The sequence below is a fragment of the Streptomyces sp. NPDC002004 genome (genome assembly GCF_053593975.1).
This window is the reverse complement of the sequence record NZ_JBSFDP010000007.1, coordinates 1-115,343: the sequence shown is the minus strand read 5'-3', so window position 1 is coordinate 115,343 and position 115,343 is coordinate 1. Positions and strand designations below refer to the sequence as shown.

At 71.6% G+C, this 115,343-nt stretch carries 95 protein-coding genes, 1 tRNA gene and 3 pseudogenes (1 of these 99 running past the window's edge); 62 read left to right on the top strand and 37 right to left on the bottom strand.

Annotated features, from left to right (window positions below; all coding sequences use genetic code 11):
• Together ACWCP6_RS14140 and ACWCP6_RS14135 are read right to left on the bottom strand one after the other, a co-directional pair.
• Positions 1–341: the 5' portion of an alpha/beta hydrolase gene (locus ACWCP6_RS14140; protein WP_450932672.1), read on the bottom strand. It extends 1,252 nt beyond the left edge of the window; only the first 341 of its 1,593 coding nucleotides appear in the window; the start codon lies at positions 339–341; its stop codon lies off the left edge, out of view.
• A gap of 256 nt (positions 342–597) precedes the next feature.
• A complete protein-coding gene (locus ACWCP6_RS14135) occupies positions 598–1,638 on the bottom strand; it encodes an Rv2578c family radical SAM protein (protein WP_450932671.1) in 1,041 nt (346 codons plus the stop codon).
• Between the two features lie 233 nt (positions 1,639–1,871).
• Between ACWCP6_RS14135 and ACWCP6_RS14130 the strand changes: the two genes are divergently transcribed.
• The 4 genes from ACWCP6_RS14130 (at position 1,872) to ACWCP6_RS14115 (ending at position 8,498) form a co-directional block, all read left to right on the top strand.
• The gene (locus ACWCP6_RS14130; protein ID WP_450932670.1) at positions 1,872–2,315 is read left to right on the top strand and encodes an SRPBCC family protein; all 444 of its coding nucleotides are present in this window, start codon (positions 1,872–1,874) and stop codon (positions 2,313–2,315) included.
• A 212-nt stretch (positions 2,316–2,527) separates the two neighbouring features.
• A complete protein-coding gene (locus ACWCP6_RS14125; RefSeq protein WP_450932669.1) occupies positions 2,528–4,936 on the top strand; it encodes an MFS transporter in 2,409 nt (802 codons plus the stop codon).
• 224 nt (positions 4,937–5,160) lie between these two features.
• A complete protein-coding gene (locus ACWCP6_RS14120; protein WP_450932668.1) occupies positions 5,161–7,674 on the top strand; it encodes a SpoIIE family protein phosphatase in 2,514 nt (837 codons plus the stop codon).
• A 98-nt stretch (positions 7,675–7,772) separates the two neighbouring features.
• On the top strand, positions 7,773–8,498 hold the full coding sequence (locus ACWCP6_RS14115) for a class I SAM-dependent methyltransferase (protein ID WP_450932667.1): 726 nt from the start codon (positions 7,773–7,775) through the stop codon (positions 8,496–8,498).
• A 97-nt stretch (positions 8,499–8,595) separates the two neighbouring features.
• On the opposite strand, the gene ACWCP6_RS14110 is transcribed toward ACWCP6_RS14115, so the two are convergent.
• Positions 8,596–9,039: a hypothetical protein gene (locus tag ACWCP6_RS14110; RefSeq protein WP_450932666.1), complete on the bottom strand. Its 444-nt coding sequence runs from the start codon at positions 9,037–9,039 to the stop codon at positions 8,596–8,598.
• Positions 9,040–9,263: 224 nt separating this feature from the next.
• On the opposite strand from ACWCP6_RS14110, the gene ACWCP6_RS14105 reads away from it, so the two are divergent.
• From ACWCP6_RS14105 to ACWCP6_RS14080, 6 genes are all read left to right on the top strand, one after another.
• Positions 9,264–10,097 (top strand): M55 family metallopeptidase, encoded by an 834-nt coding sequence (locus ACWCP6_RS14105; protein ID WP_450932820.1) that lies wholly within the window; start codon positions 9,264–9,266, stop codon positions 10,095–10,097.
• On the top strand, positions 10,090–11,415 hold the full coding sequence (locus ACWCP6_RS14100) for a M20/M25/M40 family metallo-hydrolase (RefSeq protein WP_450932665.1): 1,326 nt from the start codon (positions 10,090–10,092) through the stop codon (positions 11,413–11,415). Before ACWCP6_RS14105 ends, ACWCP6_RS14100 begins: the two co-directional genes overlap by 8 nt.
• A gap of 5 nt (positions 11,416–11,420) precedes the next feature.
• Complete coding sequence (locus ACWCP6_RS14095) at positions 11,421–13,415, top strand: prolyl oligopeptidase family serine peptidase (RefSeq protein ID WP_450932664.1); 1,995 nt, start codon at positions 11,421–11,423, stop codon at positions 13,413–13,415.
• Positions 13,412–14,332 carry a S66 peptidase family protein gene (locus tag ACWCP6_RS14090; protein ID WP_450932663.1) on the top strand — a complete coding sequence of 307 codons (921 nt, stop codon included), beginning with the start codon at positions 13,412–13,414 and terminating at the stop codon, positions 14,330–14,332. Before ACWCP6_RS14095 ends, ACWCP6_RS14090 begins: the two co-directional genes overlap by 4 nt.
• Positions 14,333–14,550: 218 nt before the next feature.
• Positions 14,551–15,093: a GNAT family N-acetyltransferase gene (locus tag ACWCP6_RS14085; protein WP_450932662.1), complete on the top strand. Its 543-nt coding sequence runs from the start codon at positions 14,551–14,553 to the stop codon at positions 15,091–15,093.
• A gap of 149 nt (positions 15,094–15,242) precedes the next feature.
• Positions 15,243–17,219 (top strand): DUF5107 domain-containing protein, encoded by a 1,977-nt coding sequence (locus ACWCP6_RS14080; protein WP_450932661.1) that lies wholly within the window; start codon positions 15,243–15,245, stop codon positions 17,217–17,219.
• Positions 17,220–17,234: 15 nt separating this feature from the next.
• Here ACWCP6_RS14080 and ACWCP6_RS14075 read toward each other — a convergent pair whose 3' ends face one another.
• From ACWCP6_RS14075 to ACWCP6_RS14065, 3 genes are all read right to left on the bottom strand, one after another.
• Positions 17,235–17,588, bottom strand: a complete 354-nt coding sequence (locus ACWCP6_RS14075) for a VOC family protein (RefSeq protein ID WP_450932660.1) — start codon at positions 17,586–17,588, stop codon at positions 17,235–17,237.
• Between the two features lie 37 nt (positions 17,589–17,625).
• Positions 17,626–18,441, bottom strand: coding sequence for a class I SAM-dependent methyltransferase (locus ACWCP6_RS14070; protein WP_450932659.1), 816 nt, complete (start codon positions 18,439–18,441; stop codon positions 17,626–17,628).
• A gap of 152 nt (positions 18,442–18,593) precedes the next feature.
• Positions 18,594–20,123 carry a phosphatase PAP2 family protein gene (locus ACWCP6_RS14065; protein WP_450932658.1) on the bottom strand — a complete coding sequence of 510 codons (1,530 nt, stop codon included), beginning with the start codon at positions 20,121–20,123 and terminating at the stop codon, positions 18,594–18,596.
• A gap of 93 nt (positions 20,124–20,216) precedes the next feature.
• Here ACWCP6_RS14065 and ACWCP6_RS14060 point away from each other — a divergent pair, with 93 nt between their 5' ends.
• From ACWCP6_RS14060 to ACWCP6_RS14040, 5 genes are all read left to right on the top strand, one after another.
• Positions 20,217–21,836: an ABC-F family ATP-binding cassette domain-containing protein gene (locus ACWCP6_RS14060; protein ID WP_450932657.1), complete on the top strand. Its 1,620-nt coding sequence runs from the start codon at positions 20,217–20,219 to the stop codon at positions 21,834–21,836.
• A gap of 116 nt (positions 21,837–21,952) precedes the next feature.
• Positions 21,953–22,195, top strand: coding sequence for a DUF6158 family protein (locus ACWCP6_RS14055; protein ID WP_450932656.1), 243 nt, complete (start codon positions 21,953–21,955; stop codon positions 22,193–22,195).
• Positions 22,196–22,264: 69 nt separating this feature from the next.
• Entirely contained in the window at positions 22,265–22,849 is a 585-nt protein-coding gene (locus ACWCP6_RS14050; protein ID WP_450932655.1) for a TIGR03086 family metal-binding protein, read from the top strand.
• 94 nt (positions 22,850–22,943) lie between these two features.
• Entirely contained in the window at positions 22,944–23,879 is a 936-nt protein-coding gene (locus tag ACWCP6_RS14045; RefSeq protein WP_450932654.1) for an AraC family transcriptional regulator, read from the top strand.
• A 478-nt stretch (positions 23,880–24,357) separates the two neighbouring features.
• Positions 24,358–25,632: a pyridoxal phosphate-dependent aminotransferase gene (locus ACWCP6_RS14040; protein ID WP_450932653.1), complete on the top strand. Its 1,275-nt coding sequence runs from the start codon at positions 24,358–24,360 to the stop codon at positions 25,630–25,632.
• 93 nt (positions 25,633–25,725) lie between these two features.
• On the opposite strand, the gene ACWCP6_RS14035 is transcribed toward ACWCP6_RS14040, so the two are convergent.
• The gene (locus ACWCP6_RS14035) at positions 25,726–26,337 is read right to left on the bottom strand and encodes a DedA family protein (RefSeq protein WP_450932652.1); all 612 of its coding nucleotides are present in this window, start codon (positions 26,335–26,337) and stop codon (positions 25,726–25,728) included.
• On the bottom strand, positions 26,334–27,110 hold the full coding sequence (locus ACWCP6_RS14030; protein WP_450932651.1) for an MBL fold metallo-hydrolase: 777 nt from the start codon (positions 27,108–27,110) through the stop codon (positions 26,334–26,336). The genes ACWCP6_RS14035 and ACWCP6_RS14030 overlap by 4 nt, the downstream gene beginning before the upstream one ends.
• Positions 27,111–27,272: 162 nt before the next feature.
• On the opposite strand from ACWCP6_RS14030, the gene ACWCP6_RS14025 reads away from it, so the two are divergent.
• The 6 genes from ACWCP6_RS14025 to ACWCP6_RS14000 all read left to right on the top strand — a co-directional run bounded on the left by ACWCP6_RS14025 (position 27,273) and on the right by ACWCP6_RS14000 (position 34,809).
• Positions 27,273–27,698: a hypothetical protein gene (locus ACWCP6_RS14025; protein WP_450932650.1), complete on the top strand. Its 426-nt coding sequence runs from the start codon at positions 27,273–27,275 to the stop codon at positions 27,696–27,698.
• A 318-nt stretch (positions 27,699–28,016) separates the two neighbouring features.
• Positions 28,017–30,146, top strand: a complete 2,130-nt coding sequence (locus tag ACWCP6_RS14020) for an alkaline phosphatase family protein (RefSeq protein ID WP_450932649.1) — start codon at positions 28,017–28,019, stop codon at positions 30,144–30,146.
• Between the two features lie 85 nt (positions 30,147–30,231).
• Positions 30,232–31,632 carry an amino acid permease gene (locus tag ACWCP6_RS14015; protein WP_450932648.1) on the top strand — a complete coding sequence of 467 codons (1,401 nt, stop codon included), beginning with the start codon at positions 30,232–30,234 and terminating at the stop codon, positions 31,630–31,632.
• A 100-nt stretch (positions 31,633–31,732) separates the two neighbouring features.
• Positions 31,733–32,158: an OsmC family peroxiredoxin gene (locus tag ACWCP6_RS14010; RefSeq protein WP_450932647.1), complete on the top strand. Its 426-nt coding sequence runs from the start codon at positions 31,733–31,735 to the stop codon at positions 32,156–32,158.
• Positions 32,159–32,323: 165 nt separating this feature from the next.
• A complete protein-coding gene (gene dnaK, locus ACWCP6_RS14005; RefSeq protein WP_450932646.1) occupies positions 32,324–34,195 on the top strand; it encodes a molecular chaperone DnaK in 1,872 nt (623 codons plus the stop codon).
• Positions 34,196–34,470: 275 nt separating this feature from the next.
• Positions 34,471–34,809, top strand: a complete 339-nt coding sequence (locus tag ACWCP6_RS14000; RefSeq protein WP_450932645.1) for a DUF6233 domain-containing protein — start codon at positions 34,471–34,473, stop codon at positions 34,807–34,809.
• A 142-nt stretch (positions 34,810–34,951) separates the two neighbouring features.
• Here ACWCP6_RS14000 and ACWCP6_RS13995 read toward each other — a convergent pair whose 3' ends face one another.
• Positions 34,952–35,806, bottom strand: a complete 855-nt coding sequence (locus ACWCP6_RS13995) for a MerR family transcriptional regulator (RefSeq protein WP_450932644.1) — start codon at positions 35,804–35,806, stop codon at positions 34,952–34,954.
• 228 nt (positions 35,807–36,034) lie between these two features.
• Here ACWCP6_RS13995 and ACWCP6_RS13990 point away from each other — a divergent pair, with 228 nt between their 5' ends.
• From ACWCP6_RS13990 to ACWCP6_RS13970, 5 genes and pseudogenes are all read left to right on the top strand, one after another.
• Positions 36,035–36,367, top strand: coding sequence for a hypothetical protein (locus tag ACWCP6_RS13990; protein ID WP_450932643.1), 333 nt, complete (start codon positions 36,035–36,037; stop codon positions 36,365–36,367).
• 1,369 nt (positions 36,368–37,736) lie between these two features.
• A pseudogene (gene snpA / locus ACWCP6_RS13985) lies at positions 37,737–38,414 on the top strand (snapalysin); the annotation flags it as partial.
• A gap of 458 nt (positions 38,415–38,872) precedes the next feature.
• Complete coding sequence (locus ACWCP6_RS13980; protein ID WP_450932642.1) at positions 38,873–39,268, top strand: AAA family ATPase; 396 nt, start codon at positions 38,873–38,875, stop codon at positions 39,266–39,268.
• A 432-nt stretch (positions 39,269–39,700) separates the two neighbouring features.
• Positions 39,701–39,943 (top strand): helix-turn-helix domain-containing protein, encoded by a 243-nt coding sequence (locus tag ACWCP6_RS13975; RefSeq protein WP_450932641.1) that lies wholly within the window; start codon positions 39,701–39,703, stop codon positions 39,941–39,943.
• 328 nt (positions 39,944–40,271) lie between these two features.
• Complete coding sequence (locus ACWCP6_RS13970; RefSeq protein WP_450932640.1) at positions 40,272–40,688, top strand: hypothetical protein; 417 nt, start codon at positions 40,272–40,274, stop codon at positions 40,686–40,688.
• A gap of 1 nt (position 40,689) precedes the next feature.
• Here ACWCP6_RS13970 and ACWCP6_RS13965 read toward each other — a convergent pair whose 3' ends face one another.
• Positions 40,690–41,532 (bottom strand): helix-turn-helix domain-containing protein, encoded by an 843-nt coding sequence (locus tag ACWCP6_RS13965; RefSeq protein WP_450932639.1) that lies wholly within the window; start codon positions 41,530–41,532, stop codon positions 40,690–40,692.
• 112 nt (positions 41,533–41,644) lie between these two features.
• Here ACWCP6_RS13965 and ACWCP6_RS13960 point away from each other — a divergent pair, with 112 nt between their 5' ends.
• Together ACWCP6_RS13960 and ACWCP6_RS13955 are read left to right on the top strand one after the other, a co-directional pair.
• On the top strand, positions 41,645–41,950 hold the full coding sequence (locus tag ACWCP6_RS13960) for a 4a-hydroxytetrahydrobiopterin dehydratase (protein WP_450932638.1): 306 nt from the start codon (positions 41,645–41,647) through the stop codon (positions 41,948–41,950).
• Between the two features lie 120 nt (positions 41,951–42,070).
• A pseudogene (locus tag ACWCP6_RS13955) lies at positions 42,071–42,886 on the top strand (class I SAM-dependent methyltransferase).
• On the opposite strand, the pseudogene ACWCP6_RS13950 reads toward ACWCP6_RS13955, so the two are convergent.
• Positions 42,829–43,027 (bottom strand): annotated as a pseudogene (locus ACWCP6_RS13950) (phytanoyl-CoA dioxygenase); the annotation flags it as partial. The pseudogenes ACWCP6_RS13955 and ACWCP6_RS13950 overlap by 58 nt on opposite strands.
• A 108-nt stretch (positions 43,028–43,135) precedes the next feature.
• Between ACWCP6_RS13950 and ACWCP6_RS13945 the strand changes: the two are divergent.
• Both ACWCP6_RS13945 and uppS read left to right on the top strand, forming a co-directional pair.
• On the top strand, positions 43,136–44,029 hold the full coding sequence (locus ACWCP6_RS13945) for a class I SAM-dependent methyltransferase (protein WP_450932637.1): 894 nt from the start codon (positions 43,136–43,138) through the stop codon (positions 44,027–44,029).
• Between the two features lie 150 nt (positions 44,030–44,179).
• On the top strand, positions 44,180–44,974 hold the full coding sequence (uppS, locus tag ACWCP6_RS13940) for a polyprenyl diphosphate synthase (RefSeq protein ID WP_450932636.1): 795 nt from the start codon (positions 44,180–44,182) through the stop codon (positions 44,972–44,974).
• Positions 44,975–45,106: 132 nt separating this feature from the next.
• Here uppS and ACWCP6_RS13935 read toward each other — a convergent pair whose 3' ends face one another.
• The 4 genes from ACWCP6_RS13935 to ACWCP6_RS13920 form a co-directional block, all read right to left on the bottom strand.
• A complete protein-coding gene (locus ACWCP6_RS13935; protein ID WP_450932635.1) occupies positions 45,107–45,832 on the bottom strand; it encodes a glycoside hydrolase family 75 protein in 726 nt (241 codons plus the stop codon).
• A gap of 210 nt (positions 45,833–46,042) precedes the next feature.
• On the bottom strand, positions 46,043–46,834 hold the full coding sequence (locus ACWCP6_RS13930; protein WP_450932819.1) for an aldo/keto reductase: 792 nt from the start codon (positions 46,832–46,834) through the stop codon (positions 46,043–46,045).
• Between the two features lie 188 nt (positions 46,835–47,022).
• Positions 47,023–48,849: an AMP-dependent synthetase/ligase gene (locus ACWCP6_RS13925; protein WP_450932634.1), complete on the bottom strand. Its 1,827-nt coding sequence runs from the start codon at positions 48,847–48,849 to the stop codon at positions 47,023–47,025.
• Between the two features lie 358 nt (positions 48,850–49,207).
• Positions 49,208–50,692, bottom strand: a complete 1,485-nt coding sequence (locus ACWCP6_RS13920; protein ID WP_450932633.1) for an MFS transporter — start codon at positions 50,690–50,692, stop codon at positions 49,208–49,210.
• A gap of 123 nt (positions 50,693–50,815) precedes the next feature.
• Here ACWCP6_RS13920 and ACWCP6_RS13915 point away from each other — a divergent pair, with 123 nt between their 5' ends.
• The gene (locus ACWCP6_RS13915) at positions 50,816–51,793 is read left to right on the top strand and encodes an Lrp/AsnC family transcriptional regulator (protein WP_450932632.1); all 978 of its coding nucleotides are present in this window, start codon (positions 50,816–50,818) and stop codon (positions 51,791–51,793) included.
• A gap of 31 nt (positions 51,794–51,824) precedes the next feature.
• Here ACWCP6_RS13915 and ACWCP6_RS13910 read toward each other — a convergent pair whose 3' ends face one another.
• Entirely contained in the window at positions 51,825–52,712 is an 888-nt protein-coding gene (locus ACWCP6_RS13910) for a LysR substrate-binding domain-containing protein (protein WP_450932631.1), read from the bottom strand.
• A gap of 115 nt (positions 52,713–52,827) precedes the next feature.
• On the opposite strand from ACWCP6_RS13910, the gene ACWCP6_RS13905 reads away from it, so the two are divergent.
• Complete coding sequence (locus ACWCP6_RS13905; RefSeq protein WP_450932630.1) at positions 52,828–53,895, top strand: bile acid:sodium symporter family protein; 1,068 nt, start codon at positions 52,828–52,830, stop codon at positions 53,893–53,895.
• Here ACWCP6_RS13905 and ACWCP6_RS13900 read toward each other — a convergent pair.
• The 3 genes from ACWCP6_RS13900 to ACWCP6_RS13890 form a co-directional block, all read right to left on the bottom strand.
• Entirely contained in the window at positions 53,831–55,072 is a 1,242-nt protein-coding gene (locus ACWCP6_RS13900) for a hypothetical protein (RefSeq protein ID WP_450932629.1), read from the bottom strand. The genes ACWCP6_RS13905 and ACWCP6_RS13900 overlap by 65 nt on opposite strands.
• Positions 55,073–55,161: 89 nt before the next feature.
• On the bottom strand, positions 55,162–57,093 hold the full coding sequence (locus tag ACWCP6_RS13895) for a LamG-like jellyroll fold domain-containing protein (RefSeq protein WP_450932628.1): 1,932 nt from the start codon (positions 57,091–57,093) through the stop codon (positions 55,162–55,164).
• Positions 57,094–57,493: 400 nt separating this feature from the next.
• Positions 57,494–58,411: a quinone oxidoreductase family protein gene (locus tag ACWCP6_RS13890; protein ID WP_450932627.1), complete on the bottom strand. Its 918-nt coding sequence runs from the start codon at positions 58,409–58,411 to the stop codon at positions 57,494–57,496.
• 126 nt (positions 58,412–58,537) lie between these two features.
• On the opposite strand from ACWCP6_RS13890, the gene ACWCP6_RS13885 reads away from it, so the two are divergent.
• On the top strand, positions 58,538–59,041 hold the full coding sequence (locus ACWCP6_RS13885; RefSeq protein ID WP_450932626.1) for a MarR family winged helix-turn-helix transcriptional regulator: 504 nt from the start codon (positions 58,538–58,540) through the stop codon (positions 59,039–59,041).
• Between the two features lie 212 nt (positions 59,042–59,253).
• Here the strand turns inward: ACWCP6_RS13885 and fdhD are convergent, their stop codons facing one another.
• Positions 59,254–60,117, bottom strand: coding sequence for a formate dehydrogenase accessory sulfurtransferase FdhD (gene fdhD / locus ACWCP6_RS13880; RefSeq protein ID WP_450932625.1), 864 nt, complete (start codon positions 60,115–60,117; stop codon positions 59,254–59,256).
• A 213-nt stretch (positions 60,118–60,330) separates the two neighbouring features.
• On the bottom strand, positions 60,331–61,674 hold the full coding sequence (locus ACWCP6_RS13875; protein ID WP_450932624.1) for a low temperature requirement protein A: 1,344 nt from the start codon (positions 61,672–61,674) through the stop codon (positions 60,331–60,333).
• 363 nt (positions 61,675–62,037) lie between these two features.
• Here ACWCP6_RS13875 and ACWCP6_RS13870 point away from each other — a divergent pair, with 363 nt between their 5' ends.
• The 6 genes from ACWCP6_RS13870 to ACWCP6_RS13845 all read left to right on the top strand — a co-directional run bounded on the left by ACWCP6_RS13870 (position 62,038) and on the right by ACWCP6_RS13845 (position 67,856).
• Positions 62,038–63,609, top strand: coding sequence for an aldehyde dehydrogenase family protein (locus ACWCP6_RS13870; protein ID WP_450932623.1), 1,572 nt, complete (start codon positions 62,038–62,040; stop codon positions 63,607–63,609).
• Between the two features lie 292 nt (positions 63,610–63,901).
• A tRNA-Leu gene (locus tag ACWCP6_RS13865) sits at positions 63,902–63,986 on the top strand.
• Positions 63,987–64,544: 558 nt separating this feature from the next.
• The gene (locus ACWCP6_RS13860; RefSeq protein ID WP_450932622.1) at positions 64,545–65,063 is read left to right on the top strand and encodes a toxin-antitoxin system HicB family antitoxin; all 519 of its coding nucleotides are present in this window, start codon (positions 64,545–64,547) and stop codon (positions 65,061–65,063) included.
• A gap of 81 nt (positions 65,064–65,144) precedes the next feature.
• Positions 65,145–65,990: a DUF4097 family beta strand repeat-containing protein gene (locus tag ACWCP6_RS13855; protein ID WP_450932621.1), complete on the top strand. Its 846-nt coding sequence runs from the start codon at positions 65,145–65,147 to the stop codon at positions 65,988–65,990.
• Positions 65,991–66,072: 82 nt separating this feature from the next.
• A complete protein-coding gene (locus ACWCP6_RS13850; protein ID WP_450932818.1) occupies positions 66,073–67,077 on the top strand; it encodes an ATP-binding cassette domain-containing protein in 1,005 nt (334 codons plus the stop codon).
• Positions 67,074–67,856 carry an ABC transporter permease gene (locus tag ACWCP6_RS13845; protein WP_450932620.1) on the top strand — a complete coding sequence of 261 codons (783 nt, stop codon included), beginning with the start codon at positions 67,074–67,076 and terminating at the stop codon, positions 67,854–67,856. The genes ACWCP6_RS13850 and ACWCP6_RS13845 overlap by 4 nt, the downstream gene beginning before the upstream one ends.
• Before the next feature lie 248 nt (positions 67,857–68,104).
• Here ACWCP6_RS13845 and ACWCP6_RS13840 read toward each other — a convergent pair whose 3' ends face one another.
• Complete coding sequence (locus ACWCP6_RS13840) at positions 68,105–70,561, bottom strand: helix-turn-helix domain-containing protein (RefSeq protein ID WP_450932619.1); 2,457 nt, start codon at positions 70,559–70,561, stop codon at positions 68,105–68,107.
• Between the two features lie 202 nt (positions 70,562–70,763).
• Here ACWCP6_RS13840 and ACWCP6_RS13835 point away from each other — a divergent pair, with 202 nt between their 5' ends.
• Both ACWCP6_RS13835 and ACWCP6_RS13830 read left to right on the top strand, forming a co-directional pair.
• On the top strand, positions 70,764–71,219 hold the full coding sequence (locus tag ACWCP6_RS13835) for a carboxymuconolactone decarboxylase family protein (protein ID WP_450932817.1): 456 nt from the start codon (positions 70,764–70,766) through the stop codon (positions 71,217–71,219).
• 221 nt (positions 71,220–71,440) lie between these two features.
• A complete protein-coding gene (locus ACWCP6_RS13830; protein WP_450932618.1) occupies positions 71,441–71,920 on the top strand; it encodes an iron chaperone in 480 nt (159 codons plus the stop codon).
• A gap of 29 nt (positions 71,921–71,949) precedes the next feature.
• On the opposite strand, the gene ACWCP6_RS13825 is transcribed toward ACWCP6_RS13830, so the two are convergent.
• The 10 genes from ACWCP6_RS13825 to ACWCP6_RS13780 form a co-directional block, all read right to left on the bottom strand.
• Positions 71,950–73,218, bottom strand: a complete 1,269-nt coding sequence (locus ACWCP6_RS13825; RefSeq protein WP_450932617.1) for a serine hydrolase domain-containing protein — start codon at positions 73,216–73,218, stop codon at positions 71,950–71,952.
• A gap of 197 nt (positions 73,219–73,415) precedes the next feature.
• The gene (locus ACWCP6_RS13820; RefSeq protein ID WP_450932616.1) at positions 73,416–76,931 is read right to left on the bottom strand and encodes a hypothetical protein; all 3,516 of its coding nucleotides are present in this window, start codon (positions 76,929–76,931) and stop codon (positions 73,416–73,418) included.
• Between the two features lie 120 nt (positions 76,932–77,051).
• Complete coding sequence (locus ACWCP6_RS13815; protein ID WP_450932615.1) at positions 77,052–77,687, bottom strand: hypothetical protein; 636 nt, start codon at positions 77,685–77,687, stop codon at positions 77,052–77,054.
• Between the two features lie 273 nt (positions 77,688–77,960).
• The gene (locus ACWCP6_RS13810) at positions 77,961–78,170 is read right to left on the bottom strand and encodes a hypothetical protein (protein ID WP_450932614.1); all 210 of its coding nucleotides are present in this window, start codon (positions 78,168–78,170) and stop codon (positions 77,961–77,963) included.
• A gap of 176 nt (positions 78,171–78,346) precedes the next feature.
• On the bottom strand, positions 78,347–79,225 hold the full coding sequence (locus ACWCP6_RS13805) for an STM4011 family radical SAM protein (RefSeq protein WP_450932613.1): 879 nt from the start codon (positions 79,223–79,225) through the stop codon (positions 78,347–78,349).
• A gap of 10 nt (positions 79,226–79,235) precedes the next feature.
• Positions 79,236–80,594: an STM4012 family radical SAM protein gene (locus ACWCP6_RS13800; protein ID WP_450932612.1), complete on the bottom strand. Its 1,359-nt coding sequence runs from the start codon at positions 80,592–80,594 to the stop codon at positions 79,236–79,238.
• Positions 80,591–81,397, bottom strand: coding sequence for an STM4013/SEN3800 family hydrolase (locus ACWCP6_RS13795; RefSeq protein WP_450932816.1), 807 nt, complete (start codon positions 81,395–81,397; stop codon positions 80,591–80,593). The genes ACWCP6_RS13800 and ACWCP6_RS13795 overlap by 4 nt, the downstream gene beginning before the upstream one ends.
• A 1-nt stretch (position 81,398) precedes the next feature.
• A complete protein-coding gene (locus ACWCP6_RS13790; protein WP_450932611.1) occupies positions 81,399–82,556 on the bottom strand; it encodes an STM4014 family protein in 1,158 nt (385 codons plus the stop codon).
• Positions 82,537–83,502 carry an STM4015 family protein gene (locus tag ACWCP6_RS13785; RefSeq protein WP_450932610.1) on the bottom strand — a complete coding sequence of 322 codons (966 nt, stop codon included), beginning with the start codon at positions 83,500–83,502 and terminating at the stop codon, positions 82,537–82,539. Before ACWCP6_RS13785 ends, ACWCP6_RS13790 begins: the two co-directional genes overlap by 20 nt.
• Before the next feature lie 6 nt (positions 83,503–83,508).
• Positions 83,509–84,462, bottom strand: a complete 954-nt coding sequence (locus tag ACWCP6_RS13780) for an STM4015 family protein (RefSeq protein ID WP_450932609.1) — start codon at positions 84,460–84,462, stop codon at positions 83,509–83,511.
• A 172-nt stretch (positions 84,463–84,634) separates the two neighbouring features.
• Between ACWCP6_RS13780 and ACWCP6_RS13775 the strand changes: the two genes are divergently transcribed.
• The 13 genes from ACWCP6_RS13775 (at position 84,635) to ACWCP6_RS13715 (ending at position 99,434) form a co-directional block, all read left to right on the top strand.
• The gene (locus ACWCP6_RS13775) at positions 84,635–84,961 is read left to right on the top strand and encodes a hypothetical protein (RefSeq protein WP_450932608.1); all 327 of its coding nucleotides are present in this window, start codon (positions 84,635–84,637) and stop codon (positions 84,959–84,961) included.
• Positions 84,962–84,993: 32 nt separating this feature from the next.
• On the top strand, positions 84,994–86,025 hold the full coding sequence (locus ACWCP6_RS13770; RefSeq protein ID WP_450932815.1) for a DUF6745 domain-containing protein: 1,032 nt from the start codon (positions 84,994–84,996) through the stop codon (positions 86,023–86,025).
• Between the two features lie 657 nt (positions 86,026–86,682).
• Positions 86,683–87,015, top strand: a complete 333-nt coding sequence (locus tag ACWCP6_RS13765; protein WP_450932607.1) for a hypothetical protein — start codon at positions 86,683–86,685, stop codon at positions 87,013–87,015.
• A gap of 20 nt (positions 87,016–87,035) precedes the next feature.
• Complete coding sequence (locus tag ACWCP6_RS13760) at positions 87,036–87,347, top strand: pore-forming ESAT-6 family protein (RefSeq protein ID WP_450932606.1); 312 nt, start codon at positions 87,036–87,038, stop codon at positions 87,345–87,347.
• 62 nt (positions 87,348–87,409) lie between these two features.
• Positions 87,410–87,802, top strand: a complete 393-nt coding sequence (locus tag ACWCP6_RS13755; RefSeq protein ID WP_450932605.1) for a DUF6507 family protein — start codon at positions 87,410–87,412, stop codon at positions 87,800–87,802.
• Positions 87,799–90,030 (top strand): hypothetical protein, encoded by a 2,232-nt coding sequence (locus ACWCP6_RS13750; RefSeq protein WP_450932604.1) that lies wholly within the window; start codon positions 87,799–87,801, stop codon positions 90,028–90,030. The genes ACWCP6_RS13755 and ACWCP6_RS13750 overlap by 4 nt, the downstream gene beginning before the upstream one ends.
• Before the next feature lie 30 nt (positions 90,031–90,060).
• Positions 90,061–90,513 carry a hypothetical protein gene (locus ACWCP6_RS13745; protein ID WP_450932603.1) on the top strand — a complete coding sequence of 151 codons (453 nt, stop codon included), beginning with the start codon at positions 90,061–90,063 and terminating at the stop codon, positions 90,511–90,513.
• 294 nt (positions 90,514–90,807) lie between these two features.
• Positions 90,808–91,092, top strand: a complete 285-nt coding sequence (locus tag ACWCP6_RS13740; RefSeq protein WP_450932602.1) for an Imm49 family immunity protein — start codon at positions 90,808–90,810, stop codon at positions 91,090–91,092.
• A 94-nt stretch (positions 91,093–91,186) separates the two neighbouring features.
• Positions 91,187–91,495: a hypothetical protein gene (locus tag ACWCP6_RS13735; protein ID WP_450932601.1), complete on the top strand. Its 309-nt coding sequence runs from the start codon at positions 91,187–91,189 to the stop codon at positions 91,493–91,495.
• A gap of 73 nt (positions 91,496–91,568) precedes the next feature.
• Positions 91,569–92,891 carry a type VII secretion integral membrane protein EccD gene (eccD, locus tag ACWCP6_RS13730; protein ID WP_450932600.1) on the top strand — a complete coding sequence of 441 codons (1,323 nt, stop codon included), beginning with the start codon at positions 91,569–91,571 and terminating at the stop codon, positions 92,889–92,891.
• 23 nt (positions 92,892–92,914) lie between these two features.
• Complete coding sequence (locus ACWCP6_RS13725; RefSeq protein WP_450932599.1) at positions 92,915–94,042, top strand: hypothetical protein; 1,128 nt, start codon at positions 92,915–92,917, stop codon at positions 94,040–94,042.
• Positions 94,039–98,037, top strand: a complete 3,999-nt coding sequence (eccCa, locus tag ACWCP6_RS13720) for a type VII secretion protein EccCa (protein ID WP_450932598.1) — start codon at positions 94,039–94,041, stop codon at positions 98,035–98,037. The genes ACWCP6_RS13725 and eccCa overlap by 4 nt, the downstream gene beginning before the upstream one ends.
• Complete coding sequence (locus ACWCP6_RS13715) at positions 98,034–99,434, top strand: DUF6177 family protein (RefSeq protein ID WP_450932597.1); 1,401 nt, start codon at positions 98,034–98,036, stop codon at positions 99,432–99,434. The genes eccCa and ACWCP6_RS13715 overlap by 4 nt, the downstream gene beginning before the upstream one ends.
• Before the next feature lie 330 nt (positions 99,435–99,764).
• Here the strand turns inward: ACWCP6_RS13715 and ACWCP6_RS13710 are convergent, their stop codons facing one another.
• Positions 99,765–100,556: an IclR family transcriptional regulator domain-containing protein gene (locus ACWCP6_RS13710; protein ID WP_450932596.1), complete on the bottom strand. Its 792-nt coding sequence runs from the start codon at positions 100,554–100,556 to the stop codon at positions 99,765–99,767.
• Positions 100,557–100,652: 96 nt separating this feature from the next.
• On the bottom strand, positions 100,653–101,588 hold the full coding sequence (locus ACWCP6_RS13705) for a quinone oxidoreductase family protein (protein ID WP_450932595.1): 936 nt from the start codon (positions 101,586–101,588) through the stop codon (positions 100,653–100,655).
• Between the two features lie 1,255 nt (positions 101,589–102,843).
• Between ACWCP6_RS13705 and ACWCP6_RS13700 the strand changes: the two genes are divergently transcribed.
• Positions 102,844–104,142, top strand: coding sequence for a hypothetical protein (locus ACWCP6_RS13700; protein WP_450932594.1), 1,299 nt, complete (start codon positions 102,844–102,846; stop codon positions 104,140–104,142).
• A 96-nt stretch (positions 104,143–104,238) separates the two neighbouring features.
• Here the strand turns inward: ACWCP6_RS13700 and ACWCP6_RS13695 are convergent, their stop codons facing one another.
• A complete protein-coding gene (locus tag ACWCP6_RS13695; RefSeq protein WP_450932593.1) occupies positions 104,239–105,765 on the bottom strand; it encodes a protein kinase domain-containing protein in 1,527 nt (508 codons plus the stop codon).
• A 425-nt stretch (positions 105,766–106,190) separates the two neighbouring features.
• Here ACWCP6_RS13695 and ACWCP6_RS13690 point away from each other — a divergent pair, with 425 nt between their 5' ends.
• Both ACWCP6_RS13690 and ACWCP6_RS13685 read left to right on the top strand, forming a co-directional pair.
• On the top strand, positions 106,191–106,787 hold the full coding sequence (locus ACWCP6_RS13690; protein ID WP_450932592.1) for a hypothetical protein: 597 nt from the start codon (positions 106,191–106,193) through the stop codon (positions 106,785–106,787).
• 253 nt (positions 106,788–107,040) lie between these two features.
• A complete protein-coding gene (locus ACWCP6_RS13685; protein ID WP_450932591.1) occupies positions 107,041–108,096 on the top strand; it encodes a magnesium and cobalt transport protein CorA in 1,056 nt (351 codons plus the stop codon).
• A gap of 70 nt (positions 108,097–108,166) precedes the next feature.
• On the opposite strand, the gene ACWCP6_RS13680 is transcribed toward ACWCP6_RS13685, so the two are convergent.
• Together ACWCP6_RS13680 and ACWCP6_RS13675 are read right to left on the bottom strand one after the other, a co-directional pair.
• Positions 108,167–109,072, bottom strand: coding sequence for a slipin family protein (locus ACWCP6_RS13680; RefSeq protein WP_450932590.1), 906 nt, complete (start codon positions 109,070–109,072; stop codon positions 108,167–108,169).
• A 93-nt stretch (positions 109,073–109,165) separates the two neighbouring features.
• Complete coding sequence (locus ACWCP6_RS13675; protein ID WP_450932589.1) at positions 109,166–110,005, bottom strand: GNAT family N-acetyltransferase; 840 nt, start codon at positions 110,003–110,005, stop codon at positions 109,166–109,168.
• Between the two features lie 518 nt (positions 110,006–110,523).
• Here ACWCP6_RS13675 and ACWCP6_RS13670 point away from each other — a divergent pair.
• Genes ACWCP6_RS13670 through ACWCP6_RS13650 form a run of 5 tightly spaced genes read left to right on the top strand, consistent with a single transcriptional unit; the run spans position 110,524 to position 115,239 of the window.
• Positions 110,524–110,664 carry a hypothetical protein gene (locus ACWCP6_RS13670; RefSeq protein ID WP_450932588.1) on the top strand — a complete coding sequence of 47 codons (141 nt, stop codon included), beginning with the start codon at positions 110,524–110,526 and terminating at the stop codon, positions 110,662–110,664.
• Positions 110,661–110,750 carry a K(+)-transporting ATPase subunit F gene (gene kdpF / locus ACWCP6_RS13665; protein WP_361291816.1) on the top strand — a complete coding sequence of 30 codons (90 nt, stop codon included), beginning with the start codon at positions 110,661–110,663 and terminating at the stop codon, positions 110,748–110,750. The genes ACWCP6_RS13670 and kdpF overlap by 4 nt, the downstream gene beginning before the upstream one ends.
• Before the next feature lie 8 nt (positions 110,751–110,758).
• On the top strand, positions 110,759–112,423 hold the full coding sequence (gene kdpA, locus ACWCP6_RS13660; RefSeq protein ID WP_450932587.1) for a potassium-transporting ATPase subunit KdpA: 1,665 nt from the start codon (positions 110,759–110,761) through the stop codon (positions 112,421–112,423).
• On the top strand, positions 112,420–114,561 hold the full coding sequence (gene kdpB / locus ACWCP6_RS13655; RefSeq protein WP_450932586.1) for a potassium-transporting ATPase subunit KdpB: 2,142 nt from the start codon (positions 112,420–112,422) through the stop codon (positions 114,559–114,561). Before kdpA ends, kdpB begins: the two co-directional genes overlap by 4 nt.
• A 6-nt stretch (positions 114,562–114,567) precedes the next feature.
• A complete protein-coding gene (locus ACWCP6_RS13650) occupies positions 114,568–115,239 on the top strand; it encodes a potassium-transporting ATPase subunit C (RefSeq protein WP_450932585.1) in 672 nt (223 codons plus the stop codon).
• The last annotated feature ends 104 nt before the right edge of the window (positions 115,240–115,343 follow it).

Below are 115,343 nucleotides of genomic sequence, written 5' to 3'. Positions count from 1 at the left end.
TATCCGGCCAGCGCCAGACCGCTCCCTCCGGGGCCGCCGGGGTTGACCAGGAGCGGGCCCTGCGACGTCTTCGCCGTGTGCCGGATGCGGGAGAGGGCGATGGTGATCCGCTTCCCGCCGGGACGGGCGTGGTCCAACGGCACCTTGAGGGAGGCGCACTGCAGCGCCGGGTAGTCCCGGGTGCCGCATCTCTTCCAGGAGAGCTGCGCCGCGCGGGGGGCGCTCGGCGCGCTCGCGGGTGCTGAGCCTGCGGAGTCGGCACCGGCGGAGGGCGGCACGGCCGCCAGCATCCCGGCCACCGCTGTGGCGACGCCGCACAGGGCGACTGCGCGATTCTTCACGATGGGGCCTCCCGAGGTGGGGGGTTCGAAGGAGCGTGTCGCGGCTCCCGCCCCGCATGATCCCGGGAAGGCCGTCACGAAATCGGTGATACGGCGAGGGATGACCCGTTCGGGTCCGTCATATTGATCCGGTCGCCGACCGCGAAGGCCGCTCCGGTCGCCGACCGCGAAGGCTGCTCCGGTCGCCGACCGCGAAGGCCGGTCCGGGCGCGGACGCGGAGTCCCTCCGGCTGTCGGCGTACGGGTCGCCGGGCCCTCACAGAAGGGTCAGCTGCGTCGGTTCCGCCCCGTGCGCCGGCTCCGGGGCTCGCTCCGGGACGCGGCGGGCCGCCCGCGCGCGGCTCGGGCCGATGCCGAACTCCTCGGCCAGCTCGTGCACCTGACGGGTGATCCGGCGCTGGTACCACTTCGGTGCGTAGGCACCCTCCGCGTACAACCGCTCGTACCGCCGCACGAGCTGCGGATGCCGGCCGCCCAGCCACGCCATGAACCACTCGCGCGCCCCTGGCCGCAGGTGCAGCACAAGCGGCGTCACCGACGTCGCGCCGGATGCGGCGATCGCGCGGACCGTGGCGCGCAACTGGTCGGGGTGGTCGCCCAAGTAGGGGATGACCGGGGCCATCAGCACTCCGCAGTCGATCCCGTGTTCGGCCAGGGTGCGCACCACGTCCAGACGCCGCTCCGGAGCGGGCGTGCCCGGCTCGACCGTGCGCCACAGCTCGTGGTCGGTGAAACCGACCGAGATGGCGATGCCCACGTCGGTGACCGCGGCGGCCTGCCGGAGCAGGTCGAGGTCCCGCAGGATCAGCGTTCCCTTGGTGAGGATGGAGAACGGGTTCGCGTAGTCGCGCAGCGCGGCGATGATGCCGGGCATCAGCCGGTAGCGGCCCTCGGCACGCTGGTAGCAGTCGACGTTCGTGCCCATCGCGATGTGCTCGCCGTGCCACTGCGGCGAGGCGAGGCGGCGGCGCAGCAGCTCCGGTGCGTTGACCTTGACCACGATCTGGGTGTCGAAGCCGACGCCGGTGTCGAGGTCCAGATAGCTGTGCGTCTTGCGCGCGAAGCAGTACACACAGGCGTGCGTGCAGCCCCGGTACGGGTTGACTGTCCATTCGAAGGGCATCCGGGAGGCCCCGGGGACGCGGTTCACGATCGATCTGGCGCGGACCTCGTGGAAGGTGACCCCGCGGAACTCGGGGGTGTCGAAGGTGCGGGTGACCACGGTGTCCGCGCCGAACAGCGCGGCGTCCGCGGCCGTGGGCACGGACGGATTCTCGGCGAGGTTGTCCCAGCGCATGACGCCTCCTCGGTAGCACTCACCAGAGAATAGAACACATGTTCCCATGATCGTGCGAGTGAATGCGGGACCCGGCGTGCGGTTCGAACGCGGGACCCGGCGTGCGGCCCGGATGCGGCCCCCGCGTGCGGCCGGGCTCCGGATGCCCCCCTGATTTGGGCCCGCGGGCACGGGGGTGGTTGGCTTGCCACAGCTCTGAGAACGTCTCGGAACCAAGCCCTGGAGGAACAGCGATGGCGCAGGTCGAGGCCACCACGGAACGGATCATCGCGGCGCGGCCGGACGATGTGTTCGATGCGCTGGCCGACTACAGCGGCACGCGCGAGAAGCTGCTGCCCGAACACTTCAGCGAGTACGAGGTGCGCGAGGGCGGCGACGGCGAGGGCACCCTCGTCCACTGGAAGCTCCAGGCCACCAGCAAGCGTGTGCGCGACTGTCTGCTCGAGGTGAGCGAGCCCACCGACGGAGAGCTCGTCGAGAAGGACCGCAACTCCTCCATGGTCACCACCTGGCGCGTCACGCCCTCCGGCGAGGGCCGCTCGCGCGTCGTCGTGACCACCACCTGGCAGGGCGCCGGCGGCATCGGCGGCTTCTTCGAGAGGACCTTCGCGCCCAAGGGCCTCGGCCGGATCTATGACGCCGTGCTCGCTAGGCTCGCCACCGAAGTCGAGAAGTAGCCGCCGTCGCCCCGGGCCCGGAGGCGGACCTCTCGCCGCCGGGCGGCTCACCGGTTCGAGTGGTTCTGCCGCCCGGGCCGCTTGTACGCCGTAGGGCTCCTACCGGCGGATACGCCCGTCCGGTGCGGTCGCCGGAGGGCCCGTCGCGCTTGCTCCCAGTTGTCGCGTAATGCGAGAAATGGGCCGCGCAAGCGCGACGAGGGGAGCGGTACGTGGGCGGGACGACGCTGGTGAAGAGCGCCGGGAAGGGCGTGACGGGCACCCCGTCGGCCCCCGCGGAGCCGCGGCCCCCGGCTCCCGCCGCGACCCTCGCACCGGCACTCGGCCCGCGCCGGGTGCGCATGGTCTTCGTCGGGCTGATGCTGGCGCTGCTGCTCGCCGCCCTCGACCAGATGATCGTCGCCACCGCGCTCCCGAAGATCGTCGGTGAGCTGCACGGCCTGGACCGGATGTCCTGGGCGATCACCGCGTATCTGCTCACCTCCACGGTGGGTCTGCCCGTCTACGGCAAGCTCGGTGACCTCGTCGGCCGCAAGGGCGTCTTCCAGTTCGCCATCGCCGTCTTCGTGATCGGCTCCGCACTGGCCGGCTGGTCCCGCACCATGGACCAGCTCATCGCCTTCCGCGCGCTCCAGGGCGTCGGGGCGGGCGGCCTCATGATCGGCGTGCAGGCGATCATCGCGGACATCGTTCCGCCCCGCGAACGCGGCCGCTACATGGGCCTCATCGGCGCCGCCTTCGGCCTCGCATCCGTCGCCGGGCCGCTGCTCGGCGGCTACTTCACCGACCACGCCGGCTGGCGCTGGTGCTTCTACATCAACGTCCCCTTCGGCCTGGTCACCCTGGCCGTGGTCACCGTCGTCCTCAAGCTCCCCAAGCCCGCGGCGGGGCGGCGCTTCGACCTGCTGGGCGCGCTGCTGCTCGCCGCCGCCTCCGTCTGCCTGGTGCTGCTGACCAGTTGGGGCGGCACCGAGTACGCCTGGCACTCGCGGGTGATCGTGGGGCTCGGCGCCGGGGCCGCCGCATCGGCACTGCTGTTCCTGATCGCCGAGCGGTTCGCCGCCGAACCGCTGATCCCCCTCAGGCTGTTCCGCGACCCCGTCTTCAACGTCACCGCTCTCGTCGGCATGGTGATCGGTGTCGCACTCTTCGGTGCGGCGAGCTATCTGCCGACCTTCCTCCAGATGGTCGACGGCGCCAGCGCGACCGGCTCGGGACTGCTGATGCTGCCCATGATGGGCGGCATCGTCGGGGCGTCCGTCGTCTCCGGACAGCTCATCAGCCGCACCGGCCGGTACCGGATCCACCCGATCCTCGGTGCCGCGCTCGCGATGACGGGCATGTGGCTGCTCTCCCGCCTCGGCACCGACACGCCCCGGCTCCGGTACAGCATCTGGATGGCCGTGCTCGGCGCCGGCATCGGCCTCGTCATGCCGGTGCTCGTCCTCGCGGTGCAGAACTCCGTACGCCCCGCCGACCTCGGCACGGCCACCAGCGCCCACAACTACTTCCGGCAGATCGGCGGCAGCGTCGGCGCCGCGATCTTCGGCACCCTGTTCGCCGACCGGCTCGTCACCGCGCTCTCCGGGCGGCTGCCCGCAGGCGCCGACCTCCCCGACCCCGAGTCCATCACCCCGCAGCTGGTCCACGCGCTGCCCGCCGTGCTGCGCGACGCCTACATCCGGGCCTACGCCGACGCGATGCCCCGGATCTTCCTGTACCTGGTGCCGGTGCTCGGACTCGGACTCCTCATCGCCTTCTTCCTCAAGGAGAAACCCTTGGTGTCCAGCGCTGCGACCCAGCACGCCTCCACCGCCGAACCGGCCACCGCGACGATCCCCGGGGCCCGCACGCCCTACGCCGCCGGGGTACCCGTCTGCGGCACCGTGCAGCACTCCGACGGCACCGCGGTCCCGCGCGCCGCGCTCACCCTCATCGACATCGCGGGCCGCCAGATCGGGCGGGGCGCGAGCGGCGACGACGGCCGGTACGCGCTGTCGACGCCCGGCGCGGGCTCGTACGTCCTCATCGCGGCGGCCGGGGGCCACCAGCCGCAGGCCGTCTCGGTGACCGTCGGGGAACGGCCCGTCGACCTCGACGTGGTGCTCGGCGGTGCGGGCCGGCTCGCCGGGAGCGTGGTCACCGCCGACGGCTCGCCCGTCCGCGACGCCACCGTCACCCTGACGAACGTCCACGGCGAGGTGGTCGCCACCACCCGCAGCGGACGAGAAGGGGGGTACGTCATCACGGAGCTGGTCGCCGGCGAGTACACCCTCGCCGCCAGCGCGCCCGCCTTCCGCCCCACCGCCCTGCCCGTCACCGTCCAGGCCGCCCGTGAGACCCGCCAGGACGTCGAACTCGCCGGCGGCGCCGTGCTGCGCGGCACGGTGCGCGCGGGCGGCGGCCGCGCCGTGGAGGACGCCCGCGTGACGCTCCTCGACGCGGCGGGCAACGTCGTCGACACCCTCACGACCGGCGCCGACGGAGCATTCCGTTTCGTGGATCTGTCGTCCGGCGAGTACACGGTGATCGCGGCCGGATACCCGCCCGTCGCGACCGTGCTCCAGGTGGCGGGCGGAGGACGCACGGAGCGGGATCTCCAGCTGGGGCACGAGGACTAGGCGGTGTCCCGCGGCCGGGTCACCGGGCCGGAGGTCTCCGGAGGGCGCGCACACGCCGGAGCGGCAGGCCCCCGGCCCTTCCGGGCGGCGCGGGGAGGGCGTTCCGTCACGCCGGAACACTCGTGAGTAACCATTTCGCGGGTTCCGCGGACGGCAACCCCGCCGCCCCGTACGGTGGTTGAGGCGCCCCCAGATGATCGCCGTACGGGGAAGGAGCCCTGGCCATGGAGCACGGCACCGCGATGGCCGCGCCGACTGCAGGCCGTATTCCGCTCGCCGTGGTCGTCGTGGACGGCTCCGGCCTCGTCTCGCACTGGAGCGCGGGTGCACGCCGCCTCTTCGGCCATGCCAAGGAGGACGCGGTGGGCCGCGCCGCGGTCGACCTGCTGCCCGTGTCGGGCGCCCTCCGCGACGGCGACGACGCCCCGCCCCCGGGCGTGCAGAGCGTCCACGGCAGGGACGACGGCCTCGGTCCCGGCCTGGAGTCGTCACTCCACGGGCACACCGGCTACCCGACGGCGGGACGGGCCCGGCTCTCGGAGCCGGGGCGTGACCGGCTCGACGTCCTGTGGTGGGCGTACCCGCTCGTCGGCCCGGGCCCCGAGCGGCTGCTCGTGCTCGCCGCCGACGCGGCCCGGCTGCGTCCCGGGCAGGGGACGTCCGCGGAGGGGGCCGCCCCGGCCCCGGAGCGCATCGCGCCGGCTTTCGCCCTGCACACCGACTTCCCCGGCGCCGACCAACTGGCTCGCAGGCTGCCCGAGATCCTGCCCAGCATGAGCGTGCGCGAGAGCGCCCGCATCGTGGCGCAGGTACTGGAACTCGGCTATCCCGTACTGGAGTTCAGCCAGCACGACCGGGTGCCCGTGACCCCGGACTGGGGAGTCCCGCGCCGCGCCGAGCGGCGGGCGCGCCGGGAACGCGCGGCCCTGGCCGCGGCGGCCGGGCAGCCGGTGCCCGAACTCACCCTGGACGACGAGGGCGAGGACCTGGAGTACGCGGCCGTGCGCGAGCGGCTCGAATTCCTCAACGAGGTGAGCGGACGCATCGGCACCTCGCTCGACCTCTCGCGGACCATCCTCGAGGTGAGCCGGGCCGTGGTGCCCCGGTTCACGGATGTCGCGGGGACCTATCTGCGGGAGCAGGTCGTCGCGGGCGAGGGTTTCCCCGAGGGCCCGCCCGACGCCACGACCCTGTGGCACCGCGTCGCCGTCGAACACACCGACGAACCGGGCCGGTGGGACGACGTCGTCCCCGTCGGCGAGTCGATGGCCTTCCCGGTGCACACCCCGTTCTTCCAGTGCATGACCACCGGCGACCCTGTCCTCGTGCCGAGGATCTCCGAGGAGATGGGCAACGCCATCGCCGCGCAGTTCGAGAAGCGCGACATCAGACCGCTCATCAACCACCGCTCCATGCTGGTCGTGCCGCTGAAGGCGCGCCATGTGGTCCTGGGCTTCATGATCCTGCTGCGCCACCGGGAGCGGCCCGTCTTCAACGACATGGACCGGGTCACGGGCGCCGAACTCGCCGCCCGCGCGGGCCTCGTCCTCGACAACGCGCGCATGTACACCTACCAGGAGAGCGTCGCAGAGACCCTCCAGGACAGCATGCTGCCGCACATCCGGCCCCGCATGCCCGGCTGTGACATCGCCACCCGCTATCTGCCGGGCACCCTTCTCGGCCGGGTCGGCGGCGACTGGTTCGACTCCGTCAAACTGCCCGGCTGCCGCACCGCACTCGTCGTCGGCGACGTCATGGGGCACGGCCTCAACTCCGCCGCGATGATGGGCCAGTTGCGCACCGCCGTACAGACCATGGCGGCCCTCGACCTGCCGCCCGCACAACTGCTGCGCAACCTCGACGACCTCGCGCAGCGTCTCGGCGAGCACTACCTCGCGACCTGCCTGTACGCCGTCTACGACCCGATCCGCGGAGAGCTGCGGATCGCCAACGCGGGCCATGTGCCACCCGTTCTGGTGCACACCGACAACGGCCGCAGCGAACTCCTGGAACTGCCCACCGGCGCCCCCATCGGGGTGGGCGGTGTGCCCTTCGAGACGGTACGGGTCCCGGTGGCGCCCGGCGACCGGCTCGTGATGTGCACGGACGGACTCGTCGAGATGCGCGGCGAGGACATCGGCGTCGGCCTCGCCACCCTGTGCGAGTCGGCGGCGCACCCGGCGGCCTCGATGGACGACGCCTGCGACACGATCATCCGCTCGCTCAACACGCGCGGTGGCCGCAAGGACGACGTGGCACTGCTGATGGCCCGTCTCAACGGCATCCCCGGGCAGGACGTGGCGCGCTGGCGGCTCGCCGCGGAGCCGGGCGGGGCCGGCCGCGCGCGGGCCGTGGTGCGTGAGCAACTGGGCGACTGGGGCCTCGCGGCCCTCTCGGAGAGCGTCGAGCTGATGGTGAGCGAGCTCGTCACCAATGCGGTCCGGCACACCCACAGCCGCCAGGTCGAACTCCGCCTGGTCCGTTCCGACGTCGTCGTGTGCGAGGTCGAGGACGACGACCCCGCACTCCCGACACTGCTGAACACAGGCCCCGGCGACGAGTTCGGGCGCGGCCTGCGCGTCGTCGGCGGCCTCGCCCGGGAGTGGGGCACGAGCCGCACGGCCCGGGGCAAGACGGTGTGGTTCGAACTGCCCCTTCCCGGCGGTAGACAGCCCTCCGGGAGCCCTCGCCCGCGGCCGGCGCACACCGAGGGTCCGCGCCGGTCGAACGCCCGGTGAAGGATTGCGTCCCGTCCTTGTGACCCGCCGTGCGGGGCGATAGACCGATCGTGCCGCCGGTCCCGGCGGAGCCGTCGTCGCACCGTGGGGAGCAGCACATGAGCGTGTCGATCCGCTACCGGCAGGCCTGGGAGAGCTTCTGGAAGGACGCCCCCGACGACGAGGGCGCCGTCCTCTGGGACGCCGAGCCCGCCCGCACGGCTGCCGTCCACCTCGGCCTCTTCGACAGCCACGTCGGCGCTCCGGACCTGCCCCTCGTGGACCTCGGCTGCGGCAACGGCACCCAGACCCGCTACCTCGCCGGACGATTCCCGCGCGTCATCGGCGCCGACCTGTCCGACGCCGCCCTGGACCACGCCCGGCGCGCCGACCCGGACGGGCGGGTCGACTTCCGGCAGCTCGACGCGGCCGACGCCGACGAACCGGGCCGGCTCCACGCGGAACTCGGCGACGCCAACGTCTATATGCGCGGCGTCCTGCACCAGAGCGAGCCCGCCGACCGGCAGCCCCTGGTCGACGGGATCGCCGTACTGATCGGCGAACGCGGCAGGGCCTTCGTCGTGGAGCTCGCCGAGGCCGCCCGGCCCGTCCTCCTGGGCCTCGTGCAGAGCCCGGCGGGCCCGCCGAGCAAGCTCGCGCCGGTCTTCCGGCACGGCATCGCCCCGGGCGAGGTCGCCGATGCGGCCGTGCCGGAGTACGTCCGGCAGGCGGGCCTCAGCGTCCTGGCCGGCGGGGAGCTGCCCCTGGCGACCACCGAGCACACGGCGGACGGCACGCCGATCGTGCTGCCGTCCAGGTGGCTGGTCCTCGGCCGTACGCCCTGACCGCCGACCGGAGTGGCCGCGCCCGGCGGGCGGCCCCGGGAGCCGTCCGCCGCCGCTGCCGCGGACGCCCCGGCTCGGGCACACCCGGGTGCGGGTCTCAGTCGGGGTCGGCGAGCGGGACCGTCACGTCCTGCTCGGTCTTGGCCGGCCTGTGGTCGGTGTACACCAGGCGGATCCGGGTGAACTGCTGCTTGCCGGGATCCTGCGGCCAGGTCTTGGGGCGGAAGAGGGTGACGTCGACGGGGTAGGGGTGGAACCGGCCCGCGGCGCAGTAGGGCTGACAGTCGTTCACCCAGTCGGTGCCCGTGGCCGTGGCCGTCTCCGGGCCCCAGGCACTCCACTTGAGGTCCTTGAGGAGGTTGTTGCCGTCACCACAGGCGAGGATGTAGTCCCCGGGGCGCACCTGCGGCTTCATGAAGCAGTCGACGAGGACCGGCTGGGTGGACGACGGCTGTGCCGGGGCGGCGGACGCCGGTGCCACCGTCGCGAGCGATGCGGCGGCACAGACCATGAGTGCTGTGGTGAGCGTGAGTCTCCGCATATCGGCTCCTAGCCCCTCGTCCCGAGCTCTGGATCGAGGCTACGACGGCACCCCGGTACGCACCACCTGTACCAGTAATGACCAGGCAAAACGCGAAATGTACCGGCTGCCGCGCACGGTCCGGGCCGGGGCCCGCGTCCCGCGTCCGGCCGCCGCGGCCCGTGCGACGCCTCGTGTGCGCCCCCTGTGTGCGAGCGCCGGGCTGCGATAGAACTGGTGGCATGGTGAAGATCCTGATCAGCGCCGACATGGAAGGTGCCACGGGAGTGACCTGGCCTGCGGACGTGCTGCCCGGCACGCCGCAGTGGGAGCGGTGCCGGGCGATGTTCACCTCCGACGTCGACGCGGCCGCGCAGGGCTTCTTCGACGGCGGCGCGGACGAGGTGCTCATCAATGAGGCGCACTGGTCGATGCGCAATCTGCTGCTGGAGCGGCTGGACGGGCGGGCGCAGATGCTCACCGGCCGCCACAAGTCGCTGTCGATGGTCGAGGGGGTGCAGCACGGCGACGTCGACGGCATCGCCTTCGTCGGCTACCACACCGGCGCGGGCACGGACGGCGTGCTCGCGCACACCTACCTCGCCAACTCGATCACCGGGGTCTGGCTGAACGGCGTCCGCGCGAGCGAGGGCCTGCTGAACGCGCACGTGGTCGCCGAGTACGGCGTCCCCGTCGTCCTCGTCACCGGTGACGACCTGACCTGCGAGGACGCGCTCGGATACGCACCGGGCGCGCTGAAGGTCGCCGTGAAGGACCATGTCTCGCGGTACGCGGCGGTGTGCCGAACCCCCGAGCGCACCGCGTCCGACATCCGGGCCGCCGCGAAGGAGGCCGCGGCGCTCGCGGTCCGGCACGAGCCGGTGCGGGGCGGGCCCTTCACCGTGGAGCTGGAGTTCGACGCGGCGCACCTCGCCATGGCGGCGACCGTGGTGCCGGGTGTGGCAGTCTCCGGTGAGCGCAGGGTCGCGTACACCAGCGGCACCATGTACGAGGGCATCCGCACCTTCAAGGCGGTCACCACGATCGTCTCGGCCGCGGTGGAGGAGCAGTATGGCTGACCAGGTGGACCAGCAGGCACTGGACGAGGTCGTGCGGTTCACGTCCGACCTCATCCGCATCGACACCACGAACCGCGGAGGCGGCGACTGCCGGGAGCGGCCCGCCGCCGAGTACGCGGCCGAACAGCTCTCCGGCGCGGGCCTGAAGCCGGAGCTCCTGGAGCGCACCCCGGGGCGTACGAACGTCGTCGCCCGGATCGAGGGCACCGACCCGTCGGCCGACGCGCTGCTCGTGCACGGGCATCTCGACGTGGTGCCCGCGCAGGCCGAGGACTGGCGCGTCCACCCGTTCTCGGGGGAGGTCCGCGACGGTGTCGTCTGGGGGCGCGGCGCCGTGGACATGAAGAACATGGACGCGATGATCCTCGCCGTCGTACGCCACTGGGCGCGCGCCGGGGTCCGGCCACGGCGCGATGTGGTGATCGCGTTCACCGCCGACGAGGAGGCCAGCGCGGTCGACGGCTCGGGCTTCCTCGCCGACCAGCACGCCGACCTCTTCGAGGGGTGCACCGAGGGCATCAGCGAGTCCGGCGCGTTCACCTTCCACGACGGACTCGGCACACAGATCTACCCGATCGCGGCGGGGGAGCGCGGCACCGCCTGGCTGAAGCTGACGGCGCGCGGCCGGGCAGGCCACGGCTCCAAGGTCAACCACGCCAACGCGGTGACCCGGCTCGCCGCCGCGGTCACCCGCATCGGCAGCCACACCTGGCCGGTGCGCCTCACCCCGACGGTCGCCGCCGCCCTCACCGAGATCGCCGCCGTGTACGGCATCAGGACGGACCCCTACGCACCGGGATTCGACGTGGACGCGCTGCTGGAGCGGCTCGGCCCGGCCGCGGCGCTGCTCCAGCCGACCGTCCGGTGCAGCACCAATCCGACCATGCTGGACGCCGGTTACAAGGTGAACGTCATCCCCGGGGACGCCACCGCCCGTGTCGACGGCCGGTATCTGCCCGGCACCGAGGGCGAGTTCCGCGCCACCCTCGACGCGCTCACCGGGCCGCACGTCGCCTGGGAGTTCGACCACCACGAGGTGGCGCTGGAAGCGCCGGTCGACTCGGTCACGTACGCCCGGATGCGCGCCGCCCTGGAGGAGTTCGCGCCCGACGCGCACGTCGTGCCGTTCTGCATGTCCGGTGGCACGGACGCCAAGCAGTTCTCGCGGCTCGGCATCACCGGCTACGGCTTCACCCCGCTGAAGCTGCCCGAGGGCTTCGACTACGGGGCGATGTTCCACGGCGTCGACGAGCGCGTGCCGGTCGAGGCGCTGCACTTCGGGGTCCGGGTCCTGGACCGCTTTCTGCGCACGGCATGAGGGGAATGGGGGAGATGGTGCGGACCGAGCCGTACGGGAGCTGGCAGTCGCCGATCGACGCGGCACTCGCCGCCGCCCACGACGGGCATCCGGAGTACGTGGGCTGTGTCGGCGACGAGGCGTGGTGGACCGAGCCCCGGCCCGCCGAGGGAGGCCGCAGAGAACTGGTGCGGCGGCGGCCCGACGGCACCGAGGAGTCGGTGCTGCCGCCGCCGTGGAACGTCCGCAGCCGCGTCATCGAGTACGGCGGGCAGCCCTGGGCGGGCGTCCCGCGCGGGGACGACGGGCCCCTGCTGGTGTTCGCCCACTTCGCGGACCAGCGGCTCTACGCGTACGAGCCGGACGTCCCCGGAGCCGTGCCGCGGCCTCTCACCCCCGTCTCGCCGGTGGGCGGCGGGCTGCGCTGGGCCGACCCGCACGTGCACGCGGAGCGCGGCGAGGTCTGGTGCGTCCTGGAGGAGTTCACCGGCCCCGCACCCACCGACGTACGCCGGGTCGTCGCCGCCGTCCCGCTGGACGGCTCCGCGGCGGACGACCGGAGCGCCGTGCGGGAACTCTCCGACGACCGGCACCGCTTCGTCACCGGACCCCGCCTGTCCCCGGACGGCACCCGGGCCGCGTGGCTCGCCTGGGACCATCCGCAGATGCCCTGGGACGGTACGGAGCTCGTCCTCGCGGACGTCGCCGACGACGGCACCTTCGCAGGGGCGGCCACCGCCGCGGGCGGCGCCGACGAGTCGATCGCCCAGGTCGAGTGGGCGCCCGACGGCCGACTGCTGTTCGCGAGCGACCGCACGGGCTGGTGGAACCTCTACCGGGCCCGGCCCGACGGCTCGGAGCAGACGGCCCTGTGCCCCCGCGACGAGGAGTTCGCAGGGCCGCTCTGGAAGGTGGGCCTGCGCTGGTTCGCACCGCTCGACGGCGGGCTCGTCGCCGTCGTGCACGGCCGGGGCGCCACGGCGCTCGGCATCCTCGACCCGGAGACGGGCGAAGTCGTCGACGCGGCCGGTCCCTGGACCGAATGGGCGCCGACCGTCGCCGTGCACGGCAGCCGGGTCGTCGGCGTGGCCGCCAGCCCCCGCAGCGCGGCCGAGGTCGTGGAACTGGACACCTGCACCGGTCGAGCCCGCGTCGTCGGTGCCCGGCACGACGACCCGGTCGAGCCCGCGTACTACCCCGAGCCGCACATCCGTACGTTCGCCGGACCGGCCGGGCGGGAGATCCACGCCCATATCTATCCGCCGCACCACCCCGACCGGGTGGCGCCCCACGACGAGCTTCCGCCCTACGTGGTGTGGGTGCACGGCGGTCCGACCGGACGGGCCGCGCTCGTCCTCGACCTGGAGATCGCCTACTTCACCTCGCGCGGCATCGGTGTCGTCCAGGTCAACTACGGGGGCTCCACCGGACACGGCCGCGCCTACCGCAACCGGCTGCGCGAGCAGTGGGGCGTCGTCGACGTCGAGGACTGCGCCGCCGTCGCCCTCGCGCTCGCCGACGAGGGCACCGCGGATCCGGGCCGGCTCGCGATCCGCGGCGGCAGCGCGGGCGGCTGGACGGCGGCCGCGTCGCTGGCCGCCACCGACGTGTACGCCTGCGGCACGGTCATCTACCCCGTCCTCGACCTCGTCGGCTGGAGCACCGGAGAGACCCACGACTTCGAGTCCCAGTACCTGGAGAGCCTGGTGGGTCCCTTCGCCGAGGTCCCCGGCCGGTACATCGAGCGGTCGCCCGCCGAGAACGCGGACGGCGTCACGGCGCCGTTCCTGCTGCTCCAGGGACTCGACGACGTCATCTGTCCGCCCGCCCAGTGCGAGCGCTTCCTCGCGCGTATGGACGGGCGCCGGGTGCCGCACGCGTACATCGCCTTCGAGGGGGAGGGCCACGGCTTCCGGCGCGCCGACACCATGGTCCGTGCCCTGGAGGCCGAACTGTCCCTCTACGCCCAGACCTTCGGCCTGACGATCCCCGGCATCCCCACCCTGGAGCTCTCCAAGTGAACCCCCTGACACGGCCCGCCCGTCTCGGCCCCGGCGACCGGGTCGCCGTGGTCGCGCCGAGCGGACCCGTCCCGGAGGAGCGCCTCCAGGCCGGGCTCGACCTGCTCCGCGGCTGGGACCTCGACCCGGTCGTGGCACCGCATGTCCTGGACCGCGAGCCCGCCTTCGACTACCTCGCGGGCACCGACGCCGACCGGGCCGCCGACCTCCAGCAGGCCTGGTGCGACCCCGCGGTCGCCGGGGTGTTCTGCGCCCGCGGCGGATACGGCGCCCAGCGCATGGCCGACCTGCTCGACTGGGACGCGCTGCGGGCCGCCGGACCCAAGGTGTTCGTCGGGTTCAGCGACATCACCGCGCTGCACGAGGCGTTCGCCGCCCGGCTGGGACTCGTCACCCTGCACGGGCCCATGGCCGCGGGCATCGACTTCGTCAAGAACGCGGCGGCGCAGGAGCATCTGCGGGCGACGCTCTTCGCCCCCGAGACGGTGCGCACGATCCGCGCGGGGCGGCCCCTCGTCCCGGGCCGGGCGGCCGGGGTCACCCTCGGCGGATGCCTGTCGCTGCTCGCCGCGGAGACCGGCACACCGTACGCACGGAGCTCCGCGCGGGGCGGGCTGGTGTTCCTGGAGGACGTGGGGGAGGAGACCTACCGGCTGGACCGCTGCCTCACCCAGCTGCTGCGGGCGGGATGGTTCGACTCCGTCGCCGGGGTCGTGCTCGGCTCCTGGGAGGGCTGTTCCCCCTACGAGGAACTGCGCCGGCTGTTCCTCGACCGGCTGGGCGGGCTCGGGGTCCCGGTCGTGGAGGAGTTCGGCTTCGGGCACTGCGAGGGGGCGCTCACGGTGCCGTTCGGGGTCCGGGCCGAACTCGACGCCGGGGCCGGGACACTGACGCTGGACGAGCCGGCGCTCGCCTGAGAGCCGCCCAGGACCCGGAGCCGGCGCCCCGGCCCGTGCGGAGGCGCCCCGCCGCGTTGGGCGGGCCCCGGGTGACGTCGCGCAATCCGGCACGCGCCGACGCCACCGCAGCGGCGGCCGGGTCCCCCACGGACATCCACGGCGGCGCCCGCGCGCACAGCCGGACACCCGGGGTTTCCGGCCGCCCGACGCCACCGGCCGGCGTATACGGTGACCGCATGTCCGAGACCGCCACCCCCTACCTCGCCACCGGCCCCCGCGTCGGCATCCGCCCCTTCACCCTCGGCGACGGCGAGGAGTTCACCGCGCGCGCCCGCGAGAGCAAGCGGCTGCACCACCCGTGGCTGTTCCCGCCGGACACCGCGGAGACGTACGCCGCGTACGCGCGCAGGCTCATCGACGACCCGACGCGGCGCGGGTTCCTCGTGTGCGCGCGGGAGACCGGCGCCATCGCGGGATTCATCAACATCAACAACATCGTCGAAGGCGCCTTCCAGTGCGGCGCGCTCGGCTACGGCGCCTTCGCGCACGCCGCCGGACGCGGCCTGATGGGCGAAGGCCTCGGGCTGGTCGTGCGGTACGCGTTCGGCGAACTCGGGCTGCACCGGCTGGAGATCAACGTCCAGCCGGACAACACGGCCTCCGTCGCGCTCGCGCGGCGCGGCGGGTTCCGCCACGAGGGCTTCTCGCCGGACTTCCTGTTCGTCGACGGCGCCTGGCGCGACCACGAACGGTGGGCGATCACCGCGGAGATGCTCTGACCTCCGGCCCCGCGGCGCAGGCCTTTGCGCAATCCTGACCCGGGCAGCCCCTGGCGGGTGTCCCGATCACGATGTTCCATGGTCATCGGGGAGCACCGGACCGCCGGCGCACCCCACAGCCAAGGGGAGCTGTGAAAGGGGAGGCTGCCTTGCCGTCGACGGCCACGACGATCCGACGTGACGTACTGACCCTGCCCGCCGCGGACCTGGGACCGCGCAACCCGCTGCCGCCGCTGCGGCCGATGGACGAGGTGCACGAACTCGACGACCGGGCACGCGACGGGCTGCCTCCCGCCATGGCCCGCCAGATCGGCTACGCGCCGCTGCGCAGCGTCCTGCCGGAGCGCATCCGCGACGGGTACGGACGCGAGCGCTCCGGGACCGCACTCGACACGATCGTCGTCGAGAACGACAAGCTGCGCGTGACGGTGCTGCCCGGGCTCGGCGGCCGCGTCCACTCCCTCTTCCACAAGGCGACCGGACGCGAACTGCTCTACCGCAACCCGGTGTTCCAGCCCGCCGACTTCGCGCTCAACGGCGCATGGTTCTCCGGCGGCATCGAGTGGAACATCGGCGCCACCGGGCACACCACGCTCTCCTGCGCACCCGTGCACGCGGCCCGGGTGACCGCGCCCGACGGCGGCGAGATGCTGCGGCTGTGGGAGTGGGAGCGGCTGCGCGACCTGCCCTTCCAGGTCGACCTGTGGCTGCCCGCGGGCTCGGACTTCCTGTACGTGGGCGTCCGCATCCGCAATCCGCACGAGAAGACCGCGCCCGTCTACTGGTGGTCCAACATCGCCGTGCCCGAGGAGCGCAGGGTGCTCGCACCGGCCGACGAGGCCTGGCACTTCGGGTACGAGCGCAGTCTGCGCCGGGTCCCGGTCCCCGAGTTCGACGGCGCCGACCGGACCTACCCGCAGCGCAGCGCCCACCCGGCCGACTACTTCTACGAGGTGCCCGACGGGCAGCGCCGCTGGATCGCCGCGGTCGACGCCGACGGCGACGGCCTCGTCCAGACGTCGACCGATCTGCTGCGCGGACGCAAGCTGTTCCTGTGGGGCTCCGGCACCGGCGGCCGCCGCTGGCAGCGCTGGCTGACCGAGCCGGGCACCGGAGGGTACGCCGAGATCCAGGCAGGTCTCGCACGCACGCAGCTGGAGCACGTACCTCTGGAGGGCGAGGGCGAGTTCGCCTGGCTGGAGGCGTACGGCCCGCTGTCGGCGAGCCCGCAGACCGTGCACGGCGCCGACTGGGGCGCCGCGCGCGGCGAGGCCGAAGGGCGCCTGGAGCAGGTACTGCCGCGTGCCTCCGTCGACGCCGCGTACGAGGCGTGGCGGCCGCACGCCGACACCGAACCCGGCGAGATCCTCGCCGTCGGCTCCGGGTGGGGCGCCCTGGAAGTCCTGCGTGCGGAGCACAAGCTGCCCGGGACTCCCTTCGACGAGGCCACGCTGGGCCCGGAGCAGGCACCGTGGCGGGAGCTGCTGCGCACCGGTGCCTTCCCGGTGCCGCGCCGGGTCGGGCCGCCCGGGACCACGCTCGTCGCTCCGCACTGGCGGGACATGCTGGAGACCGCACCGGCCGAACCGCTCGCCGAGTACCACCTCGGTGTCGCCCAGTGGCACGCGGGCGACCAGGCACAGGCTGTGCGCAGCTGGGAGCGGGCCCTGGAACTGGCGCCGTCCCTGTGGCCGCTGCTGCGCTGCCTCGCGGTCGCCGACCTCACGGCGGGGCACCGGGAGCGCGCCGCCGACCGGTACGAGGAGGCCTTCGACGACCTGTGCCGGGAACGGCGGGACGACGGGGAGACCTGGACGGCGGTCACCGCGGCACTGGGGCGGGAGGCGATCGAGGTGCTGCTCGCCGCGCGGCGCACCGCAGCGGCCCGCGCCGTCTGGGAGCGGTTGCACGCGCCGACCCGGGCGCGGGGCCGGTTCCGCCTCCTGGAGGCGGAACTGCTCGCCGCCGAGGGACGCGAGGACGAGGCCCGGGCCGTGTTCGACGAGGGCTTCGAGGTGGCGGACCTGAGGGAGGGCGCCGAGACGATCGGTGAGCTGTGGGGTCGCCTCACCGATGAGCCGCTGCCGGAGCGCTACGACTTCCGGATGCGGCCGCCCGCGCGGTAGCCGGGCGGCCCCGGGTCAGCCGACCGGCTTCCTGTCCGCGTACTCGAAGACCGTGCCGTCGGGATGCAGGGCGATCAGGTTGCGGCCCGCCGGGGTCGGGACCGGGCCCGCGAGGATCCTCGCCCCGGACGAGGTGAGGACGTCGTGTGCCTCGTCGACGTCCTCGACGGCGATGGTCGCCGAGACCTTCCGCAGGATCTCCAGCTCCTGCGCCGAGCCGCTCATCAGCAGGAAGCAGCCGACCGCGGCGACCGAGACGCCGCCGCGGTCGAACCGGAGCGCTCTGCTGCCGGCCAGCCGTTCGTAGAACGGCACCGTGGCCTCCAAGTCCTCGACGCAGATACGCAGCGTGGTCCCAAGGATCTCCATGGGGGCGAGCCTAGTTGGTGGCGCGCCGTCCGCGGGATCACCTGCGGCACAGGATCTCGCCGTGCAGCACGGCGAACCACGCGTCGTCCCGGGCGCCCCACGCACGCCAGGCATCCGCGATCCCCCGCAGCTCGCCGACGGTCGCGTGGCCGCCCTCCACGGCGCGCTCGGCGTAGGCGGAGGCGACCGTGCGGTCGGCCCACAGGCCGCTCCACCAGGCGCGCTCCTCGGGCGAGGCGAAGCACCACGTGCTCGCCGTGGAGGTGACGTCGGTGAAACCCGCCTCCAGCGCCCACGACCTCAGACGGCGCCCCGCGTCCGGTTCACCGCCGTTCGCGCGGGCCACCCGCCGGTAGAGCTCCAGCCAGGCGTCCATGCCGGGGGACTGCGGGAACCACGTCATCGCCGCGTAGTCCGAGTCGCGGACGGCTACGAAACCGCCCGGCTCGGTGACACGGCGCATCTCGCGCAGCGCCTGGACGGGGTCGCCCACGTGCTGCAGCACCTGGTGGGCGTGGACGACGTCGAAGGAGGCGTCCGGGTGGTCCAGTGCGTGGACGTCGGCCACCGCGAAGTCCACGTTCGTCAGGCCCCGTTCGGCGGCCGTGGCGCGGGCCTGCTCCAGGATGCCGGGAGCGCGGTCGACGCCCGTCACCCGTCCCTCGGGAACCAGGTGCGCGAGATCGGCGGTGATGGTGCCGGGGCCGCAGCCGATGTCCAGGATGCGCATATGCGGCTTCAGCACGTCCAGGAGGTACCCGGCCGAATTGGCTGCGGTGCGCCAGGTGTGCGAGCGCAGCACGGACTCGTGGTGCCCGTGCGTGTAGACGGCGGTCTCCCTCGACTCGGACATGGCCGTTCCCCTCTTCGTCGCCCCGAGGCCTGCGCCGCCACGCCGGTGCGTGACGGCGCCCACCACCGTACGCGCTCATGTCGAATGATGAGACCCGAATATCACCATGCGGACGAAGGGGGATGGGAGGCCGAGGGCGGCGCGGACGTCCCTCACAGGGTCTGGACCTGGTACACCGTCAGGCCCTCGTGCAGCTTGTCCACCTCCAGCACCGGTCCCGCCGTGCCCACTTCACCGTCGTAGGCGAGCGGCGTGCCCGCCGTGATGCCCGCCACGCGCAGCCGCGGCAGACGCACCGCCGTGTGGAACGGCGAGCGCGACAGCGGACCCGCCAGTGCCGCCCCCAGCAGCCGCACACCCGGCCAGCGCCCGGCCGTCACGGCCCGCAGATCCAGCAGCCCGTCGGCGAGATCGGCCCGCCGGCCCGCGGTGAGGCCCATGCGGCGGTAGGTGCAGTTGCCGGCGAACAGCAGCCACAGGGCACGCCGCCGGCCGTCCAGGTCGATCTCCAGCGGATGGTCGCGGCGCAGCACGTGCACCGCGGCGACGACATCGGCGAGCCGGCCGCCGATCCGGTCCGACCAGCGCTCCCGCTCCCGCACCAGCTCCGGATACACGCCCAGGCTCAGCGTGTTGAGGAACACCCCGGTCCTCCCGCCGGTCCGGAACCTGCCCACGTCGACGGCGACGGCATCGCCGCGCTGCAGCGCGGTCACCAGATCCCGCGGGTCCTCCGTCCCCAGGTCGTAGGCGAAGTGGTTCAGCGTGCCCCCGGGCAGCACCGCGAGCGGCAGCCCGTGCTCCAGCGCGACCGCGGCGGCCGTGTTCACGGTGCCGTCGCCGCCGGACACGCCCAGCACCTGCGCACGGGACGCCGCCTTGGTCAGTTCCTCCTCGACGGTGTCCCCCCGGCACTCCACGACCTCGGCGAGCGGCAGCGCGTCCCGCAGCACCCGCATCCGCTCCGGGGAGCCCGCGTCCGTATTGACGACCATCACCAGCCCCCGGCCGTCCGGCACCGCGGGCGCGTCCACCACGGGGCGCCCCGGGGACGGCATCTGGTCCCGGGTCGGCACCAGACCGCGCACCGCGAACGCCGCGCCGACACCGAGGGCCGCGCCCACCACGACATCGCTCGGGTAGTGGACACCGGTGTAGACGCGGGACGCGGCCACCGCGAGGGCGAGTGGCGCCACCGCCGCACCCCAGCCGCGTGACTCCAGCGCCACGCCGGTGGCGAACGCGGCGGCCGATGCGGCGTGCCCCGACGGGAACGACGTGGTGATGGGCTGCCGCTTCAGCTGACGGACCAGGGGAACCGTCGTCAGTATCGGCCGGGCCCGGCGCACCGACCGCTTGCCCAGGGTGTTGATGGTGGCGGACGCCAGCGCCAGGGAGGCGAGGCCGCGCACCGCCGCCCGCCTGGCCCTTGGCGTACGGGTCGCGGCGAGGGCGGCCGCCGTGCCGAACCACAGCACGCCGTGGTTCGCGGCGTGGCTGAGCCGGGGCAGGACCCGGTCGCCGCCCGGCCAGTGCCGGCGGGCGACCGACTCGAAGGCCCGCAGATCGAGTCCCGTCAGGCGGGTGAGCGCGGCGGGCACGGGCTCGGCTCCGCCGCGGGAGAGGCGCGAGAGGCCGGGCAGGCGCAGGAGGCGGGCGGAGCGATCAGCGTCGGCGTACATTCCCTCCCGTTACCCCCAACCTGCGCCGACCCTGCCTCCCGGGCGTGAAATTCAGTTGGACCGCCCAAGCCGCAGCCCCGACAATGTCCGACCATGGGACATCTGGAAGCCGCGCACCTGGAGTACTACCTGCCCGACGGGAGGGCGCTGCTCGGCGATGTCTCCTTCCGGGTGGGCGAAGGCGCCACGGTCGCGCTGGTCGGGCCGAACGGCGCCGGCAAGACCACGCTGCTCCGGCTGATCTCCGGCGAGCTGAAGCCCCACGCGGGGACCGTGACCGTGAGCGGCGGGCTCGGCGTGATGCCGCAGTTCGTCGGCTCCGTGCGGGACGCCACGACCGTGCGTGACCTGCTCGTGTCGGTCGCGCCGCCCCGGCTGCGCGAGGCCGCGAAGGCCGTCGACGCCGCCGAGCACGCCATCATGACCGTCGACGACGAGGCCGCGCAGCTCCAGTACGCGCAGGCCCTCTCCGACTGGGCCGAGGCGCGGGGGTACGAGGCGGAGACGCTGTGGGACATCTGCACCACGGCCGCGCTCGGCGTCCCGTACGAGAAGGCGCAGTGGCGCGAGGTGCGCACCCTCAGCGGCGGCGAGCAGAAGCGGCTCGTCCTGGAGGCCCTTCTCCGGGGCACCGACGAGGTGCTGCTGCTCGACGAGCCGGACAACTACCTCGACGTACCCGGCAAGCGCTGGCTGGAGGAGCGGCTGCGCGAGACGCGAAAGACCGTGCTGTTCGTCTCGCACGACCGCGAGCTGCTCGCCCGGGCCGCCGAGAAGATCGTCAGCGTCGAGCCGAGCCCGGCGGGTGCGGACGCCTGGGTGCACGGCGGCGGCTTCGCCACGTACCACGAAGCACGGCGCGAACGCTTCGCGCGCTTCGAGGAGTTGCGGCGCCGCTGGGACGAGAAGCACGCCCAGCTGAAGAAGCTCGTGCTGAACCTGCGCCAGGCCGCCGAGAACAGCCACGAGATGGCCTCCCGCTACCGCGCCGCCCAGACCAGGCTGCGCAAGTTCGAGGAGGCGGGGCCGCCGCCCGAGCCGCCCCGCGAGCAGGACATCCGGATGCGGCTGCACGGCGGCCGCACCGGCGTGCGCGCCGTCACCTGCCAGTCCCTCGAGCTGACCGGCCTCATGAAGCCCTTCGACCTGGAGGTCTTCTACGGCGAGCGGGTCGCCGTGCTCGGCTCCAACGGATCGGGCAAGTCGCACTTCCTGCGCCTGCTCGCCGGTGACGAGGTCGCGCACTCGGGCGCCTGGAAGCTCGGCGCGCGCGTGGTGCCCGGCCACTTCGCGCAGACCCACGCCCATCCCGAGCTGGCGGGGCGCACCCTCCTCGACATCCTGTGGCGGGAGCACGCCAAGGACCGCGGAGCAGCCATGTCGCGGCTGCGCCGCTACGAGCTGACCGGCCAGGCGGAGCAGCACTTCGACAAGCTGTCCGGCGGACAGCAAGCCCGTTTCCAGATCCTGCTCCTGGAGCTCGCGGGCGCCACGGCGCTGCTCCTGGACGAGCCCACCGACAACCTCGACCTGGAGTCCGCCGAGGCCCTCCAGGAGGGCCTGGAGGCCTTCGAGGGCACGGTGCTGGCGGTCACCCACGACCGCTGGTTCGCGCGCTCGTTCGACCGCTATCTGGTCTTCGGCAGCGACGGCCGGGTCCGCGAGACCGCGGAGCCGGTGTGGGACGAGCGCCGTGTGGAGCGCGCCCGCTAGGGGCCCCCGGACCCGCTCCGACCTGGGCTTTCGGGCTACGCAGGCCCGGGGCCCCGGACGTTCGTACAGTGGGGGGAGAAGGCGAAGTCCACAGCTCACTACGAGTGGGGTGCCATATGACCGGAGTCGACCCGGGGCGCCTGGACGACCAGCAGCTGATGAAGGAGCTGGAGACGATCCACCGCACCCGCCACGACACCCTGCTGCACGGTTCGAACGACGCGCTGCAGGCGCACAATCTCAGGATGGCGCAACTGGAGGGGGAATACCTGCGGCGCCATCCACGCCGTCCCGTCGCCCGCGCCCGGACCCGGTCCGGCGCGCGGGAGCGGGACCCCCAATGCGCCCACGGGGAGTGACGGGTCCGCCGTGGCGCGGCCGGTGAGCCCGGACCGAGGGCCGGGGCACCCCCGGGAAGGGTGACAGGCATGCCGCACACCCCGCACCACGCGCTGCTCGCCCGCTACACGGAGGCCGTGCGGCTGTTCACCGACCGGGTGCACACCGTCCGTCCCGACCAGTGGGACGCGTCCACACCGTGCGCCGAGTGGTCCGTGCGGGACCTCGTCAACCACGTCACCGTGGAACAGCTCTGGGTGCCGTCCCTGGTCACCGACGGCGCGACCGTCGCAGAGGTCGGCGACACCTTCGACGGCGACGTGCTCGGTGGCGACCCCGTCACCACGTGGGACGCAGCGGCCGAGGCGGCCCGTGTCGCCTTCCGCGCCCCCGGCGCCCTCGACGGCACCGTGCATCTGTCCTACGGGGACACCTCCACCGGCGACTACTGCAGCCAGATGATCGCCGACCTCGTGGTGCACGGCTGGGACCTCTCACGGGGCATCGGCGCGGACGAGCACCTGCCGGGCGTCCTGGTGAACTTCGCGGTTCGCGAAGTCACCCCGTACGCTGCCGACTTGGAGAAGAGCGGAGTCTTCGCCGCGTCGGTGGAACCGCCGCCGGACGCGGATGTGCAGACCAGGTTGCTGTGCCTGCTGGGGAGGAACCCCTAGCGGCGGGGGTGGGGGTCCTTTGTCCACGGGGGGTGGGGGCGCGTCGTCGTCCCCGGCGTCCGGGCCGTCCCTGACGTCCTTTCGCACGGACGACGTGGACCGGGCCAGGAAGCTGATCGGCGAGACGTACTACGCCAACGCCATGGACGTCATCGACGGGGCCCGCGGCTTCCGGGCCCGCTTCGACATCGGCCGGCTCGGCTCGCTCACGGTCGGCGAGATGGGGTGCGGGGCCGATGTACGGATGCGGTTCGGGGAACTCGGCGCGTACCACGTGACCGTCGCGCTGAGCGGCCATGTGACCTGGCGGCAGGGAACGGCACCCGGCACCACGACGTCCGTGACGCGCGCCGGGGTGCTTCAGCCGGTCGGGGACACCGTGATCGACCGGTGGAGCGGGGACTCGCGGGTACTCGCCGTGAAGATCGACCGTGCCGCGCTGGAGGAACGCCTGGGACAGCTGCTGGGCCGGTCGCCGCGCACGCCCGTCGAGTTCGCCTCCGGCTTCGACGTCGTCCAGGGGCCGGGGCGCGGGTGGGCCCGGCTGCTGCGGACCGTCATCGACGAGCTCCGTGACGCGCCCCCGGCCCTCGTGCACCAGCCACTGGTCTCCGCGCCGCTGGAGGAGGCCCTGCTCAACGGGCTGCTGGTCACCGTCGAGCATCCCTACCGGGCCGAACTGACCGCCCCCGCCCAGGCATTGCGGCCCGCCCCCGTGAAGCGGGCCATCGACGCGATGCGGGAGCGGCCCGAGCATCCGTTCACGACGGCCGAGCTCGCCGCGGAGGCCCGGGTCGGGGTGCGGTGGCTGCAGGAGGCGTTCCGGCGGTACGTCGGGGTGTCGCCGATGGCGTATCTGCGGGGGCTGCGGCTCGACCGCGCACGCTCGGATCTCCGGGCCGCGGGACCCGACGAGCGGGGCGTCGGTGACGTGGCCCATCGCTGGGGGTTCACCCACCTCGGACGGTTCGCGGCGCAGTACCGGGAGCGGCACGGGGAACTGCCGTCGGAGACGTTGCGCTCGCGCTGAGCGGGACGGTCGGGCGCCGGGGCGCCGGGGTGCGCTCGCCGTGCTGTGTCCGGCGCCCCGCGGATGCGCATGCGTCGTACGGCGGTCCGGGGGCCCGTCCCGTCGTGCTGCGTGGGCCGGAAGAACCGGTGGGCGGTCGGCGGAGTGGCTCGGGCGGACGCTCCGGGCCCGTGGAGTGCGCTATCCGGACACCGGGTGCGTCCAGAGGATCGCGTTCCCCGGATACGGGGCCTAGCGTTCTCGTGTTGCCGGTGGGCCGGCCGTTCCAGGGGTGCCGTTGCGCGCCCGGGGCGGCCGTGACGGATCCCGGCTGCGTTTCCGGCCCGGCGTCGTCCCGCCGGGCCGGCTTGCGACTGCGGGCCCGGTCCCTTCCGGATCACCTTCACCGGGCCCGCACTCCCACGAGCGCCCGGCGGTCGCGCCGGCCCGGGGTTCGGGGCACGCTGGAGGCGGAGCGAGCCGGCGTGTGGAGGTGCGTATGGGGCCGCAGGGGCATGGACCCGTCCGGTACGGACCGCCCCTGCCGGAACACGGCCTGCCGGTGCCGGCCATGCCGTCCGCCGCCGCGGCGGACGATGTGACGCCCGAGCCCGTCGGCGGCGGCCCCGCCCTGCTGGACGCGGCGCGCGGCTACTGGGCCCGCCGGGGTCTGGCGGCCGAGCGGGACCACGTCGCCGGCGCGCCCGGCGCCCCCGTCCTGCTGCTGGCCCTGACCGCGGCCGTCGGCGGCGACGTCCTGCTGCCCCGCCCCTGCTCCGCCTGGTGGACGCCGCAGCCACGGCTGCTCGGCCGGTCCGCGTACCACGTGGGCACACCGGCCGAGTGCGGCGGTGTCCCGGACGCGTACGCCCTGCTGGAGACCGTACGGCGGGTCCGTGCCGAGGGCGGCGACCCGCGGCTGCTCGTGCTGTCCGTCGCCGACGACCCCACCGCCACGGTGGCCCCTCCGGAGGTGCTGCACGAGACGGTGGAGGCCGCCGTCGCCGAGGGCCTGCACATCGTCAGCGACGAGACGTGGCGGGACACCCTGCACCGACCGCCGCCGGAGCAGCGGAGCGGGCGGGCCCGTGGCGTCGCACCCTCGCCGGTCGTGCTGAGCCCGGCCGAGATGTGGCCGGAACGGGTCACCGTGCTCACCGATCTCGCCGGTGCCTTCCTGCCGCGCGGCTGGCCCGTCGCCGTCGCCCGGTTCCCCGGCACCGACGAGGGCCGGGCCCTGCGGGCACAGGTGCTGGACGTGCTCACCGCGGCGGGCGGACGGATCGCGACTCCCGTCGCCGCCGCGGCCACGCACGCCCTGGGCGAGCCCGACGACGTCACGGCATGGCGCGACGCCGCCGTACGTCTGCACGCACGCGTCGCCGCGGCCGCACACCACGCGCTGCTCACCGCCGGAGCGCTGGCCCGGCCGCCCGCGTGCGGGCGGCACCTGTACGCCGACCTCGCACCGTTCCGCTCCGCCCTCGGCGCCCTCGGCGTCACCGACGCGCAGGAACTGGAGGACTTCCTCACCGACCGGCTCGGCATGCCGACCCCCGGCGGCCATCGTTTCGGCGACGACCTCGCCGCCCTGCGCGTACGCCTCTCGACGGGGCCCCTGCTGGGCGCCACGCAGGAGCAGCGCGCCGCCTCGCTGGCCGCCCCCGATCCCCTGGAACTGCCCCATGTGGCCGAGGCCTTGGACTGGTTCGGTTCCGCGCTGGACGATCTGCGGGCCGGCGTCCGGCGGTACTGGCCCGCGGGCCCTTCCTAGACCGGCCCCCGCAGGGCCCCCGTGTCCCGCCGGCGTCCGCCCGGTGCCCGACCGGGACAGCCGCGGCGTGGCCGTCGACGGCGCCGCCGAGGGTCAGTCCCTCCGCAGCCGGCGCCACACCGCGGGCGCCGCGCCGATCAGCACGGCGACGGCCACCGCCGCCACCACGCCCTCCCACGGTTCCGGGAACAGCGAGCCGCCCAGCAGCCCGATCAGCATGTACGTGGCGGACCACGCCAGGCATGCCGGTACGTCGCCGCGCGCGAAGCGCCGCAGGGATATGCGCGCCAGCAGGCACGCGAGCATGACGGGTATCCGCCCCGCGGGCACGAGACGCGACAGGACCAGGACCAGGACGCCGTGCTCGCCCAACTGCGTCCGGGCCCGCGCGAGACGGTCCTCGGGGGCGCGGTCGCGGAGCGCTTCCAGCCAGCGCGACCCGTTGCCGGACCCGATGCCGCGGCGCCCCAGCCAGTACAGCATCAGATCGCCCAGGAACGCCGCGAGCGCGGCCACGGCGAACACCAGGGCGAGCGCGTACGGCGCCTTCTGGTGGAAGGCCACCACCGCGGCCGTACTCACCAGCGCCCCCGTCGGGACGACGGGCACAAGCGCCCCGATCATCACCAGCAGGAACAACGACGGGTAGCCGACGGCCTGTTGAGTCGTCTCCGGTGTCACCGCCGCCACTCCCAGTATGTTCACCGGGCCGCCTCCGCGCGCACGCTCTGCCCGTGCTCCGGCCGGTGCACCGTCACGTCCGGCGCCCGCAGCGCCGCGAGCCGGGCGAACTCGTCGCCGGGCGCATGGAATTCATGGGGCCGTACCCCATCCATCCCGATCGGCCAGTACGTGCCGTAGTGCACCGGCACCGCGTTGCGCGGCGCCAGCCTGACCAGCGCCTCGACGGCGCGCGCCGCGTCCAGGTGCCCCTGCCCCAGGTACGGGCCCCAGCCGCCGACCGGCAGCAGCGCCACGTCGACCGGCCCCACCGCGTCGGCCATCGCGTCGAACAGGCCGGTGTCCCCGGCGAAGTAGGTGCGCGCCTCGCCGCTCACCACATAGCCGAGCGCCGGCGAGCGGTGCCGCCCGACCGGGAGCCGCCGCCCGTCGTGCCGCGCCGGGACGGCCCGTACGACGAGGCCGCCGACCGCGGTCTCGTCGCCCGGGCCGACCTCCGTCACGCGCAGCCGGTGTGCCAGCCGGCGCAGCCCGGGCACGCTGCGCGTGGCGCCGCGCGGGACCAGCAGGCGGGTGCCGGGCGCCAGTCGGGCCAGGGAGGGCAGATGCAGATGGTCGGCGTGCAGGTGCGAGACGAGGACGGCGTCCGCGCGGGCGGCCTCGGGCGGCGGCAGCGGACCGCGGCGCCGCCGCAGATGCGCGAGACGGCGTGCGAACAGCGGGTCGGTCAGCACCCGGGTACCCGCGTCCTCGACCGTGCAGGTGGCGTGCCCCCACCAGGTGATCTCCACCGGCACCGCGCTTCCTCCTTCGTGCGACTCCCCCTGAGCCTACGGTCGGGGGTAGGGTCGTCGGCGATCCCCGGGGACCGGCGCAGTACGCCTCGGGGTAACCCTTCCCCTGCTCGCCGCACAGCAGTCGAGAGCTTCCCGGGGAGGGCCGGACGTGAGGGGGACGCCATGGGAGAGGCCGCCGGCTCGTCCACCGCGCTCCGCGTCATGGCCATCGCGAGTCTGACACCACTCGAAGAGCTCGACGACGATCCCTTCCTGGTCGACTCGCGCAGCCAGCACGCCATGTGCGACCGCTGGGCGGCCGAACAGGGGTACGTGGTGACCCGGCACCTGCTGGTGCACGGGCTGCGGCCCGACCACTGCGTCCTATGGGCGGACGTCGACGCGGGCCTCGTCGACCTCTTCGTCGCGCCCAGCCGCCGGGTGCTCGAGCGGGCCCTGCGCTCCGCGGAGGAGTTCGTCGCCGAGTGCGCCCGGCGGGGCATCCGCGTCGAGACCGCGGGCCTCGCGGAGCCCGAGTACGACGCGGAGATGAAGGCCCACGTCCACCGGCGTCTGTCGATGCCCACGGCGGGCTACAACGGCTGCTAGACGAGTGCCCTGCGCGGAACCGTGTGCTGCGGCCCGGGGGCACCGCTGGGTTCCGCGGTGATGGCGTGCCGCCGCCGGGGCTGCCCCCGAGGGGCACGGGACTCGGCGTCCGCTCCGGGCCCGCCGCCGGTTCGGTGCAGCGGGTGCGCCGGGGCCGGGTGTTGAGACCTATCTCCTCACACCGCGCGGCCCGGCGGTGTGACCGGGGGACCGGTGGGCATCGTTGTGGGCGGCGGGGGCGTCGTCCGGGGGTGTGACACGCTGGATGTGCGGCTCGTCCGGGGTGGCGGCGGTCCGGGGACGTGAGGTGAGCGGGGCGTGGGCAAGGGGCGGTGGCGGCGGGGGGTACGGGCCTGCGGGCGCGTGGTCGTCGTATGGGCGGTGTCCACCGCCACCGTGCTGGTGCTCGCCGGGATCCTCCCGGACTTCGCGCTCCAGTCGGCCGACGGCGACAGCGCGACCCGGATCGGCATCACCGCGGCCCTCGGCGCCGGTGCCTTCGGGCTGCTGTCGGTCCTCGTGTGGCCCCTTCTCGTACGGGCGCTGCTGCTCGTACCCGCCCTGGTGCTGGGCCTGTTGGTCTTCTTCCTGAACGGGTCGCTGCTGCTCCTCGCCCTGCGGATCAACCCCTCTGGGCGGGGCGACCTCGCCCCGGAGACCGCCGTGGTCGTGGCCGCCGTGATGTCCGCCGTGGCCTCGGCGACCGGGGCCGCCCTCGCGGTCCGGGACGACGACGCGTACCGGCGCCGCCTCCACCGCCTCGCCGCCCGCCGCCGTGGGCGCGGCCGCGCGGCCGCCTGCCCGGTCACGCCCGCCACCGTCGTCGTCCAGCTCGACGGCGTTGGGCACGACGTGCTGCGGGACGCCGTCGGCAGGGGCCTCATGCCCACCGTGGCCGGCTGGCTCGCCGGGCCGGACCCGACCCACCGGCTCGTCCCCTGGCGCACCGACTGGTCCAGCCAGACCGGGGCCAGCCAGCTCGGCATCCTGCACGGAAGCAACCACGACGTCCCGGCCTTCCGCTGGTACGAGAAGGAGACGCGGGAGGTGATGGTGTGCAACCGGCCCACCAGCGCCGCCGAACTCCAGCGCCGCGCCGTCGCGCGCACCGGTGACGGAGGGCTGCTGACCGTCGACGGCGCCAGTCGCGGCAACCTCTTCAGCGGCGGCGCCGACCAGCTCGCCCTCGTCCTGTCCGTGGCCGCCCGGCGCGGCAGGGACAACCGCTCCCGGGCCGGCTACTTCGCGTACTTCTCCGACCCGGCCAACGCCGTGCGCACCGCCGTGTCCTTCGCCGCCGAGGTCGTCCGCGAGATCGCGCAGGCCGCTCGCGCCCGGGCGGCCCGGCACAGGCCCCGGGTGGGCCGCGGCGGGCTCTACCCGTTCGTCCGGGCCTTCGCGACCGTCGTCGAACGCGACGTCGTGGTCGCCGCGGTCATCAGTGACCTGCTCGCCGGGCGGAACGCCGTCTACGCGGACCTCGTCGCGTACGACGAGGTGGCGCACCACTCGGGCCCGCGCAGCCGCGACGCGGACAAGGTGCTGCAGCGGCTCGACCGGTCCCTGGCCCTGCTGGCGAAGGTCGCCGAGCACGCCCCGAGGCCGTACCGGATCGTGCTGCTCTCCGACCACGGCCAGAGCCCCGGCGAGACGTTCCTCGGGCGCTACGGACTCACCCTCGGCAGCCTGGTGCGGGCCGGATGCGGGCTGCCGGTCCCGCGCCGTGCGCGCAGGACCCGCAGCGGCGCCGAGGCGCGGGCCGCCGTCCGGGCCGCACTGCACCGGCCCGTCGAGGAGGGCGCCGGGCAGTACAGCCCCGGCCGCCGCTCCGAGCCCGTCGTGCTGGCCTCCGGCAACCTCGGGCTCGTCTCCTTCCCGGACGTGCCCCACCGGATGACCCGCGAGGAGATCGACCGGCGGCACCCGGCCCTGCTGCGGACCCTCGCCGACCATCCGGGCATCGGCTTCCTCCTCGTGCGGAGCGAGGAGCACGGCAGTGTCGTCATCGGGGCGCACGGGGCCGAGGTGCCCGTCGACGCGCTCGTCGACGACGTCGGCCCGCTCGCGGGGTTCGGGCCCGGCGCGGCCGATGCCGTGCGGCGCACCGACTCCTTCCCGCACGTCGCCGACATCATGGTCAACTCCTGGTACGACCCGGGGACCGGCGAGGTCCACGCCTTCGAGGAGCAGATCGGCTCGCACGGCGGTCTGGGCGGCGCGCAGAGCCGTCCCTTCCTGCTCGCGCCGCTCGCGCTCCCCTCACCCGTGCACGACGGGGAAGCGCTGGTCGGCGCGGAGCGGCTGCACCGGGTGCTCCGGTGCTGGCTCGGGGACGCCGACGGCCCGCAGGTACCGCTCCAGCCGTCCCCGGACGATTCCCTGTACGGACACCCCGCGAGCGCATCATTTGCTGCCACCGAGGGTTCCGTACCGGACAAAAGCGCGTGATTTGGAGGCCCGCCGCGCATGGCAGACCATGGTCGGCGGTCCGGCGATCCCGGTCCGCAGCACGACCGAGAGGCGCACCACCCCCATGCACGACACCGGAACCGGCACCGGAACGGCTCTGCGACCGGCTCCCTCCGCTTCCGAGGCACCGTCCCCGCGCGGCCCGGAGACCCGTCATTCCCGGCGCTTCGGCCTCCCCGTCGCCACCGCGCTCGTCATGGGCAACATCATCGGCGGCGGCATCTTCATGCTCCCCGCGTCCGTGGCCCCCTTCGGCACGGTCAGCCTCCTTGCCTTCGGCGTCCTCACGGTCGGCGCGATCGCGCTCGCGCTGGTCTTCGGGCGGCTCGCCGAGCGCCATCCCTTCACCGGCGGCCCGTATGTCTACGCGCGTGAGGCGTTCGGCGACTTCGCGGGCTTCCTGGCCGCCTGGTCCTACTGGATCACCACCTGGGTGTCGAACGCGGCGCTCGCCGTGGCCGCCGTCGGCTACCTGGACGTGCTGCTGCCGATCCACGGCTCCCGGTTCTGGACGATCGTCGCCGCGCTCACGGTGCAGTGGCTGCCGGCGCTCGCCAACCTCGCGGGGACGCGGTACGTCGGCGCGGTGCAGCTCGTCTCGACGGTGCTGAAGTTCGCGCCGCTGCTGCTCGTCGCCGTCGGCGGCGTCTTCTTCTTCCGCGCCGACAACCTCGGGCCGTTCCACGCGGGCGGCGGGTCCACGCTCGGCGCGGTCTCCGCGTCCGCCGCGATCCTGCTGTTCAGCTACCTCGGCGTCGAGTCGGCTTCCGTCAGCGCGGGCGAGGTGCGCGACCCGGAGCGCAACGTCGGCCGCGCCACCGTGCTCGGCACCACGCTCGCCGCCCTGCTGTACCTGCTGTGCACCGTCGCCGTCTTCGGGACAGTCGCCCACGACAAGCTGGTGCACTCCACCGCGCCCTTCTCGGACGCCGTCAATGCCATGTTCGGCGGGAGCTGGGGCGGCACCGCCGTCGCACTGGCCGCGCTCGTCTCGATGACCGGCGCCCTCAACGGCTGGACCCTGCTCAGCGCGCAGACCCCGTACGCGGCGGCCAAGGACGGACTGTTCCCGGCCGTGTTCGCCGACAAGCGGCGCGGGGTGCCGACCGTCGGCGTGCTCGTGTGCGTCGTGCTGGCTTCGCTGCTGACCGTCTACAACTACACGGCCGGTTCCGCCGGGGTGTTCGAGACGCTCGTCCTCGTCACCACCTTCACCGCGACCGTGCCGTATCTCCTCGCCACCGCGGCACAGGTGTACTTCCTGCTCAGCGGGCAGGGCCACCGGGTGCGGCGCTCCCGGCTGGTCCGGGACACGGTGCTGGCCCTCGCGGCGTTCGGGTTCTCGCTGTGGCTGGTCGGCGGGGCCGGATACGCGGCCGTCTACCAGGGCGTGCTCTTCCTGTTCGTCGGAGTCCTGGTGTACGCGGGGATCGCGGCCCGGAAGAAGCGCGCCGTCACGGCCTGAGTTACCGGGTGCGCGGGGCCGCCGTGTGGTCGGATGGAGGGCGACGGATTCTGTCCGCAGTCTCCTGTCCCGCAGTCTCTTGTCTTCGAAGGGATTCACCGTGGCAACCACGCGTTCCGCACACACCGTCTGGGACGGCAACCTGCTCGAGGGCAGGGGTGTCGTGTCCTTCGACACCTCCGACGTCCCCGACCAGCAGGTGTCCTGGCCGTCCCGTGCAGAGAAGGCGGACGGCAAGACCAGCCCCGAGGAGCTGATCGCGGCGGCGCACTCCAGCTGCTTCTCCATGGCGCTGTCGCACGGCCTCACCGGCAAGGGCACCCCGCCCACCCGCCTCGACACGGCCGCCGATGTGACCTTCCAGCCCGGCACGGGCATCACCGGTATCCACCTGTACGTCGAGGGCCAGGTGGAGGGCATCGACGAGGCGGCCTTCGTCGCGGCCGCCGAGGACGCCAAGAAGAACTGCCCGGTCAGCAAGGCGCTGACCGGCACCACCATCACCATGCAGGCCAAGCTGGTCTGAGCAGGGCCCGGGTCACCACCGGGCGAGGCCGTGGCTCCCGGTCGCACGGGGCCACGGCCTCGTCGCGTTCCGGCATCGTTTCACCCGAACAGGGGTTGACAAGAGGGCACTCAAGTTTTGTGCTAGAGGGTGACAGGATCCAGGTGAGTCGGAAGGGGAACGGTCATGGGACGTGCGGTCGGGATCGATCTCGGGACGACGAATTCGGTGGTCGCCGTCCTGGAGGGCGGCGAACCCACCGTGATCGCCAATGCCGAGGGTGCGCGCACCACGCCGTCCGTCGTCGCCTTCGCCAAGAACGGCGACGTCCTCGTCGGCGAGGTCGCCAAGCGGCAGGCCGTGACGAACGTGGAGCGCACGGCACGTTCCGTGAAACGCCACATGGGGGACGCGTCCTGGCGGTTCCCGGACACGGGTGACATCGACGGGAAGAAGTTCACCGCCCAGGAGATGTCCGCGCGGGTGCTGCAGAAGCTGAAGCGGGACGCCGAGTCCTATCTCGGCGAGGACGTCACGGACGCGGTGGTCACCGTGCCCGCCTACTTCGACGACTCCCAGCGGCAGGCCACCAAGGAGGCCGGCGAGATCGCCGGGCTGAATGTGCTGCGGATCATCAACGAGCCGACCGCCGCCTCGCTCGCGTACGGCCTCGACAAGGGCGGGGAGCAGACGATCCTCGTCTTCGACCTCGGCGGCGGCACGTTCGACGTCTCACTGCTGGAGATGGGCGAGGGCGTCATCGAGGTGAAGGCCACCAACGGCGACACGCACCTCGGCGGCGACGACTGGGACCAGCGGATCGTCGACCACCTGGTCAAGCAGTTCAAGAACGCGCACGGCGTGGACCTGGCCAAGGACAAGATGGCCCTGCAACGGCTGCGCGAGGCCGCGGAGAAGGCGAAGATCGAGCTCTCCAGTTCCTCCGAGACCACGATCAACCTGCCCTACATCACGGCGTCCGCCGAGGGCCCGCTGCACCTGGACGAGAAGATGACCCGCGCCCAGTTCGAGGAGCTCACGGCGGATCTCCTGGAGCGCTGCAAGACGCCGTTCCACCAGGCCGTCAAGGACGCGGGAGTGAAACTCTCCGTTATCGACCACGTCATCCTGGTCGGCGGCTCGACCCGCATGCCGGCGGTGACGGAACTGGTCAGGTCCCTCACCGGGAAGGACCCGCACAAGGGCGTCAACCCGGACGAGGTCGTCGCCGTCGGCGCCGCCCTCCAGGCGGGCGTGATCCGCGGCGATGTGAAGGACGTCCTCCTGCTGGACGTGACCCCGCTGTCCCTCGGCATCGAGACCAAGGGCGGCATCATGACCAAGCTCATCGAGCGCAACACGACCATCCCCACGAAGCGTTCGGAGATCTTCACGACCGCCGCGGACAACCAGCCGTCCGTCGGAATCCAGGTCTTCCAGGGCGAGCGCGAGATCGCCGCGTACAACAAGAAGCTCGGCGTCTTCGACCTCACCGGGCTGCCGCCCGCGCCGCGCGGGGTGCCGCAGATCGAGGTCACCTTCGACATCGACGCCAACGGGATCATGCATGTCTCCGCGAAGGACCTCGGCACCGGACGCGAACAGAAGATGACCGTCACCGGCGGGTCCGCGCTGCCCAAGGACGACATCGACCGCATGATGCGGGACGCCGAGCAGTACGCCGACGAGGACCGCCGCAAGCGTGAGGCCGCGGAGACCCGCAACCAGGCCGAGCAGCTCGTCTACCAGACGGAACACTTCCTCCGGGACAACGCGGACAAGATCCCCGCCGACACGAAGACCGAGGTCGAGGCCGCGGCCACCGAGCTCAAGGGCCTTCTGGACGGCAAGGGCGAGGACACGGGCGCCCTCCGCGAGGGCATCGAGAAACTGGCCGCCGTCAGCCAGAAGATGGGCCAGGCCATGTACGCCGACGCGCAGACCCACGCCGCCGACAGCGGCGGCTCCACCACCTCGGACGAGACGAGGGCCGACGAGGACGTGGTCGACGCCGAGATCATCGACGACGAGCGTGAGCAGCGGGGCGGGGCCGCGTAACCGGCGCCCCGGTCGACGGTGGGCGGCCCGACCGGATTCCCGGCCCGGGCCGTCCGTCCGTCGAGCCCGTCCGTCGAGAGGAGGGCATCGGTCCGCTGTGCCGCGCCGGAGAGGGCGGCAGGGCGCCCGCCCCTGACGCTGCGCTTGAGCGGGACGCAGGCCCCGGCCCCCTGGCGCTGCGCTTGAGCGGGACGCAGGCCCCGGCCCCCTGGCGCTGCGCTCCTGAGCGGGCGGGGGCTTCGTCGAGCCTGCTCGCAGGGACTAGACTCGAACAAGTGTCCGATAGCCTCTCGCCCCGTCTCGCTCTGTTGCGCTTCCTGGAACGCGTCCAGCTCGCGGACCTGGAGCGCACCCGGCGGTGGATCGCGGACGAGGAGCGCCGCGAGGCGGAGACGCGGCGAGGTTCCCGGGCCCGGCCGCCCGCGCCGGACTGGCTGCTGGAGTACGGCATCGGCGAGCACCGGCACCCCGTCACCGTGCACGTCGGCGGCTGCCACATGGCGGGCGACCGTATCCACGGGGTCCCGCGGGACCAGGCGGTGCGGGCGATCGCCGAGGGCGTCGAAGCCTGCGCGCACTGCCGCCCGGACACCGAGCTGGGGCTGCTGGACTGATGTGCCGGTGCCTTCGGCGGATGCGTGACGATGTCCCCGGAGCGTCCCCCCCCGACGTCGCCACGGCGCGGTCATGTGGGCACCGGTGCTCGGACGGCGGCCGTTGGACCGGTGGTCGGACGGTGGCCGTTTGGACCGTTGGTCAGGCGGCGGCCGTTGCCTCCTCGATCGGCCAGGCGATCTCCAGACGGTTCTCCGGGTGACCGGGCGTGCCGGTCCAGCGGCGGAACACCTCCTGGACCGGGCCGGCGAAGGCGAAACCGTGCTCGGTGATCCAGTTCGCCACCGCGTCGTACGCGCTGTGGATCTCGGGGAACGCGGCCGCCGTACCCGTCACCGTCGTGCCGGCGTACTCGGCCTCCGGGATGTCCAGCACGTACATGCCCTCGGGCACGTGCTCCGGCTGGGCACCCACGGCCGAGAACGGCAGACACGCCTCGACCAAGGTCTCGCTCTCCTCGTCGCACACCCCGTGGTAGCGGGCGAACGCGGGTTCCGTGAAGGTGAGCGGACCCTGACCGGCGACGGTGTACATGGCCTGGTAGCTGCTGCGCATGAACGCGTCCAGGCCGGGCTGGCTCAGCGTCGCACTGCAGACCAGCACTCGCTGGGGAGCGCCCTGGCGAATGGTGATGCGGTGGTTCATCCCTGCTCCTTCGGTCAGACGGGCCAAGAGGCTGCGGGCCACCGAGCGCTGGACTTCGAGTCGGCGCTCCGCGGCTGCGAGATGCGCACGCAGCGCCGGTGCCATGTCCGCACCGTCCTCGCCGCGTGCCAGCAGACGACGCACGTCCTCGATCGGGATGTCCAGCTGCCGCAGCGCCCGAATCAGCTGGGCCGTCCGGACCTGGTCGCGCCGGAAGTAGCGGTAGCCGCTGTCAGGGTCGACAAATGCCGGTGCCAGCACACCACTTGCGTCGTAGTGCCGCAGAGCGGTGACCGAGAGACCACTGGCCTGAGCGAACTGCCCGATCGGCAGCAGGTGCGTCCTGTTCACGGGGAAGACTGTGCCGTCTCCGGTTGCCCGAGAGTCAAGCAGCGCCCGCACCGGACCGGTCGTGGCGCCCGTCCCGGGTGTCCCCTGCTCACTGGCCCACCGCGGGGGTCACCCCCAACAGCGCTTCAGACAGGGAGAGTTGCAGGGGAATAAACCTGTTGACCGCCTAAACGATCACCTCTTAGCGTGACGCGGGACTTTTGCCGACCACGTATGAAGGATCACGGAATGAGACGTATCGCCAAGGTGACGGTGCAGGCAGCGGTGGCCTCTCTCGGGCTGACCACGTGTCTGGTCGTCGGCGCAGGCCCGGCCCAGGCGGCCGTAGACGACTGCAAGGCGTCGTTCAACGGCGAGGACAACCTGGCAATCGCCCACTGCTATTCGGGATTCGGAAGGTACCGGGTGAAGTCGAAGTGCGACTCGCCCACCTATCCCTACTCGATCACCATCTACGGCCCCTGGATGTCCCGTTACTCCGGCCAGACCAACCCGAGGGGCTCCTTGGTGGACGGCGACAGGTACAACTGCCACATCGCCAGCGCCTCGACGGACGTCTAGTCCGCATCCGGGCCGTCCCTCGGGCCGGCCTTGGACCGTGCGGGCCGACCGGAGTCCCCGGTCGGGTGATCTTCCGGCGGTACGCGCATGAAGGCAGGGCCTTCCGGTGGCTCGGGGTGCGATCCCGTTCCGAGCGGCTCCCGGAAGCCCTGCCGTCGTTGTCGTACGCGCCGAGCCCGTTCGCTTCAACGCGCCCGTCGTGCCCTGGGATTGCCTCGCGCACGTGTGAGGCAACGCGGCGAGCACCACCTGATCGCCCCCTCAACCCACCACCTTCCCCAGCTTCCATCCCGTCTGCCGTCGACCCACGCCCGCTCGGCTCTGCCTGGGTCGATGGCAGGCGGGATGGGAGCTCCCCCGCGCACGCCACACTCGGGCCGGCGCCCGCGAACGGCGGCCCCGTCCATCCCGGAGCCTGAGCGCCCCCCCCCCGGAGGCATGCTTCGACCGCGGGCCGCGCGATGCGGTGATCGACTCATGGCCCTCGGGCCCTATCCATGTGGGCGCGTCGGCGCAGCGCGCGCGGAGCGGGCCGAAGGCAGGAGCGTCGCGCGGAGCGGAGCCGGGTGCCTTGAACCACTAAAGAAAGTTGTAACTCACTGGGCTGAGGGAAGTGGTGTCTTGCCTCGGCTCGGCTGTGCGCGTCCGATCGGCGTGCGCAGGGAGGGCCGGGGCCGTGCTGGTGGAGTTGAGTGTGGTCGAGCAGCGGCATCACGCGGTCATGGAGGTCGCCGCGGGGGTTCCGGTCACTCAAGTCGCGGCCTGGTATTCGTACTCGCGCACCCCGGAGTGCGCCGACTGTCTCGACACCCCAAGCCGCCGCCCACCGTCTCGTGGTCGACCGGGACGCCGGTCGATGCCCACCGGTCGGCGGCTCAGCGGTGAGGGATGTCGCCCAGCTCCGAGGGTGACTCCCTGGGGGCGACCCGGGGCCGGTGGAGCGAAGAAGCGGAATCCCGCATTTTGTGACGTCGGTCACGGCGCTTCGCCAATCAACCGGCGTGCTTAGTAGATGCGACACGGCAGACATCTGTGGATTTGTCCGTCTTGGCCCGGATGTGGATCCTTCCGCGCGTACCGGGATTCCGCCCGGTCAGCCTGCACGCCCGTTGCCCCGTGGTGTAAGGCTTCTGACGCCGCGGCAGCTTTGCCTCCTGCCGCCGTGTAGCGGACCGGAGACCCGTGCACTGCCCTGGCGAGGTCCCCGGGATCTACGTGGCGGGGTAGTGGCGGGACCCTTTGCGCTCCCTGTTGAGCCGTTCTAAGAATGACGACCCAGAGGACGTCGCTGCAGTTCGGAACCGGTGTTCACGCAGAGTCGACCGCGCACTGTGGCGCTCGGCGTCACCGAGTGAGTAGGAGCCCCCACATGAAGTCGTCCCGAACGTCCGCGAGACTCCTCACCCTCGCTCTCAGCCTGGGTCTGGCCTCCAGCGCGCTGGGCGCGGCGGTGCCGGCGAGCGCCCAGACGGCCGCCACCCCGTCCGCTGCCGCCGGTACCTCCGTGGCGCGGTACGACGGGTCGGTTGAGGAGGCCGCGAACAACAAGGCGTTCTTCGAGGCTGTGCTCAAGTCGGTCGCCGAGAAGCGCGCCGCCCAGCCCAACGCGCAGGCGGTGACCCTCTACTACGACGCCTCCCGGGCACCGAGCTTCCGTTCGCAGATAGCGAGCGCGGCCTCGATCTGGAACAGCTCCGAGTCCAACGTCAAGCTCCAGGAGGCTTCGAGCGGTGCCGACTTCTCCTACTACGAGGGCAACGACCCGCGCGGGTCTCACGCCTCCACCAACGGTCACGGAAGTGGCTACGTCTTCCTCGACTACGCCCAGAACCAGCAGTACGACTCGATCCGCGTCGTCACCCACGAGACCGGGCACGTGCTGGGCCTGCCGGACGACTACAGCGGGGCGTGCAGTGAGCTGATGTCGGGCGGCAGCCCCGGCCCGTCCTGCACCAACCGCTACCCGAACGTCACCGAGCGCTCGCGTGTCGACCAGCTGTGGGCCAACGGACTCGCGCAGGCCCCGGGCACGGCGAACCAGCCCGCCGAAGACCCGAGCGCTGCACTGGCGGCACCGCCCGTAGCCCCGGGCACGGCGAACCAGCCCGCCGAAGACCCGAGCGCTGCACTGGCGGCACCGCCCGTAGCCCCGGGCACGGCGAACCAGCCCACTGAAGACCCGAGCGCTGCACCGCCGGTACGGACCGTGACGCCGGGCCACGGTCCGTGGCGTCCGATCCACTGCACGCCCTGGAGGTGATTGCGTTCCCAAGTGGGAAGCGGCTCACTGTTGAGGATGGCGGGTGCTGGGGTGCTCCGATCTCCTCGCCACTGACTCGCACCCGTCAGCCCTCACACCCCCGAGGACGGAATAGCGAGTGAAGGGCGCCTCGCGCAAAAGTATCAACATTCTCGCTCATCCACCTGCAGGCCAGGACCCAGCTCAGATCTCATGCATCATCCGACAGCGACGCGGCAGCCTCGTATGCACAGGCGGGGAGTTCGATGTCCTGTCGGTGTGCGGGCGGTATGAAGAAAACGGGGCGGAGCGTCCAGGTGATGCGTATGCCGGCGTCGTGGTTGTCACTCGGCTTGGGCCTCGCGGTCGCGGCCGGCGGGCACGCCTTCGACTCCTTGCCTGTCCAAGGCGGCCCCGTGCTCTACCTCGCACTGGAGGACACTCCTCGCCGTCTCCAGACCCGTATGGGCAAGATCCTGGGAGGGCAGGCGGCCCCGGCCGGGCTGACCCTGGTCAGATGCGCGGGGCCGCCCCACAGGGTGTCTCCGCATATGACGCGGACTACGTCGCCGTCGGCTACGCCAAGCGGATCGCGGATCACTACGGGATCGCCGTCGTCCTGGTCCACCACGTCCGCAAGGCCGGCGCGGACGACTTCCTGACCGAGGTGTCCGGCACCAACGGGATCGCAGGAGCCGCGGACGCCACGCTCGTACTCAAGCGCGCCCGCGGGCAAGCCGACGGCATCCTCCACGTCACCGGCCGCGACGTCGACGAAGCCGAGTACGCCCTGAAGTTCCAATCCGCCTCGGGCGCCTGGCAGATGCTCGACGGGCCCGTCTCCGACCACACCATCGGAGACACGCGTGCGGCAATCCTCAGGTACGTCCGGCAGAACCCCGGCGTCCGCCCCCGGGACATCGTCGCCGCGCTGCCGGACATCGACGCGGACACCGTTCGTCGCTACTGCTCCCGCATGGCCGACGCGGGTCAGCTCACGAAGAGTGCCGGAGGCCGCTACTACCCGGACACCCCCGGCCCGGATGTGTCCCACGTGTCCGACTGTCCGACGCGAACCATGAAGGGAGCGCGCGGTGACGACGCCCTCGCCCAAGTCACGAGACGACGGGAGCACCACCAACGCCGCGCCCCAGCGTGTGCTCTACCGGCCGGAAGAGGCCGCGACGGCGCTCGGCATCGGCCGCTCAACGGTCTACGAGGAGATTCGCCTGGGGCGCCTCAGGACCGTTCGCATCGGCCGCCGGCGGCTGGTGCCGCCCGAGTACCTCGCCGACTACGTGGACCTGCTGAAACGAGAGACCGCGTCCTGCAACTGACTCACCCACCTCAGCACGTCGTATAGGCCGCGTCTCGAATGCGGCCTCCACGCGCTCAGTTCCGGAAGGGGTAGCACGAATGACTGAGGCGTCCCCGGGGCCTCGCAAAGCAGGTCACGGAGAAGACTCCATCTACTGCACGACAGCCCGCTGACCTGGCATGGAGAGGCCGCTGGAGCCCTTTCTCCATTACCTCCCGCGTAATCGACCGGCCCCCGGCCCCCGGGCAGAGTGGTCGTACCGGCCCCGGACCGACGCACTTCGGCCCGGGGCCGGGTCAAGCCCGCGCGTTGCGGGACCGACCCATACCCACGGAGGCCGATCCGCCATGTCCGCCCTTCAGCTCGCCACCCTGGCCCGCACCTCCGAGCCGGCCACCATGCTGCGCCGGTTCCTCGCCCTGGACGCCGTCGTCACCACCGGCAACGGTCTCGCCTACCTGGTCGCCTCCGGCCCCCTCGGCCGGCTGCTCGGGGTGGACGGCGGACTGCTGCTGGGCATCGGCGCCTTCCTCGCCGTGTTCGGCGCGGGCGTGGGGGTCCTGGCCGCCCGCACCGGTCCGCCGGTGCTCCCCGTCCGCGCCGTCGTCGAGGCGAACGCCGCCTGGGCGCTGCTCAGTCTCGTCGCGCTGTTCGCCTGGCTGTCGCCGACCACCGCCGGAGCGGTGTGGATCCCCGCGCAGGCCGTCACCGTCGCCGGATTCGCGGCCCTGCAGTACGCCGCGCTGCGCGCCGCGCGGGTGTGACTCAGCCGGTCGGCGACCGCAGGTACTCGACGGTCGCCGAATCGGCCGGGAGGAAGGTCTCGATGGCCAGCTCGGCGACCGTGACGTCCATCGGCGTGTTGAACGTCGAGATCGACGAAATGAAGGACAGGGTGCGGCCGTGGTGCTCGATCACCATCGGCAGCGCGAAGTACGGCACCGGCTCGGCGGGCTCCGCGTCGTCCGGAGAGCTCGCGGCGACGGGGTACGCCGCCACCTCCTCGTACAGCGCGCGCAGTGCGTCGGACCGGTCGAGCGCGATCTGCCGCTCCATCTGGGCCAGCAGATGCCCCCGCCACTCGCGCAGGTTCCGGATGCGCGGGGCCAGTCCCTCAGGGTGCAGTGTGATGCGCATGGCGTTCAGGGGCGGTGCGAGCAGATGGTCCGCGACGCCCTCCAGGAGCATGGTGATGCCGCGGTTGGCGGCGACCACCGAGTACGTGGCGTCGACGATGAGCGCCGGGTAGGGCTCGTAGCCCTGGATGAGCCGCTCCAGACCCGCGCGGAGGGCGCCCATGGCCGGATCGTCGAGCGAGGTCTCCGGGAAGCGGGGTGCGTAACCCGCGGCCAGCAGCAGCGCGTTGCGCTCGCGCACGGGCACGTCGAGATGGTCCGCCAGACGCAGGATCAGCTCCTCGCTCGGCCGGGACCGGCCCGTCTCCACGAAGCTGATGTGACGGGCCGACGAGTCCGCACGCAGTGCCAGCTCCAGCTGACTGACGCGGCGTCGCATACGCCAGTCGCGCAGGAGCGGCCCCACTCCCTTGTTTCCCGTTGCTTCCTTGAGGGGCGAGGCGGATCCGGTTCTGTGCGCGGCGGTGGTCATACGCCAGACGCTAGCCGAATCCCGCCACCTCGCGGTCCGGTCGGGCGTTTGCCGGCCGTCCCTGTGGCACGCTGGGACAACACCGTTCACCGTCCCCCGAGGAGTCGCGGCCATGCCCGTCGAACCGCTGTCGCAGAAGGAGATCGAGGACCGGCTCGCAGAGCTGCCCGGCTGGTCCCTCGACGGTGACCGCATCGCCCGCTCGTACCGCCTGGGCTCCCACTTCGCCGCCGCCGCGCTGGTCGTGCACATCGCCCAGGTGCAGGAGGAACTCGGCCACCACTCCGACCTCACGCTCGGCTACAACACCGTCGCCCTCTCGGTGAACACCCACAGTGTGGGCGGCGCGGTCACCGAGCTCGACTTCGGCCTGGCACAGCGGGTCGAGGAGCTGGCGGCGGGGCACGGCGCGAGCTGAGCCGCCCCGACGACGGTCGCACCGGCGCACCGGTCGAGCCCACGCCGCCCCTCGGCGGGCCGACGCTCCCGCGCCGCCCCAGGCGCACCCCGGCCGGTCAACGCCCATGCGTCCAAGCCGATGCGCACCCGGGTCCCGCCCGGGGTCGCTACGCTCGACTACGGCGCCGAAGCCGCCGTCTACGACGCGACGCGCGGCGGCGAAGCCCGGGCCCGGGCCGCCGCCGACGCCCTGCTCGGGCTGGTGCCCGGCGACGCCCGCAGACTGCTCGACCTGGCCTGCGGCACGGGGCTCGTCACCCGGCGGATCGCCGCGCGCCCGGGCCTGCAGGTGATCGGGCTCGACCTCGCGCACGGCATGCTCGCCGTGGCCGCCGGCCGGCTCGGCGGCGCGGTCGTACGGGCCGACAGCAGACGACTGCCGTTCGCCGACGGTTCCCTCGACGCCGTCGGCGCCACCTGGCTGCTGCACCTCCTCGAGGACGCCGCCCCGGTCGTCGCCGAGGTCGCGCGCGTCCTGCGCCCCGGCGGCGTCTTTCGTCACCACCGTCGACAAGGACTCGGGGCACGACGTCGGCAGCGACATCGACGACCTGGTCGACCCTGTCGCGGAGCCCGCCCGTCCGACGCGAGCGCGGTCATCACCGCGCACGCCGCCGGGCACGGGCTTCGTCCCGCAGGCGAGGCGCGGTTCACGGGCCACGGGCAGGGACGGACCCCGCGCCGACTCGCCGGACACGTACGGGACGGCCGGGTGTACGCGGCCGGGGGCGCCGCCCTCGCCGACGCCCTGGAACGGCTGCCCGGCCAGGACGTGCCGCACCCGGATCCCCTGTTCACGTTCCGGGCGTACCGGAAGGCGGGCGGCACCCCGACGGCTCAGGACGGCGGCTCGACGCCGAGCCCCCGACGGATCGCGCGTTCGACGGGCGAGTAGTCGCCGTCCGCCCGTTCCGGTTCGTACGGCACCGCCGGATACTGCGGGGGCTGCGCCATGAAGCGCGGACGCGTGCCGTGGTGGCTGTGCGGCGTGCACCAGGAACGGATGACACAGCTGGACGTCATCCGCGCGGCCGGTGACCGTGCATCCGAAATTTTGCCGGACCGGCAAAGTTGCTGGCCTGCGGGCCGCGGTCGGCACAGGGTGGTTCCCGTCCCGGAGGAGATCCCCTAGGAGGCGGACCACATGGCCGAACCGCACACCCACACCCACGACGACGCACACGACCACAGCTCCGTGGACTGGGCGGTGATGGGACCCCAGATGGAGCGACACGCGGAAGTCGCCGCGCCGATGTACACGCAGATGGCGGCCTGGGTGCGGGAGTCGCAGCCGCGGCCGCGCGCGGTCGTCGACGCCGGCAGCGGCCCGGGCGTCGTCTCCTGTCTGCTCGCCGACGCGTTCCCGACGGCCGACGTCGTCGCCGTCGACAGCGCGGCCCCGCTCCTCGACCGGGCCCGCGACCGGGCGGCCCGGCAGGGCCTCGCGCACCGTGTCCGCACCCACCACGCCGAACTCCCCGCGGGACTGGACGGTGCGTCGCCCGCAGACATCCTCTGGGCCGGCCGCTCGTTGCACCACATCGGCGACCAGCGGGCCGCCCTGACCACCTTCGGCGAGGCCCTCGCTCTGGGAGGCACACTCGTCCTGCTCGAAGGCGGCCTTCCCATGCGCTGTCTCCCGCGCGACATCGGCTTCGGCCGCCCGGGACTCCAGAGCAGGCTCGACGCGGCCGAGGAGGAGTGGTTCACGGCGATGCGCTCGGCCATCCCGGACACCAAGGAGGAGACGGAGGACTGGCCCGCCCTCCTCACCGCGGCGGGCCTGCGCCACACGGGGACCCGCACCTTCCTGCTCGACCTCCCGGCCCCGCTCACGGACGCGGCCCGCGCGCATGTCGTCGCGTCCGTCACCCGCCGCCGCGAGGGGCTGGCGGACCGCCTCGCATCCGAGGACGTATCCGCCCTGGACCGCCTGCTCGACCCCGCCGACGACGCGTCCCTGCACCACCGCCCCGATGTGTTCCTCCTGTGGGCGCAGACCGCGTACACGGCGACGCCGACGGCGCCCGCGGGGTGAGGCGTGCCCGCAACCCTCCTGCGGAAGCGCCCGGTTGAACCGTGGGCCGCGACACTCGGATCAGCCGGGCGCGGGGGCGTGCGTTTCCACCCTGCACGGGCGGGCCGGGTTCCACCGTGTCCGGCCGCCCGCGCGGCATACTGGTCCGGCATGAAGACGCCCCACCGGCTGATCAACCCGGTGTACGCCCTGTACGCCCGCCGCCTCCGCGCGCAGATCAAGGAGAGCGGCGGCCCCCTCCCCGCGCACATCGGCCTCATCATGGACGGCAACCGCCGCTGGGCGCGCCAGATGGGCATGGCGAACCCGAGCCTCGGTCACAAGTACGGCGCCGAGCACGTGGAGGACGTGCTGTCCTGGTCCGAATCCCTGGGCATCCGGCACGTCACCGTCTTCGTCTGCTCCACCGAGAACCTGCGACGCCGCGACGACGCAGAGGTCGCCGCGCTGATGCGGATCATCGAACAGGTCGTCAGTGACCGTCTGGCCCGCCCGGACGCCCGCTGGCGCATGCACATCGCCGGCACGCTCGACGTCCTGCCGGCCAGCACCGCCACCGTCCTGAAGAACGCGGTCGAGGCGACCCGCGACTGCACCACCGGCGCCCATGTCACCCTGGCCGTCGGCTACGGCGGGCGCCAGGAGGTCATCGACGCCGTGCGCGAACTGCTCTACGAGCGGGCCGAGTCCGGAGATTCGCCGCGCGAGGTGGCGGACAGCCTCACGGCGGAGGACATCGCCCGCCATCTCTACACCGCCGGACGCCCCGACCCCGACCTGGTCATCCGCACCAGCGGGGAGCAGCGCATGTCGAACTTCCTGCTCTGGCAGAGCGCCTACTCCGAGCTGTACTTCTGCGAGGCGTTCTGGCCCGCCTTCCGTGAGATCGACTTCCTGCGGGCGGTGCGGAGTTACGCGGTCCGGGAGCGCCGCTACGGAGCCTGAGCAGCGCCGCCGCAGGGCTCGGCCCTCGTGCCGCAGGGCTCCGACCGGCGGCGGCCGCGCGACCTGAGCGGAGCGGCCCCGGGGCTCGTGCCGCGCCGCGGGGCCACCGGGGCACCCCTGGTTGTCGCCCCTCTAGTTGTCGCGGAGGAACTGCTGGGCGAGCGAATCGCCGAGCGAGACGGCGGCGCTGTGGCTCTCGATGGGGGAGGCCTTGGAGTTCGTGAACAGGATGTAGGTGACACCGGAGTCGGCGCCGCCCGTCGCCGGGTCGGGGTCGATACCGAGTGCCTGGGCGGTCGCGTACGACGCCTCGCCGATGATCTTCGTGGGACCGGTGTCGCCCACGACGGCGTACTCGACCTTGTTCCCGTGGACGACCGCGACCACCCCGCCGCCCTTGATGCCCGCGCTCGAGTAGTTCCAGATGGAGCTGGAGCTCGGCACGACGACGTACGGGAGCTTCTCGGCGCTCAACGGCTTGCCGTTCGACTGGTGGAAGGCCGTGTCGTCCTGGAACCAGGGGTCGGTGTCGCCGTTGCAGTGGGTCGTGACCTGGCCGTCGCAGTCGACGTCCATGTCGGCCTTCCAGAACACGGCGCCGTTCTTGCCGCACACCGGGACCGTTGCGGACGTCTCGTCGTCCGTCCGGTACTTGCCGTTCGATATCTGCGTACAGCTCTGCACCTTCGCGAGGAGATCGGCGGCGCTCACCGAACCCTCCTGGGTGGAGGCGGGTGCGGCGGTCGCACGGCCGGAGCGGAGCCCGGCGGGGAGGGACTGGGCGGCGGCCGGGAGGGCGGCTGCCGCGAGCAGCGCGGCACCGGCGGCCACGGAGAGGGACAGCGTTCGACTGCGCACTGTGGGGACCCTTCTGTTAGGAAACTTTCCTTACCGGGTGCGCCAGCAATGTGGACCTCTCTGCATGGTCACGTCAACCCCGTAGCGGGGCGGGTACGCGAAAGGCGCCGCTTTCCGGCCGCGCGTTCTGGAAAGCGGCGCCCTGCGGCGTCCGACGGCCGAGTGGGCTCCGACGTGTCGGGCCGAACCCCCCTGAACCGCGTCGAACGGCTAGACCATGTCGAACGTCGCCGGGTCGGGCCCGAGCCGGCGGTCCTCGTTGAGGGCGCCGATCGCCGCCATGTCCTCGGCGTCCAGTTCGAAGTCGTAGACCGCGACGTTCTCCTTGATCCGTGACGGGGTCACGGACTTGGGGATGACGACGTTGCCCAGCTGGATGTGCCAGCGCAGCACGACCTGCGCAGGGGTGCGGCCGTGCTTCTGGGCGATGGCGACGATCGCCGGGATCTCCAGGATCCCCTTGCCCTGGCCGAGCGGTGACCAGGCCTCGGTCCTGATGCCCTGCTGCGCGTGGAACTCGCGGGCGGCGCGCTGCTGGAGGTAGGGGTGCAGCTCGATCTGGTTGACGGCAGGGATGACCGAGGTGGCGTCGATCAGCCGTTCCAGGTGCTCCGGCAGGAAGTTGGACACCCCGATGGACCTGGCGCGGCCGTCCGCACAGAGCTTCTCCAGCGCCTTGTAGGTCTCGAGGTACTTGTTCTGCGACGGCAGCGGCCAGTGGATCAGGTACAGGTCGACGTAGTCCGTGCCCAGCCGTTCCAGGGAGGTGTCGAACGCGCGCAGCGTCGCGTCGTACCCCTGGTCGGCGTTCCACAGTTTCGTGGTGATGAACAGCTTCCTGCGCGGGATGCCGGAGGCGGCGACGCCCTGCCCGACGCCTTTCTCGTTGCCGTAGATGGCGGCGGTGTCGATGCTCCGGTACCCGGCTTCCAGCGCCGTGACGACGGCCTGTGCCGCCTCGTCGTCGGGTACCTGCCACACGCCGAAGCCGACCTGGGGCATCTCCAGGCCGTTGTTCAGAATGATCGGGGGGACCTTGCTCACGAGCTCTCGGCCCTTCAGTCGTGGGGTGGTACCCCCATGGTCGACGATCACGGGGCCCGCCGCATTCCTGCTCGGCCTTCGCCCGCCGCTCGTGGCGTGGCCGACTCCCCGGGCATCGCGGGCCGCGTCGCCGTCATCGACAGGCCCTAGGCGCGGTACAGCGCCTCGACCTCGGCCGAGTACGCCTGCTCGATGGCCTTCCGCTTCAGCTTCAGCGACGGCGTGAGCAGTCCGTGCTCCTCGGTGAACTGGTGGGCCAGTATCCGGAACGTACGGATCGACTCGGCCTGCGAGACCAGCGTGTTCGCGGCCACCACGGCGCGCCGCACCTCGGTCTCGAGGTCCGGGTCGCGCACCAGCTCGGCGGGGCTCAGCTGTGGCTTGTTCCGCATGGTCAGCCAGTGCTCGACGGCCTCCTGATCGAGCGTCACCAGGGCCGCGATGTAAGGGCGGTCGTTGCCGACGACGATGCACTGCGCGACCAGCGGGTGGTCGCGCACCCGCTCCTCCAGCTGCTGGGGCGACACGCTCTTGCCGCCGGAGGTCACCAGGATCTCCTTCTTGCGCCCGGTGATCGTGAGGTAGCCGTCCTCGTCGAGCGAGCCCAGGTCGCCGGTGGCGAGCCAACCGTCGTGCAGGGCCGCGTCCGTGGCCTTGGGGTCGTTCAGGTAGCCCTGGAAGATCTGGTCGCCGCGCAGCCACACCTCGCCGTCGTCCGCGATGTGCACCGTCGTCCCCGGAATCGCCTGGCCGACGGTGCCGAACCTGGTCTGCTCCGGGGGGTTGGCGGTGGCGGCCGCCGTCGACTCGGTCAGCCCGTAGCCCTCGTAGATGGTGACTCCGGCACCCGCGAAGAACAGCCCCAGCTTCCGATCCATCGCCGAACCGCCGGACATGGCGTGCCGCACCCGGCCGCCCATCGCGTCCCGCACCTTGGAGTACACCAGCTTGTCGAAGATCTGGTGCTGCATCCGCAGGGCCGCCGACGGTCCCGAACCCGTGCCGAACGCCTTGGCCTCCGCGGCGTCCGCATAGCGCACCGCGGCCTCGACGGCCTTGTCGAACGGCCCGGCCCTGCCGTCCTTCTCCGCCTTGCGGCGCGCGGCGTTGAAGACCTTCTCGAAGATGTACGGCACGGCCAGGATGAACGTGGGCCGGAAGGACTGGAGGTCCGGGAGCAGGGCCGCCGCGTTGAGCTGCGGCTGGTGCCCGAGCTTGACCCCGCCGCGTACCGTCGCCACCTCCACCATGCGGCCGAAGACATGGGCGAGCGGCAGGAAGAGCAGGGTCGAGGCCTCGTCGCCGCGCTTGGAGTGGAACACGGGCTCCCAGCGGTCGACGACGGTGTCCGCCTCGTACATGAGATTGCCGTGGGAGATCACACAGCCCTTGGGGCGGCCGGTCGTGCCCGAGGTGTAGATGATCGTGGCGACCGACTCGGGGGTGACCGCCCGGCGGTGCCGGTGCACCGTGTCGTCGTCGAGATGCGCCCCGGCCGCGAACAGGTCCTCGACGGCGCCGACGTCGAGTTGCCACAGTCCGCGCAGGTGCGGCAGCCGGTCGATGACCGTCGCGATGGTCATCGCATGGTCCTCGTGCTCCACCATGGCCGCCGACACCTGTGCGTCGTGCAGCATCCAGAAGACCTGCTCCGCCGACGAGGTGGGGTAGATCGGGACCACCTGGGCGCCGATCGTCCACAGAGCGAAGTCGAAGAGGGTCCACTCGTAGCGGGTACGGGACATGATCGCGACGCGGTCCCCGAAGCGCACGCCGTGCGCCAGCATTCCCTTGGCGAGGGCCATTACCTCGTCACGGAACTCGGCGGCGGTCACATCACGCCATTGTCCGTCGTCGTCCTTGCGGCCGAGGCTGACATGCAGCGGGTCTTCCAAGGCACGGTCGAACACGGCGTCTGCCAGACCGCCCACCAGCGGCGCCGACGCCGGCGAAGGGTTGGTGAACTCGCGCAATGTCACTCCTTGTGGCGCTCCGCACAGCGCCGGTGACGGTACCCCACGGCGGCCCTCAGCGGGAGGGGTGCCGAGATGACGGTACGCGCGGCATATGCACTGGTCAGGCTGCGAAATACGACCACATGGGAAAGGGTCGGACAGAATGCTGACGCATGAGTAAGTTCCGGTGGCGTAATCTCCACGGAATCTGTACCGGCTGGTCACCGAGGTTCTACGCGCGTTTCCGGCGTGTTGGCGCGATCCGGTTATTACTAGAGAGTAACCGATTCTGCGCACGCGGGCCCGCCGGGCTGGATGCCCGACGGGCCGGGTGCTTTCCGTCCTCGGCGGCCGCGGTGCGGTGTGCGGCAGCCCCTCACGCGCGAGCCGGCGCCGCCTCCTGCCGGTGCTCCGGAGCCGGGGCACCGGGCGTGCGTCCCGCCCGCACCAGAGCCAGGACGAGCACCCCCGCGGTCAGTGCGACGGCCCCCGCCGTCACGGCCGCCCGGTCCAGACCCGACGCGAACGCCTCATGCAGCGCGTGGTCCGGTATCGCCCCGCGCAGGGCGCCCGCCCCGCCGCCCGCGAGCGTGCGTGAGGCACCCGCGGGCAGGTCCTGCGCCATCCGGGAGGTGAGGACCGTGCCGAACCCGGCGACCCCGAGCGCGTAGCCCAGCTGACGGAAGGTGTTGACCGCGCCGCCCGCCATGCCCGCCCGAGCCGGCGGCACCGCCGCCAGGGCCGCGCCCGCGAGCGCCGGGGAGACCAGGCCGGTGCCGACGCCGACCAGCACCATCCCCGGCACCAGTGCCGTCCAGGTGTCACCCGCGTCGAGCACCGCCTGGCAGCACGCACCGGCACCGATCAGGAGCAGCCCGCCGCCGATCGTCCACCGCGCGGGCACGCCGTGCAGCAGCCGGCCGCCGAGCACGGCCACGACGACCGACGCGCCGGTCATCGGCAGGAACACCAGACCGCCCCGGACGGGGCTCATGTCCTGAAGGGTCTGGAGCCAGATCGACACGTACGGCACCAGGCCGAACGCCGCACCGTTGAAGGCGAGCCCGCCCGCCATCACCCCCAGGAACGCCGGCTTGCGCAGCAGCCCGAGGTCCAGCAGCGGATGCGCGACACGGCGTTCGACCAGCAGGAACGCCACCAGTCCCAGAGCGGACACCGCGAACGCGGCCAGTGCGCCCGCCGAACCCCAGCCGTGCGAACCGGCGCGCACGACCCCGTACGTCCCGGCGCCCGCCGCGCAGGCGAAGGCCGCCGTTCCCGCCCAGTCGACCCGCCGGGCCCGGTCCCCGTGCGACTCCGGCATCACCCTCAGCGTCAGCCACACGGCCGCCACGCTCACCGGCAGATTGACGAAGAAGATCCACCGCCAGCCGGGGCCCTCGGTCAGCACGCCGCCGAGCACCGGGCCCACCGCGGCCGCCGCCCCGCTGACCGCGCCCCACACACCGAGCGCGGCGGACCGCTGGCGCCCCTGGTAGACGGAGCCCAGTAGCGGCAGCGTCGTCGCGAACATCGCTGCGGCGCCGAGACCCTGTACCGCCCGCGCGGCCACCAGCAGCCCCGGCCCGGTGGCCAGCCCGCAGCCGAGCGAGGCCAGTGCGAACACCACCACTCCGGCGATGTGCACCCGGCGCCGGCCCAGGATGTCGGCCGCCGCACCCGCGCCGAGCAGCAGCGCCGCCAGGGCCAGCGCGTACCCGTCGATCACCCACTGCAGATCGCTCAGCGACGCGTGCAGCGCCCGCGCCATGTCCGGCAGCGCCACGACCACGATCGTCACGTCCAGCAGCAGCATGAACGTCCCCAGACAGACCGCCGTCAGCGGCCCCCATCCGCGCATGTCCCCACGCCTCTCGTTCGTTCCGGTGAGTTTCCGTGCCCCGTACGATCGGTCAAGGCCGCACGAGACCGGCGGAAACGGCCTCCTGGGCGCCGGAATCCGACAGAGAAGTGGTGACAACGCGTGGAATCCCACGTACTCGACGTCGACGAGCTGGACACCAGGCTCCTCCAGGCCCTGGAGACCGACGGGCGCGCGCCCTTCAGCCGTATCGCCTCGGTCCTCGGGGTCTCCGACCAGACCGTCGCGCGCCGCTACCGCAGGCTCTGCGCGCTGGGACTGCGCGTCATCGCCCTGCGCGACGGCGCACAACTCGGTGTGGACCAGTGGATGCTGCGGCTGCGCTGCGCCCCCGACAGCGCCGAGGCGATCGCGGACGCGCTCGCCAAGCGTCCCGACACCTACTGGATCGGCCTGATGTCCGGCGGCACCGAAGTGGTCTGCATGACCCGGCCCCGCACCCGCGCCGAACACGACGAGCTGCTGCTCGGCAAGCTGCCGCGCACCCCGAGGATCGTGGAGATCCGGGCGCACCAACTGCTGCACCGCTTCTTCGGGGGTCCCCAGGGCTGGCTCGGCAAGACCGGGGCGCTGACCCCCGACGAGGTGGCCGCACTCCGGCCCGCTGCGCCGTCCGAGCAGGGGCCGGCCCGGCTGCTGCCCGAGGACGAGCCGCTGATCGCCGCGCTCGAACGGGACGGCCGCGCCACCTACCCCGAGCTCCAGCGCGCCACCGGGCGCTCCGAGTCCGCGGTCAAGCGGCGCCTCTCGGCGCTGCTCGCCTGCGGAGCGCTGTACCTCGACGTGGAGTACCCGTCCGAGCTGGTCGGCCGCTCCGTCGCAGCGATCCTCTGGATCACCACCGGGCCGGCCGCGCTGGACCGGGTGGGCCGGGAGCTCGCCGCCCATCACGAGATCGCCTTCGTGGCGGCGACCGCCGGCCCCTCCAACCTGGTGGCCACGGCCGTCTGCCGGGACACGGCGGACCTGTACCGGTACCTCAGCGTCAGCCTCGGCGCGCTGGACGGGGTGCAGCACGTGGAGACGGCGCCGTTCCTGCGCCGCGTCAAGCAGCTGACCTACCGGGAACGGACGCGCTGAGCGGTCCCGGCGAGTACGGGCCGGGGCGTCGTCAGTGGTCGGCCGGCGTTCCGCCGCCGGCCCGGTGCAGCCGGTCGCCGGCCGTCAGGATCGCCCTCGCCAGGGCGTCCGCGGCCTCCTGCGCCGAGGCGCGGCGACTGCCGTGGACCAGGACGAAGTCGACCTCGCCGAGCTCCGGCAGGCCCGCCCGGTCCGGGACGCGGACAAGGCCGGGCGGGATCACGCCGAGCGAGTGGGCCATCACGCCGAGCCCCGCGCGCGCCGCCGCGATCAGGCCGTTCAGGCTGCCGCTGGTGCAGGCGATGCGCCAGGGGCGTCCCTGCCGTTCCAGAGCCTCCAGGGCGAGGGCCCGGGTGATCCCGGGCGGCGGATAGACGATCAGCGGCACCGGGCGGTCGGCGTCCAGCCGCAGCCGCTCCGCGCCGATCCACACCAGCCTGTCGTGCCAGACGGTCTCGCCGCGCGGGTCCTCGGGGCGGCACTTGGCGAGCACGAGGTCGAGCCTGCCGGCCGCGAGCTGCTCGTGCAGCGTCCCGGACAGTTCGACCGTCAGCTCCAGGTCGACCTCCGGATGGTCGTGCCGAAAGGCCTCCAGGATCTCCGGGAGGCGGGTCAGCACGAAGTCCTCCGACGCGCCGAAACGCAGGCGCCCCCGCAGTCGCGTCCCCGTGAAGAAGGCCGTGGCCTGCTCGTGCACCTCCAGGATGCGGCGCGCGAAGCCGAGCATCGCCTCGCCGTCCTCGGTGAGTTCCACGGTGTGCGTGTCACGCGTGAACAGCTGCCGGCCCGCCGACTCCTCCAGACGCCGCACATGCTGGCTCACCGTCGACTGGCGCAGCCCGAGCCGCCGGGCGGCCCGCGTGAAGCTCAGGGTCTGCGCCACCGCCAGGAACGTACGCAACTGGGACGGGTCGTACACGGACCTCAGCCTATCGAGAAACGTGATGACAGTGAGTGTGGTGTACGGGATTCCCGATCGGTCCGCCGGGGAGGAGGATGGACCGGGCACGACCTGAACCGAGAGCAAGGAAGCGATGCAGCGCCGACTCCGGGCCCCGTCCCGACCCCGCCGCCTCACCTGGCCGTCCTGGATGCCGGTGGACCCGTACATCCTCGCGCTGATGGGGACGGTGATCCTCGCGATCCTGTTCCCGGCGCGCGGAATGGCCGCCGATGTCGCGTCCGGGGCCTCGACGGCCGCGATCGCCTTCCTGTTCTTCCTGTACGGGGCGCGGCTGTCGACTCGTGAGGCCCTCGACGGACTGAGGCACTGGCGGCTGCACCTCACGGTCCTCGCCTGCACGTTCGTGGTGTTCCCGCTGCTCGGCCTCGCCGCGCGCGGCCTCGTGCCGTACGTCCTCACGCCCGCCCTCTACGGCGGCTTCCTCTTCCTGACGCTCGTGCCGTCGACCATCCAGTCGTCGATCGCGTTCACGTCGATCGCACGCGGCAACGTGCCCGCCGCGATCTGCGCGGGCTCCTTCTCCTCGCTCGCCGGGATCGTGCTGACACCGCTGCTCGCGGCGCTGCTGCTCGGCAACGGCGGCGGCGGGTTCTCCGCCGACGCGCTGGTGAAGATCGTGCTCCAGCTGCTGGTGCCGTTCCTCGCCGGGCAGCTCCTGCGCCCCTGGATCGGCCATTTCGTCGTGCGGCACAAGAAGGTGCTGGGCCTGGTGGACCGCGGCTCGATCCTGCTTGTCGTCTACACCGCGTTCAGCGAGGGCATGACGCGGGGCATCTGGCACCAGGTCACTCCGGCCCGGCTCGGGGCGCTGCTCGGCGTGGAGGCGGTGCTGCTCGCCCTGATGCTGGCGGTCACCTGGTACGGGGCACGGCGGCTCGGCTTCGGCCGCGCCGACCGTGTCGCGATCCAGTTCGCCGGCTCGAAGAAGTCACTGGCTTCCGGACTGCCCATGGCGAGCGTGCTGTTCGGCGCGCAGGCCTCACTGGCCGTGCTGCCGCTGATGCTCTTCCACCAGATGCAGCTGATGGTCTGCGCGGTCATCGCCAAGCGCCGGGCCCGCGACCCCGAACTGTTCACCTTCCCCGAGTCAGCCGCACCCGAACGAACCGCGGCCGGTACAGGGCCACGTTCGCGCTGATGTGCGCCTGGGCGACGCCCGGCGTCGGGTCCAGCCAGTTGACGTCGTAGCTGAGCACCAGCCGCCCGCCCCGACCCAGCGCCGGATGGGCCTGCGGGTTGTACGCCGCGGCGCCCGCCCCGCCATCGGGCAGCGGCGCCACGAAGCCACGGTCGGGCCCGTGCCAGGGCCCGGTCGGCGAGCACGCCCAGTACGAGGCGACGGTGCGGAGGCCCGCCGTGCCCGCCGCCATCGTGAACAGCACATACGTCCCGCCGTCACGCACCACGCCGAAGGCGCTGCCGACCCCGGTGCGGGTGCCGTCGCCGAGCACCGGGCGCGGGCGCGCCGCACGGGCCCAGCGACGCCCGTCCCAGTACCGCCAGGCACCCCGCTCGCCGAGCCTGCCGCGCCGGACGCGCGCCACGTAGGCGTGCGAGACGGGACGGCCGGTGGCCCGCGGGTCGTCACCGCCGAAGACGTACGTCCACGAGCCCGCGTCGACGGCCGTCGTGCCGAACAGCACCCGGCGCGCCGGGTCCGGCACCGACCGCTGGTCGAGGACGGTGGCGATGCCTTCGAGCCGCAGGCCGGGCAGCGACAGCGTGGCGACCTCGGTGGCGGAGGGCTCGCCGTAGATCCACGGGGCCCCGCCCGCCGTACGCGACCACAGCAGGACCCGTACGACCCGGTCGGCCGAGCCGGGGGAGCGGGGCTCCACACGCGCGGCGACCGGCCATCGCCACCGGCCGGGCGCGGGGTCGGGGAACAGCGGCGCGGGGAGCGTACGTTCCAGGGCCCCCGACCGGGACATCACGACGCCCGCGTTGCGCACCATGGGAGCAGAGGCGTCGCGCCATGCGTACGGCCGCCCCGCCGGGTCCGGCGGGGCGTGCACCTGCCCGAGGAAGCTGTCCGAGAACAGCCACAGCACCCGCCCGTCGGGCAGCCGCACCGAGTGCGTGCCGTCGCCGCCCGTCCAGTCGTCGCCGCGCACCGGGTCGTCCCCGTAGCGGGCGAACGCGGCGGTGCGGTCCGCGTCCGCCGACCAGGACGTGACGGTGCGGGCCGTGCACCCGGAACCGCCCTCCCGGTACCTGCCCGGGAGGGCGGTGAGCAGCACGGCCGCGCAGACCAGGGCGAGCAGCAGCCCCGCCCCGGCCGCGGCCCCGCGTCGTGCTCGGGCGTCGTGGGACACGCCCGGGAGGCTAGTGCCGGCCGACGGCGCGGTCCATGGCGCCGGACTCTCCCGGACGCCCCGGACGCCCAGGGCGCGGCGGTCGGGGCCTAACGGCCACCACCGATGCGGTCCATGGGCAGCCACAGGACCGTGCCGTCGTCCGGCAGTGTGTCCCCGGTGATCTCCTCGTCGTCGAGCGCCCGGTCGTAGACACGTACGTCGTCGACGGCGCCGGCGAAGTAGGCGCGGCCGTCCATGCGCTGACCGATGTGCACGCCGAACGGCGAGTTGCGGCTGACCGAACCGGGGACGTCGGCGGTGCTCACCTGCGTCCCGTCCACGAACAGGGTGAGCCGGCCCCCGCCGCGGCGCAGCGCCAGGTGGTGCCACTCGCCGTCGTTGTAGGCGCCGGTCGTGCGGACCGACGCCGAGGCCGGTGCCGCGGCGCCGTTGCGCGTGGTGATCAGCCCGGTGATGCGGTTCGACGCGGGCTCGCCGCGCAGCCACACCTGAGGTTGCGTGGTGCCTATTCCGCCCATCCAGAGCAGGGGCTGCTCACCGCTCGTCGCCGTGTACCGGAACCACAGCGACGCCGTGAAGTCCTCCGTGCCCAGCGGCAGGCTCGGACGGTACGGCAGGCGCAGTGCGGCGTCGGTGCCGTTGAACTCCAGCGCCCCGCCCGACCGTCCGTCCGTCTCGCGCACACCGCCGACCACGAGGGCGCGGTGGGCGCCCGGCGCGCGGTCCGCGGTGGTCGGGTAGGGGCCGTGAGGGGTGTTCAGCCAGTCCTCGGTGAACCGGGCGAAGCGGATCTCGTCGCGGGCGTCGACGGCGCCGCCCTCGTAGAGCAGCCCCACGGTGTCGCGGTCGATCGCGACCATGTCCGAGTAGCCGGACCAGTCGGTGGTGACGACGGTGCCCCGGTCCACGGAGTCCCAGGTGCGGCCGCCGTCCCATGAGGACCGGATCATCATGGTGCGGCGCCGGTCGGGATCGCCGGGGCAGGCCAGCAGCATGCGCGGACCGAGCCGCAGCGTGGAGCCCTGCACCTGCGGCGCGTACAGGTCGGGCACCGCCCGGAAGGGTCCGACGAAGCTGTCGCCGCCGTCACGGCTGACGTTCTGGGTGCGATGGCCGAGGTCGGTGCCGTCCTGTTCACGGCCGCTGACGAAGACCGGCCCGTCGATCCGCTCGGTCACGGTCAGCTCGGACGGCTTCTGCCGGAACGTGCCGTCGTCGGCGATCGGCCAGCTGTCCCGCGCGCCGATCCTCCAGTGGTCGCCGCCGTCGTCGCTGACCACGAGCGCGGCGTGGTTGGCGGTGACCCGGCTGCCGTTCCACGTCTCGGCGTTGACCCCGAGGACGAGCCGGCCGGTGTGGCGTCCCCGGGTGAGCTGAATGCCGTGCACGGGCCCGGTCGCGTACCACGAGTTCCAGTCCTTCGGCAGGATCTCGTCGCTCAGATCGCGCGGCTGCGACCAGCTGAGGCCGTCGTCGTCGCTGTACTGGAGATGCGGGGTGCGGTCACAGGGGATGTCGCAGTTGTGTCCGTCCGTGCGGCCCGTGTTGTACGTCTCCGCGAGGAGGATGCGGCCCGTCCTGCGGTCGACGACCGGTGCCGGGTTGCCGTGCGTGTCGCCCGCGCCCTCGTTGACCACCTGCAGCGGGCTCCAGGTGAGTCCGTCGTCCGTGGACCGTTTCACGACGATGTCTATGTCGCCGGCGTCGCTGCAGTCGCGGGTGCGGCCCTCGGCGAAGGCGAGCAGCGTCCCCGATGTCGTCCGCACCACGGCGGGGATCCTGAAGCACGCGTAGCCCGGATCCCGGGAAGCCCTGAACAGGACCTGCTGGTCGAACGAGCCTCCGGCAGCGGCGGCGTGACCGGTCGTCGGGACGAGGAGGAGGGCGGCGAGGGCGGAGAGTGCGGTCAGTGCGGCGATGAGGAAGCGCCGGGGCCGGGGGACGGACGGGGGAGCCCCGGGAATTCCGCGGGATTCCACCCTTGTGGATCTGAGCCGGGCTCGGAGACTGGACGACACGGTGCGACACGACATGGTGCGACCTGCCCTTCACTGCGTCTGGACATCTGGACATCCCACGTCCAATATGCGCATCACAGACGCTACTTGGGGGCCGCCGCGCCCCACAAGGAGCGTGCGGAGGCGAGTCCCGCGGAGGAGGACGGCGCCCCGCGGATCCTTCCCCCGCGATGCCCCTTCCCGAAACCGGCGGATCCGCCCGGGATTCCTGGGGGGCCGGGGTCGGTAGGGGGCGGCGCGGACCTCGGGAGGGGTCTCGGCACCCGCGCCGAGACCGCGCGCGCCGAGACCCCGTGCGCCGATACGGGGAGTCCGGGAACGAGACCGCAGGTCGCTAGCGGGAGTCCGGCGGCGGTCCCGCTGCTTCCGGCAAGCGGCGGGACCGGGGGAGGCGCCCCGTCTACGGCACCAGTATCACCTTGCCGAGATTGCCCCGCGTCTCGATCACCTCGTGGGCCTTCGCCGCGTCCGTCAGGGCGAACTCCCCGTGGACCACCGGCCTGAGCGCACCGGCGAAGAACAGCTCCCACAGCTCCCGCCGCCACCGCTCGTACGTCTCCGGCGCGCCCCTGGCGATCCGGGCCATCTGAAAACCGATCACCGACCTGGCCGCGACGAGCAGATCGTAGGCCTCGACGGTGCCGCCCCCGGAGCTGTACGCGACCAGGCGCCCGCCCTCGGCCAGTGCGCGGACCGCCGGGGTGAGCAGGTCGCCACCGACCGCGTCGAGGACGTAGTCCGCGGGGGCGCCCCAGTCCTCGGCGCCGTAGTGGACGACGTCGTCCGCACCGAGCCCGCGCACGAAGTCCGCCTTCTCGATGGCGGACACCGCGCCCACGACCCGTTCGGCGCCCCGGATCCGGGCCAGTTGCAGGGCCAGATGGCCCACCCCGCTCGCCGCGGCGGTCACGATCGCCGACTCGCCCGGGACCGGTCGCGCCGCCTCGAGGGCGCCCAGCGCGACCAGGCCGCTGCGGACCAGGGCCACCGCGTCGACGGCGCTCGCGCCCTCCGGCACGGGCGACGCCATCGCCTCGTTCAGCGGCGCCACATCGGCGTAACCGTGTCCGAAGCACAGGCCGGTCACCCGGTCACCCACCCGGTACCGCGTCACGCCCTCGCCGACGGCGACGACCTCCCCGGCGACCTCCCCGCCCAGCCGGATCGGCTCGGCGGCCTCCCGCACCTTGCGGACGACGGGCAGGGTCACTCCGATCGCCTCGGTCCGCACGAGCAGTTCGCCCGGCGCGGGAGCCGGCACGGGGACCTCCTCGACCAGCAGCGGGCCGCCCGAACGCTCATACCGGATGCGACGCATCCACACCTCCTGGATATGGCAGTACGAAGGGAACCCGTGGCGTCACGGACCCCCAATACGTTGGTGGTCCCAACGATACTCAGAGATTCATGGGGATGTCCAATGATTCTTCGGTACGCTGTCACCATGCCCGCCAACCCGCCTGCTCCCCGCAGCATCCGCACCCTCCCCAGCTGGCTCCTCGGCCGCGCCGCGGCACGAGGGCGCGGCCTGGTCGCCGACGCCCTCGCCCTCGAGGACATGAAGCTGTGGCACCACGTCGTGCTCGCGGCCGTCGCCGACCTCGGCCCGGTCGCGCAGGCCGAGCTGGGGCGCAGCGTCTCGCTCGACCCGAAGGACATGGTCGGGGTCCTCAACGACCTCCAGTCCGCCGGACTCGTCGTACGCACCCCCGACCCGGCCGACCGCCGCAAGAACGCGGTCACCATCACCGAGGCGGGAGAGCGTGCCGCCGCCCGCTGCGCCGAAGTGGCGCGCGCCGCCAACGACGAACTGCTGGAGCCGCTCTCGCCCGCCGAGCGGGAGCAGTTCATGGAGATGCTGGTGCGGGTCTCCGGCGTACGGGTCTCCGGCGCGTGGGGGGACGGCGGGCATGGGCCCGGCGGGCACGGGTCCGGGGTACGCGGCTGAGGGCCTGCGCGACGAGGCCGCCGGGGAGCGCGCCCGACCGTGCCGGAGTCGCCGTACGGTCGGCTGCGGGCTGCGGGCTGCGGGCTGCGGGCTGCGGGCTGCGGGCTGCGGGCTGCGGGCCGCGCTGGGGGGCCTCCGTGCGTGCCATGGGGAAGCGCCGCACGGCCGGACCCGTCGACCGTGATGGCGTCGCCGTGTGGTTCGGGAGCGGGTCAGCCCTGAGCAGCCGCCGCCCGCAGGACCACCCGGTGCTCGCCCGCGTACACGTTCATGGAGGAGCCGCGCAGGAACCCGACGAGGGTCAGTCCGGTCTCCGCCGCGAGGTCGACCGCGAGCGACGAGGGCGCGGAGACCGCCGCCAGTACGGGGATGCCCGCCATCACGGCCTTCTGTGCCAGCTCGAAGGAGGCCCGGCCGGAGACCAGGAGTACGCACCGCGACAGCGGCAGCCGTCCGTCCTGCAGGGCCCGCCCGACGAGCTTGTCCACGGCGTTGTGCCGCCCCACGTCCTCCCGGATGTCCAGCAGCTCGCCCTCCGGCGAGAACAGCGCCGCCGCGTGGAGGCCGCCGGTCCGGTCGAAGACCCGCTGGGCCGCGCGCAGCCGGTCCGGCAGGCTCGCCAGCAGCTCGGGCTCCAGCAGGAGCGGGGGAGCGACGCCGCCCGCCGTGTCGTCGACGGCCCAGCGGGCCGTGGTCCGCACCGCGTCCAGGCTGGCCTTGCCGCAGAGCCCGCACGACGAGGTCGTGTACACGTTCCGTTCGAGAGTGATGTCGGGGGCCGCGACACCGGGCGCCAGCTGCACGTCGACGACGTTGTAGGTGTTGGAGCCGTCCTCCGTGGCCCCGGCGCAGTACACGATGTTCCGCAGCTCGTCGGCCGACCCCAGGACGCCCTCGCTGACCAGGAAGCCGGCCGCGAGCGCGAAGTCGTCACCGGGGGTGCGCATGGTGATGGCGAGCGGCTTGCCGTTCAGCCTGATCTCCAGGGGTTCCTCGGCGACGAGGGTGTCCGGCCGGGTGGACACCTGTCCGTCCCTGACCCGGATCACCTTGCGTCGCTCCGTGACTCGTCCCATGTCGTCCTCGGTCCCGGTTTCTGTATGTGCGGACGGCCGAACCGGCCGTTGATGCGGAGGTTGCCGTGGGCCACCGGGTCGCGGTGACCGTCTCGGTCTCATTGTCCTGCACGCGCCGGGCCGGACGCCCGTGCCCGTGCTCCGGTTCCCGGCTCGCGCGCCGGCTCCCGCACCCGTGCTCCCGACTCCGTCGCGGGGGCCCGGATCCCCGCCTCAGTGACCCGGGGCCGGCCCGGGCTCCGATGTGCCGCACGGCGCCCACCGAGCCTCTGCCGCCAGCATGGCCACCAGCACCACCACCAGCGCGAGCAGCTCGGCGAGCGCGGCGAGGTGGACGCCCAGCAGCGCGGCCGCCGGCGCCGCCGGGACCGCTGCCGCCCGGTAGCCCACCGGGGACAGGCCGAGCACCGCGCGGAAGGCCACGTCCCCGGCCAGGAACAGTGCGACCCCTCCGGCGAGGGCGAGTGCCGGGCCCGTGTGGAGATGGTCGCCGAGGTGCCCGAGCGACTTCTTCACACCCGCGGCGAGGAAGGCGATGCCGAGGAGCATCGGCAGGAAGGCGTAGTAGTAGGCGTTCATCGCGAGCCGCCAGCGCCCGTCCGGCGGCGTACGCCGGAACACCGCCTCGGCGCCGCCCTCGTCGCGTACGAAATACGTCCACCAGAGCGCTCCGGCGAGGGCAAGTGCCAGGAAGGAGCCGCCGAACAGGCTCGCCGTGAGCGGCAGTTCACCCACGCCGATGCCGATGGCGATGACCGACTCTCCGAACGCGATGATCAGCAGCAGGCCGTGGCGTTCCACGAAGTGGGCCGGGTCGAGACTGCCCAACCGAGTGCGCACCTCGGCGCTCGTACGCCGGCCGCCGACCCCCGGCCGGCGCGACAACGGGAGCCGCGCTCCGAGTCCGGGGCCGTGCTGCGCCAGGAACGGCGTGACGAACTGCAGGACCAGCGCCAGCAGCCACAGTCCGTCCGCGGTCAGCCCGTGGAAGAGACCGGCCGCGGTCACTGCCAACGCGGCCAGCGAGTTGGGCACCGCGTACCAGATCACTCCGGTGCCGTGGCTGCGTGTGTACAGCGCGCTGTGCACCAGCACCACCAGCAGAAAGCCCAGGCCGAAGGCCACTCCGCCGTCCGTGAAGGCGCGCGGGATCGTCAGCGCGCACACCAGGAACCCGGCCATGCCCAGCATCAGCAGCAACCGTCGGGACGGCCGGTCGGGCGGCACCTGGTTGGTGAGATACGCGTAGGCCCCGTACATCCAGAACAGCACGGTGAAGATGAGCACCACGCGGCCCGCCGTCGCGAACGACAGGTCGCCGGTGAGCAGCACCGTCAGCTGGGTGACGGTGAAGACGAAGACCAGGTCGAAGAACAGCTCCAGCGTGGAAACGCGCCGTTCGGCCTGTTCCGCCTCCTGCCCGACGCCCGCGTCCCCGGAGGCCCTCACGCCCCCGGAGACCTTCACGTCCTCGGCGGGCCCGAGGTCCCCGGTATCGCTGCCTTCCCCGGCCTCCCTCGCCTCGTCCGGCCGAGCCGCTGCCTGTTGCTCCGTCATGCCCTGATCCCCCGACGTGTGAACGGATGTCGCCGGCGCCACAACAGCAGGCCACGGCCCGGCTGTCCACTCCACTCCGCCCGGGGCGCACCCCTCGGACCCGCTTCCGCGATGACCCGGAGAAGACGTGACGTCACTCATAGTTGATGTGAGCGCGCTGTCGCAGACGGGGCGGTCTCACTACGGTCCTCCCTACGTACCGGTAGGCGCCCCTCACACCCACAGGGGTGGTCGCCCTCTGCGCGCAACGGGGTACCCGCCCCGGATGTACGCAGGGCAAGTCGCCCCTTACGCGGAGGACCGCAGAACCCGTACGGGCCATACCCCCCGCCCCCGACTGTGCACCGAGAGCGGAGACATCCGATGGCACCCACCCTCACCCCCGAGCCCCCGACCCCCAAGTCCTACGTGCTGAAGTCCGGAACGGCTTGGTCCGACGCCTGGCGGCGCTGCCTCACCGTCGCGCCCGAGGCCTTCCGCGACGACCGCGTCCTCAATCTGTGGAACGCCACCTGGCAGGCGGACGGCCGGGCACTGCCCGCCACCAGTCCCGTCGACGCCGGCCCCATCGCCGGCCCGCCCCGCCTGGACGGGCAGACGGCACAGAGCGCCGTACGCGCCGCGCTCGACCAGCACCGAGCCTGGCGGCACGTCCCCCTGGCCGAACGGCGCGCCCGCGTCGCCGCCACCCTCGACGCCCTCACCGAACACCGTGAACTGCTGGCGCTCCTTCTCGCCTGGGAGATCGGCAAGCCCTGGCGGCTCGCCCAGGCGGACGTGGACCGCGCCATCGACGGCGTGCACTGGTACGTCGACGGCATCGGGGAGATGCTGGGCGACCGTGTGCCGCTGGACGGACCCGTGTCGAACATCGCGAGCTGGAACTACCCGATGAGCGTGCTCGTGCACGCCATGCTGGTGCAGGCACTGGCAGGGAACGCGGTCATCGCCAAGACGCCGACCGACGGCGGTGTCTCCTGCCTCAGCCTGGCCTGCGCGCTCGCCGCACGTGAAGGGATTCCCATCACCCTCGTCAGCGGCAGCGGCTCCGAACTCTCCGAGGCGCTCGTCCGCGCACCCGAGATCGGCTGTGTGTCGTTCGTCGGCGGCCGCGACACCGGAGCCCGCATCGCCACCGCCGTGGCCGACCTCGGCAAGCGGCACATCCTCGAACAGGAGGGGCTCAACACCTGGGGGATCTGGAACCACACCGACTGGGCGGGCCTGGCCGCGGTCATCCCCAAGCTCTTCGACTACGGCAAGCAGCGCTGCACCGCGTACCCGCGCTTCGTCGTCCAGCGCAGCCTGTTCGACGAGTTCCTCGCCGCCTACCTCCCCGCCGTGCGCACGGTGCGCGTCGGCCACCCGTTCGCGGTCGAGCACCCCGACGACCCCTGCCCCGAACTCGACTTCGGCCCCCTGATCAACGCGGCCAAGGCGAAGGAACTCACCGACCAGGTCGCCGAGGCCGTGGAACGGGGCGCGGTGCCCCTGCACCGAGGCTCACTGGCCGACGCACGCTTCCTGCCCGGCCAGGACACATCGGCCTACGCCCACCCGGTCACCCTCCTGAGCCCGCCCCCGTCCTCCCCGCTGCACCACGCCGAGCCATTCGGCCCGGTCGACACGATCGTCCTCGTCGACACCGAGGCCGAGCTGCTCGCCGCCATGAACGCGTCCAACGGTGCCCTCGTCGCCACCCTCTCCACGGACGACCCAGCCACCTACGCCCGCCTCGCCCCGCAGATCCGCGCCTTCAAGGTCGGCCACGGCAAGCCGCGCTCCCGCGGCGACCGCGAAGAGCTCTTCGGCGGCTTCGGCGGATCCTGGCGGGGCGCCTTCGTCGGCGGCGACCTCCTTGTACGGGCGGTCACCCAGGGCCCGGACGGCGAACGGCTCCCGGGCAACTTCCCCGACTACCACCTGATGCCCTGACCGACCCCCGGCCCGGCTGCACCGTCGCCGCTCGCGCGGCCCCGGGAGAGCGCAGCCCACCCCCCTCCCGGGGCCGGCACCCCCTGTACCCGTCCCGCCCAGCCCCACCCGCCACCACAGCCCCGGCCGAGTGACGGATCCATCGCTCTCGGTGAAGCCGCGCCAGGCGCGACCCGCCCCGGCCCCATGCCTCCAATGCCCGGCGAATACGCAGGTGAAAGGCACTCCGAAACCTTGGTATTGTTGTCCATGTCGCCGCGGGGCAAGCGCCCCGACCGGCGACAGACACCTAGTCCGGGTGGCGGAATGGCAGACGCGCTAGCTTGAGGTGCTAGTGCCCTTTATCGGGCGTGGGGGTTCAAGTCCCCCCTCGGACACTCACCGTAGTGATACGGATGCGAGGGCCTCGACCTTACGGTCGCGGTCCTCGTTGTGTTTTCGTGCCGGCGTCGGTCCCGAGGGGCTTGCCTCTGCGGAGCTCGCCGAGCGGTCGGCTGCCATGGCGCGCAGCTACAGGCCGGCGCCCTTGAGGTAGCGGCAGCGCCCGCGTCGCCCTCGGGCTGTGGCGAACAGGGGTGCACCGGTGGGGGTATCGCCCAGGCGAGCCCACAGGCCGCCAGTAATCGGTCCTCGCGGTCTGTCGCCGAGTCGAGCCCACCCGAGGCGGCTTCACCTTGGCTGAACGCGACACCGACCCCGGGCCGGCCCACCCTCTTGTGGCGTCACCGTGGCGTCACATGGCGCCGGGTGATGCCATCCGGTGCCACTCGGCGCCATTTCGCGCCTCCAAAAGCGCGTGAGCACGCGCGGTGCCACGATGGCACAGGTCGCCCCCTGCGCCTTTTCCCAGGTCAGGGCGGTTTCGCCCACGCCAGGCCCCCGTGGTGTGCCACCCGGGCTTGCGTGTGGCGCCATGATGGTGCCATGATGGCGTTATGGACCTCACGCCGTATGTCGACACTCTGCGCCGCGAACTCGCGGTGGCCGCCGAAGCCGGTGGGGAAGATGCCCGCGAGCTGGCCGAGCGGCTCACCGCTCCTCTGGAGTCGGCGACCCGTCTGACCATGCTCAATGTGCTCTCCGCCGCGATGGACGAGATCACCCGCGAGCTCGCCCCCGGCTCGGTCGACGTACGGCTGCGCGGGCTGGACCCCGACTTCGTGGTGACGCCGCCGCCCGCCGGCGGCGGTCCCGCGGAAGCGGCCGTTGCGCCCGTCGAACCGCCCAAGGCGCAGGCGCCCGCCGACGGTGACGAGGGCGGCACCGCACGCGTCAATCTGCGTCTGCCGGCCCACCTCAAGGCGCGCGCCGAGGAGGCCGCGAGCCGCGAGGGCCTGTCGGTCAACGCGTGGCTGGTGCGGGCCGTGTCGGCCGCGGTCGACGGCGGCACGCGGCCGCGTACGACGGAGAAGACCCGCACCATCGGACAGAGCTTCACGGGCTGGGTGCGCTAGCCGCGCCCGCCCCGCACCACTTCACACACACCACGTCCCACCAGTGGGGACGACCCAACGGCTCATGAGGACGGTACAGCCATGCCTTCTTTCGACACTCCCGAACCGATTGCGACCACCGCCCATGTGTACGCAGGTTCCATCCGGTTCACCGCGGGCGACCGCCTCGACACGGTCGTCGAGGTGCGGCCCCGCGACCCGAAGCGGGACCAGGACGTGCGGTCGGCCGACCAGACCGAGGTCACGTACGCGAGCGGCGTCCTGACCATCAGGACGCCCAAGCAGCGCTATCTCGTGGGGCGCACCGGCACCGTCGACGTGACGGTCGAACTGCCCACGGGCTCGCACGTCGACGTGAACGGCTCCTGGGCCCAGGTGCTCGGAGAGGGCCGGCTCGGGGAGGTTCGTGTGAAGACCTCGTCCGGTGACGTCCGCCTCGACACGACCGGGCCGCTCCAGCTGACCGCCTCCCACGGCTCGATCACCGTCGACCGGGTCGAGGGCATGGCCGAGATCACCACCAGCTCCGGCAGCCTGCGCGTCGGCACCGTCGACGGCCCCGCCGTCCTGAAGAACTCGCACGGCACCACGACCGTCGGCACCGCGACGGGCGACCTGCGGGTGAGCGGCGCCAACGGCGACATCGACATCGCGTGCGCCGAGAGCTCGGTCGTCGCCACCACCGCCCACGGCACCCTGCGCGTCGCCGAAGTCGCTCGCGGCACCGTCCAGTTGGAGACCGCCCACGGCGCCATCGAGGTCGGTATCCGCGAGGGCACCGCCGCCTGGCTCGACGTCAGCTCCGGCCTCGGGCAGGTGCGCAACACGCTCGCCGCCTCCGAGACCCCGGAGAAGACCGAGGACACCGTCGAGGTCCGCGCCCGGACCCGCTACGGCAACATCGACGTGCGCCGCGCCCGGGCCTGACCACCGGCCCCACCGTCTCGCCCCCTCACCAGTCACTTCACCCTTTCGATTCGAACGGGAGAGCTCCATGCCCTCTTCTGTCATGCCCACGCCCAGGAAGGGTGACGGTCCGCAGTCGCCCACCGCCGTATCCACCCTCGGCCTGCGCAAGTCGTACGGCGACAAGACCGTGCTCGACGGCATCGATCTGCACATCCCGGCCGGTTCCGTGTTCGCGCTGCTCGGGCCCAACGGTGCCGGCAAGACCACCACCGTGCAGATCCTGTCCACGCTCATCGCCGCCGACGGCGGGCAGGCCCAGGTCGCGGGCCACGATGTCGCCACGTCACCGGACGGGGTCCGCGCCGCGATCGGCGTCACCGGGCAGTTCGCCGCGCTCGACGACCTGCTCACCGCCGAGGAGAACCTGCTCCTCATGGCCGACCTGCTGCGCCTCGGCAAGCGTGAAGGCCGCTCCCGCACCCGGGAGTTGCTCCAGCGGTTCGACATCGCGGACGTCGCGCACAAGCGGGCCGCGACCTTCTCCGGTGGTATGCGGCGCCGACTCGACATCGCCATGACGCTGGTGGGCGACCCCCAGGTGATCTTCCTGGACGAGCCGACGACCGGGCTCGATCCGCGCAGCCGCCGCACCATGTGGGACACGGTGCGCTCGCTGGTCGCGGGCGGCACCACCGTCTTCCTCACCACCCAGTACCTGGAGGAGGCCGACCAGTTGGCCGACCGGATCGCCGTGCTCGACGGCGGCCGGATCGTCGCCCAGGGCACGGCCGACGAACTCAAGGCGCAGATTCCCGGCAGCCACGTACGGCTGCGGTTCACCGACTCCGCCGAGTACGAGCGCGCGGCAGCCGCTTTTCCCGGCGCTGCCCGGGACGACGAGAACCTCGCCCTGCGCGTGGCGGGTGACGGCGGCCTCGACGCGCTGCGCGCCGTGCTCGACCGGCTCGACGCCGCCGGCGTCCGGGCCGCCGACTTCTCCGTGCACACCCCCGACCTCGACGACGTGTTCCTCGCACTGACCGGCCACGGCACCGCCGAAGCCGGCACCCGCACCCCGCTTCACGTCAAGGAGACCCTTCGATGAGCACCCTCACCTACGCCGTGCACGACTCGATGACGATGCTGCGGCGCAACCTGAAGCACGCGATCCGCTATCCGGCCGTGGGGTTCGGCAGCGCCATGATGCCGATCCTGATGCTGCTGCTGTTCGTGTACGCCTTCGGGGACTCGATCGGTGCCGGAATCGGCGGCAGCCGGGACGCGTACGTGAACTACCTCACCCCCGGCATCATCGTCATGGGGGTGGCCGCCGGCTCGATGTCGACCTCGATCGCGGTCTGCTCCGACATGACCGAGGGCATCATCAACCGTTTCCGCACCATGAACATCACGCGTTCGTCGTTCATGACCGGTCATGTCATCGGCAGCGTCATCCAGACGATGGTGTGCATGGTCCTGGTCGTGGGCGTCGCCCTCGCGGTCGGGTTCCGGTCGGACGCGAGCCCGCTCGAGTGGCTTGCCGCCGCCGGCCTCCTCGCGGCCATCGCGTTCGCGGTGACCTGGCTGTCGGTGGCCCTCGGTCTGATCTCCAAGACCGTGGAGTCCGCGAGCAACAAGCCGTTGCTGATCCAGTTCCTGCCGTTCCTCGGCTCCGCGTTCGTGCCGGCCGGCTCGATGTCGCCGGGCCTGCGCTGGTTCGCCGAGAACCAACCGTTCACGCCGATGACCGAGACGCTGCGCGGCCTGCTCTCCGGCTCGGAGATCGGCAACAACGGCTGGATCTCGCTCGCCTGGTGCGCCGGTATCGCCCTGGTCGGCTACATCTGGTCGCGCTCGCTGTTCAACAGCACCACCAAGCGCTGACAGCCCGTCCTTCCACCTCGGTTGATCCCGTACGCACACCGGGGTGGATGGCTCGATGCACGCAGGGCCCTCTGCTCGCGGTGTTCCGGCAGAGGGCCCTGCGTCTTGCCCGGATCCGGCCGGCGGTGAGCGGTCGCCGCGCGGTCGAGCAGCTCCAGAAGGCTGTCAGCGGCCGACTGTGGTGCGGAGGGTCGCGGCGCATCTCTGATGCCACCGTCTCTCTTCGGCCAAGCGCCGCGCACCGTCGGTCAGTGAGCCCCGGGGCCGAGTTCCCGCAGGACGGACTGCCCCGCCGCACGATGCTCGGCGGCCCCGGCCGGATCCGTCCCGGCGAGCACGATCGCGATACCTTCGTGGGCCAGCGCTTCCTCGTACCGGTTTCCCAGCCCCGCGGCCAGCTCCAGCGCCTGCCGGTGCAGTCGCAGGGCCTCCTCGGGGAGGCCGGCGAGCCGGCAGGTCTCGGCGTAGCCGTTGAGGAAATGGATTTTCCAGTGTTCCTCGAAGAGCTCGTCGAGCAGCGCGAACGCCTCCCGGTGGCCGGCCAGCGCCTCCTCGTACCGGCCCATCTGCCGCAGTGCGACGCCCAGGCAGTTGAGACACCACGCCTGGTTGTGAAGGTGTCCGTCGTCGCGGGCCACAGCCAGCGCCTGATGCAGGTGCTCCGTCGCCTCGTCGGGTTCCTCACGGGCGATGGCCACGCCGAGCGTGATCCGGGCCGTCAGGGTGGGCGGCCATGCGGGGTCGGTGTGCGGGATGCCCAGCACCTCCCGGGCCCGCCGCGCCGCCGCCTCACGATGTCCCAGCTGCAGCATCGTCCAGGCCTCCGACGCGGCCGCGTGGGCCGCGCCCGCCGGGCAGCCGGCCTTCTCGTACAGCTTCCCCGCCAGCCGGAACAGCTCGAGCGGCTCCTCGACGTGCCCCGCGTCCCAGCTCAGATAGCCGCGGCGCAGAGCCAGCTCGGCTTCCGTCCGGGTGTCCCCCGTTTGGGACACCCGGTGCCCGGCCGCCTCGTACGCGGCGGCGGCATCCGCCATCCGGCCCGCGTTGTAACGCGCGAACCCCAGATCGCTGTGCGCCTCGGCCAGTTGCAGCGGATCGCCAAGGCGCTCGGCGGCGGCTAGGGACCGCTCGAAGAGGACGTTCAGGTGCGTCGTGCCGCAACGCCGCGCGAAGTAGGCCCGCAGGAAGCGCGGCAGCTCGCACACGTGCGCGTCGGCCCCCAGCGCGGCCGCCGTCTCGAAGGCGGCCATCAGGTTTCCGTACTCCGTGACGAGCCAGCCGAGGGCCGCGTTCTTGTCCCCGAATCGCGGCAGTTCTGCCGGTGGCCGGCCCGCGGAGGCCGCCCGGCCCTGCGTCAGGAACGGCATCGCGGCGTCGGCCGCGGCCGCCGCGTGCACGTAGTAGTCGAGCACCCGGCCCAATGCCCGCTCCCGCTCGGCCGCCGAGTCCTGTTCCGCCGCGGCCCGGCGAGCATGCTGGTGCACCAGGTCGTGCAGCCGGTAGCGGCCCGCCGTCGGCTGCTGGACCAGGTGCGCGTCGAGCAGGTCCTCCAGCATCGTCTGCGCGCTGCGCAGCGGCACATCCGCCAGCGCCGCCACCACGTACTCGTCGAACGACGCCCCGGGCAGCAGCCCCAGCATCCGGAACAGACGGGCCTGGGACCGGTTGAGCTGCCGGACCGACATGGCGAACGCGGTGTCGAACTCGCTCGCGCCCTGAGCCAGCCGCTCGACGAGGATGCCCACGGTCCAGCCCGGCCGGTGCCGCAGGCGTGCCGCGGCCAGCCGTAGGGCCAGCGGCAGATGGCCGCACAGCCGCAGCACCTCGGCGGCGGACTCCGGATCGCCGGCCAGCCTGCCGTCGGGGCCGCCGAGGTCGCCGCTGGCACGGGCCAGCAGCTCGGCGCTCTCCTGCGGGCTCAGCACGTCGAGGGAGACCGGGGGCACCTCGTCCAGGCCGATGAGCCGGTTGCGGCTCGTGATCAGGGCAACGGATTCACCGGCGCCGGGCAGGAGGGGGCGGACCTGTTCGGTGTCGGCGGCGTTGTCGAGGACCACGACGACCCGTCGACGGGCCAGTTCCGACCGCCAACAGGCGGCCAGTTGCTCGATCCCTTCCTGCGGCACCCTCTCCGACGGGACGTCGAGCGCTGCGAGCAGCATCCGCAGCGCCGCGTCGGGGTCGAGCGGGGGCCGCCCCTCGGTGAACCCGTGCAGGTCCACATAGAGCTGCGCATCCGGGAAGTCGGCGGCGAGCCGGTGCGCGGCGTGCACCGCAAGACAGGTCTTGCCGACGCCCGCCATGCCGTCGACGGAGACCGCCCGATGGCTGTCGATCGCGGCGAACACGGCGGCGAGCCGCTCCTCGCGCCCGGTGAAGTCGGGCACGTCGCGCGGCAGATCGTTGCGGGGCAGCGGCTGGACCTGGCGGCTGCTCTTCGGAGGCGCCGGCAGAGGGTTCGAGGTCCGTTCCCACAAAGGCCGCAGGGGGCGGGGATCGCGCTTGACGAGACGGCAGAGGGCGACGACGGCGGGCCAGGGCGGCACGGTCTGCCCGTTGAGATAGCGCGACAGCGAGGAAGAGCTCAGGCCGGTGTCCCGGGCGAGGGCCCGTACACCGAGTCCGGAGAGTTCCTGCAGCAGGCGCAGCCGGGCCGCCAGCTCGTGTTGCGGGTCGTCCTTCGCCGTCCGTTCCTGCACGTCCACCGTCCCCCCGTTGCGCGGCCGCCGTCCCCCGGCCTTCCCGTCCCGTTCCGACAGAAGTCTCCCGAGCCAAGTCGACGCTGGTCAAGGCACTTTCAGCTGTCCCACGGTGTCCCATCGCCATGGCCGTGGCACGCCGACCGGGCTGTTATGGAGTCACGCCCCGACGGAACGGGGCACCGGCCCGGAAGAGGAGATGACCGACATGCAGTCCCGTATGCAGAACCCCGCCGTCGTACTGTCCGACGCGATGCAGCCCATCCAGGCGCTCATCAAGGCGGCACACTCCGGCGGCGTGGACCGGCAGACGCTGGAGCTGGTGCATCTGCGGGTGAGCCAGATCAACGGCTGCAGTGCCTGTGTCGACGGCGGCGCCAAGACGGCCCGGAAGGCAGGGGCGAGCGACGAACAGCTGGCCACGGTCGCCGCCTGGAGGGAGACCCCGTACTTCACCGAGGAGCAGCGGGCGGCCCTCGCGCTGGCCGAGGCCGCGACGCGGCTGGCCGACCGTCCCGACCCGGTGAGCGACGAAGTCTGGGACACGGCCGCCACGTACTTCGACGAGAAGCAGCTGGCCGCGATCGTCCTGATGATCGGCGTCACCAATCTGTTCAACCGGCTCAACGCCACGACCCGCCAGATCGCCGGCGCGTGGGGATGACGCGACCGGCCTGGGCCGGCGGGCACGGATCCGCCGGCCGGGGTCGCTGCTCGGGGTCGTCGGCCGCTGCCGTCTGCCGGGCCCGTCGGCCAGGGCCGGCTCCTCGGCTCCGTGCCGCGGGACAACCCCGTGTCCCCGAGCTTTCGGAGAAGCCGTCGCCGCGGCGCGTCTCCAGCATGAGGATGTATCCGTTCAAGACGTATACCGGGAGGAAATCCGCCATGAAGCCCGCACAGAAGTCCGCCAAGGGCACCACCGTGACCGACGGGACGTCCGAGGGATTCACGGACGAGGAGCGAGCCGCGATGAAGGAGCGCGCCCGGGAACTGAAGCCGTCCGCGCGCCGCGGATCGCGCGCCGACAAGGCCGCGGAGGACGAGGCCGCGGTGCTCGCGAAGATCGCCGAGATGCAGGAATCGGACCGGACCATGGCCGAACGGCTCCACGCCGTCGTCAAGGCCAGTGCGCCGGACCTCGCACCGAAGCTCTGGTACGGGATGCCCGCCTACGCCAAGGACGGCAAGGTCGTCTGCTTCTTCCAGAGCGCGCAGAAGTTCAAGTCGAGGTACGCCACGCTCGGCTTCAGCGACCAGGCGAACCTCGACGAAGGCGCGATGTGGCCGACTTCCTATGCGCTGAAGGAACTGACCGCCGCCGACGAGGCGAGGATCGGCACGCTCGTGCGGAACGCGGTGCACTGAGGTCCCCTCACAGGAGGCCGACCGCGGGGTCAGCCGTGGCCGGACGGGGCGGCGCACAGGGCGTGGTCGATGAGTGCACCGGTCGCCCTGTTGAGTGTCGGGAGGTCGGCCGGGGCGGACGTCGTGGTGATCGAGACCGTCACGGCTCGCCGGCCGTCGGCGGTGACGGCCGGGCGGGTGTAGACGCCGAGCCCGTCGCCCTCATGCGTGTAGTAGGAGCCGCCGCAGGACAGCAGGATCTTCCGGAGGCCGAGGCCGTATGTTCCCTTGGGCTGTTCCTCGACGTCCTCCGGATCGTCCGTGCGCGGCACGGTCCGGCGCATCTGGCGCCACTGCTCGGCCGGCAGCAGCCTGCCCTCCGCCAGCGCGCGGAAGAAGGTGTTCAGATCCGCGGTGGTGCTGACGACGCCGGAGTCGGCGGTGTGCTGGAGGCTGTGGTCGGTCATGTCCACGCGAGAACCGGCAGGGGCCCTCAGGTACACCCTGGCGTGCGGCCCGGTGAGGAACGGGTCGAGTCCGGGGACGTCGGTGTCGCGCAGGCCCAGCTTCGCGATCACCTGGTGTTCCACGAGTTCGCGCCAGCCGAGCCCGCTCGCCCTCTCGGCGATCATCTGGGCGAGAAGGTAGTTGGTGTTGGAGTAGGCCCAGCGAACGGGGCCGCCGGCGGCGGGCACGAACAGCGGCCGGTGCTTCATGGCGATGGCAACGAGGTCGGCGGCCGGGGTGGCGTCGTAGCGGATCTCGTCGAAGTGCCGGGTCAGCTTCTCCTGGAGGTCGGGGTCGTCGGTGTAGTCGAAGACGCCGCTGGTCTGACGGAGCAGGTCCCGTACGGTGATGCGCCCGCCGTCGTTTCCGTTGCCCGTGACCACGCCCGGAAGCCAGTGCTCCACCGTGTCGTCCAACGACAGCTTTTTCTCGGCGGCCAGTTGGAGGACGACGGTCGCGGTGAAGGTCTTGGTCGTGCTGGCGACCCGGAACCGGGAGTTCCAGGGCACCGGATCCTCGGAGCCGGCCGCCGCGGTGCCGATGCGCGCCTGGACGACCTGCCCGTCGGCGGAGTCGACCCGGGCCAGGACGTTGACGTCCCCGCCGCCTGCCTTCCGTACGGCGGCGAGGTCGCTGTGCAGGTCGGCCGTGGTGTAACCCCCGCCCGGGGTGTGCCGGGCAGCGGCGGCCGACGCTCCGGCGATGCCGGGGACGGTCACCGCGCCCGCGGTGGCACCCGCCAGCACGGCAGCCACCGCGACACGGCGGACCCTCCATGTATTCCTGCTGGTGGTGTTGGTCGGCACTGTCACTCGGTCCTCCCCCTCGGTGCTGTTGACCTCTTCAGTCAACCCGGCACCGGCGTGCCGGACGATGGGACCAGCCCCCGTATCCGTATTACGGCTGACCCCATGGCCCCATGTTCCCCGCCTGCCTTACCCGTCCCGCCCACCGGGGAGGCTGCGGTTCTTCGCAGCCCGCGAGAACGCACGCCGCGCGGCCGACGGATTCACCAGGTGAGCGGTTCCGAAACGGTCCGGGCACAGCGGCCCGTGCCCGGCATGGCGAGCAGACCCGTGACGGGCTCGCCCCGGGCGAGCAGGGCCAGAGTGTCCCGGTGAAGGAGGACGCGGGCGTAGCCGTCGTCGATCACCCCCTGTGTCACTTCCGGGAGGTCCTCCGGATCGTTCGTCGGCCAGGCCGACAGATACACGGTGCCGCTCGTGACGGGCACCACCTCGGCGTCCTCCGTGGTCAGTACACGGGCGGTCACCACTTCGTCCTCGCGATGAATGTCCTCGAACCAGCAACGCTGCCCGGCGTGCATTTCGAGGTTGGCGCCGAACTCCTCGACCGCTGTCGCACATTCGGATCCGGAGGACGGCCGGCGCCATGCCGAGATCGCGAGCTTGTTCGGATTCCGCATCAGCGTTTCGGCGTGCTCGGCGAAGTAGCCGCCGAGCTCGGGGTCTCCCGCGAGCGACTCGTAGGCGAACTCCACAGGCCTGCTCTCATCCGGGCCGAGTTCCAGCCAGGCGTTTCCGATGTAGACACGGAAGAGTTCGCTTGTCTGGTTCACGCCGAGCAGATACGTGGCGGTCCGGGGGCAGCTGTTCGCCACGCCCATGACGGTGCGGATGCGCCGAGAGGGTGAGCCGCTCCCTACCGAGACCGTCGAAAAGTTCGACTGTGCCCAGTTGTCATGGGTGACCCATTCGTCGTGCGCATGTGTGGGGTCGTGGAACTGCTCGATTTCCGCGTGGAAACAGAAGTGTTCGACTTCGATTCCGTTGACCTTCAAGGACTTGGGTACGTCCCAGATCACGTCGAACGTTGCCGTGCCGTGCGCGGGTACGACCGGCAGCGGCGGAGGATCGGGGAGCTGCACCCAGTCGCCGGCCGTCGTGGTGAACGGGATCCACTTGACGTGGGTCACCACGTTGGTGGCGTCCAGCACTCCGACGTTGTGGACGGTCACACGTACGCGGTTCGGTACGCCTTTGACGACACTGTTGGTGGAGAACGTGCCAAGAGGGTTGATCAGGTCGATGTCGGGACTTCTGTAGTTTCCGCGGCCTGGTGCGGGATTCAGCACAAGCTGCGGACGGTGGGCCCCGACGTACGTGACCTCCACCTGAGCCGTATTGGAACTTCCTCCCAGGGAGGACAGTCGTACTTGGAAGTCGAACATCCGCTCCGGGTCCGTGACGTCGTTGTCCCGGAATCGATCGCCCACCAGGTCCAGAATCGGCCCGGCCGCTGCATCCGGCTCTTCCGGCAGAAGCAGGACGGGCGGCCGAGCGGGATATTGCGTCAGGGCGTCGACGTCGGTTCCGAGAACGAAGCTGGGGAAGATGTCCGACGACAGATCGTCCATCTTCTGGTCGCCGACCATGCCGACCTGCATTCGCCGGTACTCGAAGAAGTAGCTGCGGTGCCCGTCGATGGGGACCTCGATGCCGGCGAACTCTCCGGCTGGAGGACCGGTTTGAGCCAGGTCCTCGATGGCGTGGAGTGTCACCGTGTCGCCGTTGGGGTTCTGTGCGAAGTCGAACCGGCGCAGCCATGACGGCTGGACCCAGCCCAGGCGCAGGCGGTTGGCGATCGACAGATGCGGCAGCTTCTTCTCGTTGGCCATGAGTTCGATCCGACTGGCGACGCGAGCATTCACCTCGGCGGGATAGTCAGGACTCTCGTAGAGGTCGTCCAGGCCGAGGGTATGGCACAGCTCATGGCACAGAACCCTTTCGGGCTTCTTCTCGCTGAGGGGTGAGGTGGGGTCGATGGCATGCGGATAGACGTGCGGCATGAGGGTGACGGGCCGTGGACCCTGCCCGAGGAAGCCCGCCACCGGGTCCTTGCGCGTGAAGACCGGTGCTGTCTGGGGCCGGCTCGCGTGACCCCAGACGAATTTCGTCGGAAGGGGCGTGCCACCCGAGGGTTCCGGTGCGTTGGATGCGTTGCACACGACGATGACGTAGGCGTCGGCGTCCCTGCCGATCTCGAATCCGTCCGGCTCGTCGAGCAGATACCTGCTGATCGCGTTCGCGAGTGCCTGTTTGGTGCCGTCGAGGTCCGTCCACCCACCGTCCGGGTCGCCCGGGTTGTACGGCGTGAACAGGTCGCCCCACCCGAGATCGAGGTCGACAGGTCCCAGGACACGGTCACCGAGGAGCTTCACCGTCATACCGGTCGGATGGGGAATCCCGTTGTCCCGGTTGAAGTAGGAAACCTCCTCGAAGTATCTCTTCGCCGAGACGGCGTCCCCGACGACGTGATCGCGCCAGGCCTGGGCCGTCGCATCCGGATCCCCGAATGCGACCTCCGCGGTCGCGACGAGCACGACCGCTACGCGCCAGACACCCGGTGCATGCGGCCCGGCCGTGTAGCCCGCCCCGCTGCCGGCGCCACCCCAATTCAGCGTTCGCAGCCCTCGCTCGCCGGTCACGGCGATCGGCGGACCCACCGCAGGGTCGGGCCAGCAGGCCGTGACACGGAATCTGCGGACCGCCAGAATCTCTGCCGAGCTGCGACGTCGGGCAACAAGATGGAACTCTCCCTGTTGGAAGCCCGCGATGAGCGTGACCACGGTCGACCCGTCCGGCGCAAGCGGCTCGACGCCTGCCGAGACGGTTCCCGCACCCCGCCCCTCGTCCACCGTGAACTCGATCTCGTCCGCCGTCAGACCGACGGCGGCCGGATCGAACAGGACGTCGGCGTACCCGCCGACGAACAGCGGCGACAACGGGAGAGTGACCGGCAACGTACCGGGGTCCAGATCCCATTCCACGGCCTGAAGATCGGCACCCGTCCCCGCGAGGAGCAACGATCCCCATCGCGTCAGTCCCGAAACGGGGAAGCCGAGGTCCGTCGGTACACCCATGGTGCCGTCCGCCCGGTGGACACATGCGTTCCCCGACGCGCTCACCGTGATGACAGCGTGATCCGTGTGGGGAGCGGAGACCAGACACACGACGTCGGACAACTGCTGCGGAAAATCCTCCACGGATCCGCCGTCCAGGGGAACCACGGTCACGTACTGGACGTGGTTCTCGTCGACGCGGAGCACGAAAGCCTCACGGCCGTGCTCATCGACGGTGAACGCAACCGCACCCGGCAAGGGCGAAGCAAGCGTGTGGACTTGGGCGGCGTTCAGATCCACGACGTGCAGCCCGCTGCCCGAGAGGACGAGGAGACCGGTGTCCGGGTGACGGTGTGCGCCCAGGAGCGTCTCACTCATCGAAACCACCGTGGACGCGTCCGCAGCGTCGGCTGCGCCACGATACGCCACCAGAACCCGGCCACTTCGCTCGACGACTGCTGTGCCGAGCCCGTCCCGCAAGGGAATGGCGGCGATCGGTTCGCAATAGCCGCGGCCGCGCATCTCCTGCCGTCCGTCCAGCAGCCTCACGCTGCGCACATCGCCGCCGGGCGTGGTGAACCAAACCGTGTTGCCGGGCTCGTCGAATCGAAGGCTGTCGGCGCCGGCCACTTCACCCAGTGCCACCGAGACCGCATTCACCATCACAGACTCCTCACAGAGCGTAATCACTGCGAGGCTACTGGTGAGCATTCCATCGCGCATGTCCGGCAGGTCCCGGGCGTAGTGCCTGTAGGAGCCGGACGCGGCTGCTCCGCCTTCGGGTCAGGGGATCCGGATGCTCGCGAGGATCTGCTGGTGTATCTGCTTCGTGGTCCTCTCGTTCGACGCGGGGCCGAGCGTCAGGACCTGGACGAGGTGGGTGCCGTCGGCGATGAAGCACGTGGCGCCGGCCGCGGGCATACCGCCCTTGCTGGTGAGGCGCACGTCGAGGGCGGGGTGGCCGTCGACCGTGGTCGTCCTGCTGCTGGTGCTCGTGAGTTTCACGGTCTGGCCGGGGACCGCATTCCAGTTGTTCAGGAATCCCTGGAGATCGTAGGTGAGGGGCTGACGAATGCTGCCCATGTCCCGGACGGTGAGGCCGGCGAGCCCGTCATCGGATTCCACCGTGTACACGCGACTGTGGACGACCTTGCCGTAGACGCGTTTGGTGGCCTTCTCTGCTTTGGCCTTTCCGGGAAGCTTGGCTTTGATGCCGGTGGGGGAGTCCGTGATCTCCTTCCAATTCTCGGCGGGGGTGGTGCCGGCGGAGGCGTCCTGTGCCGCGGTCGCGGTCAGGGGGTCCGTGTGCGGTGTTGCCGAGGTGGCGAAAGCGCCGGAAGGCAGTAGGGCGCACCCCGCCGCCAGCGCCGCCGAGGCGGCCGGCATCACAAGACGCCGGCGCCGAGATGTGCGAGGCATGGGAGTTCTCCTCGTGCGCTGTCGATGATGGGGGTTCCGAGTTTCAGTGATGGGCCGGCGGGCGTGTTGTGCGGCACCACATGCCGCCTCCGGGGCTTTCCGGGACGACTTCCGTGGACCGCACGCCGGGGGAGGCGGTGTCTCCAGTAAGCCGCTGTCGTCGATTCACGTCACGCCACCGCATTTCGTGACTTGACGAGCCGTACTTCGTGGTTTCCCCGTGGCCCCGGGAGTGCCGCGGTCCGGCCCCGCCGCAAGCACTGCGCCGACGGCTCAGGCCCACGCGTCCGGCCCGCCTCCGCGCCAGCTGATCAGCTCGGGGTCGTCGATGGAGGTGTCGGCCTGGGGCAGGCCGGCACGGCGCAGGAACTCCACCACGTCGAGCAGATGGCGGGCCGTGCCGACGTGCTCACCACGGATCGTCACCCGCCGCCCACCGTCCGGCTCCGGCGGATGCACGATCACGGGCACCTCATCCGACATGTTCCCAGTGTGCCCCGGATTGTCCGGACATGTGTCGGGCTTCTGCCTTGAGAGCTTCAGGAGCCCCATCCGTGGGTGGAGTGCACCACCTTCGGTCACCATCGGTGACTTTGGGTGTACAGGGTCACGGGTGCGGACTCCCCGATGCGAGACGAGCACATGCACGGGGCGGCCCGCTACCGAGGCGTGGGCGTCAACCGCCCAACCGCCGGGAGCACGGCCGGAACCCGCTCCAGAACTCCGCCTGCGAACACGTCGTAGAGCGGCAGCGTCTCCAGATGGACGTAGCCGATGTGACAGTCGCAGACGGCCAGCGGGCACGCGCGGGGGCGCAGCGCCTGCCGGTAGGAGCCGTCGTACAGGTTGCCCAGCTCCGACCGGACGAAGTGGCAGCGGCGCACCGTGCCCTCGCCGTCCACCGATACGACGGACTCTCCCGTACGGCAGGGCAGGCCCGCGCTGCGGTGCGGGTGGCGGCTGTACGGGAACAGCGGGTCCAGGGCGGTCCACCGGTCGGCCTCGGCGTCGGTGTAGGTGTGACCCTCGGCGGCGTTGACCCACAGGTAGACGTGCGCCGGTAGGTCGGCACGCAGGCGCCGGGCGTGCTCCAGGTGCTCGGGAAGACCGACGACGCCGACACTGTGGCGGACACCGCGGGTGGCCAGGTCCCGGCACTTGGCCAGGAAGCGGTCGTACGGCGTCTGCCCGGGGTGGAAGGTGCACCACAGGGCGAGGGTGTCCGGATCGGCTGCGTCCAGCCAGTTGGTACGGCAGCTCAGATTGGTCTGGATCGCCACCCGGCGGACGTGCGGCAGCCGGCTGAGCTCCGCGAGCGTGCGCCGGTACCAGGAGCGCACCAGGCCCTCGCCCCACGGTGTGAACAGCAGGGAGAGCCGGTCGTCCCGCTGAGCGGCCGCCCAGGCGGCGAAGCGCTCCAGCGCGGCACGGTCCGCGGCCAGCTCGGCGTGACTGTCCCGGCGCTTGGCGAAGGGGCAGTACGGGCAGTCGTAGTCGCACGACGCGAGCGGGCCACGGTAGAGGATGGTCAGGTCCATGCGAGCTCCGTCACTTCGGTTCGTACGCGGCCATGCGCTCCCGCACCGCCGGCGAGAACAACTCGGGGCCCAGCGCGTCGGAGTGGGCCAGGCCCTCGGCGGAGAGCCGTAGCAGCTGCGCTCCGGCGGAGTCGTCCAGCCAGCCGCGGTCACGGAACCGGTCCAGCTCGGCCGTGAAGTCGTCGCCCGGCGCGGTGCCGAAGCGCATCCGGTAGTCCGGCACGGACATCCCCTGGGCCTGAAGCAGTGACTGCAGCAGATGACGGCGCCGGGCCTCGTCCGCGTTCATCTCCCAGCCGTAGTCGGGGTGGCCGAAGCCGTCGGTGGTACGGGCGGTGTAGTCGTCGATGATCCCGCGTATGCGGTGCATGTCGACCGCGTAGTCGAAGGAGTAGTGCAACGTGGAGTTGTACGAGCGGGCGCCGCAGCCGAGGCCGACCATGCCGTCGGTCTGGCACGCGTAGTCCTCTCCGCCGGTGACAGGGGCGCCCGAGCGGCGGAACATGCGCATCGACACCTGCTCGTAGCCCCGAGCGAGCAGGTGGTCGCGTCCGTGGCGGTACAGCCTCAGCCGCTGTTCGTCCCAGTCGGCTTCGCCGGCCGCCCGGCCGCGATGGCGGCCCAGACCGGTGAGCGGGCGCACATAGAGGGGATAGAGGTACAGCTCCTCCGGCTGCCAGGCAAGGGCGGCGTCGAGGGAACGGCGCCAGGACTCCTCGGTCTGGCCGTCGATGCCGTAGATCAGATCGATGTTGAGGACGGGGATGCCCGCGTCACGGATCCGGCCGAGGGCCGCCTCGACGTCCGCCCGGCGCTGGGGACGTACGGCCGTCCGCGCCTCGGCGTCGACGAAGCTCTGCACGCCCAGGCTGAGCCGCGTGGTGCCACGGGCGGCCAGCACGGCCAGCCGGTCGGCGGTCGCCGTTGCGGGCGAAGCCTCCACGGACAGCGGGACGGCGGTCAGGTCGGCGCCCAGGCCACGCTCGGCAAGGTCGCACAGCCGTTCCAGCTCGGCGGCCTCCAGGAAGGTCGGAGTGCCGCCGCCGAAGGCCGCATTGGCGAACCGCGCCCCGTCGCCCAGCGCCTCGCGCACCGCCGCCGCCTGTCGCTCCAGCGCGTCCAGGTAGGCGGTGGTCAGGCCGTCCGGTGCCCCGATCCGCGTGAAGAGATTGCAGAAGCCGCAGCGCACTTCGCAGAAGGGGATGTGGAAGTAGAGCGAGAGGGCGTCCTTCGGTTCGTCGGCCCACAGCTCGCGCAAGGACGCCTGCTCCCGGCGCAGCGGGCGGTACGCGGTCTTGTGCGGATAGGCGTAGACGTACTGCTGGTACGGGCGGACGGCGGTCGCGGCCGCCGCTTCGGTGATCGTCATCGGGCCTCGTCGAGGAAGAAGTGGGCGTAGGGCACGGTCCAGACGACGTCATGGCCGATGCGGTGACCGCTGTAGCCGTCCTCGCCGTAGGCCGTGCCGTGGTCGGAGCAGACGATGGCGAAGCAGGGCCGACGGCTGCGGGCGGCCGCCAGGAGCCGTCCCATGTGCCGGTCCACGTACTCCAGTGCCGCGGCGTGGGTGGCCCGTGTGTCACCCGCCTCGCGGGTGGCGCCGGGGAGGTGGAACCAGTTCGGCTGGTGCAGTGCCGACACGTTCACGAAGAGGAACAGGCGCTGTTCCTGCGGTAGTCCGGCGACGACCTTCTCGGCGCAGGCCACCTGCGCCTCGAAGGAGGTGGGGGAGGTCACCCCGAACTCCGGCTCCCAGTGGCTCTCCTGGAACATTCCGGGCAGGACGGTGCCCAGCGGTGCCTGCTTGTTGAAGAAGCCCACGCCGCCGATGCAGACGGTGCGGTAGCCCACGGCGGCAAGACCCGAGACCAGGTCCGGCGTGTCGTGGACGAAGGTGCCGCTCGCGGTGGTCTCACTGCCCGCGAAACGGGCGGCGAAGAGCCGCGGATGCGGACCCGGCGCGGCCGGTGTCGGCAGGAAGCCCGCGAACATCGCCTGGTGGGAGGCGTAGGTGAAGCTCCCGGGGGCGTGTCGGCGCTCCCAGACGCCGCCCGGCAGATGCCGGGCCAGGTTCGGGATGCGTCCGGCCGCCGCCAGCTCCTGCGCCACGTCGTAGCGGAGTGTGTCCAGCGTGAGCAGCAGAAGGTCGTGGCTGCCCACGATGTCGTTCATGTCAAGCGGTGGTGTCATGGTGGTGCTCCTCGCGTTGCGCTCGCCGTACGGCGGCCGCTGCCGCGGCGACCTGCGAGGCGTAGGTGTCGAGGCCTTCGGCGCCGCTGCCGGGCAGGCCGGTCAGACGGGGCAGCAGATCCCCGAAGGCGTTCACTTCGCCGACGGCGAAGCGGCGCCACGCCGTGGCCGGCAGGACGTCCACGCCGACGCACAGGGTGCCCGGGAAGCACGCGGCCGCACGCTCTGCCGTGTCCAGCACATCGGCGAAGCTGCCTCCCGCGGCCCGGATCGCCGCGCAGGCCGCGTCCAGGTCGCCGCGGGCACCGCCGAGGTGCAGATTCGTCATCGGGTGCCTGCTGGTCCGTACAACGGCGTGCGTGGCGCGTCCTGCGACCACGACCACACGCAGATCGGCGGCTCGGCCGCCCTGCGACGCCTTGGGCAGCCACCGCTCGACGTGTATCCCGTCCGGGGCCAGCGCGTCGACGAGGGCGGCGACCTCCCGCTCCGAGGTGTAGCGGCGCACCCGGAGGGAGTTGTACAGACGGCCGTCGGGAGCCATCTCCACGGAGGTCGTCGCCCTGACCCGTCCGGGGCCGGCCATCTCCAGTGCCATGACACCGGAGGCCGACGAACCGTGCGCCGGTTTCACGAACGCGCGCGAGATGCGGGCGGCCTTCAGCTGCTCCCCGAGCTCGTCCCAGCCGCCGACCGGACCCGTCAGGGCCGGGGGGACCGGAACGCCCGCCGCGGCGAGCCGGGCATGGCAGCGCCGCTTGTCGAACATGACCGCGACATCCTCCGGGGCGGTGGACGCCGTCGCACCCGCACGGTGCGCCGCACTCGTCACGTCCCGGACCGCAGTGGTGAAACGGCGGTACCACCGCGCCGTTCCCTCCACCCTGGTGGGATGGTCGGTGCCGCGCAGCACCCGGTCGACCTCGGTGTCCTCGCCGGGGGAGTCGATCCGGACCCACTCGCCCGGCGAGAACGCGTACCGCCCGCGCAGCACGTCCCGCCACGCGAGCACGCGGGGCGCCGCGTGGCCCGCCGCGCGGACGGCATCGGCGAACAGCGTCGTCCGCCGGTTCTCGGGGTTGCCGACGACGGCGAACCGGAGAGCGGCACCGGGCGCCGGGCTACTCGGAGACAGCGACATAGCGCCACTCCTCGTCCCGCCAGCGGTGCGCAGTCTGCTGCTCCGACAGGTCGACCTCGGTCCCGGCGGCGCCGAAGGCCGTGCGGACCCGGTCCGCCACGGACTCGCTCAGGAAGTGGTGGTGCAGGTCCAGCCGCTCGAGATGGGTCAGCGGCTGGCCGCGGAGCAGGGCCTCGGCGCCGGTGTCGGTGAGGGTGCCCATGGACAGGCTGAGCGATGCGAGCTGCGCCACGACCGGCGCAGAGGCGCCCGCCTCGGCGATCTCGTCCTGCAACTCGCTGTCCTGAAGGCCGAGATGGCGCAGGGCCGGGAAGCGCCCACCGGCCAGGATCGGCGCGAGGTCGGCGACCGTCGCATCGCCGCCGTACTGGGACACGCCGAGCCACAGGTCCAGACGCTCCAGAGCGGGCAGCTCGCAGGCGCCGACCGCCCGCACCACCTGCCCGGACAGGCCACCTGACTCGAACCGCAGTGCGCGCAGCGCCTCGTGGCGCACCGGGCGCAGCGACAGGGACTCCTCGCCGAGCCCCTGCGAGTCACCGCCGCGGACCCCCAACTCCTCCAGCAGCGGGAAGGCCTCCAGGACGGGAGTGACATCGGTGAGCTGGAGCCAGGAGATCTCGCACTCCTCGCCGGTGACATCGGCGAGGAACAGGGCACGCAGCGCGGGGAAGCGCTCCGCGTCGGCAAGGATCAGCTCCAGAGCCGGGCGCAGCTCGCTGTACTCGTCGTACCACCAGGGCCCGATGACGAGGGCTCGCACCTCCTCGCTCGGCACCCGGTCCGCGAAGCTCCGCCACAGCTCGGTGAACGGCATGTCCCCGGCCTCGTAGCAGTCCAGCCGCCAGGCCGTGCCGCCCGCGGCCGGAAGGGCCTTCTCGCACGGCGCGAGCAGGGTGTGGACGGGCAGTCCATGGAAGCTCTCGAAGTGTTCTGCGTACGTCATCACGCCTCATTCCGCGACGGCGGTGTAGCGGCGGACGACGCCGTCGTGCTCCCACGAGTCGCCGGGCTCGGACAGGTCGATCTCGACGCCGGACGGCTCCAGCCCCGCTCGGATCCGCTGGGCAACGGGCTCGGTGACGAAGTTGTGGTGGAGGTCCAGCCGGGCCAGGTGGGTGAGCGGCTGGCCGCCGAGCAGCGCCGTCACGCCCTCGTCGGTGAGCACTCCGAGCGACAGGTCGAGCGACTTCAGCTGGGCGACGATCGGGGCTCCGGCGACGGCGGCGGCTATCTCGTCCTGGATCTCGCTGTTGCGCAGCCCGAGATGGCGCAGGGCCGGGAAGCGCGACCCGGCCAGGATCGGCGCCAGGTCGGCGACCGTCGCGTCGCCGCCGTACTCCTCCACGCCGAGCCACATCTCGAGGCGCTCCAGGGCGGGGAGTTCGCCGGCGGCGACCCCGCGTACGACCTCGCCGGGGAGGCCGCCGGCCTCGAACCGGAGCGTGCGCAGGTGCTTGTGCCGGACCGCCGGGAAGCTCAGTCCGGTGCCGCCGCGGATCCCGAACTCCTCCAGCAGTGGATAGGCTTCGAGGACCGGCGTGACATCGGAGTGCTCGATCCAGGAGATCTCCGCCTCCTCCATCTCCATGTCCCCGATGAACACGGCCCGGAGCGCGGTCAGCCGGTCACGGGCATCCACCAGGCGCTGCACGATGCCACTGGAGTCGTCCTCGTACACCTCACCCCACTGACCCACCACGATCGCGCGGACTCCGGAGGGGTCCACGGAATCGAGGAAGCGGTCCCACAGGTCGCCGAACTCCTCCTCCGTGTCCTCGTAGGGATCGACGGACAGCCGCCAGGCCACGGCGCCCGCCTCCGGCAGCTCCTGCCGTGCCTCGGAAGCGGGGAAGTCGAAGGCCGGGAGGCCGTGCAGTTCCTGAAGATGCTCGACGTGGGACATGTCGCTGGCCTCCTGAGCCCGAACACGGTGAGTTACTCGCGAAGAGTTCTACCAAGCCGCACTGACATCGCCGGCAACGGGCTGTGCGGGCCGGTCCGGGGGCGTTGTCACACCCCCCGCGTAGCGTCCTGGACATCGGTCGGCGAGGCGCCGACGGGAAGGGAGCACACGCATGTACCGGCAGGGGGATGTCCTGATCGTGCCCGTGGCGGAGACGGCCGTGCCGCCGGGCACGGACCGGCTGCCGCAACAGTCGCGGGACGCGCGGGGGAGGCTCGTGCTGGCTCTCGGCGAGGTGACCGGACACGCCCACGCGGTCGTCGGGCCGGGCACGCTGGTCCGGGAGGCCGGACCGTTCGCGGCCTCCTACCTCCATCTCCCGGACGGCGGGCGGGTGGTGCACGAGGAACACGCGGCCATACCGCTGCCCAAGGGCTGGTACCGCGTGGTGCGCCAGCGTGAGTACGTGCCCGGCGCGGTGCGCGTCGTGGCGGACTGAGACAGCGGGGGAGCGGAACGGTGACGACGTCGATGGAAGCCGCACGGACGGATGCGACGGCGATGTGGCGCGAGGTGGCGGCGGCGACCGGCCCGGCCGACCGCAGCGCCGCCGAGGAGGGGGTGCGTCTGGCCTACCGGCTGGCGGGCCTGGCTGAACCGGAGCACATCGTATGGGCGGGCTCGCCCCGTGAGGGCGCGGCGCGTGCGGCACGGCTCGCGGCGGACGGCACGGCCGGTCGCAGTGTCCGCGAGGCGGTGCGCACCCGGCCGTGGGCCGCCGCCCGGCAGCGAGTCCTCGACCGGCTCGGGCCGGCCGGCTGGGCCGAGCACTGGGCCCTGACAGGCGCACAGCTGTGGGACGCCACGGTCATGTTGACCGAGCGCATACGGACCGGGGTGGTCGAGGCCGCGGACGGTGCGGCGGGCGGTGAGCAGGCCGTCCGGCTCGTGCTGCTCGACGCGGTCCTGGGCCAGCACGACGCGGCCTGGCTGGCCGCCTTCGAGGGCCGGGACGACGGGGGGACGCTCGACGGGATCGCCGCGGTCGCCCGCGCCGCAGGCTGGTGGTGGCCGTACGAGAAGGCCGTGGTCGTCTGCGAACGCCCGGTGGAGCTGCACCGGGACGAGGCGGGCCGGCTGGACCGCGGGGACGGACCGGCGCTCGCCTTCCCCGACGGGTTCGCGCTGCACGCCTGGCGCGGCATGCCGGTCCCCGCCGCATTCCTCGGCGAGCTCGCCGGGCTCACCCCGCGGCGGATACGCGAGGAGGAGAACGCCGAGCTCCGCCGCGTGATGCTCGAGTACTACGGCTACGACCGCTATCTGGAGGAGTCCGGGGCCGAACCCGTGCAGCGGGACGAGGCAGGTGTGCTGTGGCGTATCGAACTGGACGGGGACGAGCCGCTGGTGATGGTCGAGGTGGTCAACTCCACGCCGGAGCCCGACGGCACCCACCGCACGTACTGGCTGCGGGTGCCGCCGCGAACCCGGACGGCCCGGGAAGGCGTCGCCTGGACCTTCGGACTGGAGGAGGCCGATTACGCTCCCGCGAAGGAGACCTGAGCCGGCTCCGGATTGCCGGGGCCGCCGCCCCGGGTGCCGAAGCCGCGAACCCGCGCCCTGGGCACCCGACGCCGCGACGGCGAGGGCAGGATCCGGCCCTGGCCTCCCTTTGCCTGCCGTTGCCGAACACCTCATCCATGGTGATCGAGCGGCGTGTTGGTCCTGGTGACGGATGGTGCTGGGGCGCTCGCGTCTCCGGATGGGGAGGCGGGCGAACCTCTTCGGATCCGCGCTTGTGTGGGCCAGGGACGCATCGGCGAGCGCTGGAGATGCGCTGACGGGCCAGGTCGGAATGGTGATGGCTCGAACGTCCGCCCAGGATACGGCGGATTCGGTACCGAGGCTGTTGCTTCAACGATCGCCGCCATGGATGTGGCAGAGAGAAGCTCTCTGCGCCCGCGTGCAACAGCACAGTTCCACCGCGAGGCACACGAAGGACCGGGGGCACTGCGTCTTCCGTGGCCACAGATGGGAATGATCAGGCCACATTCCCTGAAGTTGCGTTGCGTCTGCAACGTTTGATGCGTCAGTATGTTCGAAGGCGTCGTGAGATGTGCACGCGGCATGCGTGCACACGGCATGCGTGCACACGGCATGCGTGCACACGTCGTGGCGCGCGGACGGCCGTGACGGCAGGACATTTTCGGGGGCGGATGCATGAAGTTCGACATGGGATCGACGACTCTGGCGGACCTGGGCAAGAGCACGCTGGCGTCGACCAACGACCTGGGCACATTGATCCGTTGGCTCATCCAGGCGGCGGAGCCGCTGGAAGGAAAGTTCAACGGTCAGGGCAAAGTGGCATTCGACTCGTTCAAGGGGCGCGCCGACGAGATCACCGACGCGCTGAACGGTTCGCTGCACTCGATACTCGGCGGCCAGTCCGGGATGGACACCGCCTTCGGTACCGGCGACCAGGAGCAGGCGGACAACGCACACAAGAACGTGGGTGCCGCGAACTTCGACGGAGCGCGCTTCGGCGCCCGCTGAGTGAACAAGAGGGATTTACAATGGCACACAGTCAGGACCGGCGTTCGTACGACACAGGCGCTTCGAGTGAGGTTCAGGGCAGCTTGCAGGGCATCATTGGTCAACTCGAGCTGGTTCTGGGTGACCGAGACCGCGCCGTGAAGGCCGCGATGGCCGACTTCGCGGCCGATGGTGTCTCGGACGACTACCACGGCAAGGAAGTCCGTTGGAACCGTGCGGCTCACGAGGTCCGCCACATCATCCACCTCGTGCGTACGACGCTCGGGGACAACGACGCCACGGCTCAGGCGACGCTGGCCAAGGCCCGGGCGGCTGTCGACAACATCGGCTGACAGCAGGGGCCGCTCCGAAGGCCTTCGTCGATAAACGCCTTACATGCAAACGGGGGTTGGGTGTGAACGGGTGGGACATCACTCCGTCCGGGGTGGGAACCGTGATTTCCCATGTGGGGGACGTCATGAAGGCCCTGGACGGCATCGTTCAGGCGTACTCCGGTGATGTGGAAGGCGCGGCCGCCTCGGCCGGCACGCTCGCACCCGGTGGGCAGAGCGGGAACGGCAAGCGGCAGGGAGGGTTGGTCGCCGCCGCGCTCGCGGAGTTCAGTGGCGGTACCACGGACGAGCTGACATTCATCGGTGTGCGCGTCGGCAAGTCGGTCTTCGGTGCCGTGGAAGCCACCGCGGCGTACCAGGCCGGGGACCTGGAAATGGCGGCTCGTGTACAGCACCGGGCGGCGGAGATGGTCGAACCCGACATGCCCGCCGGGTGGAAGGCGGGGCGGCTGTGATCAAGCCGGAGTCCATTCCGCTGTTCACCGGAGACCTGGGGCAGTTGGACCAGCACGTCAGCGCCCTGCGGACCGAGGCGGACGGGATTCGCCGAGCCGGGGACGCCGCGCACAGACAGTTCCAGACGCTGTCGGCCTTCTACACCGCTCCGGAGGCGGAGGACCTCTTCGCCTCCACCACACCGGCCCGGGATGCCGCCGATGTGTTCGCGGACAAGGTCGACACGGTCGCTGAGGCTCTGTCGACGTACGCGGCCGAGGTCGCGCCCATCGCGAAGCGGCTCGAGCACCTGCAGAGCCGGGCGACCGCATTCGTGGCGGGTCTGAAGACCAGCAGCGGCGACTTCGACGAGAACTGGAAGCACGACGCGGACAAGGTCGAAGAGCATCAGGCTCTGATGCACGATGTCGCTGCCGCGCAGGCCGCGTTCACGGCCGCCGAGATCGCATGCCACAACAAGATCACGGCACTGGTCGACGGCACTCAGTACGTGATGCACACGGGTGACAAGCAGTTGATCCCGCGAGGTGCGGAATTCTACGGCTACAGCGCCGAGGCACTGGACCAGGCCAAGGAACTCCCCTGGGGAACGCCTGTGAGCAAGTCCCACAACTGGTGGGACCCGGACGACTTCAACTACAACTTCAAGAGCTTCGTCTGGGACGGACTGATCGTCGACAACATCTGGGGCACCGTCGACGGTGTGTTCTCGCTCACCGGGCTCAACGGTCTGGAGAAGCTCAAGGAGTCGTGGACCGGTATCGGCCGTGTGCTGGTTGGCTCCGAGACCTACCTGATGGAGTCCGGAGGCCAGAAGCCCACCGGCATCCTCGCGAGTGACTTCGCCCAGGGCAGCAAGTCCTACGCGAAAGAGTTCACCAAGTCCTTCGTCGCGTGGGACCAATGGAGGGAGAACCCAGCCCGTGCGTCCGCCACCGTCGTCTTCAACCTGCTCACCCTGAGCGCCGGCCCTCTCAAGGTCGCCTCCGCAGGACGGGCGGGCACCGCGGCCAAAGCCGCCTCGACGGTTGCGAAAGTCGGCGACGCCATTGATCCGGTCAACGCTGCTTTCAAGGTCACGGGACACGCCCTACCCAAGATCGCGGAGGTCACGGCAAGGCTGCGCGGCGTGGACAGCATCCCCGACCTGCACGCCCCGCACAGCGTCCTGGAACTCTCCGACGGCTCCAAGCTCGTCGTCGAGGACGGCAAATTCGTCGCGTACAACAGGCACGGGGACGTCATCACCGACGCGCCGAAGCAGGGTCGGGTACATAACGCCGGCGGCACCGCCCGCCAACACTCGAATGAAGCTGCATACGAAGCCGCCGCGAACGACCGTACGAAGCTGGATACTCCCGCTCAGGCGGACCACTCGCGCGACCTGGTCGGGGCCGGCGCCCGGGCTGAACACGCCACTGGCGCTACTCGCACCGGTCAGCAGGCGCCAGGGTATATGGGCAAGGGCGCCAGCGGCCACGTAGCTTCGCGTGAAGGCTCCTCCCGCGGGTCTGGTAGTGAAGGATCGTTCCAGCGACCGGCAGCCGATAGGGGGACAGACGGCCACGACTCTTCGGGGACGGGACGCGGCGAGGGCGCTCATGGCTCTGGACCCGAACGCGACTCGGCCGTGAACGATGCTGTGCATCCGCACGAGGGGCATGATTCGCCTGCCGAAGAGGGCGAGCGATCGTCCGAAACCCACCAAACCGGCAGCCCGGACCACGAACTTGATGTCACGCGCCGTGCACTACCGCCGGGCACGGCGGACCGCACCCTGCGCGAGATGCAGGCCATGCGCCATAGTCGGAACCGTTACAAGGGCGCGGAGAGCTACGTCCGCAAGATTGCGGGCGGTGCCCCGGAGCGGCACTATCGCGTACCGACCCACGACCATCCCTACTACCCTGTGCAAGGACCAGGGGGCCGCAACGTGGACGTTCCGGTCGACATGCCGGACGGCCGCACGCTGGCCGTAGAGGTAAAGCACTATCTTGGATGGCGGACGATCAAATTCAAGGACGGCAGTACACGTGCCGTGAAGGGCGAAGTCCCCCTGAGTGAGGGCATCGTCGAACAAATCAACAAGGATCTGACACTTCGACGCTTGGATCCCAACTATGATCCGCGGTGGGTCTTCCTGCATGCGCCCCCGTCCGCGCCTCTGAGGAATTATCTCATTCAGGCTCGTATCATCTTCATCGAATACGGGCCACCTCCCAAGTAGCTCAGAACTTCATGAAAGGCACACGAGGTAGTGAATCTGAACGATCCGGATCTCCGAGAATGGAGCGAGGAAAGGCATCGGAATGCCATCGATATTGCGGACATGCTCGGGGTACCTCCCGAGGTCTATGCTCGTGACCCGATGAGTGTCATTCCGGCCTTGGATGACTATGTCTCACGCGCCCCTCTGGGTGAATTCGAGGAAAACGACTGGATCACGCTGCATGTCGACTTGATGTCCTTCGTCGCCGACTTCCTCATTCGGAAGTACGGAGCACGCTGGATTCTCGTGGACGATCCCGCGGGGCCCATTGGATACCGCTATATCATCGAGGCGACCGGAAACGACGGACATGCCCGTCGAGTCGACCCCGTTGATATTGTGAAGATGGAATTCGCCAACCCTCCGATCGAAATTGTCCGGATGCTCGCCAGTGCAGAGCTGACTCTGCGCCTGACATCTCGAACCACTGAGAACGAATAATAACCGGGCCGAATTCGCGATGGACTGGATGTCACCGCGCATATGGCTCGGTGATTCGCTAGAGAGCGCTGAAGGTCCTGGTCGAGACTTCGAAACGCGGGGAAACACAATTGAGACGTGGGACCTTGCGGTCAATGCGATGCAGTTGGGCTCGACGCTCTTCGCCGTGACGGGGGCAAGCCTGGGGCCCGTCGAATGCCGCATCAACCACAAGAACTGCAGCCTGCCGATGCCGGCGCCGGTAACTGGCTCACAGCTTTCTGGCCGGCCGCCATCTGTCGTGAGCGGTAGCGGATGACGCAGTTGTGCGAGATTCCATTGGAGCAGTTGCGTGCCCCGGAAGGTCCGTATGGTAAGTGCATCTACCACTGGGTGGACACCCTGCAGACGTACTGGCTGCGTCGGCCGGGGCTGGAGCGGAAACTCACTGCCACGTTCGAGGCGTCACACCCCACAAGTTGTACTGGACCCGGAACGAGGAGCGTGAGGCGGACATCGGCGGGGCCGTGCCCTCGGTCTCTTGCGGTCGCATGCCTTGCCTGTGACGGCAGGATCCCCATCGATGTCGAGTCCGAGTAATTGCCCAAGCACCTCCTCCAGCACGACTGGCTTGGCGCGTTCCCTACCTGAGGGGGCGTTCGCTCTACTTCGTGGAGACAGGTAATCGAAAACCGTGACAGCCCAGGACTACGACAACCAGCTTTTGGAGTCAATATCGGTACGCCGCCGCCGCTTGCGAGACGCTCTGTTGTTCGGGGGACAGCGAAAGCGGCGGTTCGCGGACGAGCGTATGGGAAGGATGTTCGCCGGTCTCGTGATCGCGGCGGTGGCGTGCGCAGGGTGCGTGGGATGGTCGTTCGTCTCGCATCGGGTCATCGGGAAGAGTCCGTACGTGACCCCCGTCCCACCCTCGCCCGGTGCTTCGCCCGTGAGCTCGTCCCAGCCTTCGTCGTCGCCCTCCGTTGCCCCATCTACCCACTGATAGGTTCGAACACGTGATAGCCACGGGGTCTTTGAGTCGGTTCGCGACTGGTAGTCGTACGGCTCTCAGCCGGGTGACTCTGGTCGGTGAGCGGCGTCGGGTCGACCTCGTGATGCCGTCCCAGGAGCCGGTCGGTCTGCTGCTGCCGGAGATCATGCGGTTGCTGGACGACCAGGCGGGCACACGGCCCGAGTTGCGGCACCTGGTCACCGCGGACGGCTCGGCGCTCGCGCACGACGGCACGCTGGAGTCTGCCGGTGTGTCAGACGGGGCTGTCCTACGGCTGGTGCGCGTGGAGGACGCGCCGTCGGCTCCCGTTGTCCACGACGTCACGGACGAGGTCGCCGACGACCTCGACGTACGCGCGTGGCGCTGGCGGCCCGCGACACGACGGGTCGTCGCCGGTCTCGCGACCGTGTTCTGGGCCCTGGCTGCCGGTGTGCTGGCCCGGAGTGAATTCACCCTCTCGGCCGTTGCCGGTGGACTCGTAGCGGCGGCGGCTGTGTGTGCACTCGCCGGGGTTCTCGCAGGTCGGGCTCTACGCCGAGGGCTGGCCACCACCTTGATCGCCACTGCTGGTGTACTGGGCGCGCTCGGGGCCTGGACTGGGGCGGATGCCTACGGCTGGCCCGGCGCGGCGAGGCTGGCGGGCGCAGCGGTGGCCGCGACTGCAGCGCTGGTGCTCGCCGGGTGGCTCACGCCGTTGGGCCGTGGTGCGCTGATCGGTGCGGGCGCAGTCGGCGGATGCCTTGTGCTGTGGGAGGCGGCGATCACTCTGCAACACGGGGCGGGGAGTGCGATGCAGCAGGCGCGGGTCGGTGCGCTGCTGGCCGTCGTGTCTGTCGTGGCGCTGGGTCTTTTGCCGCGGCTGGCGTTGATGGCATCGGGGCTGACCGGGCTGGACGACCGACGCACGGGCGGAGCTCCAGTGAGCCGCTACGAGGTGGGTACCGCACTCGCGGCCACGCATCGCGGACTGGCGATAGCGACCGTCGTCGTCGCCTCTTCCGCAGCCGTGGCCACCGTGCTTGTCCTGCGTGCGGTCTCCGTGTGGACGGTGCTGCTGAGCGTCGCCGTCGTGGTGGTGCTGGGGCTGCGCGCACGTGCCTTCCCACTCGCCGTCGAGGTCGTGGGGCTGCTCGTCGCAACAGTGGTCGTCGCGGTGCGGCTGGTGATGGTGTGGCTCGGGCATGCCGCAGGGGCGGCGCCCATTGCCGTGCTCGCCCTGTTGGCCGTCGTACCCCTCGTGGTGCTCGCCGTCGAGCCCGCCGAGCACATGAGGGTTCGGCTGCGGCGTGCCGGTGACCTGTTGGAGTCGCTCGCGGTGATCGCGCTGTTCCCGTTGGTCATTGGCGTATTCGGAGTGTACGGGCGGCTGCTCGGCACCTTCGCGTGAGGGCCCGGGACATGGGGATCGACATGACTCAGGAAAGGGACTGGCAGCGCGATGTGCTGCGGGAGCTGGCCGACGCCGCCGCTGGCGATCCGCTGTCGGCGTCTCCTGCGACGGTTCCGGAATCTCGTGCACCGACATCCCCCCAAGCACCCTTTCCGGGGGCTCCGGACGCGCCCATACCGGCTACCACTCCGGCTCCCCGTCAAGCTCACGGCCCCCGTGTGCCCCTCCCGGCCCCCGAATCCGTGCCCACCGTCGACCCGCGACTGGCCATCGCTCTGGGGCGTCCTCAGCACGGTGACTCGGTGGTGCGGCGCACCGGGCGTTCGCTGCGCAGGCTGACCGCGTCGGCAGGGCAGGAGGTCGCCGAGCACACGCACCTCGCGCAGGAGGTGCAGCAGCCCGTCACGACCGGCCGGGTGATCGCGGTGACGTCGATCCGCGGCGGGGTCGGCAAGTCCACGGTGGCGGCGCTGCTGGGCCGTACCTTCAATCATTACCGGCACGATCCGGTGCTCGCCCTCGAGGCGGACGCCGCTCTGGGCACTCTGCCGGTGCGGATGGGCGCGGAGTCGGTGCGCTGGTCCTGCGGGGACCTCGCACGGATCCTGACGCCGGCCATGCAACTGACGGAAGTGACCGGCTACTTGGTTCCCGTTGCTGACGGTGGCTGGCTGCTGCCCGCAAGCCACGGGCGCGTGGGCGCTCCCCTGGACGTGCGCACCTACCGGACCGTGACGCTGGCGCTGCGGCGGTATTTCGCGGTGACGGTGGCGGACTGCGAGACGCTGCCCGGTGAGGTGGCGCGTACGGCCATGGACACGGCCCACTCGCGCGTGGTCGTCGCACCGATGACCGTCGAGGGGGTGGACGGCACCCGACAGGTCCTGGACTGGCTGGCCCGGTTGCCGCACTCCGCTCTGGCCACCACCGTGGTCGCTCTCAGCGCCAACTCGCCCGACACCACACTCGACCGGAAGGCCGCCGTCGCGCACCTGCGCGAGCCCGGCGTGCCCGTGGTGCTGCTCCCGTACGACCGTCACCTTGCCCAAGGAGGCCCCATCCACACCGCCATGCTGGGCCAGGACACCCGTGCCGCGGCCGTCCGCCTGGCCGCTGAGGTGATGCGCCGGGCGGTGAGAGTGCGATGACCCAGCACCTGGTCCATCGTCCGGCCCGCAGCACCCGCCCTCTCGCGCCGGTTCCGCCCCGCACCGTCGAGGCGCCCCCGAACCTGCCCGAGGGCAAGGTCGGCAACGCCGTCACCGCGCTGCTGCCCATGGCCGGCGTCATCAGCTCCGTCGTGATGATGACGATCATCCGCAACAGCCAGTTCGCCGCGCTCGGTGCGATCGTTCTGGTCGTCGCGCTGCTCGGGGCCGTGGGCCTTTTCCTGTCCCAGCGAGGGAAGGCCCAGCGCACCCGGCGCACCCAGCGTGAGCGGTATCTGGAGTACCTGGAGGAGCTGCGCGAGGAGCTGGGCGCCGCCGAGCGGGAGCGGCGGCAGCGGGCGCGCCTACTCGATTCGGCGCCGCAGGCGCTGTACGACGTCGTACGCGATCCGGCCCGGCTGTGGGAACGCCGCCGTCAGGACGCCGACTTCCTCGAGGTGCGGGCCGGCACGGGCGACGTCCCCGTGCAGGAGCTGGTCATCGGCCAGAACGCCACCGGAGGGGTGCTGACCCCGCCGGATCCCTTCATGCTCAACGAGGCCCGCGCGCTGCAGAGCCGGTTCAGCACCGCGACCGACTTCCCGCTCACCGTGCCGCTCGACCGCGCCGGCAACGTCAGTGTCGTCGGTGACCGGGACGGCGTTCTGCGCGTTGCCCGCGCCTTGCTGGTCCAGACCGCGGTGATGCACGCCCCGGAGGACGTCGGCGTCGCCCTCGGCGTCCCCGACGAGGTGGAATGGACGTGGGCCAAGTGGCTGCCTCACGTTCTCGACCCGCACGCATACGACGGTCCGGTCGCCGCTCGCCGGATCGCACGCGACGTCACGCAGCTGGCCCGGCTGTGTGCGCCCGACCTGCGGCAGCGCGCCGCGTACGCCGCCGAGGTGCGACGCGGCCTGTCCGGCAAGGATGCGCTGCGGCTCACCGGTCGGCTGCTCGTGGTCAGCGACACCTATGGCGACACGGCGGCCGAACTCCCGCGCCCGGACTCGGCGACGAGCCTTTCGGACATGGGCGTCACCGTGCTGCACCTGCTGGAGCAGCGAGTGCACGAGCCCGACCAGGTCAGCGTGCGCATCACTGTCGACGGCGACCGCATCACCGTTCAGGACCTGCGTACCCCCGACGCCCTCACCGCGTATGGCACCTGCGACGCCGTGACCGGGCCCGGAGCCGAGGGCGTCGCCCGCATGCTGGCGCCGCTGAGGCTGTCCGCGGAGTCGGCGGCCGAGGGCACACCCATTGCCGGGCCGGTTGACTTCCCCGCCCTGCTCGGCATAGACGACCCGGCCGCCCTCGACCTGCGCCGTCTGTGGGCCCCGCGCGGTGAACGCGCCTTCCTCCGTGTCCCCATCGGCCTGACCGACCGGCACGAGCCGGTGTTGCTGGACCTCAAGGAGTCCTCCCAGCTCGGCATGGGCCCGCACGGGCTGTGCGTAGGGGCCACCGGCTCCGGCAAGAGTGAACTGCTGCGCACCCTCGTCCTGGCCTTGACGGCCACCCACTCGCCCGATGACCTCGCCCTGGTCCTGGTCGACTACAAGGGCGGCGCCACCTTCGCCCCGTTCGCCGATCTCCCGCATGTCGCCGGGGTGATCACCAATCTGGAGAACCAGGCCGGGCTCGTTGAACGTGTCCACAGCAGCCTGGCCGGCGAGGTCAAGCGCCGCCAGCAGGTCCTGAAGGACGCCGGGAACGTCGCCGACATCGGCCAGTACGCGGTACTCCGGGCGACCGACCGCCCGGATCTGGAGCCGCTGCCCCACCTGTTCGTGGTTATCGACGAGTTCGGCGAACTGATCACCGCCAAGCCGGACTTCATCGACCTTTTCCTGTCCATCGGCCGTATAGGCCGCTCCATCGGCGTGCATCTGCTGCTGTCCAGCCAGCGCATCGAGGGCGGAAAGCTCAAGGGCCTGGACACTTATCTCTCGTACCGGCTGGGGCTGCGCACCTTCTCCGCCGACGAGTCGCGCACCGTACTCGACACCACGGACGCCTTCCACCTGCCGCCGCTGCCAGGCTTCGGCTACCTAAAAGTCGACACCTCCACGTACGAGCGGTTCAAGACCGGTTACGTCTCCGGCATCTACCGTGGCCCGGCGCTGCGCGAGGAGCGGAACGACGAACCGCTCGCTCGGCCCTACCCGGCGTACACCACACCGCAGATGGCCGAGGCCGCGGAGGAGCCGGCCGTCACCCGGCGCGAGACCGGCCCGACCCTCTTGTCCGTCATGGTCCGCCAACTCGCCAATGCTGCACCGCCGGTACGGCGGATTTGGCTGCCCCCGCTGCCCGCCGCCGTCACCCTGGACTCGGCAGCCGGGCCGCTGCGGGCCGGTACGGAAGGCCTGGGCCTGGCCCTTGGCGACGAGCCGATGCTTGTCCCGCTGGGTGCCCTCGACGACCCGGCCCGGCAACGGCAGCAGCCGTGGCTGCTGGACCTGACCGTCGCCGGCGGCCACGTGGCGGCCATCGGCGGACCGCAGTCCGGCAAGACGACCCTGCTGCGCACCCTCGCCCTGTCACTGGCCCTCACCCACACGCCGTACGACGTCGCCCTCTACGGCCTTGACCTGGCCGGTGGCGGCCTGTCCGCGCTGACCGGCCTTCCGCACGTCGGCGGCATCGCAGGGCGCGCCGACCACGAGCGGGCCGCCCGCACTGTCGCCGAGGTACGCGCCATGCTGGCCGAGCGCGAGGAACTCTTTCGTGAGTACGGCATCGACTCCGTCGGTCAGCTGCGACAGCTGCGCGCCAAGCGCCGGCTTCCCGAATTGGGTGCCACCGACGTCGTGCTGCTCGTCGACGGATTCGGTTCTCTGCGCGACGAGTTCGCCCACCTCGATGACGGCATCGCCGACCTGCTCAAGCGCGGCGGCGGCTACGGCATCCACGTCGTTGCCGGAATGCTGCGCTGGAACGACGTCCGCCTCGCCACCCAGTCGATGTTCGGCACCCGCATCGAGCTGCGCCTCAACGATCCCGCCGACTCCTCCATCGACCGGAAGCTGTCCGAGACACTCACCACAGACACTCCCGGCCGGGCGCTCACCGACGAAAGGCTGTTCGCGCAGGTTGCACTGCCCCGGATCGACAACCTGCCCAGCGCGGACGACCTGGGCCCTGCCCTCGAGCGTGCCGCACGCACGATACGCGCCTCCTGGCACGGCGAACTCGCCCCGCCTGTAAGGGTATTGCCCACCAGGCTGCCCGCCGCGAAGCTGATCTCCCCGACTGTCGAACCGCAGAAGATCCCCATCGGCGTCGACCAGGACGCCCTTGCCCCCGCCGTGCTCGACCTGTTCGGCTCCGACCAGCACCTGTTGATTCTGGGCGACAACGAGTGCGGCAAGACGAACCTCCTGAAGCTTGTCGCCACCCAGCTCGTCGAGCGGTACTCGGACGAGGAACTCGTCTTCGGCGTCTTCGACCCACGCCGCGGCCTGCGCGGCGTCATCCCCGAGCCGTACCGCGGGGGCTACGCCCACAACTCCAAACTCGCCGCGGCCTTGTCCACCGGCATCGCCACCGAACTGGAAAAGCGCCTGCCGGACACGGCCGATCCCGACGCGCCGGTGACCGCCGAACCCGCTTTCACGGGGCCGCGCATCGTCATCCTTATCGACGACTACGACGTCCTCACCGCCGCGGGCCAGCAGCCCCTGGCACCTTTCCTGCCATACATTTCCTCCGCCCAGGACATCGGCCTGCACTTCGTCCTGGCCCGCCGCACCGCCGGAGCCTCTCGCGCGCTGTACGAGCCGCTGCTGACCACCCTGCGCGAGACCGGGACAGCCGCCCTCGTCATGACCGGCGAGCGCACTGAGGGCCTGCTCTTCCCCGGCCTGTACGCGTCCCAGCAGCCGCCCGGTCGGGGCACCCTGGTCCGCCGGGGACGCCCCCACCGGCTCATCCAGACCGCACTCACCACCGAAGCAGACGAAGTCGTCGAAGAGGCCCAGCACCCGTGACCAAGGACGTCATCGCCCTCACCCCCAAGATGCCCGATCTGCGTACCCTCCTCGCGGGCCTGTACGCCGGTGGCCCCGACCTCGGTATGAACACCCTGGCCGACGGCGCCGTTGTACAGCTCTGCTCGCCCGACGGCCGGCCCCTGGTCTCCGTGGAGGCGCCCATCCTGGTTCAGGTCCCCGGCGAAGTGGCGCGCCTGCTGGAACACGCCGTTCCGGACGGGCCTGTGTGGTGGACCGAGGCCCGCGCCTCGACCGCGGTCGCCGAGGCCGCCCGGCTCGCGGGCTCTTTCGCCGGACGGCTGGCCACCGTGCTGGGCGGCAGGGTCTGGCCGCCGGAGGCCGCCACCACCGACGTGGTCCCGCTCACCGCCGACGTCTCCGCCGCCCAGGCCTCCGCCGCCGAGGCCCCCGCGATCGACGTACTCACCGAGACCACCGCCGTGGTCATCCAGGACCGCCCCTTGGTCGCCATGACCAGCTGGCTCACCAACGCCCTGCGCACCGCGGTCGAGCACGACCGCTCTCTGCAGATCGTCACGCCGCCCACCGCACGGCTCACTCTGCCCACCCGCGCGGCCCTGCGCGGCCTGCCCAACCGCTGGGTCGTCCAGCACCCCGAGCACGGCTACTACGACGGCCTTTCCGGCGTCGTGCTCCAGTGGAAGAACGGCACCTTCACCCCGGTACGCGACGACAACGGCACCACCCGCCTCACTGAGGCCTTCACGACCGCCACGGGCAGCGGTGAGCGCCAGCTGATCCTCGCCCTGCGCACCCGGCACCCCGCCGATGCAGACCTCGTTCTCGGCCGGGCCCTGGAAGCAGCCTTCCAGCACCTGACCGGCGCCCCGCCCGCGGGCTGGAGTACTGCAGAACCGGTCAACCTACCTTGGTCCATGCGCCAGTTGACCGACCTGGCCCGATCGCGCGCGCCGCAGCCCACCTGGCTGATCGCGGTCGGCCACCCCGGCCGCCCTGCCCTGGCCACCGCCCGCATCCTGCGCACCCAGGCAGGTGTCGAAGAAGAGATCACCCTTTCCCTCGGCTACGGCAAGGGCGAGGAACCACCTCTGGACGCGATGGAATCCCTCACCGCAGTACTGTCCGCCGATCACGGGATCGTCACCCTGCTCACCTCACTCCGCAGCGCCCGCCGTGACCTGACCGTCCCGCCGCACCTCGAAGCTCCACCCATCCCCATCGCGTTCACACTCGGGCACGACGAGGCCAGGAACGTCGGCCTCACCCGCGCCGAACACCCGCCCTTCGGTCCCACGCCCACACGGCTCGGCCCCACGGCCCAACCAGCCTTCCACTACCCCCTCGGCGACGGAGTCGACCCCCATGCCTGGACCACCTTCCAGGACCTCACCCGGTACCTGAAGCCAGCCTGACCCTCCGGCTGACGGACATGACGAGGCCGTGAGCGTCGATGCCAGGGCCGATGGGGTCGTCGGCTTCCAGGGTCCGCAGAGGATGAGGCAGTGGACGAAGACGTGTTGCGGCAGTGCTTCTCGAGCGGAAGCCACGTGTCCGTCCGCACCCGGGCGCAGCCGTCACCGGGCTCAGTGGCCGCCCAGGCAAGCTGCTCGGCCGGGAACCCCGGCCGAGCGCCTGCAGGAACCGCTTGCGGCCCGACGCACGACCCCATGCCGCAACGCGCCCCGCAACCCGCCCCGCATCAAGGGCCTTCGGTGGCCTCGATGCGGTGGGCGGGCGTACGGTCAGGATCCGCCGAGCTGGCTGAGCCGGGCGGCCGCGGCCATGGTGGCGGAGATGTAGCGCTGAGGTGCCTGCGGCATGATCTCCATGGGCTTCAGCAGCAGGACGGCGCCCCAGATCGAGTCGTCCCAGATGACGGGGGCGGCGATGCTGTTCCACTCCGCCATGCACTCCTCGCGACCCAGTGCGTAGCCCTGGTCCCGGATCTCCGCCAGCGAGGCGAGCAGTTCGTCGCCGTCCCGGATGATGCCGGGGCCGGCCTCGTCGGGTATCGGGCCCGCGGCAAGCCGCTTCTGGATCTCCTCGGGCAGGTAGGCGAGGATCGTCCGGCCCGAGGCCCCGGTGCGCAGAGAGCGGGTGATGGAGAGCACGTCGCGCGGGGTCATGCCCAGCTCTTTGAGGTCCGAGTCGCCCACGGCCATGTCCAGGCACTGCCTGCCTGCCGTGCCGAACTGGGCGCGCATGTACAGGAAGACCAGGCCGTCGTCCGTGGACTTCCGCAGGCCTTCCAGTACTTCCTTGGACTCGTTTCCCGAGAGGTTGTCCTCCGCGAGTGCGTGGAAGCCGAGTTCGGCGACGGTGCTGCCGAGCTGGTACAGGCCCCGGTCGACTCGGACGAAGGTGTGGTTGTAGGTGCCGGCGGTCAGCATGCGGCCGGTGGTGGAGTCATCGAGATCGGCGACTCGGGCGATCTCCGACAGTCGGTGGGCGCCGGGTCCCAGAGTGATGAAAGCCTGTTGCACGCGCATGAAGCGGTCGGCGTAGCCGGTCCCCGTTCCGCGCTGTCCGCTCATCAGCCGTACCCCCTTGTTCGAGCCCGCGCCCCTCCTCCCGAGGCACGGCAGTACGCGGTGACGGTGTCACCGCGTACGTTCGGGGCAGCAAGATTATTACTTCGAGGTATCGAGACTGAACTTGCCCATGCCGGTGCGGTTGTTGAGGGCGTCGTGCGCCTTGGCCGCGTCGGCGAGCGGATAGGTCCCGCCGCTGACGATCTTGAGCATGCCGTTGCCGACGGCGTCGAAGAGCTGCCTCATGGAGGCCGCCAGCGGGAGCGTCCGGTCGGCGTACAGGCGCGGGAGCCAGAAGCCCGCCACGGTGATGGACTTCTGGAGCAGGGTGTGCACGGGGACGTCGGCGAGCTGCCCGCCGGCGAAACCGTATACGGCGAGCCTGCCGCGCGGGCCCAGTGCATCAAGGGTCTGGTGCAGCGTCCTGCCGCCCGTCATCTCCAGCGCGGCGTGGACGGGGCCTCCCGCCGCGTCGCGGATCCGTTCCGCCAGCCCCTCCTCGTCCGAGGAGTCGACGGCTGCCGTCGCCCCGAGTTCCAGGGCCAGCCGGCGCTTCTCGTCGGTGCTGGCAAGGGCGATGACCGTGGCGCCCGCCTGGTGAGCCAACTGGACGGCCAGCGAGCCGACACCGCCGGCCGCGGCGGGGATGACGACGGTCTGTCCCTTGGTGATCTGGGCGACCGTGAAGAGCAGGTGGTAGGCGCTGTTCCCCTGCAGGGCCAGCGGCACGGCCTGTTCGTCGCTGATCCCGTCCGGGATCTCCCAGTGCAGCCGGCGGTGGACGGCCGCCTTCTGTGCATAGCCGCCCCCCTGTGTGAGGGCCACGACGCGTGTGCCGTCCTCCGTGGTGCCGACGACCTCGTTGCCGGGGATGTACGGCAGGTCGACCGGCGCAAGGTAGGTATTGCCGCGAACGTGGACATCTGCGTAATTGACACCCGCCAGCTTCACATCCAGCAGCATGTGCCCGCGCGCGGGCTCGGGGTCGGGAACTTCTTCCAGCTGCAAAACCTCGGGACCGCCGAATTCCCTCATGACAATGGCGCGCACAATGCTCCTATCGACGCGGGTCGGACCTGCTCCCTGACAGGCTAGGGCATCCCGCTGGAGGTCCTGACCTGGGAATCTTGTCGCCTACACATTTCTCACGAGGCGAGAAACGACGGCCCGTTTCTCACCTGCCGAGAAGATTTAACCTCGAACTTCTCGCGAGATGAGAATAGAAATTTTCGGGTTGCGTTCGCCCTTTTCAGGGGACATAGTGATGCCGCCTCGCTTTGCCAGGCGGTTTCCCAGCGGTCGAGGCTGCTGCGGGGCGGCCGGCATACGGGAGGACGAGAGCGACTCATCGGTCGAGGCCAGGACCCTGCTCGGAGCTGTGGGAACGAGCTTCCGGGGCAGGACGTGAGCGCTCCGGGAGGCGTACGGGGACGGGTGGAGGACACTGATGAACGACCAGGTGCCGCGGTTGGCATCAGACGCAGCGACCGCCATCGGACTGCCCGCCTCTTCCTGTCTCCCGTGAGGAGACCGCGTCAGCACGTGATGGTCGCCCGACGCCTCTGGCCGGCATCCGGAACGGCATGCCGTCGGAGTGCACCGGGCGGCTCCTGAACTCCCGGCCAGAGACACCACACCACCAGAGATCGAACCGACCCAAGCCCTGGGGTGCTCCTGAGGCGTGCAGCGGCACGCCGCCCACAGGACGAGCCAACTCGTGTCTGCCCTCGCAGGAACGGGCTGCTTCGCCGTGCGCCGGAGCCCTCAGCACCTCATACAGGAGGCTGCTGTGTCCGTTTCCCTGCCCGCAACCCTGCCTGTCACCACACCGCCTTCCGCGCCGGCCGCGCCTTCGGCCAACTGCCGGGAGAACGCCCGCATCTGGGTCCGCGTCATCGGGGACGACGCGGTCCGCGCGACGGGCGTGCAGCCGTCCCTTCCGTTCTTAACGGCTCGTCGGCCTCGGCCCCTGCGCGCACGCCAGGCGCACAAGCACCACGGGATGCCGCTACTTCGCGCCCGGCCTGCTTCTTCACCGGGCCCGTGCACCGAGGCCGGCCCCACCGTCTGACCCTTGCGGGCCCCGGGGCCCGAGGGGCCCGGGCCGTCCCACGGGCTCGGCCCGATGCTCCCTCGAGCGTCGGGCCACCCGCCCCCTTCTCGCCGTTGCTGATGACCACGTCACGGGCATCGACGTGCCCCGGGCGCCGGTCGCGCGCCACCCCGGACGAAGCCCTTGGCCCGCCTCCTGCCTCGACCGACGACAACTTCAGTCCTGGAGCCCGTTCCCATGGCCATCATCTCCGCCACGCGTGTGGTCGCACCCCGGCTGGCAGCCGTAGCCGGCACAGCCGCGGTCGTCGCCCCCTACGGCAGCTGTACCTACGCACAGGCCTTCGCGCGGCAGGGCTGGCGGACGGTGGCCGTCGAACTGGACGCCGGGCAGGGGCCGTCGGCGCTCGGGGAGGCGCGTGCGGCAGGTGCGTACGCCGATGCGGTGGTGCATCGCGAATCCCTGCGGCGGACGGTCAAGGCACTGCGAGGGCTGGGGGTGTCGGCCGTCGTCGCCGGGAGCGCTGCGGGCATCGAGCTGACGGAGCGGATCGCCTGGCAGCTGGGTCTTCCCGGAGGGGATCCCGTGGCATCGCGGCTGCGCTACGACCGTGGCGCACAGGCCGCGGCACTGGCCCGGGCCGGGATCCCCGCGCCGCGCGGCATCCGGACCGCGAGCCTGGCCGACGCCCTGGCCTGGGCCGAGACCTGCCGCCTGCCCGCCGGCTACACGCTGTCCCCGGCCGTGGCCGGCGTGCCGGTCGAGCCGCTGGCCTGCGACCGAGAGCCGGAGATCGAAGCGGCCTGGCCGGCCATGAGCCGAGCGGCCTCCCGGCACTCCGGCAGCGGGCACCTGGTCCTCACCGAGCGGCTCTCCACCCGCCGGTTCGTGGTCAACAGCGTCAGCCGTCCCGGCGCGGGCGGTCGGTCGGACCACAGGATCACCGATGTGTGGGCCGAGACGCATGCCTCCGGCGGAGCACCGGACCGCACCGACCTGCTGAGCCGTCACGAGCCGCTGACACGGAGCCTGTCGACGTACATGCAGCGGGCGCTCGGCGCTCTCGGCGTGGTGTGCGGTCCGGTCACCGCGCGCGTCGCCCACGGCGAGGGCCGCGGCCCACTGCTCATGTCCGCGCTCGCGGCGCCCGGCATGTCGTTCGCCGACGAGGCGCTGTGCCTGGCGACCGGCCAGGACCGTGTCACGGACGTACTGGATCCCTGGCTCCCGCCCGTGCCCGCGCGGCCCGTTCCCGCCCCGGCCGGTCACCGGGTCGTCCGGGTGCACCTGCGCCCCGCAGCCGGTGGCGGCCTCGACCCGCGGCTCGGGAGGGTCCTGCGCCGACTGCCCACGGTGGTGGCGGTCGGCGACAGCCTCCGGCCGCACGACCCGGTCTCCGGCCCGGCGCCCTGCGCCGAGGCCGTTCTCAGCAGCACCGATGCGGAAGCCGTCGAGGCGGACTACCGCGTCATCCGTGCCCTGGAGGGCAAAGGCCTCGGGCACCCGTCCGAGGTTGTGCCCTGCAGAGGGCCGTAGCCGCAGGGGCACGGCACGCTCTGCGCGACGGGGGCCCGGCTGCGGCCGGAGTCGCCGTACGGGGAGCCCGGTTCGGGGCAGGGGCACCGCACGAGTTCACGCCGCGTTCGAGTCCCGGGCGATTCCCATCGCTCCCTGTGCGTCGCCAGGGGACGTTCCCGCCGGCGGCCGGGTGCGCGACCTCAGTACGTGCGTGCCGACGGCGACGGTGACCCCGAGCAGCAGGGCGTAGAACACGCCGATCTTGTGGAGGTCGTCGAGGAAGAACCAGACGCAGGTCAGGCCGCTGAACCAGAAGGCCACCAGGGCGAATCCGCCGGTGCGCGCATCGCGGTATCCCGCGGCGAGGCAGACGGCGGCGACGGCGCCGAGAACGAGAGCGACGACGACGTAGTGGGTGTCCCAGCCGATGTACTGGCGGGCGAAACCCGACAACACCGCCACGGCCTCCGCCACCGGCCCCCAGGCCACGGCGCACGCCAGCCGTGCCGACCAGAGCAGGAGCACGGCCCCGCCGACCCCGGCGAGCAGGGCCACGTGGCGGAAGTGGCCGGTCTCGATGGCGTCGGTGCGGGAGACCAGGACGGACAACAGGCAGCCGAGCAGGGCGAGTACGCCCTCGGCCGACGGCCGGAGGACCACCCCGGCCCTGCCCCGAGGTGCGGCGGGTGACGGCGCGTCCGGCGACGGCGCGGCCGGTACGGCGGCCGGGCGCGGCGGCACCGCACGAGGGGCCGCCGCACGCGCAGCCGGATCGACCCTCGTGGGCGTCGGGGGTACGGGCACCGGGGCGGTCCGTGAGGCCGCGACGAGCGCCGCCTCCATCTCGGCCGCGTCGGCGAAGCGCTCGTCCCGGCTCTTGCGGAGCGCACGCAGCACGACCGCGTCCAGAGCGGCGGGCAGTTCCGGGCGCAGCCGGGAGGGGGGCACCGGGTCGCCGGCCAGGTGTTGGTGCATCACGGAGAACGGCGACTCCCCGGTGTACGGGGGGCGGCCCGTCAGCAGTTCGTACAGCAGACAGCCCACCGCGTACAGGTCCGTGCGGTGGTCGCTCTCGCTCCCGGTGATCTGCTCGGGAGACAGATAGGCGGGCGTGCCCACGGCGACCCCGGTGCCGGTGAGACGGGTCGCCGCCTCACTGAGCGCCTTGGCGATGCCGAAGTCGAGCACCTTCACCGTTCCCGCGGCGGTGAGCATGACGTTGGCCGGTTTGATGTCCCGGTGCGCGATGGCGTGGCGGTGGCTGTGCTGGAGGGCCTCCAGAACCTGTCGTGTGACGTCGACGGCCTGTGCCACGGGCAGGGGGCCGTCGCTCACCAGATGGCCGAGTGTCCGGCCTTCCACGTACTCCATCACCAGATAGGGCTCGGCGGAGCCGCCGTCGGCGTCCTCACCCACGTCGTGGACGGTGGCTATTCCCGGGTGGTTGAGTGCCGCCGCGGCATGCGCCTCCCGTTGGAAGCGGGCGAGGAACTGGGGCTGGCGCGCAAGTTCGGCGGAGAGGGTCTTCACGGCGACCGTCCGTCTCAGCCTGTGGTCGACCGCCCGGTACACCGTTCCCATGCCACCGCGCCCGAGCTGTGCCACCAGCTCGTAGCGCTGTGCCAACAGCCTCTGTTCCACCGTTCCTCCACGGGTCACCGACATCAACATGCGGGAAGACCCCATCGAGGGCCCGCGGGTTCCCCGGTGAGGAGTCGGCGGGCGCCCGTTTCCGGGGCGGTTCGTCGAGCTCCCGCGCCCGCCCGGAGGCCCGGGCCCCGCTGCGCGGGCGGGAGTTCGACGGCGCCCCAGGGCGACCGCGTCCGGCGTCGTCACCGCGTCCGCCGCCACGGAGAGCGGGCGTGCAGCGCGGGCGTGCCCAGGACCCGGCCGGGACGGCGGGTGAGGGGACCCGGCCTCCGGCCCGCCCTCATCCTGCGGGCGCACCGCTCCTTCGCCCGCGCGGCCGAGGCCGGTTCATCCCGCCGGGCGTTCCCCGGGGCCCGTCCGGCTGCGATCTTCGTTGTCGAACGGCCGGTCACATTCACCCACTCCGAGGACCCCCGATGCAGCCTCATTCCCCCGCCGAACAAGCAGCGGCCACCGCCCGCCCGAGTCGGCTGCGCGCCGCGTGGAGGGCGGCCCACACGCCCGTCGCCGGGGTGCCCCGGCGGATCCGGCGCGTCGCCTGCGCCGTCCCGTTGGCCGTCCTGCCGTCCAGCCTGTGGCGGCTCCCGGCGGCGTTCGACCGCCGGATCGGGACGGGCGAGCGGCTGTACGTCGTGTTCCTCTCGGTCCTGTCCGAGGCGCTCGCGTTCACCGCGTTCGGTCTGATCGCCCGCTGGGGCGAGGTGTTCCCGCGGTGGATCCCCTTCCTGCGCGGCCGGCGGGTGCCGACGGCGGCGGCGGTCGTTCCCGCGGCCGTCGGCGCCACCGTCCTCACGCTCCTGTGGAGCGTCCTGGCCCTCGTCACCCAGATCATGGGCAGGACGATCCGCGGCGGCGAGCTTCCCCACGACTTTCCGAGCGAGGCCGGCGGCTGGGAGGCCGTGTGGTTCTACGTCTGCTACGCGCCGCTGGTCCTGTGGGGGCCGCTCCTGGCCGTGCTGACGGTGGCCTACTGGCGACGCCGCCGGGCCGGGAGCCTGCCCGCGCCGGCCTGACCTCGACGGGTGCGCGGTGGCCCGGGGCTCCCCGCTTCGCCGAGGGCCGGACCGGTACGACGCCGTGCACCGCGATACCCGCCCACGCGCGGGGGCGCCGCCGGTCCGACGGGGGACGCCACGCGGACGTGCGGCGAGCCGCGACGGGGCGGCCGGGCCCCAGGGGCCACCATGGACGTGAGACATCTGCGGCGCGCGCCAAGCCGCCGGTGGGCGAGGGCGGCGCACGTCGGCCGGACCCGAGGAGAACGCCATGATCGTCGACTGCGCCCACTACCGCGACGGGCGCCGGCAGCAGCAGGGCGCGATGTCGGTGGAGCAGGCGGCCGCATGCTGTACGCAGGGCGGATTCGTCTGGCTGGGCATCTTCGAACCCGGTCCCGAGGAGATGGAGTCGGTCCGCGCGAGCTTCGGACTCCATGAGCTCGCCGTCGAGGACGCACGGAACTTCCATCTGCGGCCGAAGGCCGAGCAGTACAAGGACGGCACCGAGCTGATCATCCTGCGCACCGCCCGCTACGACGACGAACGCGAGGAGGTCGACACCGGAGAGATCAGCATCTTCCTCGCCGAGCACTTCGTGATCACCGTGCGCCAGGGCATCGCCAGCGAGCTGCACGACGCCCGCAGCCGGCTGGAGCGCCGCCCCGAGCTGCTGCGCACCGGCAGCACCTCGACCCTGTGGGCGATCCTCGACCAGGTCGTGGACAGCTACGCGCCCGTCGTCGCGGAGCTCGAACGCGACATCGAGCAGATCGAGGCCACGGTGTTCTCCGGGGCCGTCGCACCGACCGAGCGCATCTACTCCCTGCGCCGTGAGGCCACCGACTTCTACCGTGCCGTGCACCCGCTGCTCGCCGTGCTGGCCAGGCAGCTGCAGCCCGGCAAGTCGCCGCCCGAGCTGCTGCCGTACTTCCGGGACGTGCACGACCATCTGCTGCTGGTCAACGAGGAGGTCGCCGCCCAGCGGGACCTCCTGGCCACCGTCCTGGAGGCGAACATCGCGGTGATCTCCGTCGAACAGAACAAGATCAATCTCCGGCAGAGCGCCACGATGGAACAGCTCACGATCCTCGCGACCGTGTTCCTCCCGCTGTCCTTCGTGGTCGGTTTCTTCGGGCAGAACTTCGGCTGGCTGGTCGGACACATCGACGGCTTCACCGCGTTCCTCACCCTCAGCATCGCCGGACTGCTGCTGCCGTGCCTGGCGTTGTACGTCTGGCTGCGACGGCGGCGCCGCCAGCCGGCCCAGCCGGTGCCCGAGGTGAGGCACCCCGTCCCGCACCGGTCGACGGCCCCCACGAAGTGACAGGTCCGCCTCGCACGCCGGGCGCCGACCGGACCGCCGCGCCCGTAACGGGTCCGGCCGGCGCGCCCGGCTAACCGCGCGGGTCCGGAGTGTCCGGGGTGCGGGTGGGCGGCACCCCGGCCGCTGCCTCCGCGCCCGTCTCCGCCTGCGCCCCCGTCTCCGCCTGCGCCCCCGTCTCCGTACGCACCTCCGCCTGCGCCGAACCGCCCTCGCCGAACTGCCGTGCGGCGCGGTCGAAGTAGCGCAGCAGTTCGACGGGGAACGGCATCACCAGCGTGGAGTTCTTCTCGGCCGCGACCTCGACCACCGTCTGCAGCAGACGCAGCTGCATCGCCTCGGGCGTGTCCGACATGATCCGGGAGGCGTTGGCCAGCTGCTGTGCCGCCTGGAACTCGCCGTCGGCCGTGATCACCCGGGCCCGCCGCTCCCGCTCGGCCTCGGCCTGACGGGACATCGACCGCTTGAGCGACTCCGGAAGCTGTACGTCCTTGATCTCGACCCGGTCGATGTGCACACCCCAGCCGGCCGCCGGGCTGTCGATCATCAACGCCAGGCCCTCGTGCAGCCGTTCACGGTCCGCGAGCAGATCGTCGAGCTCGCTCTTGCCGATGATGGACCGCAGCGAGGACTGAGCGACCTGCCCGACCGCGAACACGTAGTCCTGCACCTCGATGGCGGCCCGCACCGGGTCGGCCACCCTGAAGTACACGACGGCGTCGACCTTCACGGAGACGTTGTCCCGGGTGATGCCCTCCTGCGTCGGCACGGGCAGTGCCACCACCTGGACGTTCATCTTCCGCATACGGTCGACGAAGGGGATGAGGTAGGTGATGCCGGGCTGCCGGTGCTGGGGCAGCGCCCTGCCCAGTCGGAACACCACCCCACGATCCACCTGGTTGACCACTCGGATCCCGCCGCGCAGCAACAGCAGGAGCAGGACGAGGACGATCACGGTTCCGGTAACAGCGCCATCCATGGCGGCTGACCTCTCTGTGAGCCTGATTCGACAGTGCGACAGTGCGACAGTGATGAGGACAGCGGAAGAGTCCGAACGGATGCGGTGTCGGCGTCATGAGAGCGTCAAGGTTCCGTACAGGAACGCCGGTTCGGCCCCGGAGTCCGGGCGGACCGTGCGGTGCGGGGTCGGCGTGCAGGGCGTCGGCGCGCCCGCGGTGTGGTGCACGTACTCGCGTACCAGACGGAAGCCGGCGTGCCAGGCCAGAAGCCGGCTGGCGCGGTTCAGCACCGAGCAGTTCCAGCTGGGCAGGCGGCCGCGTCCGGCGATGTCCGCGTTCAGCGCGGTGACGCAGGCGAGGGCGAGGCCGCGGCGGCGGTGCTCCGTGGCGGTGAACACCGCCACGTCCTCGAACCGGGCACCGCGGAAATACGTACATGCCACCGCCAGCACCTGCCCGTCACCGTCCACCGCGGCCCAGCCGTGCCCTGAACCGGCCAGGCCCGCAGGGCCGCCCCAGCTGGCGGTGACCCATGCCGCCGTGGCGTCGACGGTGCCGAGCGCGGGGGTGTCCGCCGGACCAAGGCGCCGCACGGTCACACCGCGCGGTACGGCGCAGGTCCGCGCCTCGGCCTGCAGGGTCCAGACCATCCGTTCCCAGGGTGTCAGCCGGTCGAAGGCCGAGCGCAGGACCGGCAGGAAGCGGCCGGGGGCGACGATGACGCTGTGCGCCAGGGGTGCCAGGGCCCGGGGTACGAGGCCGTCCGGCGTGCCGCCCAGCAGCACATGCCCGGCGCAGGCCGCGGCGACCGCGCGCGGCCGCACCGCCCGGTCCGCCCACCAGCGGCCGACGCCGGTCGTCAGCATGTGTTCGCCGATGGTGGCCGGCCCGGGACGGCCCGCGGAGAACCAGTCGTCGACCGGGGCCAGTTGACGGGGATGCACTTCGATCATCGACGCCTCGAGCGGAGGTGGAAGGGCGGGCCGAGGCCCAGGGGACGCCCGGCGTCCCGGGGCACCAGGACGTTACGAGAGGGGAGCGGCGAAGGGGCGGAACCCGGTGTCGTCCATCCGGGGGGTACGGGTACGGGTACGTCGGCAGGGCAGGTCAGAGCGCGGGAGGCCCGGGTCTGCGGCGGGCAGGGGCTCGACGGGGCGTCGCCACCGACGCCCGGGCCCCGTCGCACACGGTTCCCCGCCGTACACGGGCCCCCGTCGCACACGGAGCCGCCGGGGTGACCCCGGAGTGCAGCCAGGGTGTCTTGATGGGCTCGCGGGGCGCCGTACCCCCGTGCCCTGGCCGGGCGTGCGCGTCGGCGTCGGCCCGATGCGGCCACCCATACCCGAGTGGTCGCCGTTTTCGCAGGTCAGAGCCGTTCTTCGCAGGTCGTCCCGCAGCTGCGTATGGGTTGCGTCAAAGGCGTCGGGGATGTCGTAAGGGACGCGTCAACGGTGGCCGGATGCGGTCGGTCATGGGGTTTCCTCGAAGCCGTCCGCATTCCGTTCCGCACCTCATTCAGGAGCTCCCGATGGCCGACGTGGCCTTCGTCGTCACCACGATCGCGTTGTTCGCGCTGGTGGCTCTCGTCGCCAAGGGGGTGGCGAAGCTGTGACCGTCGAGAACATCGTCGGCCTCGTCGTGGCCGTCGCCCTGCTGGGCTATCTCGTCCTCGCCCTGATCCACCCGGAGAGGTTCTGAGCAGCGTTATGAGTCCCGTTCTTGCTGGTGTGCTCCAGCTGCTCGCCCTGATGGCGGCCCTGGCGCTGGCGTACCGTCCGCTGGGCGACTACATGGCCCGGGTCTACTCCTCCACCAGGCATCTGCGTGCGGAGAAGTGGATCTACAAGGCCGTAGGCGCCGATCCCGACACCGAGATGCGCTGGCCGGCGTATCTGCGCGCGGTGCTGGCGTTCTCCGCGGTCGGTGTCCTGTTCCTGTACCTGCTCCAGCGGATCCAGGGCGGTCTGCCCGGCTCGCTCGGCTTCAAGGCGATCGATCCGGACCAGGCGTTCAACACCGCCACCTCGTTCGTCACCAACACCAACTGGCAGTCCTACTACGGCGAGCAGGCCATGGGGCATGTCGTGCAGACCGGTGGTCTGGCGGTGCAGAACTTCGTCTCGGCGGCCGTGGGCATAGCCGTCGCGGTGGCGCTGGTGCGTGGGTTCGCCCGTTCGCGGACCGGTGAGCTGGGCAACTTCTGGGCCGACCTGGTGCGCGGCACGGTCCGTATCCTGCTGCCGATCTCGGTGATCGCTGCGGTCGTGCTGGTTGCGTGCGGTGCCATCCAGAACTTCTCCGGTATCCACTCGGTGGGCCAGTTCATGGGCGGTGCGCAGCAGTGGAACGGCGGTGCGGTGGCCTCGCAGGAGGCGATCAAGGAGGTCGGCACCAACGGCGGCGGTTACTTCAACGCCAACTCCGCGCACCCCTTCGAGAACCCCGGTGGCTTCTCCAATCTGTTCGAGATCTTCCTGATCCTGTTGATCCCGTTCGCGTTGACGCGGACGTTCGGCCGGATGGTCGGCAGTGTGAAGCAGGGCTACGCGATCCTCGCCACTATGGCCACCATCTGGGTCGGCTTCGTCGCGCTGATGATGTGGACGGAGTTCGCCCACCACGGACCGGCGTTCCAGATCGCGGGCGGTGCGATGGAGGGCAAGGAGACCCGTTTCGGTATCGGCGGCTCGTCGATCTTCGCGGTGTCCACCACGCTCACCTCGACCGGTGCGGTGGACTCCTTCCACTCCTCCTTCACCGGTCTCGGCGGCGGCATCACGATGCTCAGCATGATGCTGGGCGAGATCGCGCCCGGTGGTACCGGCTCCGGCCTCTACGGCATGCTGATCATGGCGATCATCGCGGTGTTCATCGCGGGTCTGATGGTCGGCCGGACGCCCGAGTACCTGGGCAAGAAGATCGGCACGCGGGAGATCAAGCTCGCCGCCTGCTACATCCTCATCACTCCCGCGCTGGTGCTGGTCTTCACCGCGGCGGCGATGGCCCTGCCGACCCCGCCGCACTCGATGACGAACACGGGCGCCCACGGGTTCTCGGAGATCCTCTACGCCTACACCTCCGGTGCCAACAACAACGGTTCGGCCTTCGCGGGTCTGAACGCGGACACGCAGTGGTTCAACACCACGATCGGTCTGGCGATGGTGCTGGGCCGGTTCCTGCCGATGGTGTTCGTGCTGGCGCTGGCCGGCTCGCTCGCCGAGCAGAAGCCGATCCCGGTGACCGCGGGCACCCTGCGCACGGAGAAGCCGCTGTTCACCGGTCTGCTGGTGGGCACGCTGCTGATCGTCACCGGTCTGACCTACTTCCCGGCCCTCGCGCTGGGCCCGCTCGCCGAGGGGCTGGCGTCATGACCACCGATACGCAGAACACCGACGCACAGAAGCAGGACGCCATGTCCACGAGCACTCCCACCCTCGCGCCCCATCAGGACGCGCCGACCGGCCACAAGGCCGAAGGGCGTGTGGGTGCGGGCCTGTTCGACCCGAAGCAGCTGGTCAAGTCGCTGCCGGACGCCTTCCGCAAGCTCGATCCGCGGGTGATGGTCAAGTCGCCCGTGATGTTCGTGGTGCTGGTCGGCTCGGTCCTGACCACCGTGTTCTCCTTCAAGGACCCGGGCGACTGGTTCGGCTGGGCGATCAGTGCCTGGCTGTGGCTGACCGTGATCTTCGCCAACCTGGCGGAGGCGGTCGCCGAGGGCCGCGGCAAGGCGCAGGCCGACACCCTGCGCAAGGCCAAGACCGACACCGTCGCCCGCCGGATCGTCGGGGACTCCGAAGAGCGGGTTCCCGGCACCGACCTGAAGATCGGCGATCTGGTGGTCTGCGAGGCGGGCGACATCATCCCCGGCGACGGTGACGTCGTCGAGGGCGTCGCGAGCGTGGACGAGTCGGCGATCACGGGCGAGTCGGCCCCGGTGATCCGCGAGTCCGGCGGCGACCGCTCCGCGGTCACCGGCGGCACGAAGGTGCTCTCCGACCGGATCGTCATCAAGATCACGACGAAGCCGGGCGAGACCTTCATCGACCGGATGATCAACCTCGTCGAGGGCGCCGCCCGGCAGAAGACGCCCAACGAGATCGCCCTGAACATCCTGCTGGCGTCCCTCACCATCGTCTTCCTCCTCGCGGTGGCCACGCTGCCGCCGTTCGCGAAGTACGCGGGTACGCATCTGACGATGGTCGTGCTGGTGGCCCTGCTGGTCTGCCTCATCCCGACCACCATCGGCGCGCTGCTCTCCGCGATCGGTATCGCCGGCATGGACCGGCTGGTGCAGCGCAACGTCCTGGCCATGTCCGGGCGCGCGGTCGAAGCCGCAGGCGACGTCTCCACGCTGCTGCTGGACAAGACCGGCACCATCACCCTCGGCAACCGGCAGGCCGCCGAGTTCGCACCCGTCGCGGGCACCACGGAGGCCGAGGTCGCCGACGCCGCCCAGCTGTCGTCCCTCGCGGACGAGACCCCCGAGGGCCGCTCGATCGTCGTCCTGGCAAAGGAGAAGTACGGGCTGCGCGAACGCCACCAGGGCGAACTGACGCAGGCCGAGTGGATCGCCTTCACCGCCCAGACCCGCATGTCGGGTGTGGACGTCGACGGCAGGAAGATCCGCAAGGGCGCGGCCGGCTCGGTCATCGCCTGGGTCCAGGAGCAGGGCGGCACCGTCGCCGACGACGCCGACACGATCGCCAACCGCATCTCCGAATCGGGCGGCACCCCGCTCCTCGTGGCAATCGAGGACGAGCGCGGCGCCCGCGTCCTGGGCGTCATCCACCTCAAGGACGTCGTCAAGGACGGGATGCGCGAACGGTTCGACGAACTGCGCCGCATGGGCATCAAGACCGTCATGATCACGGGCGACAACCCGCTGACCGCCAAGGCGATCGCCGAGGAGGCGGGCGTCGACGACTTCCTCGCGGAGGCCACGCCCGAGGACAAGATGGCGCTGATCAAGCGCGAGCAGGCGGGCGGCAAGCTCGTCGCCATGACCGGCGACGGCACCAACGACGCCCCGGCACTCGCCCAGGCGGACGTCGGCGTGGCCATGAACACCGGCACCTCGGCCGCCAAGGAAGCCGGGAACATGGTCGACCTGGACTCCAACCCGACCAAGCTCATCGAGATCGTCGAGATCGGCAAGCAACTCCTCATCACCCGCGGCGCCTTGACGACGTTCTCGATCGCCAACGACGTCGCCAAGTACTTCGCGATCATCCCGGCCCTGTTCGCGGCGGTCTACCCGGGCCTGGACAAGCTGAACATCATGCACCTGTCCTCACCCGACTCCGCGATCCTGTCCGCGGTCATCTTCAACGCGCTGATCATCATCGCCCTGGTGCCGCTCGCCCTGCGGGGCGTGCAGTACCGGCCGGTGAGCGCGGACAGGATGCTGCGGCGCAACCTCGGGATCTACGGGATCGGCGGCCTGATCGCACCCTTCATCGGCATCAAGATCATCGACCTGCTCATCTCCCTCATCCCCGGGATCGGCTGACCCGTCATGAACAACTCGGTTACCAACACAGCACGGCTGATCGGTGCCGGCCTGCGGGCCCTGCTGGTCCTCACCCTGATCACCGGCGTCCTCTACCCGCTCCTCATCACCGGGGTCGCCCAGGGCCTGTTCCGCGACAAGGCCAACGGCTCGGAGGTCAAGGACGGCACCGGCAGGGTCGTGGGCTCCTCGCTCATCGGCCAGGCGTACAACCTGCCGCTGAGGAAGGGCCAGGAGACCCCGGAGCCGGACCTGAAGTGGTTCCAGGGCCGGCCCCAGAACGGCCTGGGCACCAACAGCGTCAACACCCAGTACAAGCTGATCCTGTCCGGCGCGACCAACCGCTCCGGCGACAACAAGGACCTGATCCAGTGGGTCACGGACGCCAAGGCCGCAGTCATCAAGGACAACTCGGTGGACGGATACACGGTCAAGGCGTCCGACGTCCCCGCCGACGCGGTGACGTCGTCAGGTTCCGGCCTCGACCCGGACATCTCCCCGCAGTACGCCGACCTTCAGGTGCACCGCGTGGCCGAGCGGAACCGGCTGCCGGTGCAGCGAGTGCAGCAGCTGGTCGACCAGCACACCGACGGCCGCACCCTCGGCTTCCTCGGCGAGCCCCGCGTCAACGTGCTGGAACTCAACATCGCGCTCAAGGAACTCGCGGCGAAGAGCTGAGGGGTTCTCCGGCCCGTGCGGGTGCCGGCGGATCCGGGCCACGTCCCGGTTCTGGTGCTGCCCGATCAGCATGAGCTCGCGCTGCCCGGCGTGCTCCGCACGGT

What these genes read in the sequence shown, in the direction of transcription:
- ACWCP6_RS14135 (WP_450932671.1), bottom strand. Translation starts at nt 1,638, where the DNA reads ATGCGCTGGGACAACCTCGCCGAGAATCCGTCCGTGCCCACGGCCGCG.
- ACWCP6_RS14130 (WP_450932670.1), top strand. Translation starts at nt 1,872, where the DNA reads ATGGCGCAGGTCGAGGCCACCACGGAACGGATCATCGCGGCGCGGCCG.
- ACWCP6_RS14120 (WP_450932668.1), top strand. Translation starts at nt 5,161, where the DNA reads ATGGAGCACGGCACCGCGATGGCCGCGCCGACTGCAGGCCGTATTCCG.
- ACWCP6_RS14115 (WP_450932667.1), top strand. Translation starts at nt 7,773, where the DNA reads ATGAGCGTGTCGATCCGCTACCGGCAGGCCTGGGAGAGCTTCTGGAAG.
- ACWCP6_RS14110 (WP_450932666.1), bottom strand. Translation starts at nt 9,039, where the DNA reads ATGCGGAGACTCACGCTCACCACAGCACTCATGGTCTGTGCCGCCGCA.
- ACWCP6_RS14100 (WP_450932665.1), top strand. Translation starts at nt 10,090, where the DNA reads ATGGCTGACCAGGTGGACCAGCAGGCACTGGACGAGGTCGTGCGGTTC.
- ACWCP6_RS14095 (WP_450932664.1), top strand. Translation starts at nt 11,421, where the DNA reads ATGGGGGAGATGGTGCGGACCGAGCCGTACGGGAGCTGGCAGTCGCCG.
- ACWCP6_RS14085 (WP_450932662.1), top strand. Translation starts at nt 14,551, where the DNA reads ATGTCCGAGACCGCCACCCCCTACCTCGCCACCGGCCCCCGCGTCGGC.
- ACWCP6_RS14075 (WP_450932660.1), bottom strand. Translation starts at nt 17,588, where the DNA reads ATGGAGATCCTTGGGACCACGCTGCGTATCTGCGTCGAGGACTTGGAG.
- ACWCP6_RS14070 (WP_450932659.1), bottom strand. Translation starts at nt 18,441, where the DNA reads ATGTCCGAGTCGAGGGAGACCGCCGTCTACACGCACGGGCACCACGAG.
- ACWCP6_RS14065 (WP_450932658.1), bottom strand. Translation starts at nt 20,123, where the DNA reads ATGTACGCCGACGCTGATCGCTCCGCCCGCCTCCTGCGCCTGCCCGGC.
- ACWCP6_RS14060 (WP_450932657.1), top strand. Translation starts at nt 20,217, where the DNA reads ATGGGACATCTGGAAGCCGCGCACCTGGAGTACTACCTGCCCGACGGG.
- ACWCP6_RS14055 (WP_450932656.1), top strand. Translation starts at nt 21,953, where the DNA reads ATGACCGGAGTCGACCCGGGGCGCCTGGACGACCAGCAGCTGATGAAG.
- ACWCP6_RS14050 (WP_450932655.1), top strand. Translation starts at nt 22,265, where the DNA reads ATGCCGCACACCCCGCACCACGCGCTGCTCGCCCGCTACACGGAGGCC.
- ACWCP6_RS14040 (WP_450932653.1), top strand. Translation starts at nt 24,358, where the DNA reads ATGGGGCCGCAGGGGCATGGACCCGTCCGGTACGGACCGCCCCTGCCG.
- ACWCP6_RS14025 (WP_450932650.1), top strand. Translation starts at nt 27,273, where the DNA reads ATGGGAGAGGCCGCCGGCTCGTCCACCGCGCTCCGCGTCATGGCCATC.
- ACWCP6_RS14015 (WP_450932648.1), top strand. Translation starts at nt 30,232, where the DNA reads ATGCACGACACCGGAACCGGCACCGGAACGGCTCTGCGACCGGCTCCC.
- dnaK (WP_450932646.1), top strand. Translation starts at nt 32,324, where the DNA reads ATGGGACGTGCGGTCGGGATCGATCTCGGGACGACGAATTCGGTGGTC.
- ACWCP6_RS13990 (WP_450932643.1), top strand. Translation starts at nt 36,035, where the DNA reads ATGAGACGTATCGCCAAGGTGACGGTGCAGGCAGCGGTGGCCTCTCTC.
- ACWCP6_RS13980 (WP_450932642.1), top strand. Translation starts at nt 38,873, where the DNA reads ATGTCCTGTCGGTGTGCGGGCGGTATGAAGAAAACGGGGCGGAGCGTC.
- ACWCP6_RS13970 (WP_450932640.1), top strand. Translation starts at nt 40,272, where the DNA reads ATGTCCGCCCTTCAGCTCGCCACCCTGGCCCGCACCTCCGAGCCGGCC.
- ACWCP6_RS13965 (WP_450932639.1), bottom strand. Translation starts at nt 41,532, where the DNA reads ATGACCACCGCCGCGCACAGAACCGGATCCGCCTCGCCCCTCAAGGAA.
- ACWCP6_RS13960 (WP_450932638.1), top strand. Translation starts at nt 41,645, where the DNA reads ATGCCCGTCGAACCGCTGTCGCAGAAGGAGATCGAGGACCGGCTCGCA.
- ACWCP6_RS13945 (WP_450932637.1), top strand. Translation starts at nt 43,136, where the DNA reads ATGGCCGAACCGCACACCCACACCCACGACGACGCACACGACCACAGC.
- uppS (WP_450932636.1), top strand. Translation starts at nt 44,180, where the DNA reads ATGAAGACGCCCCACCGGCTGATCAACCCGGTGTACGCCCTGTACGCC.
- ACWCP6_RS13930 (WP_450932819.1), bottom strand. Translation starts at nt 46,834, where the DNA reads ATGCCCCAGGTCGGCTTCGGCGTGTGGCAGGTACCCGACGACGAGGCG.
- ACWCP6_RS13920 (WP_450932633.1), bottom strand. Translation starts at nt 50,692, where the DNA reads ATGCGCGGATGGGGGCCGCTGACGGCGGTCTGTCTGGGGACGTTCATG.
- ACWCP6_RS13905 (WP_450932630.1), top strand. Translation starts at nt 52,828, where the DNA reads ATGCAGCGCCGACTCCGGGCCCCGTCCCGACCCCGCCGCCTCACCTGG.
- ACWCP6_RS13890 (WP_450932627.1), bottom strand. Translation starts at nt 58,411, where the DNA reads ATGCGTCGCATCCGGTATGAGCGTTCGGGCGGCCCGCTGCTGGTCGAG.
- ACWCP6_RS13885 (WP_450932626.1), top strand. Translation starts at nt 58,538, where the DNA reads ATGCCCGCCAACCCGCCTGCTCCCCGCAGCATCCGCACCCTCCCCAGC.
- fdhD (WP_450932625.1), bottom strand. Translation starts at nt 60,117, where the DNA reads ATGGGACGAGTCACGGAGCGACGCAAGGTGATCCGGGTCAGGGACGGA.
- ACWCP6_RS13875 (WP_450932624.1), bottom strand. Translation starts at nt 61,674, where the DNA reads ATGACGGAGCAACAGGCAGCGGCTCGGCCGGACGAGGCGAGGGAGGCC.
- ACWCP6_RS13870 (WP_450932623.1), top strand. Translation starts at nt 62,038, where the DNA reads ATGGCACCCACCCTCACCCCCGAGCCCCCGACCCCCAAGTCCTACGTG.
- ACWCP6_RS13860 (WP_450932622.1), top strand. Translation starts at nt 64,545, where the DNA reads ATGGACCTCACGCCGTATGTCGACACTCTGCGCCGCGAACTCGCGGTG.
- ACWCP6_RS13855 (WP_450932621.1), top strand. Translation starts at nt 65,145, where the DNA reads ATGCCTTCTTTCGACACTCCCGAACCGATTGCGACCACCGCCCATGTG.
- ACWCP6_RS13850 (WP_450932818.1), top strand. Translation starts at nt 66,073, where the DNA reads ATGCCCACGCCCAGGAAGGGTGACGGTCCGCAGTCGCCCACCGCCGTA.
- ACWCP6_RS13845 (WP_450932620.1), top strand. Translation starts at nt 67,074, where the DNA reads ATGAGCACCCTCACCTACGCCGTGCACGACTCGATGACGATGCTGCGG.
- ACWCP6_RS13835 (WP_450932817.1), top strand. Translation starts at nt 70,764, where the DNA reads ATGCAGTCCCGTATGCAGAACCCCGCCGTCGTACTGTCCGACGCGATG.
- ACWCP6_RS13830 (WP_450932618.1), top strand. Translation starts at nt 71,441, where the DNA reads ATGAAGCCCGCACAGAAGTCCGCCAAGGGCACCACCGTGACCGACGGG.
- ACWCP6_RS13820 (WP_450932616.1), bottom strand. Translation starts at nt 76,931, where the DNA reads ATGGTGAATGCGGTCTCGGTGGCACTGGGTGAAGTGGCCGGCGCCGAC.
- ACWCP6_RS13815 (WP_450932615.1), bottom strand. Translation starts at nt 77,687, where the DNA reads ATGCCTCGCACATCTCGGCGCCGGCGTCTTGTGATGCCGGCCGCCTCG.
- ACWCP6_RS13810 (WP_450932614.1), bottom strand. Translation starts at nt 78,170, where the DNA reads ATGTCGGATGAGGTGCCCGTGATCGTGCATCCGCCGGAGCCGGACGGT.
- ACWCP6_RS13805 (WP_450932613.1), bottom strand. Translation starts at nt 79,225, where the DNA reads ATGGACCTGACCATCCTCTACCGTGGCCCGCTCGCGTCGTGCGACTAC.
- ACWCP6_RS13800 (WP_450932612.1), bottom strand. Translation starts at nt 80,594, where the DNA reads ATGACGATCACCGAAGCGGCGGCCGCGACCGCCGTCCGCCCGTACCAG.
- ACWCP6_RS13795 (WP_450932816.1), bottom strand. Translation starts at nt 81,397, where the DNA reads ATGAACGACATCGTGGGCAGCCACGACCTTCTGCTGCTCACGCTGGAC.
- ACWCP6_RS13790 (WP_450932611.1), bottom strand. Translation starts at nt 82,556, where the DNA reads ATGTCGCTGTCTCCGAGTAGCCCGGCGCCCGGTGCCGCTCTCCGGTTC.
- ACWCP6_RS13785 (WP_450932610.1), bottom strand. Translation starts at nt 83,502, where the DNA reads ATGACGTACGCAGAACACTTCGAGAGCTTCCATGGACTGCCCGTCCAC.
- ACWCP6_RS13780 (WP_450932609.1), bottom strand. Translation starts at nt 84,462, where the DNA reads ATGTCCCACGTCGAGCATCTTCAGGAACTGCACGGCCTCCCGGCCTTC.
- ACWCP6_RS13775 (WP_450932608.1), top strand. Translation starts at nt 84,635, where the DNA reads ATGTACCGGCAGGGGGATGTCCTGATCGTGCCCGTGGCGGAGACGGCC.
- ACWCP6_RS13770 (WP_450932815.1), top strand. Translation starts at nt 84,994, where the DNA reads ATGGAAGCCGCACGGACGGATGCGACGGCGATGTGGCGCGAGGTGGCG.
- ACWCP6_RS13765 (WP_450932607.1), top strand. Translation starts at nt 86,683, where the DNA reads ATGAAGTTCGACATGGGATCGACGACTCTGGCGGACCTGGGCAAGAGC.
- ACWCP6_RS13760 (WP_450932606.1), top strand. Translation starts at nt 87,036, where the DNA reads ATGGCACACAGTCAGGACCGGCGTTCGTACGACACAGGCGCTTCGAGT.
- ACWCP6_RS13740 (WP_450932602.1), top strand. Translation starts at nt 90,808, where the DNA reads ATGACGCAGTTGTGCGAGATTCCATTGGAGCAGTTGCGTGCCCCGGAA.
- ACWCP6_RS13725 (WP_450932599.1), top strand. Translation starts at nt 92,915, where the DNA reads ATGACTCAGGAAAGGGACTGGCAGCGCGATGTGCTGCGGGAGCTGGCC.
- eccCa (WP_450932598.1), top strand. Translation starts at nt 94,039, where the DNA reads ATGACCCAGCACCTGGTCCATCGTCCGGCCCGCAGCACCCGCCCTCTC.
- ACWCP6_RS13710 (WP_450932596.1), bottom strand. Translation starts at nt 100,556, where the DNA reads ATGAGCGGACAGCGCGGAACGGGGACCGGCTACGCCGACCGCTTCATG.
- ACWCP6_RS13705 (WP_450932595.1), bottom strand. Translation starts at nt 101,588, where the DNA reads ATGAGGGAATTCGGCGGTCCCGAGGTTTTGCAGCTGGAAGAAGTTCCC.
- ACWCP6_RS13700 (WP_450932594.1), top strand. Translation starts at nt 102,844, where the DNA reads ATGGCCATCATCTCCGCCACGCGTGTGGTCGCACCCCGGCTGGCAGCC.
- ACWCP6_RS13690 (WP_450932592.1), top strand. Translation starts at nt 106,191, where the DNA reads ATGCAGCCTCATTCCCCCGCCGAACAAGCAGCGGCCACCGCCCGCCCG.
- ACWCP6_RS13685 (WP_450932591.1), top strand. Translation starts at nt 107,041, where the DNA reads ATGATCGTCGACTGCGCCCACTACCGCGACGGGCGCCGGCAGCAGCAG.
- ACWCP6_RS13680 (WP_450932590.1), bottom strand. Translation starts at nt 109,072, where the DNA reads ATGGATGGCGCTGTTACCGGAACCGTGATCGTCCTCGTCCTGCTCCTG.
- ACWCP6_RS13675 (WP_450932589.1), bottom strand. Translation starts at nt 110,005, where the DNA reads ATGATCGAAGTGCATCCCCGTCAACTGGCCCCGGTCGACGACTGGTTC.
- ACWCP6_RS13670 (WP_450932588.1), top strand. Translation starts at nt 110,524, where the DNA reads ATGGGGTTTCCTCGAAGCCGTCCGCATTCCGTTCCGCACCTCATTCAG.
- kdpA (WP_450932587.1), top strand. Translation starts at nt 110,759, where the DNA reads ATGAGTCCCGTTCTTGCTGGTGTGCTCCAGCTGCTCGCCCTGATGGCG.
- kdpB (WP_450932586.1), top strand. Translation starts at nt 112,420, where the DNA reads ATGACCACCGATACGCAGAACACCGACGCACAGAAGCAGGACGCCATG.
- ACWCP6_RS13650 (WP_450932585.1), top strand. Translation starts at nt 114,568, where the DNA reads ATGAACAACTCGGTTACCAACACAGCACGGCTGATCGGTGCCGGCCTG.